Here is an 83,715-nt window from a genome sequence, read left to right on the forward strand (position 1 = left end):
CGCCGCCAGCAGCAAGGCCTGCGGCAGCGCCAGCAGCGCCGTATGCGTATGCCCGCGATGATGCAGCAGATAGCCCAGCGGATCGGGCAGCAGCTTGTTCAGGAACAGGTCGAGGTCGGGAAAATTGCTGGCCAACGCGCAGGACACCAGCAACAGCCGGTGCCGCACCCGCTGCGACGGCGCATCCGCCTCGTCGGGCAGGCTGCGGTGCACCAGTTCTCCAACGCCGAAACCGATAATGCTATGGGTGATATTGTCCATGCCCCCGTCTAGCGCTGCACGTCCACGCCGCGCCAGAACGCCACATGGTCCTTGATCTGCGCTGCCTTCTCGGACGGCTCCGGGTAGTACCAGGCGGCGTTCTCGTTGACCTTGCCGTTGACGTTCAGGCTGTAGTAGCTGGCCAGGCCCTTCCACGGGCAGCGCGTGGTGTGCGCGCTGGCCTGCAGATACTCCGTCTTGACGCTGGACGGCGGGAAGTAGACGTTGTTCTCGACGATTTCAACTTCGTCGTCCTTCGCTTCGGCGATGACGACGCCGTTCCAGCTGGCGGTGGGCATGGGGGACTTCCTTTCAGTGTCAGGTGGGGCTGCATTCCACGCGGTTGCGGCCGGCGTGCTTGGCGCGGTACAGCGCGGCGTCGGCCTGGCGCAGCAGGCTTTCTGCATCGCTGATTTCCATGTGGTCGAAGGAACCCACGCCCAGGCTGGCCGTCACCGGCAGCAGGCGCGGGCCGGCGTAGTGCAGCTGCGCTTCGATCTTGGCGCGCAGCGTTTCGGCGAATTTGCTGGCGCCTTCGAGCGGCGTGTTCGGCAGGATCACGCACAGCTCTTCACCGCCGTAGCGGCCCGGCACGTCGATCACGCGCACGCTCTCGCGCAGCAGCAGACCGACGCTGGCCAGCACCTGGTCGCCGACCGCGTGGCCGTATTCGTCGTTGATACGCTTGAAGTGGTCGAGGTCTATCATCACCGCCGACAGCGGCGAGCGGAAACGCTTGGCGCGCGCCGTCTCGAACTTCAGGCGGTGCAGCAGCGAGCGGCGGTTGTGCAGGCCGGTCAGCTCGTCGGTGGTGGCCAGCTGCTCCAGCTCGCGCACGGTGGACTCCAGCGCCTTCTCGTTGGCGCGCAGTTCGATCAGCGCCATCACCTGGCGCGCCAGCTTGACCAGCGTGGCGCGCTGTTCGGCACGCAGGCCGCCCGGCTTGGTGTCCATCACGCACAGGGTGCCGATGGCGAAGCCGTCGGACGAGGTCAGCGCCACGCTGCTGTACATGCGCATATAGGGTGCATCGACCGTCAGCGCCATGTGGGCGGTGCGGAAGTCCTGCGTCAGGTCGGGGATTTCGGTGGCGGCCTGGCCCAGCACCGCCAGCGAGCAGTAGCTCTCGCCGCGCGGCAGCTCGCCCAGCTGCATGCCGGCGCAGGACTTGATCCAGACGCGCTCGGCGTCGACCAGCGAGATGAAGGCATACGGCACCTCGCACACCTGGGCGGCCAGTTCGGTGAGGAAGCTGAAGTCTTCGCAGGCGGGGGTGTCGAGGATGTGGTAGCGGTGCAGTGCGGCCAGCCGGAACTGGTCGGCCTGCGGACGGGCGATGGACAGCGTGTGTACTTTTTCTGCGGCCAGCATAGGCCTCCCTGTAGCGACGTCGATCTTTTTTGGGCTCCCGGCACGAGGCGGGGCCGAACTATGGTGCTACCCGTTCAGTTTATCGCAAAACAGGGACGGCGGGCGTACTTGCCGCCGCCTCCCGCATTTTTTAAGCCGTCTGCGCCATGATCTCGCGCAGCGCTTTTTCAAACACCTCGGCCGGCTGGCCGCCGGAAATCAGGTGGCGCTCGTTGATGATCACGGCCGGCACCGAGTTGATGCCGTGGCGCTGGAAGAACTGCTCGCGCTCGCGCACCTCGTCGGCGTACTGCTGCGATTGCAGCACCTCGGCGGCGATGGCGGTGTCCAGCCCCACTTCGCCGGCCACGCGCAGCAGCACGTCGTGCGAGCTGGGATCGTCGCCCTTGGTGAAGTAGGCGCCGAACAGCGCCTCCTTCAGCGCCTTCTGCTTGCCCTCGCCCTCGGTCTCGGCCCAGTGCAGCAGGCGGTGGGCGTCGAAGGTGTTGTAGATGCGGCTGCGCTTGCCCATGGCGAAATCGAAGCCGACCTCGGCGCCGCGCGCGCGTATCATCTCGCGCGCCTGTTCCTGCTGCGACGGCGTCGAGCCGTATTTTTCGGCCAGGTGCTCGCCGATGTCCTGGCCCTCGGGGCCCATGTTGGGATTGAGCTCGAAAGGCTGGAAGTGCATGCTCACTGCCGCCTCGTCGCCGAGATTGGCCAGCGCCTGGTCCAGCGACTTGAGGCCGATGGCGCACCACGGGCAGGAAACGTCGGAGACGAAATCGATCTTCAGGGGAGTGCTCATGATGTGCCTTTGCTAAACGGAATTTTCAGCATATGGCGACACCCGGCGCAAAATCAAGCGCCGGGATGGGGATGGCCTTACTTTTTCTTGCCTTTGACGGCGTCCTGGCTCTTGCTGCCGATGCGGCTTTCCTTGCCTGCCAGCAAATTCGAAATATTTTTGCTGTGACGGAAAGCCAACAGTGCGCTCATGACGAACACCGCGAACAGCTGCGGCTCGACGCCGAACAGCAGGCCGTAGTAGAACGGTGCGAACAAGGCCGCCACCAGCGCCGCCAGCGACGAGTAGCGGAACGCGAACGCCACCGCCAGCCAGGTCACCAGGGTGGCCAGGCCCAGCCACGGATTCAGGCCCAGCAGCACGCCCAGCGCGGTCGCCACGCCCTTGCCGCCGACAAAGCGGAAGAACACCGGCCACAAATGGCCCAGGAACACCGCGATCGCCACCAGCGCGATGGTGGCGTCGCCAATATGCAACTGATCCTGGTAGCGGGTCGCCAGCCAGACCGCCAGCCAGCCCTTGGCGCCGTCGCCGATCAGGGTCATGATGGCGGCCGCCTTATTGCCACTGCGCAATACATTGGTGGCGCCCGGATTTTTCGAGCCGTAGGTGCGGGGATCGGCGATGCCGAACAACTTGCTCATCACGACGGCAAACGAGATCGAGCCGATCAGATAGGCGGCGACGGTCATCCAAACTGTATTCATTATTTCCTCAAAAGTAGTCATACGCCCGTTGGGGGCCGCTGAATATACACTGCCGACGCCCGATCGGCCAACTAATCGGCCAGCGCGCAGTGCACCGGCCTGGCCTGCAACAAATCCAGCAACACCTGCGGCGCGATGCCAACCAGATAACCTCTGCGGCCGCCATTGATATAAATCGTTTCCAGCGCAAGAATGCTATCCTCGACATACACCGGCAGCAGCTTGCGGGTGCCGAACGGCGAAGTGCCGCCGATCTGGTAGCCGCTGTGGCGGGTGGCCACCTCCGGCTTGCACGGTTCGACGGATTTGCAGCCGATGCCGCGCGCCAGGTTTTTGGTCGAGACCTTGCAATCGCCGTGCATCAGCACCATCAAGGGTTTAGCGGCCTCGTCTTGCATGACCAGGGTCTTGACCACCGCGTGCTCGTCCACGCCCAGTTCGCGCGCCGACACCGTGGTGCCGCCGTGTTCTTCGTAGTCGTAGGGGTGCTCGCTGAAGGCCACCTTATGTTTGCGCAGCATTTGCGTTGCCGGGGTCTCGGAGATGTGCTCTTTTTTAGCCATGCGTGATACGCTGCTTGTGAAGTAATGATCGGGAGTTTCTAATTATGCAGCAGGAAATTCGCTTTGCCACTTTCAATGTTTGCAATCTTTCCCAGCCTGGGGCGAAATTGTACGACAATCTGCCGCCCTTGGCGCCGGCCGAGTATGAAGCGAAAGTCCTGTGGACCGCGCAGCAGCTGGACCAGCTCGACGCCGACGTGATCGGCCTGCAGGAAATCTTTTCGCTGGCGGCGCTGCGCGACGTGCTGGCCCACAGCGCGCGCTACCGCGAGGCCACGCTGGCCGGCTTCGACGCCGCGCCCGATCCCGCCACCGGCGCCGCGCGCCTGGTGCCGCAGGTGGCGCTGATCTCGCGCCTGCCGCTGGCGGCGCCGGCCGCCGAATACCGCGCCTTCCCCGACGGCGTGGCGCTGCCGGCCGGCAGCCGCGACGCCGACCGCTTCGCCCGCGCGCCACTGCACGCGCAAGTGCTGCTGCCGGACCAGCGCATCGTCGACGTGATCGTCATCCACCTCAAATCCAAGCGCCCCGACTACAGCAGCGGCGACGACTACGCCGATCCGATGCAATATGCACAAGCCAACCTGCGCTCGCTGATACGGCGCGGCACCGAGGCGGTGGCCCTGCGCGCCCTGCTCAGCCAGCTCGAAAGCAGCGCGCGCCGGCCGCGCGTGGTGCTGGGCGATTTCAACGACACCGCCGACGCCGTCACCACCGCCATCGTCATGGGCTCCGGCGCGGCCGGCCTGCCGGGCGAGGAGCTGAGCGGGCGCATGTTCGATTGCAACCAGATCCAGCTGGGGCGCGACACGCTGCGCCAGGTCGGCTACACCAACATCCACGAGGGCCACTACATGACCATCGACCATGTGCTGGTGTCGGAGGAATTCAACCCGGCCTCGCGCTACGCGGTCGGCGAGGTGCTGGACGTGACGTATCTGAACGACCACCTGCTGCAGGACAAGCCGGAAGCGTCCGACCACGGCCAGGTGCTGGTGCGGCTGCGCCTGTACGGCGCGCGCGACCGCGCCCGGCCCATGTAATCAGGCGGCGCCGTCCAGCAGGCCGCCCAGGCCATCGAGCAGGCCGTTCTGCCGCACGTAGTGGCCCTGGTACTGATGGCAGCCATGCTGCGCCAGGAAGCGCAGCTGCGCCTCGGTCTCCACCCCTTCCGCCAACACCGTCAAGCCCAGGCTGCGCGCCATCGCGATCATGGCGACCACCACCACCGGCGGCGCCGCGCCGTCGACGGCGCCATCGATGTCGCCGATGAAGGTGCGGTCTATCTTCAGCTTGTCGAACGGGTACTCGCGCAGGTGGCCGACCCGGGTGTAGCCGGTGCCGAAGTCGTCGATCGCCAGCCGCACGCCCAGCGCCCGCAAGGCGCGCAGCGTGGCCGGCGCGGTGGCCACGTGTTTCATGATGATGGCCTCGGTCAGCTCCAGCTCCAGCAACTCCGGCGCCAGGCCCGATGCCGCCAGCGCCGCGCTGACGCTGTCGGCCAGGTTACGTTGCAGGAACTGTGTCTGCGACAGGTTGACCGCCACCACCAGCGGATAGCCGGCATCCTGCCAGCGCCGGGCTGCGCGGCAAGCCTGCTCCAGCACCCACTGGCCGATAGCCACCATCAGGCCGCTGTCCTCGGCCACGGTAATAAAGCGCTCCGGCCGCAGCAGGCCCAGCGCCGGATGGCGCCAGCGCAGCAGGGCCTCGGCCGCCAGCGGCCGGGCGCTGGCGATGTCGACCTGGGCCTCGTACTCCAGCACGAACTGCTGCTCGCGCAGCGCGCGCCGCAAGTCGTTCTCAAACGTCACTCGTTCGATGATCTGCGCGTTCATTTCGGGACTAAAGAACTGGAAGCCGTTGCGGCCTTTTTCCTTGGCGTGGTACATGGCCAGGTCGGCGTTGCGCACCAGGGTGTCGATGTCGGCGCCGTCGTCCGGGTAGATGCTGACGCCGATCGAGGTGCTCACGTGCAGCCGGTGCGGCTCCAGCACGAACTCCTGGCTGATGGCGTTCAGCACGGTATCGGCCACGTGCGCCACCTGGTCGATGCCGCCGATCTCGGACAACATGATGACGAACTCGTCGCCGCCCTGCCGGCTGACGGTGTCGACGCTGCGCACGCAGCGCACCAGCCGCGCCGCCACTTCCCGCAACAGCTGGTCGCCGACGTGGTGGCCCAGCGTGTCGTTGATGTTTTTGAAACGGTCGAGGTCGAGGAACAGGATCGCCAGCCGGCTGCGCTTGCGCCGCGCCGCCGCCATCGCCAGGCTCAGGCGGTCGAGCAGCAGCACGCGGTTCGGCAGGTCGGTCAGGAAATCGTGCTCGGCCAGGTGGCGGGTCTGCTCCTCGGAGCGGCGGCGGTCGGCGACGTCGGCCAGCAAGGCCAGGTACATCACCAACTGGTCCTGCTTGCGCGCCGAGATGTCGCGGATCGCCGCGACCACCCGCTGCGGCGCGATCGCGGTCAGCAGCACCTCGGCCCAGAACTGGCGCCCGCCGCAACCGACGCAGCACCATTCGAAGCGGCGGTTGCCGTCGCGCTGGGCATCGGCCAGCAGGTCGGCCAGCGCGCGCGCCGACAGCACGCCCTCGGCCTGCTGCAAGGGTGACAAATCAACCAGCCCCAGGCCCAGCAAGCGGTCCGGCAGGTCGCACTCGAACAGCGCCTGCGCCGCCGGATTGCTGGCGACCACACGGCCGTCCTGCAACAGCAGCAAGGCGTCGCTGGTATGCGCGACCATCGCGAGGAAATCCGCGCGCGCGCCGTCATCTCCGCCGTCATCTCGTTTGTGTGCTGGTGCCACCTGGGCCTCTCCGGCTTAGCGCCAATCGCGCCCTCTCAGGCCTTGCCCATTCTTGCCGCTGACAGGAATCGACCATTGACCTCCGTCAAACGCGCTTGATCCCGCGTTTTTACCGTTCATCCGTATTTTTGCGCGGCCTGTCGCATTTCTCTGGCAGCCGGTCTTGAAAATTCTTAAAGTGCCAACATGCGCCGTGGCGACCTTTTGATTGAAGAAGAACGATATGAAACTTGAAACCTTGCCCGTCTCCCCACAATCCACGGTGCGCAGCAAACGCTGGCGCAAGCCGCTGGCGGTGCTGATCGTCATCGGCCTGGCCGGCGGCGGCTGGACCGTCCTGCACAAGAAGGACGCCGCGCCGCCGAGCACGCAGGCGGCCAAGGACGATAAGAAGAAACAGGAAGTCTTCGAGCTGGCCAGCGGCGATATCGCGGCCATCGATGCACGATCATTGGCGGTCAGCTTGCCCTTATCCGGCTCGCTGGCGCCCCTGAGTTCGGCCACCATCAAGTCCAAGGTCTCGGGCGTGGTGGAGGCCACCACGGTGCAGGAAGGCATGGCGGTGGCCGCCGGCCAGGTGCTGGCCCGCATCGACCAGTCCGACCTGCGCGCGCGCCTGCAACAGCAGCAGGCCATGCTGGATGAAGCGCAGGCCAAGCTGTCGCTGGCAAGCAAGAACGAAACCAATAGCGGCGCCCTGCTCAAGCAGAAATACATTTCGCAGAACGCCTACGATTCGACCCAGAACAGCGTCGACCTGGCGCGCGCCAACGTCAAGTCGGCCGCGGCGATGGTGGAGATCGCGCGCATCGCGCTGAACGACGGCGTCATCAAGGCGCCCATCAGCGGCGTGGTCAGCAAGCGCCACGTGCAGGCCGGCGAGAAGCTGGCGCCGGACATGCCGGTCTACAGCATCGTCAACCTGTCCGAGCTGACCTTGGAGGCGCAGGTGCCGGCCTCGGAAATCCCGCGCGTCAAGGTGGGCCAGGAGGTCAAGTTCAAGGTCGACGGTTTCCAGGGCCGCGACTTCGCCGGCAAGGTGGCGCGCATCAATCCGGCCACCGAGGCCGGCTCGCGCGCGATGCTGGTCTACATCTCCGTCAAGAACGACGACAGCGCGCTGCGCGCCGGCATGTTCGCCAAGGGCAGCATCGTCACCGAACGCTCCGCCGTGATGCCGATCGTGCCGATGACGGCGCTGCGCACCGAGAAAGGCCAGCAGGTGGTGTACCAGATCGTGCAGGGCAAGGTGGTCGCGCAGCCGGTCAAGCTGGGCCTGCGCAACGAGGACGAGGGCTACGCCGAAGTGGTCGACGGCCTGGCGCCGGGCGCCAACGTCATCGTCTCCAAGCTCGACGGCGTCAAGCCGGGCAGCGAGGTCAAGCTGCCGGCCAATGTCGCCACGCCGGCCCAGCCGACCAATTCGGCCAAAGCCGCCATGCTGGCACAGAAGGGCTAAATCATGTGGATCACTAAAACCAGTATCCAGAACCCGGTCTTCGCCACCATGGTGATGGTGGCGCTGGTCGTGCTGGGCCTGTTCTCCTACCGGGAACTGGGCCTGGAGGCCATGCCCAACGTCGACATTCCGGGCGCGCTGATCGAGGTCAAGTATCCGGGCGCCTCGCCGGAGGCGGTGGAGAACGACATCACCCGTCCGATGGAGGACGTGGTCAACACCGTCAGCGGCATCAAGACGCTGCGCGCCAACTCGTGGGAAGGGCGCGCCGGCCTGTACATCGATTTCGAACTGAACACCAATATGGACAAGGCGATGCAGGACTTGCGCGACAAGATCGCCCAGGTGCGCCCGCGCTTCCCGAAAGAAGCCAAGGACCCGTTCATCGTCCGCTTCGAAGGCGAGAACAGCCGCCCGATCGCGCAGATCGGCATCACCGCCACCGACCACTCGCTGCGCGACCTGTCGACCATGGCCGACCAGCTGATCGGCAAGCGCTTCCAGGGCGTGGCCGGGGTCGGCCAGGTGCGCCTGAACGGCACCGCCTCGCGCCAGATCCTGGTCAGCCTGCGTCCCAACGACCTCAACGCGCAGGCGATCGGCGTCGATGAAGTGATCAACGCCATCCAGGCCACCAACACCAACCTGCCGGCCGGCTCGATCAGCTTTGCCGGCAACGAGCAGCTGGTGCGGGTCGAGGGCAAGATGAAGGACGCCCGCGACTTCAACAAGATCATCGTGGCGCGCCGCGCCAACGGCCCGGTCTACCTGGAGCAGGTCGCCACGGTGATCGACGGCGCGCAGGAAGAGCTGTCGGTGTCGCGCCTGAACGGCAAGCGCGCCATCACCATCGACATCACCAAGGTGCAGGACGCCAACGTGGTCGAAGTGGGCCGCCGCATCCAGAAGGTCGCCGCCGATTTGCAGAAGACGCTGCCGGCCGACATCACGCTGACCGTGCTGAACGATGAATCGCTGAAGGTGCAAAGCCAGCTCGACAACGTGAAGGAGACCATCATCGAAGGCGCGGTGCTGACCATGATCATCGTGTTCTTCTTCCTGCACTCGTGGCGCTCGACCATCATCACCGGCCTGACCCTGCCGATCTCGGTCATGGCCAGCTTCATCGCGATGAAGTTCTTCGGCTTCACGCTGAACTTCCTGACCCTGATGGCGCTGTCGCTGTGCATCGGCCTGCTGATCGACGACGCCATCGTGGTACGCGAGAACATCGTGCGCCACCTGGGCATGGGCAAGAACCACCGCCGCGCGGCCGAGGACGGCACCAACGAGATCGGCCTGGCCGTGATGGCCACCACCTTCGCCATCGTCGCCGTGTTCATCCCGGTGGCCTTCATGCAGGGCATCATCGGCCGCTTCTTCCTGCAGTTCGGCATCACCGTCGCGGTGGCCGTGCTGGTGTCGCTGTTCGTCAGCTTCACGCTCGATCCGATGCTGTCGTCGGTGTGGCCAGACCCGGTCAAGGACCGCTTCAAATACCTGCCGTGGCTGGGCCGCTTCATGCACTGGGTGGAAGGCGGCATCGAGCGCCTGCACGTGGTGTACGGCAAGGTGCTGGGCCTGGCGCTGCGCTGGCGCAAGCTGACCTTGGCCTTCGCCGCCAGCCTGTTCGTCGCCAGCCTGATGCTGGTGCCGATGATAGGCGGCGAGATGTTCCCCGACCAAGACAACGGCTGGATCAACCTGCATCTGAAGACCCCGGTCGGCTCCAGCCTGGAGTACACCGACAACAAGGTGCGCCAGGTCGAGGAGGCGCTCAAGGCCTTCCCCGAGATCGCCAGCGTGATCTCGGTGGTCGGCACCCAGGACGGCCGCAACAACGCCCAGATCGACATGAAGCTGCAGGACCGTAAAACTTACAAGCGGCGCTCGCAGAAGGAGCTGGAAGGCGTGGTGCGCGCGCGCCTGGGCAAGATCGCCGGCATCACCATGTCGGTGGGCTTCAAGCCGATCTTCATCGCCATCCTCGGCACCGACGAAGGCAAGCTGGACGCGGTGGCCCATCGCCTGATGGACAAGATGCGCAAGATCAAGGGCATCGCCGACCTGGAGTACAGCCAGGAAGGCGCCAACCCGTCAACCACGGTCAAGATCAACAACGAGCTGGCCAGCGACCTGGGCCTGTCGGTGCAGCAGATCGGCAGCGCGCTGCGGCCGTTCGTGGCGGGCGACACCACCAGCCACTTCCTGGCCGACGACGGCCAGAACTACGACGTCAACGTGCAGCTGCCGAAGTCCGGCCGCCAGAAAGTGGCCGACCTGGCCGACCTGTCGCTGGCCTCGAGCAAGCTGGGGCCGGACGGCCGTCCGCTGATGGTTCCGTTGCGCCAGGTGGTGGACTTCGTGCCGTCGTTCAGCCCGCAAGTGCTGAAGCGCCAGGCGCTGCAGCGCCGGGTGGCGGTGTACGCCGGTGTCGAAGGCCGTCCGGGCGGCGACGTCGACAGTGACGTCAAGAAGGCCATGAAGGAAATCGACTTGCCGGCCGGCGTGCGCTTCGACGTCGGCGGCAACGCGCAGGACATGGAAGAGAGCATGTCGTCGGCCATGATCGCGCTGGGCATCGCGGTGATCTTCATCTACCTGGTGCTGGCTTCGCAATTCGGCAGCTTCCTGCAGCCGGTGGCGATCATGATGTCCTTGCCGCTGTCGCTGATCGGCGTGCTGGTGGCGCTGCTCATCACCGGCAGCACCCTGAACATCTTCTCGGTGATCGGCTTCATCATGCTGATGGGCCTGGTGACCAAGAACGCGATCCTGCTGGTGGACTTCACCAACCATGCGCAGCAAGGCGGCATGGGCCAGCGCGAAGCGATCATGTCGGCCGGCCAGGTGCGGCTGCGTCCTATCGTGATGACCACGCTGGCGATGGTGTTCGGCATGCTGCCGATGGCGATAGGCATGGGCGACGGCGGCGAAACGCAGGCGCCGATGGGCCGCGCGGTGATCGGCGGCGTGATCACCTCGACGCTGTTGACCCTGGTGGTGGTGCCGGTGGCCTACACCTACCTCGACAGCCTGGGCAAGCGCTGCGCCCGCTTCTTCAAGGGCAAGGCCCACGACGAAGAGGCCGCGCTGCAGGACGCCATCGAGCCGCTGCACGACGTCAACAGCCGCAACGAAGTGGCTTAATCGGAAACAACAAGCTCAAGCGCAACGCAAAACCGGGCTGCATGCCCGGTTTTTTTCCGTCCCTACTCTGCCGCCGCGGCGTCGCCTTCGGCGGCGTCGTCGCCGTCCATCTCCTCCAGCTCGCCTTCCTGGGCCAGGCCGGGGTTCTGCTTCAGCTCGGCCTTGCGCCGGGCTTTTTCATCCGCTTTTTTCTTCTTTTCCAGCTCACGCTGGCGCTTTTCATACGCGAAATTTGTCTTTGCCATTTGCCACCTCTTCTTTATACGGTTCGATTACCTGCCCACATTATGACGCAGTTACGGCCGGCGCAAGTTTTTCAGCCGCGAGGATGATGTTGCGCATGCAAATGCTTCAGCCGTTCGCGCGCGACGTGGGTGTAGATTTGCGTCGTCGAAATGTCCGAATGGCCCAGCAGTAACTGTACCACCCGCAGGTCGGCGCCGTGGTTCAGCAGGTGGGTGGCGAAGGCGTGGCGCAGGGTGTGCGGCGACAGCGGCGCGGTGATGCCGGCCTTTAATGCATGTTTTTTAATCAAGACCCAAAACATCTGCCGCGTCATCGGCCCGCCGCGCGCGGTGACGAACAGCGCGTCGTCGACCTGGCCGTTGAGGATGACGCCGCGCGCTTCCTTGACGTAGCGCTCGATCCACACCCGCGCCTGCTGGCCGAACGGCACCAGCCGCGTCTTGGCGCCCTTGCCGGTGACGCGCAGCACGCCGTCGTTCAGGCTCAGCTCCAGCAGCTTGAGCGTGACCAGCTCGGAAACGCGCAGGCCGCTGGCGTACATCAGCTCGAGCATGGTGCGCTCGCGCAGGCCCAGCGGCGTAGCGACGTCGGGCGCCGCCAGCAGGGCCTCCACTTGAATTTCGCTCAAGGTGTGGACGAAGCGGGCCGGCTGCTTGGCCGATACCAGTTTCAAGGTCGGGTCGTCGGCGATGCGGCGCTGGCGCAGCAGCATCTGGTAAAAACGCCGCAGCACCGACAACCGACGGTTGGACGAAGTGGCCTTGCCGCTGTCCTGGTGGCGGGCGGCGATATAGCCTTCGATGTCGTGCGCGGCCACCGCCGCCAGCCCCGCCACCTGCGGCCGCTTCTTCTCCAGCCAGGTGGCGAACAGGCGCATGTCGCGCCGGTAGGCTTCCAGGGTGTTCTTCGACAGGCCGTCTTCCAGCCACAGGCTGTCGCAGAACTCGTCGATCAGAGCAGTGTTGTCTGTTGCCATGCGTATTCGCTCGATCCTTCATGGGCCAGCAGCCAGCGCTTGATGCCCAGCAGGTAGCTATTGGGGTCGTCGCTGTTGGCGAAGCCGCCCAGGCCGCTGGCCGAGGTGACGCGGTGGCAAGGAATCACCACCGGGAACCAGTTGGCGCCGCAAGCCTGGCCCACCGCGCGCGGCGCCGAGCCGATGTGCCGGGCCAGTTCGCCATAGGTGCGCACGCTGCCGCGCGGGATCGAGCAGATCGCGTCCCAGACCTTGTGCTGGAACTCGGTGCCGGCGCGCTTGAGCGGCAGGTCGAAGCTGAAATCGGCGTCCCGGCAATACTGCTCAAACTGCCCGGCCGCCAGCTCCGCGATCGCGTCCTGTGGCGCTTTTGCCTCAAAATGGGGCGGCAGGTAGCACAGTTCCGTTATCAGACCACTTGCCGTGCGCACGCCCAGTTTTCCAAGCGGCAAATCCAGGACGGCGGAAAACAATTCATGCTGCTGTTGTATTTTCATCACACTCCATGCACCAAAAAAGCCGGCCGATGTTGTCGAAATGCACCATTTTGTTGCATTCGAACTACATTAAAAAAACCACACGGTTGCATTGTAAATCCGCGCGCGAGGAGACAGGCAAGCGACAGGCGAAAAAAAACGCACCTTGCGGTGCGTTTCCAAATCCTGCTTCACGTTCCCGGTCGTTTGCCTGTCACCGTAGCGCGCTTGTGGCGGCCTTCAGCGACTATAACAACGACATTCTGTAAAACGTGGTCTCCTCGATCTATTGCCGGTATTCAGTACCGTTTCTCTACACACTCCCCACCTACAATTCTGGGCTCTTGCTACCGGATCGCATATTGATATGCAGTTATCCCTGAGAGCGACGCAATCATAACGTATCTATTTCGCTTTTTCTCCTTTTTTTTCGGCCCGCCCACACCCTTGCTTTAAACATGAAACAAATCTGACGCATATCAATAAAGTTGTGGTATTGAGCTTGAAATTGCCAAAAAGACCTAGTAGTACCCCTCATTGCTTTCCTCCCAACAAAATTATAATTTAGGCGAAAATGGCGGATTTCCCGACATCAACAAAACCTTGAGACAAATCATGCTCGCAAAACTACTGGATCATCTGGAGGAGTGGATCATCACCTTCCTGATGGCAGGCGCCACCCTGATCATTTTCCTGTCCGTGGTGCACCGCTATGGCACCGGCCTGCCCATTCCCGGGGTCCAGGATTACCTGCTGTCGCTGCACTTCGAGTGGGCGCAGGAGCTGGCCATTATCATGTTCGTGTGGATGGCCAAGTTCGGCGCGGCCTACGGCGTGCGCATGGGCGTCCACGTCGGCGTCGACGTGCTGGTCAGCCGCCTGCCGGACGCCTGGCGCCGCCGCGCCACCTACGTCGCGCTGGCCTGCGGCATGCTGTTCACCGGCATCATCGGCACCCTGGGCCTGTCCTTCGTGTGGGACAACGGCCTGCACTATGCCCTGTTCAACAAGCTGGGCCTGGATATCAGCGCGCTGACCGAGGGCCCGACCACGCCCGACCTGGAATGGCCGACCTGGTTCATCTATTCGGTGGTGCCGATGGGCTCCTACCTGATGTGCTTCCGCTTTATCCAGGTGTCGCTGGTCTACTGGCGCACCGGCGAGATGCCGCACCAGGACGAATCGCACGTCGACGGCCTGGACGATGCAGAGGACGACGACATGTTCGCCGTCGCCCACCCAACCCCAGCCCACGGAGGTGCCAAATGAGCGGCGCAGCACTCACTTCAGTCAATGTGATGTCCAAGAAGCGCGCGGCGGCCTGGCTGATCGGCATCGCCGCCATCCTGCTGTCGGTGTGCGTCATCGGTGGCAAGGTCGGCATCGTGTTCGCGCTGCTGCTGGCGCTGATGTTGACCGGCATCCCGGTCTCGATCGCGCTCGGCCTGACGGTGCTGATGTTCATGTACCTGCTGACCCACGTGCCGGTCGAGGCGGTGGCGCTCAAGCTGTTCAGCGGCATCGAGAAGTTCGAGATCATGGCGATCCCGCTGTTCATCCTGGCCGGTAACTTCCTGACCCACGGCGGCGTGGCCAAGCGCATGATCAAGTTCGCCACCAGCCTGATCGGCCACTGGCACGGCGGCCTGGCGCTGGCCGGCATCATCGCCTGCGCCATGTTCGCGCTGGTGTGCGGCTCGTCGGTGGCGACGGTGGTGGCGATCGGCTCGATCATCCTGCCGGCCATGGTCAAGCAGGGTTATCCGAAGCGCTTCGGCGCCGGCGTCATCATCACCGCCGGTTCGCTGGGCATATTGATGCTGCCATCGATCCCGAAAGTGATCTACGCCATTTCCACCAACACCTCGATCGGCGCGCTGTTCCTGGCCGGCCTGTTCCCCGGCATCCTGCTGACGGTGATGCTGTGCACCACCACCTGGGTGCTGGCCAAGAAGAACGGCTATCCGCGCATGCGCAAAGCCAGCTGGGGCGAGCGCGGCAAGGCGTTCAAGGACAGCGTGTGGGGCCTGATGCTGGTGGTGATCATCATCGGCGGCATCACCAAGGGCATCTTCACGCCGACCGAGGCGGCCGCGATGAGCGCGGTGTACTCCTTCATCATTTCGGTGTTCGTCTACAAGGACATGCCGCTGAAGAAGACGCCGGAAGTACTGAAGAAGTCGGCCAGCCTGAGCGCGATGCTGCTGTACATCATCACCAACGCCGTGCTGTTCTCCTTCCTGATGGCGCACGAGAACATCCCGCAGGCGATGGCGGACTGGATACTGGCCAAGGACCTGGGCCAGGCCGGCTTCCTGTTCTTCACCAACATACTGCTGCTGCTGGCCGGTAACGTGATGGAGCCGTCGTCGATCATCCTGGTGATGGCGCCCATCCTGCACCCTGCCGCGATCCGCCTGGGCATCGACGCCGTCCACTTCGGCATCATGATCGACGCGAATATGGAAGTGGGCCTGTGCCACCCGCCGGTCGGCCTGAACCTGTACGTGGCCAGCGGCATCTCGAAGATGAGCATCTCCGAGCTGACCGTGGCCGTGATGCCGTGGCTGCTGACGATGCTGGTGTTCCTGGTGATCGTCACCTACTGGCCGGGCTTGTCTCTGTGGCTGCCGAAGGCGATGGGCTTGATGTAATAAAAAAGGGAGGCCATGCAAAATGGGCCTCCCTCTTCTTTAGAAACGAGCTAAATTATTTAGCCGCTTCCTTGTTGATCGCCGAAATCAGATCCTTGCCGATCCGGCCTTCCATATCCTTCTGCACCGGCAGCAGCGCCTTGCGCCAGTCTGCCTGCTCTTTCACGCTAGGCGTGTAGATCTCGGTCTTGCCGGCCTTCTTGATCGCTTCCAGCGCCAGGTCGTTGTCGCGCTGGGCGATGGCTTTTTCAAACGTGGTGGCATCCTTCATCGCCTTGTCCAGCGCGGTGCGGATATCGGCCGGCAGACCGTCCCAGAACTTCTTGTTGACGATCACCGCATAGCCCAGGTAACCGTGGTTGGACACCGTCACATACTTCTGCACTTCGTGCATCTTCTGGGTGTACATATTCGATGGCGGGTTCTCGGTGCCGTCGACCACGCCCGTTTGCAGCGCCTGGTACACCTCGGAGAAGGCCAGCACCTGCGGGTTGGCGCCCAGCGCGCGCATCTGCGCGTCCAGCACCTTGGACGACTGGATACGCATCTTCAGGCCCTTGAAATCGGCCACGTTATGCAGCGGCTTGTTGGCCGACATGACCTTGAAGCCATTGTCCCAGAACGCCAGGCCGATGATGCCCTTCGGTTCCAGCTTCTTCATCAGGCTCTTGCCGATTTCGCCTTCGGTGACGTTGTACAGCGCGGTCTTCGACGGGAAGATATACGGCAGGTCGAACGCTTCGAACTCCTTCACGCCCAGCGGGCCGAATTTGGCCAGCGACGGCGCCAGCATCTGCACTGCGCCCAGTTGCAGCGCTTCCAGTTCTTCCTTGTCCTTATACAGCTGGCTGTTTGGGTAGACTTCGACCTTGACGCGGCCGTTGGTGGCCTTCTCGGCCAACTGCTTGAAACGCTCGGCGGCCTGGCCTTTCGGCGTATCGGTGGCGACCACGTGGCTGAATTTGATGACGATAGGGGCCTGCGCGTAAGCATTGAAGCTCAGAGCGACGCTCAGGGCCAGTAGAACGGATTTCAATTTCATGGAGTCTCCAGAAGGGATTTAAAATGCAGTATTGTTCTAGTTTGACCGATTCTTACCAATAGTGACAAGGGGCACAACTGTGGAAAACCACAATGGTGCCACCACTCCAAGGCTTTAACCTGAGTGTCCATGACCGCCACACCAGCCAACATCCCGCCGCGCCGCGCCCACTACAGCTCTTCGCTGCGCTGGCTGCTGCCCATCGTGCTGGTGCTGTTCTTCCTGGCGATCTTGATCTGGCTGCCGTGGCAGGCGCGCCAGATGGAGAGCAACGAGCGCCAGGAACAGCTGATCGCCGACACGCTGTGGGTCGAGCAAACCATCCGCTTCCAGCTGGCGCGCGACGAGGAAAGCCTGCGCGGCCTGGGCGCCGAGATCAGCGCCGGCCGCCTGCCGCCGGGCCAGACGCACGAACGCCTGGCGCGGCTGCTGAAGAACGGCCACGAGCTGCTGCGCGTGATCTGGCTGCGGCCGGACGGCACGCTGGCCGCCAGCAGCGATCCGCAGGCGGCGCCGGTGGAATTGTCGGAAGCTTCCAAAGCCACCATGGAGCTGGCCCGCAAGACCCGCCATGCGCTGTACACCCAGCCGGAAGCACAAACACCGAACCTGTCGGCCGCCCCCGCCGCGGTGCTGATGGACTATCACGTGCCGCTGTTCCTCGGCGACGACTACATCGGCGACCTGGTGGCCACCTACCAGGCCAGCGCGCTGCTGGAGGAAATGGTGCCGTGGTGGTTCGCGCAGGACAACCAGGTCTCGCTGATCGACCGCGACGACAAGGTGTTGGCGCGCCGCGCCGCCGCGGGTCCCGGCCACGGCGTCTACACCCACAAACGCGCGCTGGACCTGCCAGGCGCCACGGTCACGCTGGTGACCGACAGCGTCAAGAGCGAGCCGCAGCTGCTGCCCAACCTGCTGGTCGGCTCGGTGATCGTGCTGTCGCTGGGATTGTTATGGAGCTTGCTAGCCTTGTGGGGCCACATCTCGCGCCGGCTGGCGGCGGAAGGCGCGCTGCGCCAGCAGATGTCGTTCCGCACCGCGATGGAAAATTCGCTGGTCACCGGCCTGCGCGCGCGCGACCTCGAAGGCCGCATCACCTACGTCAACCCGGCCTTCTGCCAGATCGTCGGCTATCCGGCCGAGGAACTGGTCGGCATGCTGCCGCCCATGCCCTACTGGGCCGCCGAAGCCATGTCCGAATACCAGAGCCGCTTCGCCTCGGTCCTGGCGGGCAAGGTCACGCCGCAGTTCGAGACCATCTTCCAGCGTCCCGACGGCGAGCGCGTGCCGGTGCTGATCTTCGAGGCGCCGCTGGTCGACAAGGACGGCCAGCAGACCGGGTGGATGGGCTCCATCCTCGACATCTCGGACCGCAAGCGCATCGAGGAACTGAACCGCCAGCAGCACGAGAAGCTGCAGGCGAGCGCGCGCCTGGCGACCATGGGCGAGATCTCCTCGATGCTGGCGCATGAACTGAACCAGCCGCTGGCCGCCATCTCCAGCTACACCACCGGCGCGCTCAATGTGCTGGCGCGCGCCGACAGCAGCGGCGTGGCGGTCGATTGCAGCATGCTCAAGCCGGCGCTGGAACAGGCCAGCGCGCAGGCGCAGCGGGCCGGCCAGATCATCCGCAGCGTGCACGAATTCGTCAAGAAGAGCGAGCCGCAGCGGCAGGAGATCGGCATCGCCTCGCTGCTCGACGGCATCCGCGCGCTGATCGAGCTGCAGGCGCGCCAGGCCTACGTCGTCTTCAGCGCCAGCATCCCCGCCGACCTGCCGCCGGTGCGCGCCGACCGCGTGATGATCGAACAGGTGCTGCTCAACCTGACCCGCAACGCCATCGAGGCGATGGCCCACATTCCGCCGCAGCGGCGCATGCTCAACGTGGTGGCGGCGTATGATGCGGCCAGCGCGCAGGTCAGCGTGGCGGTGATCGACCAGGGGCACGGCATACCGGAGGACGTGGCGCAGCGCTTGTTCTCGCCGTTCTTCTCGACCAAGGCGGAAGGCATGGGCATGGGGCTCAACATCTGCCGCACCGCGATCGAATTCCACGGCGGCGCGCTGACCCACAGCGCCAATCCGCAAGGCGGAACCATATTCACCTTTACGCTGCCGGCGGTGCTGGCGGCGGCAGACCAGGAGACTTGAAGCATGCTGCATATCGTCGATGATGAAGCGGTCGTACGCGACTCCCTGACCTGGCTCGCCACCTCGCGCGGCATTCCGTCGCGCGCGTACGAATCGGCGCCGCAGCTGCTGGCGCACACCGAGGCCGGCCAGTTCGACGCCGACGGCGACTGCGTGCTGCTCGACGTGCGCATGCCGGACATGAACGGCGTGGCCGCGTTCGACCAGCTGTCCGCGCGCGGCCTGACGCAGCGCATGCCGGTGATTTTCCTGACCGGCCATGGCGACGTGCCGATGGCGGTCGATGCGCTCAAGCGCGGCGCCTTCGACTTTTTCGAGAAACCCTTCAACGACAACCAGCTGATGGACCGGGTGCAGGAAGCCATGGCCAACTCGCGCCAGGCCGGCGCGATGGCGGCGGTGCACGCGCGCCTGGCCACGTTGTCGGCGCGCGAGCGCGAGGTGCTGGACCTGATCCTGGCGGGGAAGATGAACAAGGTGGTGGCCGACCAGCTGGGCATCAGCATGCGCACCGTCGAAGTCCACCGCGCCCACATCTTCGACAAGATGCAGGTCAAGACCGCGGTCGAGCTGGCGGGCTTGTTAAAGTAAAGCCGGGGTCATGTCCGCAAGCTCCCCGCCTTGGCGAGGCCGAAAGGCGGCATGTTGACATAGATGCTCTCATGGCCGCCGGCGGAGATCTGGTAGGTTTCATGCCAGATGCCGACCGAACCGTCGGTGCCCACCGCCTGGTTGAATGCCTTCCACGCCGGCAGGTGCTGGGCGTCCCGGTTCTTCGCGTAGGCCAGCAATTGGTCCATCGAGCGCCAATACTGGACGTTGATGATGGTCCTGGAAAACCACATTTCGGCATGCAGAAATCCCAGTTCCGGTTGCATGGTCAACTCCTTGATCATGCGCGGCATGGCGGCGGCCACCGGCAGCCACTTGTGCAGCTTCCATGGTTGATTGATGCGCATGCCGATCAGGAACACGACAAAATCGCCGTCCATGCCGGCCGCGAGCCGTTCGCGCCGTATCATGGCGCGGCCTTGGCGCCGACCGCGCGGAATAGTTGCGCGAGTTGTGCCCGCCACAGCTCGCCCACCGCGGCCGGATTCGTCGCCCGCAGCACCAGCGGGGCGCCAAAAAACATACTGGCCAGGTTCACAAACAGGAAGTCACCGTCCGTATCCGCCGGCAATTGCCCCAGCGTTTTCGCCGCGCCTATCAGTTCGGGAAAAATCGCATCGAGGCCCCGTGCCGGCACGGACTCTATCCCTTCCAGCGCGGGATACGCCAGCAGGCGCTCGGCCAGCGTCAAATCGCTCGGCTCATGCGGCGTTTCCCTGCGCGCCTGGAACACGACGATTTCCGCCATCACCCGCGGGTGCTGCGAAATATCGGCCGCCGTTCGGGCGAACACGTCTTCGATCGCCGCCAGCGCGCCGTGCTCGGCCAGCACCTTGCGCGCGTGCCAGCCCACCGAGAGCGACCAGACCTGGATGAAGTAGTCGAGCAAGTCTTCCTTGCGCTGGAAGTAATTGAAAAAGCTCGCCTCGGAAATGTCGGCGGCGACACACAAATCCTTGATGCGCACGGCTTCGTAGGTTTGCGTCCCCAGGCGCGCGGTGAACGCTTCCAGCAGGGCCAGCTTGGTGCGCGCGTATTTGCGCTGCCGGAGTGGTTGGTCTTCGATATTTATCATGCTAATAATATAGTTGACTTTAATTTTGTAGTCAACTATATTATTTTACCGAATCAGTGAGAGCGAGAACAACCAATGAAAAAGCTATTGAAGGCCTTATGCTGGTCCCTGCTGGTGAGCGCAGTGCCGGCGGCGCTGGTGAGCAGTTGCGCCAGTACTCCGACGCTGCACGCGGTGCAGGAAGTACAAGTGTGCGGAGATGGGCAATGCGACAGCGCCGCGCGAAAATATTCGACCGGCCAGATGAAGGATAAATTCCAACAACTCTTGCAAGCGAACCTGAACGAAACGGCGACGATCTGCGAAGCGGACCCCAAGACCCACGCCTGCACCAACGACGCCATTTGCCATTTCGTCCTGGGCGGCGTCATCCCCGGCCCCGGTTGTTCCAAGAACCTGGTCCTGAGCGCAGTGACCCGGGACAGCGACGCCGACCAGATCAGCGTGAAAGCAAAAATGGCGCGCACCTTCATCGGCACGCCGCTGGTGTGCGGGACGGCGGACGGCACGCTGTCGATTCGTTCCAGCAACAAGATCGTCTTCGAACTGCAGCCGCACTATTGCAACTGGATGGTGGTCGGTAACATGCGGGCCACGTTCAGCTTCGCGGTGGAGTCGATGGACCTGGAAAAGGGACAACTGGCCGGCTACTGGACGCACGCAGTGTTTGGAACCGGCAACGGCAGCGGCTCAGGCTACGCTGTATTGACCTTCCCCAAGGGCGCCGCCCGCGATGTGCGTGCCGGCTTGCCGCCAGCGGCCGCGCATTGACGCCACCTCACCCCGCTTGATTCCCCTCAAGCGAGCGCCTAACATGAAGTGACAAGATCGTCCCATGCTTACCTGGGACGAAAATAAACGCAAAGCAAACTTGGCAAGCCACGGAATTGACTTTGCCGAATTGGAAAGTGTCTTTGATCATTTCATGGATACCGAACCGGATATCAGTTCGGAACACCGTCTGAAGAGCTTATGCTGGTTTCGAGACCGGGTGGTGCTGATGGTATGGATTGAACAAGGAGATAAAACCCGAATAATTTCATGTCGGAATGCGAGCAGGTATGAAACACGAATTTACTCCCAAAGGGCCACCTTTTAGCCCTGAAGAAATAGAGGCGATCATCGCAGCAGCGCCTGAATACGTCGACGACCCCGACTGCCCATACGATCCGAATAACGAGGCTGAAGTGGAAGCATACTGGTCAAAAGCAAAAATGATTTTGCCGGGCCAGCATGCCTTCCAGAAAAAGGGCAGGAAGGCCACCGATTAAGCTGCCTGCTGAAATTCCGGCTTTCAGACAGGCGCGATGCCGCCCTGTACGTGTCAAAAAGCCGGAACTGCCCCCGACCTCTCAGATCTCAAGCTGAGGCAACTGGTACGACTCGCCGAGTTGCTCCAATAGTGCGGTGACCGTGTCGCGCACGGTTTGCACGAATCGCCCGGCATCGTCGAGGATAATCGCCGTCTCCAGAGGCCAAGCGTACTCGCAACATAACCCTGGTCGCGGAAACGCCTTTCCTATCCTGGTTTGAACGAAGCGCCGCTCAAATTCTGGCCAATCGCCCGGGGCGACGATGCCCAGCGCCTCCAGCCGCGCCCACTCAGCGCCCCAGCCAACGGCACCTTGGAAGCCAGGAGAAAATTATTTCGTCTCGCCCTTCTGCGCGGCGATCCACTCGTCCACCACCTGCTCCAGCACCGGCAGGGGCACGTTGCCGGTTTCCAGCACCACGTTGTGGAAGGCCTTGATCGAGAACTTGTCGCCCAGCGCCTTCTGCGCCTTGGCGCGCAGGTCGAGGATGCGCATCATGCCGATCTTGTAGGCGCAGGCCTGGCCCGGCATGGCGACGTAGCGCTCCACTTCCGCCGCCGGGATGCCGTAGTCTATGCCCTGCTGGCGCGTCCACTTCATCGCGTGCAGGCCGGTGTCCACCACCAGCCGGCGCGCGCGGAACAGTTCCGCGTCCAGCTGGCCCAGATGGCCGACCACGTCGCCCTCGTACCAGTTGTTTTCCGCCGCCAGCTGCTCCGCATATAACGCCCAGCCCTCGCCATACGCCGAGCCGACCGCGAACACGCGATCGCGCCGGTAGCGCGGCAGCTTGTCGTTCTCCTGCTGTAGCGCGACCTGGAAGTGGTGGCCCGGCACGCCCTCGTGATACACCAGCGTGCGCATGCCGACGATGCGGAACTCAGGTCCTGGCATCGGCGCCCAGAAAATGCCTGGCCGCGTGCCGTCCTTGGCCGGACCCGTGTAGTGGGCCGCCGCCGTCTTCTCGGTGAACGGCGGCTCGCGCTTGACCACCACCGGCGCTTTCGGCGTGACGTCGAACAGCTCCTTCGCACGCGCCTCGGCGTCGCGCAGCACGCCGTCGTATCGCGCCAGCAGCGCCGGACGCGGATCGGCATCCTTCGGCTGCGAGTCCTTTTCCAGCTTGGCCATGCGCTCCTTGATGCCGCCGTCGGTATAACCCAGCGACGCCAGCAAGCCGTCCATCTCCTTCTCGATGCGCGCCACTTCCTGCAAGCCGATATTGTGGATCTGCTCCGGTGTGTAGTCGGTGGAGGTCATCTGCTTGAGCAGCAACGCATAGGCCTTGTCGCCATTGGGCAGGCGCCACAGGCCGGCGTCGTTGGTGGTGCGCGGCAGCTGGTCTTGCAGCATCGCGCGGGCCCGTTGGAACACCGGAATAATCGATTGCTTGACGATGGCTTCAGCCGCCGCCGCAAACTTCGCCTGCTGTTCCGGCGACACGTCCTTCAAGCCACTCATGCGCTGCTTCAGCGTGGCGACGAACACATTGTTCTCCGGCGCGCCGTCGAGGAAACGGTCCAGCTGCCCGATCGAGGACTGCGTCAAAAAGGTCGGCATCAGGATGCCGTGGCCGGCCGCGCCGCGCGCCTGCACGATGCCGGTGTCCATCTTGCCGGCCACCGCCTTCAGGCGCACCAGGTAGTTTTCCACGTCGCGCTGGTTGCGGATCGGGTGCGCCTGCGTCAGGAAGTTCACCAGCTGCACATGGAGGCCGCCGAACTGGTTGAACACGAAATTGTAGTCCGCGTAAGGCCAGGCATCGACGGCGCCCCGCAAATTCCAGGCGATGCTGGCGGCACTGGCGCGCTGCTGCGGCGTCAGCGTCTGCTGGTCGATCTTGGCCAGCTGCGCCAGCGCGGTCTTGGCGGCGGCCACTTCGCCGGCGCGGTAGACGATGGAGTTCGGCGTCAGCTTGCGGTCCAGGCGATCCTGCTCCTTGCCGCCGAAGTACTGCTTCTGCGTGGCCTGCTCAGGGTCGTTGCGCACCTTGGCGTTGGCGACCTTGTCGGCCCAGTCGTCGAAGCTGGCGCCATGCGCGGCCAGCGTGAAGGATGCGCCGGCAAGCAGCGAAATGAATCTGGTTGAAGTGTGCATGGACGTGGGCCTTGTAAGAGAACCGCACGAGTGTAGCGCAGTTCAAGCGTGGCAGGCCAGCGCCCATTCGACGTGCTCGCGCACCAGTTCCGACGGGTGCTCGCGGCGCGCCGTCAGCGCCGCCACGATGGCCGCATCGCCCTTGGCGCCGGCCGCCGCCGCGTTGCCCAGGCCGACCGCGATATTGCGCAGCCAGCGTTCGTGGCCGATGCGGCGTATCGGGCTGCCTTCCATCTTGCGGTTGAATTCTTCCTCGCTCCAGGCGAACAATTCGACCATCGAGGCGCTGCCCAAGCCGTGCCGCTCGTCGAAGTCGGGCAGCACCGCGCGCTGCGCGAATTTGTTCCACGGGCAGGCGGTCTGGCAGTCGTCGCAGCCGTAGACGCGGTTGCCGATCAACGGCCGCATCTCCAGCGGGATCGCGCTTTTCAGTTCGATCGTCAGGTAGGACACGCAGCGCCGCGCATCGAGCTTGCCCGGCCCGAGGATGGCCTGGGTCGGGCAGATGTCGATGCACGCCGAGCACTGGCCGCAATGGCTGCCGGTCGGCTCGTCCACCGGCAGCGGCAGGTCGACCAGGAACTCGCCCATGAAGAACATCGACCCGGCGCTGCGCGACAGCAGCAAGGTGTGCTTGCCGCGCCACCCCAGGCCGGCCTTCTCCGCCAGCGGCAGCTCCATCACCGGCGCCGAGTCGGTGAAGACGCGGTAGCCGAACTCGCCGATCTCCGCCTTGACCTTGTCGGCCAGCTGCTGCAGGCGCGCGCGCAGCACCTTGTGGTAATCCCTGCCGCGCGCGTAGACCGAGATCACGGCCGCGCCGGGATCGGCCAGCCGGGCTTCCTCGCGCGCGCGCCAATCGTTGTCGCCGCCCGTTTCCGTGTCCCTCGGCAGATAGTTCATGCGGGCGCTGATCACCCGCACCGTGCCCGGCACCAGCTCTGCCGGACGGGCGCGCATCATGCCGTGGCTGGCCATGTAATCCATTTCGCCGTGCATGCCGGCGTCCAGCCACGCCTGCAGGCCGGCCTCGGCGTGGCTGAGGTCGATGTCGGTGATGCGGATTTCGGCGAAGCCCAGCTCTACACCCCAGCGCTTGATGCTGAGGGCAAGTTCGGCTAAATTGGTGACAGGCAGGGACATCGGTAGCAGGTGGCGGTTACAATGGCTGGCGATCCAACCAACACGACATTCTAATTGATGCAGCACTTCCAAGCCCATCTCCATGACGAAGCCGGCACCGCCGCCCTGGGCACGGCCCTGGCGCGCGCCCTGGCGCCCGGCCTGGTGATCTACCTGCACGGCGACCTGGGGGCCGGCAAGACCGCCCTCACCCGCTCCCTGCTGCACGCCGCCGGCCATGTGGGCACGGTCAAGAGCCCGACCTATACCCTGTCCGAACCGTATGCGATCGAGCTCGGCGGCCGCAAGGTCAGCGTGATCCACTTCGACCTGTACCGCATGGGCAGCCCGGAGGAATTCCTCGACGCCGGCTTCCGGGAAGACTTCAACGGCGACAACATCTGCATCGTCGAATGGCCCGAAAAGGCCGACCGCGTGCTGCCTGCCGCCGATATCAACCTGTTTCTGACTGTGGCCGGCAACGGCCGTGATGTAGAATTGCAGGCGTCCACCGCCCTGGGTAACTCATGCCTTCAACGCCTCAAATTCGCCCCGAACATGTGAACAAGGGCTTAAAAAACCCACCTGTTTCACGCCGCACCGTCCTCAAGGCCGGCGCCACGCTGCTGCTTTCCGTGGTGGCGCCGATCCGCGCCTACGCCGCGCAGATCCTGGCGGTGCGGGTCTGGCCGGCGGAGGACTACACCCGCGTCACGCTGGAAAACGACGCCGCGCTCAAGGCCACCCACTTCATCGTCAAGGACCCGGAGCGCATGGTGGTCGACATCGAAGGCCTGGAGCTGAACCCCACGCTCAAAAGCCTGGTCGCCAAGATCCAGTCCAACGACCCGTACATCAAGCAGGTGCGCGTGGGCCAGAACCGGCCCAACGTGGTGCGCCTGGTGTTCGACCTGAAGGAAGAAGTCACGCCGCAGGTGTTCACGCTGGCCCCGGCCGGCAACTACAAGCACCGTCTGATCTTCGACCTGTATCCGGTCAAGCCGGTCGACCCGATCGCCGCGATGATCGAAAAAGGCGACTGGTCGAGCGACGGCAAGCTGCCGCCGTCCAGCGCGGCCGCCACCGGCAGCGCGCCCAAGGGCGACATGCCGCCGCTAAAAGCCTCCGAAGCCGAGGCCCTCGCCAACGCGCCGCAAGCGCAGCTGGAAGCGCTCAAGCCCAACACCAAGGCCGAGCCGCGCGCGGAACTGAAGAACGAACTGAAAACCGTCGAAAAGAACAGCAAGCTGGTACGCATGCTGACCGTGGTGCTGGACCCCGGCCACGGCGGCGAAGACCCCGGCGCGTCGGGCAAGAACGGCAGCCGCGAGAAGGACATCGTGCTGGCCATCGCCAAGCGCCTGAAGGACAAGATCGAGGAATTCCCCAATATGCGCGTGATGCTCACGCGCGACGGCGACTACTTCGTGCCGCTCGGCACCCGCGTCGACAAGGCGCGCAAGGTGCAGGCCGACCTGTTCGTCTCGATCCACGCGGACGCCTTCGTGCAGCCCACCGCGCGCGGCTCGTCGGTGTTCGTGCTGTCGGAAAAAGGCGCCAGTTCGTCGGCGGCGCGCTGGCTGGCGGACAAGGAAAACCTGGCCGACACCATCGGCGGCGTCAACGTCAAGACCCAGGACCGCCAGCTGGCCAGCGTGCTGCTGGACCTGTCGACCACGGCGCAGATCAACGATTCGCTCCGGCTGGGCAAGTCGGTGCTGGGCGAGATCGGCGGCATCAACCGCCTGCACAAAGGCTCGGTCGAACAGGCCGGCTTCGCGGTGCTGAAGGCGCCGGACATACCGTCGATCCTGATCGAGACCGCCTTCATCTCCAACCCGGAAGAAGAAGCCAAGCTGCTCGACGACGGCTACCAGAACCAATTGGCCGATGCCATCGTCAAGGGCATACGGCGTTATTTCGCGAAGAACCCACCGCTGGCAAAGAACCGGCTGACTTAATTAAAACGGACGAGACATGGCTGTCATAACCAACACGGAATACGGCAAACTGCCGGCAGTACAGATCACGGCGGCCGACGGCAGCCAGGCGACGGTGTCGCTGTTCGGCGCCCACCTGCTGTCATGGAAAACCGGCGACGGCAAGGAGCGGTTGTTCGTCAGCGCGCAGACGCCGCTCGACGGCAGCAAGGCCATACGCGGCGGCGTGCCGGTGATCTTCCCGCAGTTTAATGTGCGCGGCCCCGGCCTGCGCCACGGCTTCGCCCGCGTCAGCACCTGGCGCCTGACCGGCAGCGGCGGCGACGGCGGCCAGTCCTTCCTGGAATTGAGCCTGAATCAGAACGACCTGGCGCCGGAACACGCGCAAGCCTGGCCGCACGCCTTCGAACTGACGCTGCGCTTCACGCTGCACGGCGAGTCGCTCGACGCGCAGTTCACCGTGCATAACAGCGGCGCACAGGACTTCCCTTTCGGCGTCGCGCTGCACACCTATTTCGACGTCGGCCAACTGGCCGCGACCAGCATCAGCGGCTTGCAGCACATACGCTGCACCGACCATCACCAGGAGACGCTGACGCAGCAGCATCCAGCGCTGCACTTCACCGAGAAGCTGGACCGCCTGTACCAGTCGACGCCGACGCTGACGCTGAACACGGCCAACGCCACGCTGCGCCTGGAGCAGCAGGGCTACGACAACTGGGTGGTGTGGAATCCGGGCCAGGACGACGCCAAGGCGCTGGTGGACCTGGCCGACGACGAGTACCTGCGCTTCGTCTGCATCGAACCGGCGCGCATCGACCAGCAGCAGCTGGCCGCCGGCGCCACGTGGACCGGCAACCACCGCATCACCGCGGATTAGCTCAGGTCTTTAGTTCGACTCTTTGATGATGCGGCCGGAACCCGGCTGGATAGGCCGCGCATTGAGTGGATAGAGGCGGCTGAACAGCGCCATCTGCGCCGGCGAGGCTTGCACCGGCTCTTTCATCACCAGCCACAACACGCCCTCGGAACACGGCGGCGTGGTCAGCGATCCCATGAACGTGAAGTAGTCGCGGCGCGCCGGCAGCAGGTCCATCGGATCGAGCACGGTCGATGGCGCCAGCGTTTCCAGCTTCTCCAGCGGCAGGTTGTTCCACACCGTCTGGATCACCGGCTGCGGCTTGCCGCGCTCCAGCAGCAGCGCCAGCACGGCCAGCTTGCCTTCGCCGTCCTTGTGCACCAGGTGCATCACCATCTCGTAGCCCTTGCCGTTGATGCGCTCCTCCGACGGCCGGTGGAAGTGGAACTGGATCAGCTCATACATGCGGTTGTTCACGGTGATGAAATTGCCGCTGCCGAGCATGACCTGCACCGTGTGGCCGTTGTCGGTCACGTTGAACGAAGAGGGATGGTAGTCGAAGGTGATCTGTTCCAGCTCGACCTTCATGCCGTCGCGGATGTCGATCGGCGACTGGCGGTTGCCGGTGCCGCACTTGGCCCACTCGGGATTGATCCTGCCCCAGTTGGCCGGGCCGTTCTCGCCCTCGTACGACCAGTGGTTGCTGTACACCTTGGGCACCACCGGCGCGGCGGCGGCGACCTTCCTGGCCTTGGCCGCGGCGGCGGCGCGGGCCTGCTGGTTGGCGCGCATGATGGCCAGGCGCGCCGCGATCTTGGCCGACAGGTCGGATTCCGCCTCGGCCTCGCGCTCGCGCTCGGACATCTTGCGGGTCGGCGACGATGTGCTGGAAGAACCGCCGGAGGCGGAAGCGCTGGACGAAGCTGGACTGTTGGGACGGATGGACGCGATCGATCCGGTAGCGCCACCCACCGCCGATTTCGTCGAAGGCGAAATCAGCGGATCGTTTGCAGCGCTAGCGGTCGCGAGGACGCAGCAGCAGGCAATCAGGGTGAGGAGAGGTCGCATTTGTATCCAGGAAGAAAAGAATTACATACTGGTATACGGATGCATTTGGGCAAAACTTGAGCGGGCCGGGCCTTTCTGAAGGACTTTATTTACAGAACGGCACGCTCAGCGGCCCAGCATGCGGCGCGACAGCTTCCACATGCCGCCCAGCGCCATCGGCACCACGGCGATGCCGACGCCGAACAGCACGATCTCGGTCAGGTGTTCGCGCACGATGGCGATGTTGCCGAAGAAGTAGCCTGCCGTGGTCAACAGCGCCACCCACAGCACGGCGCCGGTGATGTTGTACATCTGGAAGCGGGCATGGGTCATGTCCGACACGCCGGCCACGAACGGGGCAAAGGTGCGCACCACCGGCACGAAACGCGCCAGCACGATGGTCTTGCCGCCGTGTTTTTCAAAGAATTCGTGGGTGCGGCGCAGCGCTTCCTTGTTGAGCCAGCGGTAGTCGTGGGTGAACACGCGCTGCCCGATGGCCTCGCCTATCCAGTAATTGAGCGTGTTGCCGGTGACGGCCGCGGTCATCAACAGCAGCATCAGCAGGAACAGATTCATTTCGCCCAGCGCGCACAGGGCGCCGGCAATGAACAGCAGCGTATCGCCTGGGAAGAAGAACAGCACGACCAGCCCGGTTTCGCAAAAGATAATCGCGAACAGCACGGCATAGACCAAGGTTCCGTATTGCTGAATCAGTACTTCCAGTGTTTTGTCGACATGAAGGATCATGTCAAAAAATTGCATAAAATCCATATTCTTCCCATAAAGTCTGCGCCGGAATCATACACCACCCTTGCCCCGGTCGCGGAAGTTTCCAGACCGGTGATATCCAGTTTACAATCCCCCCGAGCGTCCGCAACAAGCAGGCGCGACCAACCAAGGAGATAATGGATGTCCCTGACCCACCCGTTTCGCGCCCTTCCCCTCTCCGCCCTGGCGATCAGCCTGGCCACTTTGGCGCACGCCGCCGACCTGCCGGTCCGCCCCAGCGCCGGCGACGTCGTCAAGCTGTCCAAGCCCTCCGACTGGCGTCCGCTGGACCCCAACAACACCCTGTACATGGAGCTGCCCAGCGGCCGCGTGGTGATCGAGCTGGCGCCGGATTTCGCGCCGCTGGGCACCGCCAACATCAAGACGCTGGTCAAGGAAGGGTATTTCGACGGCCTGGCCATGCTGCGCTCGCAGGATAACTACGTGGCGCAATGGGGCGACCCGAACGCTGAAACCACGCCCAAGTCGCTGGGATCGGCCAAGGCCAAGGTGCCGGGCGAGTTCACGGTGCCGATGGCGAACGACAAGCACTTCGTGCGCCAGCAGGACGCGGACGGCTACGCGCCGCAGATCGGCCATTCGAACGGCTTCCCGGTCGGCCGCGATCCCAAGGCCAAGACCACCTGGCTGGCGCATTGCTACGGCATGGTCGGCGTGGGCCGCGACAACGACACCGACAGCGGCAGCGGCGCCGAGCTGTATGCCGTCACCGGCAACGCGCCGCGCCACCTGGACCGCAATATCACGCTGGTGGGCCGGGTGGTCTCGGGCATGCCGCTGCTGGCCGGACTGCCGCGCGGCAGCGAGGCGATGGGCTTCTACGGCGCCAGCGAGGCCCGCATGCCGATCAAATCGGTGCGGCTGGAGGCGGATGTGCCGGAGGCGGAGCGCAGCCACCTGGAGGTGATGCGCAGCGACGCGCCTATCTACAAGGACGTGGTCGACGCGGCGCGCAACCGTGGCGGCCCGTGGAACAAATTCACGCCGCATTACGTTGAGCTGTGCAATGCGCCGATTCCCGTGCGCGAGCATCCAAAAGACTAAGCCCGGCGGGGGGCGGGCGCGGCGAGCAGTTATAATCTCAGGATGAACGCGCCCGACACTTCCCCCCGCACTCCCCGTCCCATCCAGGCCTTGCCTGACCAGCTGATTTCGCAGATCGCCGCCGGCGAGGTGGTCGAACGGCCGTCCGCCGTGGTCAAGGAGCTGCTGGAAAACGCGCTCGACGCCGGCTCCACCCAGATCACCGTGCGGCTGGAGGAAGGCGGCGTCAAACGCATCGCCATCACCGACAACGGCCGCGGCATCCCGCCCGAGCAGATGCCGCTCGCGCTGGCGCGCCACGCCACCTCCAAGATCGCCTCGCTGGACGACCTGGAAAACGTCGGCACGCTGGGCTTCCGCGGCGAGGCGCTGGCCTCGATTGCCTCGGTGGCCGCCGTCACGCTGACCTCGCGCACCGCCGACGCCGCCCATGCGTGGGAAATCGTCGGCTCGCACAACGGCGCGGTGGCGCCGTCGTCCGGCGCCCAGGGCACCACGGTCGACGTGCAGGACCTGTACTTCAACACGCCGGCGCGCCGCAAGTTCCTCAAATCCGAGCAGACCGAATTCGGCCACTGCGCCGAAGTCGTGCGCCGCATCGCGCTGGCGCGGCCGGACGTGTCGTTCTCGCTCAGCCACAACGGCCGCACCATCGACCACTGGAACGTCAGCGAGATGGCCAAGCGCAGCGCCCACATCCTCGGCGACGGCTTTGCCGAGGCGCGCCTGCCGATCGACGAAAGCGCCGGCCCGCTGCGCCTGCACGGCTACGCCGGCCTGCCGACCGCCTCCAAGGCCCGCGCCGACGGCCAGTTCTTCTACGTGAACGGCCGCTTCGTGCGCGACAAGGTGCTGGTGCACGCCGTCAAGGCGGCCTACCAGGATGTGCTGCACGGCGACCGCTTCCCTTCCTACGTGCTGGCGCTCGACCTCGATCCCGCGCTGGTGGACGTCAACGTCCATCCATCGAAGATCGAAGTGCGCTTCCGCGACAGCCGCGCGGTGCACCAGTTTGTGTTCCACGCGGTGCAGCGCGCGCTGGCGCAGACCTCGGCCACTTCGCACGGCAGCGTGCCGTCGCCGCTGCCGGCGGCCGAAAGCCTGGGCAGCGGCGCCTGGCGCGGCGAACAGACTTCGTTCGGACCATTGCTGGCGCCTGACTATTCACCGACGTTCTCGCCGTCGCCATTCGGCTCGCGTGACGGCGGTGCAAGCGGTGCAGGCGCAGGCTTCGGCGCGCCGCGCTTTGGCGGCAGCGAAGGCGGCGTCTCCCAGAGCACGGAAAAATACGGCGCCCTGTTCGGCGGCTCCGGCCCCGTCACCGGCTACCGCGCCGAATCGGACATGGCGCTGCCGCAGGCCAGCCCGTTCAGCGTCTCCCCGGCGGCGATGGCGCAGGAAGAATTCCCGCTCGGCTTCGCGCTGGCGCAGCTGCACGGCATCTACATTCTGGCGCAGAACAACAAGGGCATGGTGCTGGTCGACATGCACGCCGCGCACGAGCGCATCCTGTACGAACAACTGAAAACCGCGCTCGATAGCCGCGTCGCCGGCGAAGAGATGCAGGTGCAGCCGCTGCTGATCCCCGTCACCTTCTACGCCGACACGGTGGAAGTGGCCACCGCCTCGGAACACCAGGAGACCTTGCAGGCATTGGGCTTCGACATCGCCACGCTGTCGCCGACCACGCTGGCGGTGCGCTCGGTGCCGGTGCTGCTGAAGAACGCCGACGCCCAGACGCTGGCGCGCGACGTGCTGCGCGACGTGCGCGAATTCGGCGGCTCGCGGGTGCTGATCGAGCGCCAGAACGAGCTGCTGGGCACACTGGCCTGCCACACGGCGGTGCGCGCCAACCGCATCCTGTCGACGCAGGAGATGAACGCCCTGCTGCGCCAGATGGAAATGACCGAACGCGCCGACCAGTGCAACCACGGCCGCCCGACCTGGGTGCAGGTGGAAATCGGCGCGCTCGACAAGCTGTTCCTGCGCGGTCAATAACATGAACACTCACGCTTCAAAACCGCTGGCGGTCGCCATCATGGGGCCTACGGCGTCCGGCAAGACGGCGTCCGCGCTGGCGATCGCGCAGCGCATTCCGTCGGAGATTATCTCGGTCGATTCCGCGCTGGTGTATCGCGGCATGGACATCGGCACCGCCAAGCCCACGCGCGAAGAACGCGCCGCCGCGCCGCATCACCTGATCGACATCCTCGATCCGCTCGATTCGTATTCGGTGGCGCAGTTCCGCAACGATACGCTGCGGCTGGTCGACGAGATCGTCGCGCGCGGCAAGCTGCCCTTGCTGGTGGGCGGCACCATGCTGTACTTCAAGGGACTGGCCGACGGCCTCGATGACCTGCCCGGCGCCGATCCCGCGCTGCGCGCCGAACTGGAAGAGGAAGCGGCCCGCATCGGCTGGCCGGCCATGCACGCCAAGCTGGCAGTGCTCGATCCCGAAACCGCCGCCCGCCTGGCGCCGGCCGACGCGCAACGCATCCAGCGCGCGCTGGAGATCTGCGCCCTGAGCGGCAAGCCGATGTCGGAACTGCTGGCGTTGAAGGAAAAGACAGAGCTGCCGTTCGAGCTGCTGTCGTTCGCGCTCGAGCCGTCGGACCGCGCCGTGCTGCACGAGCGTATCGCGCGCCGCTTCGACATCATGCTGGAAGAAAGCCCGGACGGTAACCTGATCACCGAAGTGGAAGTGCTGCGCCGGCGCGGCGACCTGCATCCCGGCCTGCCGTCGATGCGCTGCGTGGGCTATCGCCAGGCGTGGGAATACCTGGACGGCACCATCGACTACAAGACGATGCGCGAGACCGGCATCATCGCCACGCGCCAGTTGGCCAAACGCCAGCTGACGTGGCTGCGCTCCATGCCGGAGCGCGTGGTGCTCGACTGCCTGGGCGCCGATCCGGCCAGCGCGATGCTGGCGCGGATCGGCGAGAAGCTGGGCTAGGTTTTCCGCGGCGCGGAATCCATATAAATGATTTCCCACAAATGGCCGTCGAGGTCCTGGTAGCCGTGGCCGTACATGAAGCCGTGGTCCTGCGGTTCCTTGTAGGCGCTGCCGCCGGCTTCGATGGCCTTGTTGACCATGGACGTGACCTGCTCGCGGGACTCCACCTGCAGGCAGACCAGCACCTCGGTTGAAGTATGAGCGTCGCAGATCGGTTTTGGCGTGAAGCTCTTGAAGCGCTCCTCGACCAGTAGCATGACGAAGATATTTTCCGCCACGATCATGCAGGTGGCGCCCTCGTCGGTGTAGTGCTGGTTGAAGGAATAGCCCAGATGAGTGAAGAACTTGACCGAGGCGGCCAAGTCGCGCACGGGGAGGTTCACAAAGATATTGGTCGCCATAACGTCTCCGTTAATAAAATGCTCAAAACAGCATACCAATTTGACTATCTTTTGGCGACGCGATTCACATTTTTAAAAAATTTTCGGGACGGTCGTTGACAGCGAAGGCGCCAACCCCCATAATGCTGGGCGTTGCAGGTGATATAGCTCAGTTGGTTAGAGCACAGCATTCATAATGCTGGGGTCGGTGGTTCAAGTCCACCTATCACCACCAAGAATTTCGAAGGGCGATAACTCGATGAGTTATCGCCCTTTTTGCATATGCGCGGCCTTATTTCGTCATGGCAGCAGGCCGTGCCGGAGCCGCGCGTTCGGCGCCGTAAGTCTTGACCAGGTAGTCCACCATGTCGGGAATGTCGGCGTCCGAAAACTGGGCGCCGAACGGCTTCTTCATCTTCTTCACCGTGGCTTCCCAATAAGCGCGGGGCGATGCCGGCGGTTGCGACTGGATGTAATGCACCGAGTGGCAGATCATGCAGTTGTTCTGGACCAGCGCATATCCTGGCAGCGTGCTGGGTTTGAACAGCGCGGTTTCAGACGGCAGGTCGATGTCGAGCGCGAACGCGGGGGCAGCCATCATCAGGCCGGCGGCAAGCAGGGAACGGATCATCATGGGGCTCTCCTTAAACGGCGACGATGCGCGTCGATTCGATCACATTGCGCATGTAGCCGGGCGGGTTCCACAAGGCGCTGGCGGGCTGGCCCTGGCCGATGCGATTCACCGCCCGCACCATCAGTTCGTGGCCGCCCTTCTGCCTGGGCGTGAACGCCGCGCTCCATACACGGAACGAGTACTTGCCCAGGTCCTTGCCCAGCTGCGCGGCCTGCCAGTTCTTGCCGCCGTCCGCGGAGAAGGCCACTTCGTTCACCCCATAGCCGCCGTCGAAGGCGATGCCGCGCACCACCGTCTGTTGTCCAGTCTTGACGTGCATGCCTTCGGTCAGGCTGGTGACGAAGGAGCGCACATTCATGCGGTTGATCGGCACGGTCTTGGCCGGCGCCTTGCCCGGCTCGGTGCAGGCACACTGGTTGTCCGGGATGCGATAGGCGGTGCTCATCCAGAAGCCATCGAATACCTTGTCGGTCACGGTGATGTCGGACAGGTGCTTGACCCAGTAGGTGCCGTAGTAGCCGGGTACGATCAGGCGCAGCGGATAACCGTTCAACATCGGCAGGTCGGCGCCGTTCATCTGCCAGGCCAGCATCACTTCGCCGTCCAGCGCATGATCGAGATTGAGCGCCTTGACGAAATCGGGGCCGTCGCCGAGCGGCGGCGTATCGAGGCCGTTGAACGCGACCTGCACCGAGCCGGCCTTCACGCCCGCCTTCTCCAGCACCTTGCGCAGCGGGACGCCGGTCCAGCGGGCGTTGCCCATGGCGCCGTTCGACAGCTGGCCGCCATTGGCGCGCGGCTCGAAATGGCCACGGCTGTTGCCGGAACACTGGACCACGGCGACCAACTCGGTCGCGTCGGCCATCTGGCGCAGGTCGGACAGCGACAGCTCCAGCGGCGTATTGACGTTGCCGCCGACGCGCAGGCGATAAGTCTGCGGGTCGATGGAGGTCGGGATGCCGCTCCAGTGGTAGCGCACGAAGAAGGCGTCGTTGGGCGTGATCACCGATTCGTTGAACACGCTGAACGGCGTTTCCAGTTGCGGCGGACGGGCGGTGAGCAGGATCAGCGGCCGCTTCTGCGGATAGGCGACCAGTTCGCGCTCGCCGTTTTCGAACGGCAGCGTGACGCGGCCCGGCTGCGCCGCGAGCGCGCCGAGCACCGGGTTGCCGAATGCAGCGGCAGCGCCTATCGTGCCGGCCTGCCGCAGAAAGGAACGGCGCCGCAGCGCCTCCGTCGTCAATACGATCGCTTTATTCGCCATGCTGGTCTCCGTTGATGTTGTGAAGTCAGACATGCCAATAATGCCACAAATCGTCAGCGTCGCGCCGACGGCGGCACCGATTCCCAGCGCTTGAAGGCACGCCGGAAATTGGCGACGTCGGTGTAGCCCAACGCGTAGCTGATCTCCTGCACGCTCAGCTGCCCGGCGCGCAGGTATTCCAGCGCCAGCATGCGGCGCACCTGTTCCAGTATCTGCTTGTACGAACTGCCCTCCTCCAGCAGGCGTCGGTGCAGGGTGCGCGGCGTCATGCACAGCAGCCGCGCCGTCAGTTGCAGCGACGGGAAGCTGGTGCGCTGCTCCAGCATCAGTCGCTGCACGCGCGCGCTCAGCGAAACCTGCGCCGCCAGCTTGTCCAGCTCCCGCTGGCAGATCTGCACCGCATGCCCGAACGTGGCCGGATCGCCCACCCGCAACGGCACGTCGATGGCCGCCGACGGCAGCACCATGCCGGTCCAATCCTGTCCGTACTGAACCTCGCAGCGAAACAGCTCGCGCGCCAGCGGCGCATCGGCCGGCGCGACGAACTGGAAGGCCACGCCGCGGCATTGATACGCGCCGCGTGCGATGAAGTCCAATACGTTTTTAAACGCCAGCAGCGCCGCCTCCAGCACCGGCCGCGCGATATCGCCCAGCGGAATGCGTTCATGCAGGCGCACTCGGAACTCGTCGCCCAGTTGTTCGAAGTCGATCGAGATCATCGTCGTGCGCAACGTGAAGAAGCGCTCCAGCAGTTCCAGCGCCTGGCGCAGCGTGGCGCTGTTCATGGCGGCGTAGCCGAGGATGCCATGGGTGTGCTCGCGCATGCGGTCGCCCACTAGCAGGCCCATGGCCGGCTCGCCGGTGAGCGCCACCGAATCCAGCACCAACTGGCGGAACACCGGGAACGACACGGCCAGCTCACCGTCGTCCAGCTGTTCCGCGCGCAGGCCACTGCGCGCCAGCCAGTCGCCGACGTCGCCGCCCATGCTGCCGATTTGCTCGGCGATCTGGCGCAGGTAGCTGCTTGCCAGCGTGTGGTCGTTTGCCTGCATGGGGAGCGCCTGAATAGAGATCGAACGATTGTCAATAAATAACCCCTGCATGTCAATCCGGCACCTCCCCTGGACGCCGCCACGCTGCCTACAATGGACGTAATAACAACAAGGAGACCGCGCCGATGAACGTCCTGCACTACCTGAAGTTTTGCCTGTTCCATGTGGTCGGCCTGCTGGCCGCCGCCGCGCTGTACACGGGCGGCGACACGGTCGCGGCGTCGCTGCTGGGCGTGGTGCTGTTCTACGTGCTGGGCGACCTGCTGGGCGGCGACGATCTGAGCACGCCCTCGCTGCGCCATCACGCCATCCTGACCGGCCAACTGTGGCTGGCGTTGCCGCTGTTGTTGCTGATCGTCGGCGCGGCACTGGACAGCTTCATCGCCGGCCGCTACGCCACGCCGCTGCAACTGGGCGCCGCCGTGGTGCTAACCGGCCTGATGATAGGCACGATAGGCACCATCACCGCGCATGAACTGGTCCACCGCACCAGGGAGCCGGCATCGCTGCTGATCGGCCGCTGGCTGCTGGCCTTCAGCTTCGACACCGGCTTCGCCATCGAGCATGTGTACGGCCACCACCGCTACGTCTCCACCCGCGAGGACCCGGCCACCGCGCCGCGCGGACGCAACGTCTACTGGCACATCGTCTGCTCCACCATCAAGGGCAACATCAGCGCGTGGAAGCTGGAGCGCAAGCGCCTGGAACGGCGCGGCCATCGCCAGTACAGCCGGCACAACATGGTGATACGCGGCCACCTGATGAGCGTACTGCTGCTGGCCGCGGCATGGTTCTGGGGCGACACCGCGGCGACGCTGTTCTTCGCCGCCTGCGCGCTGTGGGGCAAGGCCATGCTGGAAGTGGTCAACTACATGGAGCACTATGGGCTGGTGCGCAATCCGGCCAGGCCGGTGCAGCCGCGCCACTCGTGGAACACCAACAAGCGCCTGAGCTCCTGGACCATGTTCAACCTGACGCGCCACTCCCACCACCACGCGCGCGCCGGCCTGCCTTACCAGGACCTGCATCCCTACCCGGAAGCGCCGATGATGATCGGCGGTTACCTGTCGACCATGCTGGTGGCGATGGTGCCGCCGCTGTGGCGCCACCTGATGGCGCCGCGCCTGCAGGCCTGGGACCGGCACCACGCCAACGATGAAGAGCGCGCGCTGGCCGCCCAAGCCGGCGGGGATTGACAGCGCTGCCGTTGCGGGGCAATCTAGCGTGAACCGACCGCCGCGCCGGTTGCCTCCCTCCGCAAAGGCAGCTGATGATCAAACGTGCCACGTTCTGGGAACGGCCTGGCTGGCTGTTCTGCGTACTTCTGTTCCTGCTCCATTTCGCCAGCGTCAAACTGACGCTGTTCTGCGCCGTCACGCCGGAAAAAGTGGTGGTGGTCTGGCTGCCGAACGCGGTGCTGCTGGCGGCGCTGGTACGCTTCAACGGCCAGCGCGCGCCGCTGATGGCGGCGCTGACCTTCGGCTCCGACATCCTGGGCAATCTCGGCACCTTTCCCCTGCATGAAGCGGTCCTGCTCAGCGTCATCAACCTGTTCGAAGTGATGCTCTCGTTCCTGCTGATGCGCCGCAGCGGCGCCACCTTCCGCCTGCAACGCACGCAGGACCTGCTGCGCTTTGTGGTGGCCGGGCCGATCGCCGGCACGCTGGCGGCCGCGCTGATGGCGGCGGTCGTGATGCAGCAGATCGGCGGCGATACCACGCCCTACCTGACGCTGGCCCGCCTGTGGTGGTTCGGCGACGCCCTCGGGCTGTTGATCTACACGCCGCTGCTGCTGGCCTTCACCTACCCTCGCCGCCAGCGACGGCGGCGCACATGGCTGGACGACGCCGGCCTGGCGCTGACGCTGATGCTGGCGACGGCCGTGCTGTTCGCTCAGGGCGGCACCATCGACGGCTTCCCCGTCACCCCTACCCTGCTGCTGCCGGCGGTGGCGGTCATCGCCTTCCGCTTCGGCATCCGCATGACGACGCTGTTCGTGGCCCTGATTTCGCTCGGCATGGCGATGACGATGACGGCCCACTTCAAGCCCTTCGGCGACATGCCGGTGTACCTGGAGACGCTGCACGCCCAGGAGTTCATCCTGACCTTGTGCATCGTCGGCATCGGCTTCGCCGTCATGCTCAACGAACTGCGCATGCGCGAGAGCGAACTGGAAAGCCGGGTCCAGGAACGCACGCGGGAACTCGAACAATCGAACCAGCTGCTGGCCGCGATGAGCGCCACCGACGGCCTGACCGGCATCGCCAACCGGCGCCGCTTCGACGAAATGCTGAGCGCCGAATGGAGCCGCGCCTGGCGCGGCAGCCAGCCGCTGGCGGTGGCGATGCTGGACGTGGACCTGTTCAAGCAATACAACGACCACTACGGCCACCAGGCCGGCGACGAGGTGCTGCGCATGGTGGCGCAGGCGCTGGCCGCGCAGGTGCGGCGCAGCGGCGATTTTGTCGCGCGCTACGGCGGCGAAGAATTCGCGGTGATCTCGCAGTCGACCGATGCCGAACACGCGCACAAGATGGCTTTCATGGTGTGCGAAGTAGTCGAGGCGCTGCGCATGCCCCATGCCTTGTCGCCCTACGGCGTCGTCACGGTCAGCGTCGGTGTCGCCGTGACGGTGCCGGATGCCGATAGCGCCGCCGCCGACCTGCTCAAGCAGGCCGACGCCGCCCTTTACCGCGCCAAGCAGATGGGACGCAACCGCGCCGAACTGGCCGACGTCCGCCCGCCGGTGTGACCACGCTAGCCGTTCTTGCCCGCCACCGCCAGCTGCCGGTACTGGGTCGGCGTGACGCCGGTGGTGGCCTTGAACTGGCGCGTGAAGGCGGAATGGTCGCCGTAGCCGCAGGCCTGGGCGATCTCCGCCACGCTGGCGGCGCCCTTCAGCAGGCGCGAGGCGGCATCGACGCGGGTCTGGATGATCATCTGGCGCGGCGTCAGGTGGAAGATGCGCAGGAAGTAGCGCTCGATCTGCGCCACCGACATATTGGCCGTGCGCGCCAGTTCGGCCAGCGGCAAGGCCTGGCCGTATTCCTGGTGGATCAGGTTCACCGCCGCCGCCACCTTGCGGTAGGCGGGGTTCTTCTTGTCCGCCATCGCCAGGTCGCGCGACACGCCGGTCAGGCCGACGATGCGGCCGTCGGCGTCGCGCAGCGCGGTCTTGCGGGTCAGGCACCAGCCGGGATCGCGGTTGGGATACAGGTGCAGTTCCAGCTGGTCTTCGATATCGCTGCCGCCGGCCAGCACCGCCATGTCCTGCGCCAGGTAGGTCTGGCCGAACGGCCGCGCGAACACCTCGGCCGGGGTGCGGCCGATCAGCGCCGCCTTGTGCCGCTGGCCGCAGCGCTGCACCAACGTCTGATTGACCACTATATAGCGGCACTCGACGTCCTTGACGAAGAAGACCACGTCCGGCAGCGCGTCGAACAACGCTTCGGCAAAAAAGGGATCGGCGATGTCCATGCCCAGGGCGCGCCGGGCGTCGTCGTGAGGGAGTTCTTTATGCATGAAGGCGATTGTGCCAGCGGCGCCGGGCGGCGTCTCCTGTTTTATCGCTGTTATGCAGATTTCGTCATCGATCATGCGCAGGAGATGCAAGACAGCGGGCCTCAGGAAGCTTAAGATTTGAGCATGAAAACCATCTCCATCATCGACTCCCACACCGGCGGCGAACCGACCCGCCTGGTGACCGACGGCGGCCCGGAATTGGGCCAAGGACCGCTCAGCGAGCGGCTCGCCCTGCTGAAACGCCAGCACGACCGCTTCCGTTCCGCCGTGGTGTGCGAACCACGCGGCTCGGATGTGCTGGTCGGCGCACTGCTGTGCCAGCCCTACGAGGCCGATTGTGCCGCAGGCGTCATCTTCTTTAACAATGTCGGCTACCTCGGCATGTGCGGCCACGGCACCATCGGCCTGGTCGCGTCGCTGGCCTTCATGGGCCGCATCGGCGCCGGCCGCCACCGCATCGATACACCGGTCGGCGTGGTCGAGGCGGAGCTGCATGCCGACGGCAGCGTCACGGTGGACAACGTGGCCTCCTATCGCAGCCAGACCCAGGTCACGGTCGAAGTGCCGGGCCACGGCCCGGTCACCGGCGACGTGGCGTGGGGCGGCAATTGGTTCTTCCTGGTTTCCGGTCACGGATTGGAACTGGGGGTTGGTAACGTCGAGGCGCTGACCGCCTACACGGTGGCCGTCGGCGCGGCGCTGGAAAAAGCCGGCATCACCGGCGAGGGCGGCGCGCTGATCGACCATATCGAACTGTTCGCGCCATCGCGCACCGGCGCCGACAGCCAGAGCTTCGTGCTCTGTCCCGGCAAGGCCTACGACCGCTCGCCTTGCGGCACCGGCACCAGCGCCAAGCTGGCCTGCCTGGCGGCCGACGGCAAGCTGGCCGAGGGCGCGCTGTGGAAGCAGGAAAGCGTGATCGGCAGCGTATTCGAGGCCTCCTACCGCTATCGCGGCGAGCAGCTGATCCCCAGCATCCGCGGCCGGGCATGGGTGAACTCGCAGGCGCAGCTGATCCTCGATCCAACCGATCCTTTCGTATGGGGCATACGGTGAGCCAGAACGACGTGATCGTCATCGGCGCCGGCATCGTCGGTGCTGCCTGTGCGGATGCGCTCAGCCAGCGCGGCCTGCGGGTGATGGTGATCGAACAGGACATGCCCGGCAGCGGCGCGACCGCTGCCGGCATGGGACACCTGGTGGTCATGGACGACAACCCGGCGGAGCTGGCGTTGTCGGCGTATTCGGTCTCCTTGTGGAATTCGCTGGTGGGCGACCTGCCGCAACGCCATGAGTACAGCCGCTGCGGCACCATCTGGGTCGCCGCGGACGAAGAAGAAATGCAAGCGGCGCGCGCCAAGGCCGACACACTGAGCGCCTACGGCATCGCCTGCGAACTGCTGGCGCCTGCCGCGCTGTATGCACGCGAACCGCAATTGCGCACCGGCCTGGCCGGCGGCCTGCTGGTCTCCGGCGATGGCCTGGTCTATCCGCCCAAGAGCGCGCGCATCCTGCTGGACCGGGCGATCCGCCGCGGCGCCACCACGCTGCGCGGCAGCGTGGCCGCGATCGAAGACAACGGCGTGCTGCTGGCCGACGGCGCGCGCCACCAGGCGCAGCACGTGGTGCTGGCCGCCGGTTCGCGTTCGGCCACGCTGGTGCCGGAACTGCCGGTGCAGCCGAAAAAAGGACACATCGCCATCACCGACCGCTATCCCGGCTTTGTCCACCACCAGCTGGTGGAACTGGGATACATCAAAAGCGCCCACGCCGCCAGCGGCGATTCGGTCGCGTTCAATTTGCAGCCCCGTCCTACCGGACAAGTACTGATCGGCTCCTCCCGCCAGTTCGACACAATCGACCTGGCGGTGGAGCCGGCCATGCTGCAACGCATGCTGCGCCATGCCGCCGCGTTCACGCCAGCCCTGGCGCAATTGAACGTGCTGCGCTGCTGGACCGGCCTGCGTGCCGCCACCCCGGACGGCCTGCCGCTGATCGGCCCCCACGCCGCGCGGCGCGGACTGTGGCTGGCGACCGGACACGAAGGATTGGGCATCACCACCTCGCTGGCGACGGCGCAGCTGTTGGCCGCGCAAATGACCGGCGACAGCACGCGCATCCCCACCGCCCCATACTTACCGGGACGTTTCAATGACTGACGTCGTCCTCAACATCAACGGCCGCGATCTGCAAGTGGCGCAAGGCGTCAGCGTGGCTGCGGCGATCGCCATGGCCGGCAGCACCGTCACCCGGCGCTCGGTTCGCGGCACGGCGCGCGCGCCCTTGTGCGGCATGGGCGTGTGCCAGGAATGCCGTGTCACCATCGACGGCCGCATGCACCAATTGTCATGCCAGACGCTGTGCGCCGACGGCATGCGCGTCACCACCGGCGAGGAGCGGCCATGACCCGCTACGACGTACTGGTGATCGGTGCCGGACCGGCCGGACTGGCGGCCGCGCATGCCGCCGTGGCGCACGGCGCGCAGGTCTGCCTGGTCGACGACAACCCGCTGGCCGGCGGCCAGATCTGGCGCGGCGGCCCGGAACAACAGCGGGACCAGCGCGCGCAAAGAATGTGGAGCGACCTGCGCGCCGCGCCCAACCTGACCTACCTGCCGCAGACGCGCGTGCTGTACGCGCCGGCGCCGCAGCAGCTGCAAGTGCAGACGCCATCGTCGTCGGCCACGCTGCACTACGAAAAACTGATACTGGCCACCGGCGCGCGCGAGCGGCTGCTGCCCTTCCCCGGCTGGACCCTGCCCGGCGTGACCGGCGCCGGCGGCTTGCAGGCCTTGGCCAAGGGCGGCTATCCGGTGCAGGGCAAGCGCGTGGTGGTGGCGGGCAGCGGCCCGTTGCTGCTGGCGGTGGCCGCGACGCTGCGCGCCAAGGGTGCGGAAATTGTCGCCATCATCGAGCAGGCGCCCTTGCCGGCGTTGGCCCGCTTCGGCTTCGGCCTGCTGGCGACGCCGTCCAAGATTACCCAGGCGCTGCAACTGGCCGCGCAGCTGAGCGGCGTCCCGTATCTGCGCGGCAGCCATGTGCACTCGGCGCTGGGCGACGGCGCGCTGCAATCAATCCTGATCCAGCGCGGCGGCGCGCGCGAGCTGGAAGCGCTGCAATGCGACTACCTGGCCTGCGGCTACGGCCTGCTGCCCAATGTCGAACTGGCGCAGGCGCTGGGTTGCGTCACCGCGTCGAACCAGCGGCAAACGACGGTGCTGGTCGACGACGACCAGTTGACCTCCGTGTTCGGCGTGTACTGCGCCGGCGAAGGGACGGGCGTCGGCGGCGTGGACCTGGCGCTGGCCGAAGGCTGCATCGCCGGCCTGGCGGCCACCCGCCAGTTCACCGCCGCGCGGCAGCTGTACGCTGAACGCGCGCGCTGGAAGAAATTCGCGGCAAGGCTGGAGCGCGCCTTTGCGCTGCGGCCGGAACTACTGAAGCTGGCCGGCGACGACACCATCGTCTGCCGCTGCGAAGACGTCTGCCACAGCGAGCTGCGCACGCACACCAGCTGGCGCAGCGCCAAGCTGCAAACGCGCTGCGGCATGGGGCCGTGCCAGGGACGCATCTGCGGCGGCGCCACCGAACTGCTGTACGGCTGGCGACCGGACGCGGTGCGGATGCCGATTTCACCGGCCCGCATCGCCAGCATCATCGACGATTAATTCACGCATTAACCACAACCGATTCATCACAAGGAGAACAGCATGGCAGCAGCAAAATGGGAAGGGGTCTTCCCCGCAGTAACGACCAAGTTCAAAGAGAACGAGGATCTCGACCACGCCGAAATGGAGAAGCACTTTTCCTTCCAGATCGACAGCGGTGTACACGGGCTGTTGACCTGCGGTTCGCTGGGTGAAGCCAGCACGCTGTCGTTCGACGAGAAGCTGGCCGTCACCCAGACCGCGCTGAACGTCGCCGCCGGCCGCGTGCCGGTGCTGGTCAACGTCAGCGAAACGCGCACCGCCACCGCCTGCCGCTTCGTCGAGAAGGCGCATGAAATGGGCGTGCAGGGCCTGATGGTGATGCCGTCGGTGCTGTACGCGGCCGACTCGCGCGAAGCGATGGACAACCTGCGCGTGATCGCCAAGGCGGCGCAGCTGCCCATCATGGTCTACAACAACCCGGTCTCCTACAAGGTGGACCTGACGCCGGAAGACTTCAAGGAACTGGATGATTGCGAATGGATCGTCGCGATCAAGGAATCGACCGACAACGTGCGCCGCATCACCGACCTGCGCAACGCCGTCGGCCACCGCTACCAGCTGTTCATGGGCGTGGACGATCTGTCGTTCGAAGGCCTGGCGGTGGGCGCGGACGGCTTGCTGGCCGGCCTGGTGGTGGCCTTCCCGAAAGAGACGGTGGCGCTGTACAAGCTGATGAAAGCCAAGCGTTGGGATGAAGCGCTCAAGCTGTACCAGTGGTTCATGCCGCTGATGCACCTGGACGTGTCGACCAAGCTGGTACAGAACCTGAAGCTGGTGGAAACGCTGGCCGGCGTCGGCAACGAGTTCGTGCGCCGTCCACGCCAGCCGCTGCAAGGCGCCGACCGCGCCCGCGTCACGGCCGTGGTGCAGGCGGCCCTGGCCACCCGTCCGGACGTCAGCCAACTGTTCTAAAAACAACCCCGGTTTTTAGCGCTTGATGGTCGAGCCGCGCAGGATCAACTGCGGTTCGATCATCGTGGTGGCGGGGGCGGGTTTGCCGTCGATCGCGGCGATCAGCTTTTCCATCGCGGCCACGCCCATGCGCTCGCTCTGCAGGTCCACCGTGGTCAGCGCCGGCGAGGTGTATTGGCCGTATTCGATGTTGTCGAAGGCCGCCACCGACAGCTGCTCCGGCAACCTGAAACCCAGCGTCTGCGCCGCTTTCATGAAGCCCAGCGCCATCAAGTCGTTGTAGCAGATCAGCGCATCCGGGTGCTCGGCGCCCAGCATGATGGACGAGCATACGCGCTCGCCTTCGGCCGCCGTCGGCGCGCCGCCTTCGTACACGGTCAGCTCCAGGTCATGCGCGGCCAGGCAGGCGCGGATGCCGGCCAGGCGCTCTTCGTCGCGCCGCGAGCGCGGAAAGCGCAGGTAGCCGATGCGCTTGTGCCCCAGCGAGACCAGGTGCCGCGTCAGCATGTAGGCGCCGCGGTGGTCGTCGCTGATCACCCATGGAATCTCCAGCCGCGACAGGCGGCCGAAATACACCAGCGGCTTGCCCAGCTCCATCACCCAGTCCATCTCCGCTTCCAGCATGCGCGAGAACATGATGATGCCGTCCACCCGGCGACTCAACGCCTCCAGCAAGGGCCGTTCGCGGTCCGGGTTTTCCTCGGTGTCGACCAGCAGCAGCGTATAGCCGTGCGCCAGCGCGACGCGGTTGGCGCCCTTGACGATGCTGGTGAAGTGGGGATTGGCCACGTCCAGCACCGACAGGCCGATGCTCTTGGTGCGCCCGGTGATCATCGACGCCGCCAACGGGTTGGAGCGGTAGCCCAGCCGGGCGATGACTTCCTTGATGGTCGCCTCCACCGCCGGCGAGAAGCGCTGCGCGCCGTTGACGAACTTCGATACGGTGGCGGTCGAGACGCCGGCCGCTGCGGCGACGTCCCGGATGGTTGCTACATTTTTTTTCATGTTCTGATTGTCGGGATGCGTGGCAGCCGGTGCTTCGGCAGCGCCAAAGGACAATCTTAGCATGACGGCATCTTCCGCCGTCCGATCACAGGTCGGTGATTTCCTTGTGGCGCGGGACCAGCACCTTCATCACGCACCACGCCACCAGATAGGCCAGCGCGCAGATGGCGAACATGATCATGTAGCCGGTGCGGATGTCGTTCACCGCTTTGTAGTAGTCGAACACCCAGCCGCCCAATTTGGTCAGCAGCACGCCGCCGATACCGCCGGCCATGCCGCCGATGCCGATCACCGAGGCCACCGATTTTTGCGGGAACATGTCGGACACGGTGGTGAAGATGTTCGCCGACCAGGCCTGGTGCGCCGAGGCGCCAACGCCGATCAGCAGCACCGGCACCCAGAAGCTGATCGCGCCCAGCGGCTGCGCCAGCAGCACCACCAGCGGGAAGAAGGCGATCACCAGCATGGCTTTCATGCGGCCGTCATACGGCGCGTGGCCACGCGCCATGAAGTAGCTGGGGAACCAGCCGCCGCCGATCGAGCCTATCATCGTCATGCTGTACAGCACAGCCAGCGGCACCACGATGGCGTCGCCCTTCATGCCGTACTGCGCCGACAGATAGGTGGGCAACCAGAACAGGAAGAACCACCACACGCCGTCGGTCATGAATTTGCCGAAGGCGAAGGCCCAGGTCTGGCGGTACTTCAGCAGCTGGAACCAGGAGACTTTCCTGGCGTCGGCGGCCGGCGCCGCAGCCGGCGCCACCTGGTCGCTGCGGATGTAGGCCAGCTCCTGCGCCGACAGGCGCTTCTGCCGGTCCGGCTTTTCGTACAGCGTGATCCAGACGCTCATCCAGATGAAGCCCAGCATGCCGATCATGATGAAGGCGGCCTGCCAGCCCCAGATGCCGGCGATCAGCGGCACGCAGATCGGCGCCAGGATGGCGCCGACGTTGGCGCCGGAGTTGAAGATGCCGGTGGCGAAGGAGCGTTCCTTCTTCGGGAAGTATTCGGCGGTGGCCTTGATCGCGGCCGGGAAGTTGCCGGCCTCGCCCACCGCCAGCACCGCGCGCGACATCATGAAGCCGAGGATGGACGGCGCGGCGACCACGCCGAAGGCGCCCAGCAGCACGCCCACGCCCTGCCCCATCGGCACCGAGAAGGCGTGCAGCAGCGCCCCCAGCGACCAGATCGTAATCGCCAGCACGTAGGCGGCCTTGGTGCCGATCTTGTCGACCACGCGGCCGGCGAACAGCATCGAGATCGCGTACACGAACTGGAAGGCGGCGGCGATGTTGGCGTAGTCGGTATTGCTCCAGCCGAATTCCTTGGACAGGTCGGGCGCCAGCAAGCTCAAGACCTGGCGGTCCAGGTAGTTGACGGTGGTGGCAAAAAACAACAATGCACAGATGGTCCAGCGGTATTTACCGACGGTTTTTCCCACCGCTTGCGCGTTCACAGGCTCGCTCAGGTTCATGGCATCACTTCTATTCTGGTTTTTGGTGATGATCTCTCGGTCTCCACGAGATCACTCTAGTCGTAAGTCATCGTACAACTATAAAACGCGATAGGCAAGCGGAAAGATGCGGATATTCAAGGGATTGCGCCATCGCGGCAGTCCGGCTCAGCGGCTGCCGCGATGGCGTTGTATGATGACATTTTATGCAATTATGGCGTTTTGGCGGTGCCGCCCTTGGCCAGCAGCAGCGCCACCAGGCTGATCACGGCCGCCGTGGACAGGTAGTAGCCGACGTATTGCAGGCCGTAGTTGGTGGCCAGCCAGGTGGCCGCGTACGGCGCCAGCGAGGCGCCCAGGATGCCGGCCAGGTTGAACGTCAGCGAGGCGCCGGTGTAGCGCACCTCGGCCGGGAACAGCTCGGACAGCATGGTGCCCAGCGGGCCGTAGGTCATGCCCATCAGGCCCAGGCCCAGCGACAGGAACACGGTCACCAGCGTGCTGTTGCCGGAGCCGAACATCGGCGCCATCGCCAGCCCGAACACGGCGATCGCGGCCGACACCCACACCAGCGTGATGCGGCGGCCGTAACGGTCGGCCCACAGCGCGGCGACCGGGATGGTCAGGCCGAAGAAGATCACGGCGAACAGCTGCTGGATCAGGAAGTCCTTGCGGCTGAACTTGAGCGCGCTGGTGCCCCAGCTCAGCGCGAACACCGTCATCAGGTAGAACAGCACGAAGGTGGCCAGCGCGATCAGGGTGCCCAGCACCAGCACGCGGCGATGGTCGCGCCAGACGGTCACGACCGGCACCTTGACCCGCTCGTTCTTCTCCAGCACCTTCTGGAAGTCCGGGGTTTCATGGATCTTCAGCCGGATGTACAGGCCGACGATCACCAGCAGCGAGCTGGCCAGGAAGGGAATGCGCCAGCCGTAGCTGAAGAACTCGGCGTCGCTCAGGGTCTGGCTCAGCAGCAGGAAGATGCCGCCCGACAGGAAGAAGCCGATCGGCGCGCCCAGCTGCGGGAACATGCCGTACCAGGCGCGTTTGCCCGGCGGCGCGTTCTCGGTGGCCAGCAGCACCGCGCCGCCCCACTCGCCGCCCAGGCCCAGGCCTTGGCCGAAGCGGCACAGCGCCAGCAGCGCCGGCGCCAGGGTGCCGATCGTGGCGTAGGTCGGCAAGGCGCCGATCACCACGGTCGAGATGCCCATGGTCAGCAGCGCCGCCACCAGGGTGGCCTTGCGGCCGATGCGGTCGCCGAAGTGGCCGAACACGGCCGAGCCGACCGGGCGCGCGAAGAAGGCGATGGCGAAGGTGGCCAGCGATTGCAGCGTGGCGGCGGCGGGGTCGCTGGCGGGGAAGAACAGTTTGGGGAACACCAGCACGGCCGCGGTGGCGTAAATGTAGAAATCGAAGAATTCAATCGTGGTGCCGATCAGGCTGGCAAACAGCACGGTGGCCGGGGAATTGGCCTTGGGCGATCCGGGGTGGGACTGACTCATGCTTGACGCTCCTGCGGGTGGATGGTGCGGCCCATCATACACACCCGCCTCGCCAGCTGCCAAGCAGATAAGTTTGCTAGCTAGGTATCGATTTGCGCAAAGGCAACGCTGATCTGGTCGGCCTGCAGCGGCCGCACCAGGCGCGCCACTTCCTGGCCGTCGCGCAGGAAGATCAGCGTCGGCCACAGCTTGACGCGGTAGGAACGGCCCAGCGCGCGGCCGGGGCCGTCCTCGACCTTGTAGTGGCGCACGCCGTCGTGGCCGGCGAAGGCTTGCGCCAGCGGCGCCTGAGCGGCCATGCAGTGGCCGCACCAGTTGGCGCCGAATTCCAGCAGGGTGGCGCCGGCCAGGGCGTCGACGGTGGCGCGGTCGGGCGCGCCGGGCAGGTAGATTTTTTCCATGGCGTCAGGATTTGGCTTTGGCTTTGAGTTCGGCGCACGGGTCCGGACGGGACTGCGGCGCCACGCTGTAGACCGCGTCGTAGCGGCCGGCGCCGTCCGCGCCTTCGACATAGCCTTCGCTGCGCACCGTCAGCGCCGGCGCCAGTTCGTTGAGCCAGCGCGCCACGCCGATGTCCTTGCGCACGTGGCCGTTGCCGGCGATCAGCACGACGTCGCGCGGCTGCTGGTCGCGCACGATCTTGGCCATCCAGATGTCGCGCGACACCTGGGCGTTGATCATGCCGTCGACCATCATCTCCGGCAGCATATTGCAGTGGCCGGCGATGATTTCCTTGTACTGGCCGCCGCGCACGTCAGCCGGCAGCGGCTGGTCGAGGTGGTAGTCGCGCACGCTTTGCGGGTCGAAGGTGGCGGCGATGCCGTCGCGCACCACGCGCGAGGCGTCGGCGCGCGACAGGTTGCCGGCGATCAGCGGCAGCTGGTAGGTCAGCGCCAGCTGGATCACCGGGTAATACAGCTGCCAGTTCCAGCGGCCGGCGCCGACCACGCGGATCACGCACTGGGCGTCCAGGCAGCCTTTCTGGGCCTTGCTCAGCACGTCCTGGTTTTCGCGGTCGAACTGTTCCATGACGATGGCCGGGCGCCAGCCGGCCTCGACCCGCTGGCGCAGCAGCTCGTAGCGCAGCTTGTGGCCGGCGGCGTTGTCGTGCACCTCGCCCAGCAGCAGCACCTGCGGATTGCCCCCCAGCGGCGCCGGCACGGCCGCCGTGGCTGCGCCAACGGCGCCCTTGCCGCCGCTGGCGCAGCCGGCCAGCAAGGCCAGCGCCGCCGCGGCGCATGTCCATCCGAATTTGCCGCCATATGTCGAAATCATCTGTGTCCGGCCCCTATGCAATCGGGTGATTGCTTGTGAAGTTGAAATTGTGAACGCCACTGGCTAGCCAGCAACAACCGTTGTTGCGGCGCACGAATTGATTGCCCAAAGAAAAATACAGATGGCAATATGTTATTAAATATGGTTTAATGCAGAATACTAGAGCACGGTTGGATCCACGACCAATCTTAGCTTGATGCATATATTTTAATGCAGCCTTAACGTCCTGCTCGTGCGGCGTAGTCAGGAGAGTATTTTGAAGAAGTTGAATTTTATAACGACATTATTGCTGACCCTGGGGTTGGCCGGAGCCGTTCAGGCTCAGGCCGCGAGCCCGGACAACAGCAAAGTTGCACCGGCAACAATCGTACTGGCCCCATGCGATGTCCACAGCACCACGCGCTGCGGCATCGACGGTGCCGTGCCCGCGGAGAAGACCGCCTCGGATAGCGATCCTGAAGCGTTGGTCAGCAACGCCCCGAATAACCAGCAAGGCAACGACCCGGTGGCCGAAGTGCCGGAACCGCAGACCTTCGTCATTCTGATGCTGGGGCTGGTCATTCTGGGCTTTTCCACGCGCAAAAGCGACGCCTCGGATAAATTTACCGACTAAGCCTGGCCGCCACTACAGGCCGCACACCCCATGGATGTTGGTGATCGCCACCCCATGCAGGATGGCGCGGCCGACGCAGGAAAGCTTCTGCAGCCCGTTCTCGGTCCCCAGTACCGCAAAGATCGCCAGCGCCAGCGCCACGCCGATTAAAATCACCAAGCCTTTGAGTGTGTCCTTGTCCATGGCGGCATTCTAGCGTGGCGCCAGGCGCCTAAGCAACGGCGTCACCCAGCGTGTAGTCGAAATCGTAGTAATGCTTGCCGCCCTCTATGCGGATCTGCAAGGTCCCGCAGAGGCCGACCAGCTCGCCGCTGCCGGAATCGGCCACCACCGCCACCTTCAGGCCGGCCGCGCCGCGCTCCATGGTGCCGGTATGCTGCAGCAAAAAGCCGCCGCGCCGCCCCTCCAGCGTCCCCTGCACTTTTTCCATCGCCACGTAGGCGCCGGAACCCAGTTCGCGATCCATATAGGCCAGCATCTCGCCGGCGCCGGAGGCGTCCAGCGCGCCGTGGTAGTGCTTGTCGAGCGACATGCGGCCGATGCCGCTCTCGGCCGCCATGGGCGACATGGTTTCGGGCGCCATCTTGACGTTGAATTCACCGCTGATTTTGGGCATTGCTGACCTTTCAATTGTGGAGACGGGCATCGGCTTGCAGCGCGGCCGGGTCGTCGACCGGCGTGACGCATGGCATGCGCAGCACGAAGCTGGCGCCCTGCCCCAGGATGCTGGAGACGGTAATGGTGCCGCCAAACTGCTTGGCGATCAAGTTGAACACGATATTGAGGCCGAGGCCGGTGCCGCCCTGGCCGCGCCGGGTGGTGACGAAGGGGTCGAACACCTTGTCCAGCATGTCCGGCGGGATGCCCTTGCCGTCGTCCACCACCTGCATCTCGATCCAGTCGGCCTGCTGCGCCACGCCGATGGTGATGCGGCCCTCGTCGCCCGCGTCGAAGGCGTGCTCGACGCAATTGAGCGTCAGGTTGGTGATCACCTGGGCCAGCGCGCCGGGATAGCTGTCGAGCATGATGTCCGGCGGGCAGGCGATGGTCACCGTGATGCGGGTCTTCTTCAGCTTGGGCTGCAGGCTCGACACCACCTCGTTGATATAGTCGCGCAGCTCGAAGCGGCGGCGCGCCTCGCTGACCTGGTCGACCGCGATCTGCTTGAAGCTGTGGATCAGGTGGGCCGCGCGGTAGGCGTTGTTCATGATCAGGCGGGTGCTCTCGGCCGCCGTTTCCAGGTAGCGCATGATGTCGGATTTCTTGATATTGCCGCTGGCGACAGACTGGTGCACCTTCTCGGTCGCCTCCATCAGCACCGAGGCGCTGGTCAGCGCGATGCCGACCGGGGTGTTGATCTCGTGGGCGACGCCGGCCACCAGGCCGCCCAGCGAGGCCAGCCGCTCGGCCTGCAGCAGCGATTCCTGCGTGCGGCGCAGGTCGTCGAGCGCCTTGGCGGTGGTCTGGGCCGACTTGCGCGCCTCGTCCTCGGCCTCGCGGATGCGCTGGATGTTCGACTTGACCTTGCGCTGGATGGCGTTGAAGCCGCGGATGACCTCGCCGAGCTCGTCGTGCCGGCTGTCGGGCAACTCCTCCACCTCGTCGCTGCCGCGCGTGGCCAGGTCGAACAGGCCGTCGCGCAGGCGCTTGAGCGGATCGAACACGATGCGCAGCGACAGCGCCAGCGCCGCCACCAGGATCAGGTCCAGCAGCAGCACCTCGGTGACCTTGCGGCGCACCTCGGCCGCCAGCGTGGCGTCGATCTGCGCGCGGCTGAAGTTGACCACCACGCGGCCGACGATGACCGGCTTGAGCGAGGCGCCGGCGGCGCCGGAATCGCGGTAGGCCAGGTCGGCCACCACCGGCGAGCCGCCGACGGCGGCGTCGTTCTCGATCGAGCTGACGCTGCCGTTTTCATTGCGCAGTTTGCCGGAGAACAGGCCGACCGAGGTGTCGTAGACGCGGATCGACACCAGTTCCGGCGGCAGCATCTCGGCGGCGACGATGTTGTCGACCTTGGCCTTGTCCAGGTCCCACAGCGCCGACGGCAAGCTGGTTTGCAAACGGGTCAGCACGCCTTGGCGCAGCCGCTGGCTGCTCACTTCCAGCTCGTGGCCGAGGCTGTACTGGGCGTAGGTGCCGGAAATGCCCAACACCAGGGTCACGATGACCACGAAAAGCAGCGTCAAGCGGCCTTGGATACCAAACATCGACCAACCTCCGTGCATTGATGGAATTGACGGCAACGTCCCAATGTACGGTATGACATGCGACTTGGCAAGTTGTGGCCCCCATCGTCATGCCGCCGCGGCAGACTTTGCTTGCCCGCAATGGTAAGATCGGGCAATGTAGACGAGGTGGCAAACCGGGAGGGCATCATGACAGGCAATTATCATCAACTGACGCTGGCGGAGGTAAGGCCGGGCATGGTCCTGTCGGACGTGCTGCTGGACATGCAAGGCCATGTGCTGCTGCCCCAAGGCACGCTGCTGACCGAAGCCATGCTGGCGCTGATGCCGCGCCACGGCATCGCCATCCTGCCCATCCTGAAAGACGAAGTATCGCCGGAAGTGGCGCAGGCGACGCTGGAGCACCACGCGGCGCGCATCGCCCACCTGTTCCGTAAAAACGACGCCGACAGCGACAGCGACTGGGCCACCGCGCTGCTGCGCCGCTTCGTATCGGACTTCCGCCTGGGCTTACCGGAGACCCCCGAGCATGAGTAATACCCTCAGTTACGACGACGTCGTCCGCACGCTGGACGACCTGCCTTCGCTGCCGGCGGTGGTGATGGAGCTGCTCAACAGCATCGACCAGGACGATGTCGACATCTCGGTGCTGGCCAAGAAGGTGTCCTACGACCAGGCGCTGACGGCCAAGACGCTGCGCCTGGCCAACTCCTCGCTGTACGGCCTGCAGGTCAAGGTGACCACCATCCAGCAGGCGATCACCTACCTGGGCTTCCAGACCACGCGCAACCTGATCACGGCGGCGGCCGTCACCGGCTGCTTCGCCGAGAGCCATTGCCCCGGCTTCGACCACAAGGCCTTCTGGCGCCACTCGATCGCCACCGCCGCCTGCGCCAAGGTGCTGGCGCGGCAGATGCGCTTCAACCAGGACTACGCCTTCACGGCCGGCCTGCTGCACGATATCGGCCGGCTGGTGCTGGTGTCCTGCTTCCCGAACCAGTATTCGGAAACCCTGGCCTACCGCGACGCCCACGATTGTTATCTGCTGGACGCGGAGCGTACCGTGCTGGGCGTCGATCATGTCGACGCCGGGCTGGCCCTGGCGGAGCACTGGAATTTTTCCGATACGATGCGGCTGGCCATCGGCGGCCATCACGACCCGGAAGCGCCGGGCGCAGGGTTCCTGGCCGCCATTATTCATGTGGCCGACGCCATCGTGCATGCGCTCGATCTGGCGCAGGTGCAGGACGATCTGGTCCCGCCTGTGTCCACCGTGGCCTGGACTGCGCTGGGCCTCGATGAGGAAATCTATCTGCAATTGTTCCGCGAGACGGAACTGCAATATGAAGAAATTTCAATGGTGCTGCTGAGCTGAACGCGCTCCCTGCCGGCCGGCTTCAACTCAAGCCCGGCAACGGCAGGTGCGAGCGTGCGGGCGCATTAGTGACGCGCGTAGTTTCCGGCCTCGGCCTTTTCGGTGCGCTCTTCTGGCTTTGGACGGCCCTGGGCGTCGGACAGGCGGTACTTGGTGCGGCGGTCGCCCATCAGGTCGCGCAGGTCGCGGATGCTCATGCCGGTCACTTCGTGCATGCGGATCAGCAGCGAGGCGCCGACCGGCAAGCGGTGGTGGCGGATCTTGCTGATGACCGGCGGCGCGACTTCCAGCAGGCGCGACAGCGCGGCGTCGTTTTTCAGTTGCATCTTGCCGAGCAAGATGTCCAGGAGATGGTTGGGATTGTAGCTTTCCTGGGAAGCAAGTGCGTGATGTGCCATGGTGATCCTCGTTGGTTGGGTGAATGAAGTGTGCAGGCCTGAACTTAAGGACAACTTAGATTCCTCAGCCTAAGTTTTCCGGCCCAGCTGATTGCCTTTCGTGCAAGATTATTCTATGCTCAAAAGGGCCTGTTCCTGCCGTTTTCCGTCGAGCGAAGATTGTTCGACATCAATCGCCGGCTAGAAACCTTAGCAACAATGCTATTTCATCACATGGGGCTGGAGGGTGTCGCACGCAAGAACTTGTAGGAAACTGTTACACAAAGCAAGTTCGTCTTTACAGGCGGGGGACGGGGCTCAGGTGGGACGCAATCAGGCGGTGGTGTCGATGTGGCGGCCCAGGGTTTTCTCGCCCTGGCGGCGCTCCTGTTCGGCGTGTTTGTCGGCGGCCTGGGCGGCGCGGCGCTGCAGCGCGGTGGCGTCGTCATTGGCCTGGGCGCGGCTGCGCTGGGTGTCGGTATTTTTTTCCACGCGGGTCTGCACCGCGCGTTCGGCGCCGTTGCTGCGCTGTTCGCGCCCGACGCTCTCGGCCGAGCTCGCCTGCTGGGCGCGCTGCTGCTCGCGGTGGGCGCGGGTTTCGCGCTGGTTGGCCGCCTGCACGCTGTCGAGCGGGGTGCTGATGCGCGAGGATGAAATCACATTCGCCGCCATGAAACCCTCCACTAGAAATTGCCGGCAGGCTACTCTTTCACTGTAGAAGCTCAGGTGCTTGAAATCAAGCCCTATCGCATCTGGCGGCGGCAAATTACGTTAAACTATCGCCTGTGCCGGCACTGCCGGCCTCTCTCATAAAGCATCCCATTGAAAACCAAAACACCAGTCCAGCCGCACTACTTTGTCCCGGAACCGCTCGATAACGCGCGTCTGGCCCATCTGTGCGGCCCCCTCGACGAAAACCTGCGCCAGATTTCCGCCGCGCTGGACGTCACCATCTTCCGTCGCGGCGAGAAGTTCATCGTCAGCGGCCACAACGCCGAACGGGCGGTGCAGATCCTCGAACAGTTCTACGCGGTCGCCAACAAGATCGTGCCGATCGAGGAAGTGCAGCTGGCCCTGGTCGAGCAGCGCGCCGGCCTGGCCGCGGCCGCCATGCCGGCGGCGCCGGACCAGCCGCGCGCGGTCGAGACGCCGTTCGTCGAGCCCGACATCAACAGTCCGATCCTCAAGACCCGCCGCGCCGACCTGCGCGGCCGCACGCCGCACCAGATCCGCTACCTGCGCAACATCCTGGAGCACGACATCAGCTTCGGCGTCGGCCCGGCCGGCACCGGCAAGACCTACCTGGCGGTGGCCTGCGCGGTCGACGCGCTGGAACGCGACGCCGTCAAGCGCATCATCCTGACCCGTCCCGCGGTCGAGGCGGGCGAGCGCCTGGGCTTCCTGCCGGGCGACCTGGCGCAAAAGGTCGATCCCTACCTGCGCCCGCTGTACGACGCGCTGTACGACCTGCTGGGCTTTGACCGCACGCAGAAAATGTTCGAGAAGCAGGTGATCGAGATCGCGCCGCTGGCCTATATGCGCGGCCGCACCTTGAACCACGCCTTCGTCATCCTGGACGAGGCGCAGAACACCACCGTCGAGCAGATGAAGATGTTCCTGACCCGCATCGGCTTCGGCAGCAAGGCCGTGATCACCGGCGACGTCACCCAGGTCGACCTGCACAAGAGCCAGAAGAGCGGCCTGGTCGACGCGGTCCAGGTGCTGAAGGATGTGCGCGGCATCGCCTTCAGCCACTTCAACAGCGAGGACGTGGTGCGTCACCCGCTGGTGGCGCGCATCGTCGACGCCTACGAAACGGCGCACAACCACGAAGCGGAAATCGCTCCCCTCCTCAAAGCCACAGCCCTCAAAAATGTCCGTAAAAAATAAACTGACGCTGTCGGTGCAATATCCCGACGCCCGCCTGCAGGAAAGCATCACCCGTCCGAAGATACGCCGCTGGGTGCAGGCCGCGCTGTTCGCGCCGGCCGAACTGACGATACGCTTCGTCGACGCCGAGGAAGGCCGCGCCCTGAACCGCGACTACCGCGAGAAGGACTACGCCACCAATGTGCTGACCTTCGCCTACAACGAAGGTGAAGAGATGGCGGACGACGCGCCGACCCAGGCCGACATCATCCTCTGCACCGACGTGCTGGAACGTGAAGCGGCCGAGCAAAAGAAAACCGTGGAAGAACACGCCGCCCACCTGATCGTCCACGGCGTGCTGCACGCCCAGGGCTACGACCACATGGACGACGAGGAAGCGGCCGAGATGGAAGGCATCGAAACCGACATCCTGGCCGGCCTCGGCTACGCCGATCCCTACGCCGACTGAGCGGACGGAGCTGTCTTTTTGACAAAAACGGCTCCGCCTCCCCATTTGGTGTATCCTATACCCCTTCGAAACAACGGCTCACGCCTCCTATGCAAGAGCACTCTAGTGGCGTCAAGACTGACGCCAAACCCCATCGGTCACTGTTTGAACGCCTGACCGCACTGATATCCCCAGAGCCAGAGAACCGCGCGGAACTGCTCGAAGTTCTGCATGACGCCCACGAACGCAACCTGATCGACGCCGACGCCCTGTCGATGATCGAAGGCGTGTTCCAGGTGTCGGATCTGTCCGCCCGCGACATCATGATTCCCCGCTCGCAGATGGATGTCATCGACATCTCCAAGCCGATCGAGGAGTGGATGCCGCAAGTGCTGGCCACCGCCCACTCGCGCTTCCCCGCCATCGAAGGCGAGCGCGACAAGGTGATCGGCATCCTGCTGGCGAAAGACCTGCTGCGCTACTACGCCGAGGAATCGTTCGACGTGCGCGACATGCTGCGCCCCGCCATCTTCATCCCCGAATCGAAACGCCTGAATGTGCTGCTGCGCGACTTCCGCGCCAACCACAATCACATGGCCATCGTGGTCGATGAATACAGCGGCGTGGCCGGCCTGATCACCATCGAAGACGTGCTGGAACAGATCGTCGGCGACATCGAGGACGAATACGACTTCGACGAGGAAGAGGACAACATCCTGTCGATCAAGGAAGGCGTGTACGGCCCGCGCTGGCGCATCAAGGCGCTGACCGAGATCGAACAATTCAACGAAGAACTCGACACCGCGCTGCCGGACGACGACGTCGACACCATCGGCGGCCTGGTCGCCAAGCACCTGGCGCGCATGCCGCACAAGGGCGACGTGTTCGACATGGAAGGCCTGCGCTTCGAAGTGCTGCGCGCCGACGCCCGCCAGATCCACGTGCTGCTGGTGGAAAAACTGCCGGCCGCCGCTGACGCCGGCGACGACGCATAATGCGTTTTCGCCGCGCCAACCCGAACGATCCTCCCAAGCCGCAACGCTCCACCCGTGGCCGCATGGCCATCACCGCCGTGGCCGGCGCGCTGTGCGTGTTCGCCTTCGCGCCGTTCGGCTGGTGGCCGCTGGAAATCCTCGGCCTGGCGACCTTGTTCTACCAGGTGCTGCGCAGCAGCGACGTCAAGGCCGCCGGCCTAATCGGCTGGGCCTTCGGCTTCGGCTGGACCGCCGCCGGCACCCACTGGCTCTACGTTTCCCTGCACACCTACGGCGCCATGGCGGCGCCGCTGGCCGCCGCCGCCGTGCTGCTGCTGGCCTGGGCCATGGGCTTCTACGTGGCGCTGGCGATGGGCACGGCGGCCTGGCTGCGCAAGCGCTGGGCGCTGCCGCTGCCGGCCGCCAACCTGCTGGTGCTGCCGGCCATGTGGTCGCTGTTCGAATGGCTGCGGGGATGGCTGTTCACCGGCTTCCCGTGGCTGTCGGCCGGCTATGCCCACAACCACAGCCCGCTGGCCGGCTACGCGCCGGTGATCGGCATGTACGGCCTGGGCTGGCTGGCGGCGGTGATCGCCGGCGCCCTGCTGTTGCTGCTGCACCGCACGCGCCTGCGCGCGGCCGGGCTGATCGTCACCATCTCGGTGGCCGGCGTCGCCCTGGGCTTGCTGCACTGGACCTACCCGGAAGGCAAGCCGATCTCGGTGCGCCTGCTGCAAGGGAATATCCCGCAGGACGAAAAATTCAACGGCTCGCGCGTGATGTCGGCGCTCAAGCTGTACCAGGACGCCATCACGGCGGCCCCGGCCGACCTGATCGCCACGCCGGAGACGGCCATCGTCATGCTGCCGCAGCAGCTGCCGCCCGACTACCTGCCCGGCATCGCCCAGTTCCTGAACAAGACCAACAGCAACCTGATCCTGGGCATCCCGCTGGCCGACAGCCAGACCGCCTACTTCAACAGCGTGATCGGCATCCCCTCGCGCCTGGGATCGAACTACTACCGCTACGACAAGCACCACCTGGTGCCGTATGGCGAGTTCATTCCGCTCGGCTTCCGCTGGTTCGTCAACCTGATGTCGATCCCGCTGGGCGACCAGACCAGCGGCCGCGACATCCAGCCCTCGTTCACTATCAAGGACCAGCGCGTGCTGCCGAACATCTGCTACGAAGACTTGTTCGGCGAAGAGATCGCCGACCAGCTGAACAAGCCGGCGCAGGGCCAGAAAGCGGCCACCATGCTGCTCAATGTCTCGAACCTGGCCTGGTTTGGCGACACCATCGCCATCCCCCAGCATTTGCAGATCTCGCAGATGCGCACGCTGGAGACCGGCCGCCCGATGCTGCGGGCGACCAACACCGGCGCCACCGCCATCATCAATGGCGAAGGCAGGGTGGTCCAGCAGCTGCCCGTGAACACCTACGGAGCGCTGGCGGCCTCGGTGCAGGGCATGGGCGGCAGCACCCCGTACATCCTGTGGGGGAACAAGCTGTTCCTGGCGCTGGCCGCGCTGTCGCTGGCCGGCGCCTGGTTTTGGGCCAGGCGCGCAAAAAACCAGCCCAAAGCCGCTTAATCTCTACAGGCTCCCTGTAAAACCCGCTAAAATTGCCCCTTTAGCGAAACTGCAACCGCGCGCCCATGGGCTGCGCCACCGACCACACAAGATGCTGACATTTCAACAAATTATCCTGACCTTGCAAACCTACTGGGACAAGCAAGGCTGCGCCCTGCTCCAGCCCTACGACATGGAAGTCGGCGCCGGCACCTTCCACACCGGCACCTTCCTGCGCGCGATCGGCCCGGAGCCTTGGCGCGCGGCCTACGTGCAGCCGTCGCGCCGCCCGAAGGACGGCCGCTACGGCGAGAATCCCAACCGCGGCCAGCACTACTACCAGTACCAGGTGGTGATGAAGCCGGCCCCGGAAAACATCCTGGACCTGTACCTGGGTTCGCTGGAAGCGCTGGGCCTGGACCTGAAGCAGAACGACGTCCGCTTCGTCGAGGACGACTGGGAGTCGCCAACCTTGGGCGCCTGGGGCCTGGGTTGGGAAGTCTGGCTGAACGGCATGGAAGTGACGCAGTTCACCTACTTCCAGCAAGTGGGCGGCCTCGATTGCAAGCCGGTGCTGGGCGAAATCACCTACGGCATCGAACGCCTGGCCATGTACCTGCAGGGCGTCGAGAATATGTACGACCTGGTGTGGACCACCTGGGAAGAGAATGGCGAGACCAAGACGCTGAAGTACGGCGACGTCTTCCACCAGAACGAAGTGGAACAGTCGGCCTACAACTTCGAGCACTCGAACACCGAGCTGCTGTTCGCCCAGTTCAACAACCACGAATCGGAAGCCAAGCGCCTGATCGAGCTGCAACTGACCCTGCCTGCGTACGAGCAGATCATGAAGGCCTCGCACAGCTTCAACCTGCTCGACGCGCGCGGCGCCATCTCCGTGACCGAACGCGCCGCCTACATCGGCCGCGTGCGCGCCCTGTCGCGCCTGGTCGCGCAAGCCTACTACGATTCGCGTGAACGCCTGGGCTTCCCTATGGCCCCCGCCGCCGCCATCGCCGCCGCCGAATAAAACGATATAAATAATATGACTCAAACTCTGCTCATCGAACTACTGACCGAAGAACTGCCGCCGAAGGCGCTCGCCAAACTGGGCAAGGCTTTCGCGGACGGCATCGTCAACGGCCTGAAATCGCGCGACTTCCTGGAAGCCGACAGCGTCGCCACCCCGTACGCCTCGCCGCGCCGCCTGGCCGTCTCCATCACCAAGGTGCGCGCCACCTCGCCGGACAAGGCTATCCGCGAAAAAGTGCTGCCGGTGTCGGTGGCGCTGGACGCCGCCGGCAACGGCACGCCGCCGCTGGCCAAGAAACTGGCCGCGCTGGGCTTCCCCGACCTGACCGTGGCCGACCTGGAACGCGCGCAGGACGGCAAGGCCGAAAGCTTCTTCTACACCTACACCGCCGCCGGCAGCGCGCTGCAAGCGGGCCTGCAAACGGCGCTGGAAGAATCGATCGCCAAGCTGCCGATTCCTAAGGCGATGAGCTACCAGCGTCCGGACGGCGCCACCGTGCAGTTCGTGCGTCCGGCGCACAGCCTGATCGCGCTGCACGGCGCCAGCGTGCTGCCACTGACCCTGCTGGGCCTGACCGCGTCGAACGTCAGCGAAGGCCACCGCTTCCTGACCGCACCGGGCCAGCGCATGATCACCATCGCCAACGCCGACAGCTACGCCGCCACGCTGGCGAGCGAAGGCAAGGTACTGGCCGGCGTTGAAGAGCGCAAAGAGAAAATCCGCGCCGAGCTGCTGGCCAAGGCCGGCGCCGACCAGGTGCTGATGCCTGAAGCGCTGCTGGACGAAGTGGCCGCGCTGGTCGAATGGCCGGTGGTCTACGAGTGCAAGTTCGAGGAAGAGTTCCTGGCCGTGCCGCAGGAATGCCTGATCCTGACCATGCAGACCAACCAGAAATACTTCGCGCTGACCGACGCCAACGGCAAGCTGCGTTCGCGCTTCCTGATCGTCTCCAACATCGCCACCGACACGCCGACCGCCATCATCGACGGCAACGAGCGCGTGGTGCGTCCGCGCCTGTCCGACGCCAAGTTCTTCTTCGAGCAGGACAAGAAGAAGACGCTGGAATCGCGCCTGCCGCTGCTGGACAAGATCGTCTATCACAACAAGCTGGGCTCCCAGGGCGCGCGCGGCGAACGCGTCGCGGCGCTGGCCGGCCACATCGCCACCTTGATCGGCGGCGAAGCCTCGCTGGCGATCCGCGCCGCCAAGCTGTCGAAGGCCGACCTGGTCACCGAGATGGTCGGCGAGTTCCCTGAGCTGCAAGGCATCATGGGCACCTACTACGCCCGCAACGACGGCGAGCCGGAAGATGTGGCGCTGGCCGCGTCCGAGCACTACCAGCCGCGCTTTGCCGGCGACGCCTTGCCAACCACGGTCACCGGCACTGCCGTTGCCCTGGCCGACAAGCTGGAAACCCTGATCGGCATCTGGGCCATCGGCCTGGCGCCGACCGGCGACAAGGACCCGTTCGCGCTGCGCCGCCACGCGCTGGGCGTGCTGCGCATGCTGGTCGAGAAACGCCTGCCGATTTCGGTCAACCAACTGCTGTCGAACGCGGCGCAGATGTTCAAGTTTATCGTCGACTTCAAGGACCCGTCGGCCGACGTCTACACCTTCATGATCGACCGCCTGCGCGGCATCCTGCGCGAGCGCGGCTTCTCGCCGAACGAGATCGAAGCTGTCGTGGCCCAGAACCCGGACCGCCTGGACGACATCGTGCAGCGCCTGGAGGCCGTGCAAGCCTTCGCCGCGCTGCCGGAATCGGCCTCGCTGGCCGCCGCCAACAAGCGCATCACCAACATCCTGAAAAAGAACGAGGAAGCGCTGGCCGCAGCCGGCAACAGCGGCGTCAACGTCGCGCTGCTGCAGGACGCCGCCGAGAAGAACCTCAACGCCGCCGTGGTGCGCGTGCTGCCGGAAATCGACGCCGCCTTCAACCAGGGCGACTTCGCCGGCACGCTGAAAACGCTGGCCCAGCTGCGCGAGGAAGTCGACGCCTTCTTCAACGACGTGATGGTGATGGCCGAGGATGTCGCCCTGCGCAACAACCGCCTGGCCTTGCTGTCGTCGCTGCACGGGATGATGAACCGCGTGGCCGACATTTCGAAGCTGGCGGCCTAAATGGGTGGGCCGTCCATGAAACTGATCATCCTCGATCGCGACGGCGTCATCAACCACGATTCGCCGGACTTCATCAAGTCGCCGGCCGAGTGGATCCCGGTCCCCGGCTCGCTCGAAGCGATCGCCCGCCTGAACCAGGCGGGTTATCGGGTGGTCGTGGCGTCGAACCAGTCGGGCATCGCCCGCGAGTTCTTCGACATGACGATCCTGAACGCGATCCACCAGAAGATGCACAACCTGGCGCAGCAAGTGGGCGCCAGCATCGACGCCATCTTCTTCTGCCCGCACGCCGCGGTCGACAGCTGCGATTGCCGCAAGCCCAAGCCGGGCATGTTCACGGAAATCTCGCAACGTTATAAAATCAGCCTGAAAGGCGTGCCGACCGTCGGCGATTCGCTGCGCGACCTGCAAGCCGGCTATGTCAGCGGCTGCGTGCCTTACCTGGTCCTGACCGGCAAGGGCGAGAAAACCCAGGCCACGGGTGGCCTGCCACCGGGCACCATGGTCTTCCCCGACCTGGCCGCGATGGTCAATCACCTGCTGAAAACCAGCGCCCCGCCGGCGCTGCACGTCGTTAGCTAAACAGTTTTGGAGTCTGCATTGGGTCATCCCGTCTTGTTTCTGCGTTCCCTGATCTTCACCATCGTCATGGTGGTATCGACCATCGTCTGGGCCTGCGTGTGCTTCCTGGTCGCGCCGCTGCCGTACAACAAACGCTTCTTCGTCACCGCGCGCTGGAACGTCTTCATGATCTGGTGCCTCAAGGTCATCTGCGGCATCCGCTACAAAATCAAGGGCGCCGAGAACTTCCCGGACGCGCCGGCCATCGTGCTGTCGAAGCACCAGTCGGCATGGGAGACCATCTTCCTGCTGCCTAACATGCCGCGCCCGCTGGTGTTCGTGTTCAAGAAGGAGATCCTCTACATTCCCTTCTTCGGCTGGGCGATGGCGCTGCTGCGCATGATCCCGATCGACCGCAAGCAGGGCAAGAACGCCTTCATGGACGTGGTCCGCCACGGCAAGCGTCGCCTGGCCGACGGCCAGTGGATCATCATGTTCCCGGAAGGCACCCGCATCCCGGTCGGCAAGGCGGGCAAGTACAAGAGCGGCGGCACGCGCCTGGCGATCGAGACCGGCGCCGTGGTTGTGCCGATTGCGCACAACTCCGGCGAGTGCTGGCCAAAAAATTCTTTCATCAAGCGGCCCGGCCTTGTTACAGTATCGATAGGCAAACCGATTTCGCCGGAAGGCCAGACCCCGGACAGCATGATGCAACAGGTGGAAAATTGGATAGAATCAGAAATGCGCGTCATTTCGCCCCACGCCTACAACGCTGGCTAGATGATCTAGCCACGCTGGTGAAGCCGGCGTCGCCGAAAGACGACGCCAGCCAACTGGACCTGTTTGGACGGGAGGCGCAGTCGTCTCTCAAGCCGGTGTACACCGCACCGGTATGGTCGATTCCGACCTCGCCCACCTCGAATACCCCTCCTCCCGTTTCGCCCTACGTGGCGCCGCCGCAGACCGCCGTGCCGGTCAAGCCGCGCGCGCAGACGCCTCCGCCATCCGACCAGCTGCCCAAGCGCCAGCTGATGGTGGGTGACTTCGTGCTGGAATATTCGCTGCGCCGTTCGACCCGGCGCTCGATCGGCTTCATGATCGACGACGAGGGTCTGCGCGTGACCGCGCCCAAGCGCATCAGCATCGCCGAAATCGACAACGCCATCCGCACCAAGCAGCACTGGATACTGAGCAAGCTGAAAGAACGCCGCGAACGCCGCGCGGCGCGGCTGGAGAAGCCGCCGGTGGAGTGGGTGGACGGCGCGCAGCTGCCCTACCTGGGCGCCGACATCACGCTGCGGCTGCTGGTGGGCGGACGCAATCGCAGCAGCTACAACCCGGCCACGCGCGAGCTGTCGATGGTGCTGGTGCCCGGCGCCACCGAGACACTGCTCAAGGAGCGGGTCAAGTCCTGGTATCAGCAGGAAGCCAAGGTGCTGTTCGAGCAGCGGCTGGACGTGTTTGCGGAGCGGCTGGGGGTGCGTTATCACTCGTTCGGCCTGTCGTCGGCCGGCACGCGCTGGGGTTCCTGCACGGTGGACCGCAAGATCCGCCTGAACTGGAAGCTGATCCACTTCTCGCAGCCGCTGATCGACTACGTGATCGCGCACGAACTGTCGCACATCCTGGAGATGAACCACAGCGCGCAGTTCTGGAACACGGTCGGCCTGATCTACCCCGAATACGAGGAAGCCAAGAACCTGTTGCGCAAGCGCGCGCAGGAGTTGCCGGTGCTGTTTGCATAACGTTCAAGCTTGATCGCTATGAATCTTGACGTGTGTGAATGAGCCGCACGATTTCCATCACTTGCAACTTCGGCCGAACTTGATAGACCAGGACGATTTGATCTGCCACGCGAAATTCAAACGTTCCCTTTATTCGGCCTTTGTGACCCAGCGACGGAAAGTCAGCAAGCAGCTCTGCTGCTCGCCCGATTTTCCTATCCATCGAGATCGCGCCTTGAATGCTACGCGACTCAATGAAATCGAACAGGCGCTCCCTGTCCCGCACTGCACGAGTCGTCCAGTGCGCGATCATCGCTCAGACCTTGGAAAGCTTCTTTAAAAGCTCGGCGCGTCGCGCGGCGAATTTTTCCTCTACAACTGAATGGGGAATGCTCGGACCAGGGTCGTCCAGTGCCTCCTGCACTTGCTGACGGAACCACGCATTATGTTCTTCGTTTTTTTGAGTCTCACGCAGTCTCTCTGCAACCGCAGGATCATTGGTAGTGCGGTCAAGTTTGCTAACATCGACCAAAAAGTACGGTATTCCATGATCGCGAAGATAATCGTCCAGGGTCTCCAGCGTCGTGAATATCCGCAAACTACCATCTTCCAGGGCCAGCGCCTTCGCTGTTCTGCCGCGATGAACGACCAGATGCCATCCTTCTTTCAAACCGAATGCGCGCGCCACTCGAGATTTTTGTGCCTCAAGTAATTCCATCAATTCAGCTTGATTTATGGGCTTGAATGTAGTCTTCATGCTCCCTCCGCAGGACGCTCTTCGTCAGCCTTTGAGTATACCAAGATGCCGCAACGTACCTTGTCGCGATGGACACCACACAAAAATTCAGCCGCACCACCATCGTTCTGCATTGGCTGGTGGCGGTCAGCATTATCGGCTTGATCGCGCTCGGCATTTACATGGTCGAGACGGAATCCTGGCATCTGTACGACATCCACAAATCGATAGGCCTGCTGGTCTTCGTGGCGATCTTGGCGCGGCTGGCCTGGCGCTGGCGCAATGGCCTGCCGCAGCCGGTGCGGCCCATGTGGTGCTGCTGATCCTGACCGTGGTGCTGCCGTTGACCGGCATGCTCTACTCCGGCGCCAGCGGCCATGGCTTTGGCATCTTCGGCTGGGAGATTTTCCCCAGCCACCACCGTGGCGACCAGGCCATTCCGCTCAGCGTCCAGTGGTCCGACCTCGGCCAGACGATGCACGGCTTCCTCGGCTACCTGCTGCTCACGCTGATCGTGCTGCATGCCGCCGCCGCGCTCAAACACCACCTCATCGACAAAGACGCCACGCTGAAGCGCATGCTGGGCCGTCCGCCGGAATCAACATAAAGAAAAGACAGTTATCCGTTCCGCAAATATCCTTCATTTCATAATAAAAGTTGCTGCATGGAATTTATCGTGATAACTTCCGTTGCACTGCAGCATAAAGGATAAATCAAATGCAACAAACCATGAAAAAGAAGACCGGCCTGGTCTTGGGTGGAGGCGCGCCGAACTCGCCCCTGATCGCCGGCGCGCTGGCTGCCTTCCTCGACCAGGAGGTCGAATTCGATGTGATTTCCGCTTCCGGAGCGGGTGTTCTGATGGGCTTGCTGTACGCGGCGCCATTGGAAGGCTCGCCGCGCGAAGCGCTGAAACGCTGGGCCGATACCGGCGTCTCCGACAGCATCTACAAGATGATGCCGGTCAATTACAAGATCTTCCACAAGCCAGGCCAGGAGGCGGACGCCTTTCGCAACGCCTTCGCGCCATCGAACAGCCATCCGGTGTTTGGTGCGATGCAAAACGTGTTCGCCCAGGGCTCGGTGCCGTGGACCGACTGGACCCAGTTGCTGATGTCGACCATGTCGCCGTCCAATCTGTCGGCCAAGAGCCTGGGCCTGTGCGCACATGCGCCGTTCCTGGAAGGCGCGGTCGATTTCTCCGCCATCGCCAGCATGAAGCCGGAGTTCTACATCAACGCCTACAACCTGAACCAGCATCGCATGACGATCTGGGACAAGCACGAAATCAAGGCCGAACATGTGCGCGCCGCGCTGTCCTTCCCCTTCCTGTACGCGCCGACCGAAATCGACGGCGAGGACTACATCGAAGGCGCCGCGCTGGAAACGCTGAACTTCGATCCCTTCATCGAAGGCAAAGGCGAGCACCACGACACCGACACGCTGATCGTGCTCGACATCCTCGGCGACGAACGCCTGCTGCGCAAGCCGCGCAATCTGTACGACGCGTGGGTCGGTTCGATGATCACGCCGCTGGTGAAGATTTCGCAGAACCAGATCCGCCTGTTCGAGCTGGAACACAACACCGACCGCAAGACCGGCCTGCCGAAACGCCGACTGCTCAAGCTGGAGTTGATGGCCGCCGTGCCGGACGACCATATGCCGAACACGATGGACTGGTCGACGTCGAACATGCAGTTCCTGTTCGATATCGGCTACAAGGCGGCGACGCGCTTCTGCCGCCAGCACTCGACGGTGCTGCGCTACGCCGAAGAGACGGAGCTGGCGAGTTAAAGTTTAACCAGCGCCGGCAACAGCGCCAGCGTGCGGCGGGTGGCGCCGCGATGCTGGTTGGCGAAGGCCAGCGCGTTGCGGCCCATCGCCGCGCGCGCCGCTTCGTCGTTCAGCAGGCGCCCTGCGGCGGACATCAGCTGCGCCGCGTCGGCGACGCGTTGCGCGCCGCCCGCAGCCAGCGCGTCTTCCGTCACCAGCGCGAAGTTGAAGGTGTGCGTTCCGATCAGCACCGGCTTGCCCAGCGCCGCCGGCTCGATCAGGTTCTGGCCGCCCAACGGCAGCAGGCTGCCGCCGACGAAGGCCACGTCGCAGGCCGCGTAGTAAGCGAACATCTCGCCCATCGAATCGCCCAGCAGCACGTCGACAAAGCCGGGCAGCGCGGCATCGCCGCCGTCCAGCGCCAGCTTGCTGCGGCGCTGCACGTTCAGGCCATGCGCGCCGACCATTTTTTCCACTTCATCGAATCGCTGCGGATGGCGTGGCACGATCAACAGCAATACATTGGACGGCAAACCCGCGCGCTGCTGGCGGAAGGCGTCGAGTATCAGCTCTTCCTCGCCCTCGCGCGTGCTGGCGCACAGCAGCACCGGACGGCCGCCGATCACGCCGCGCAGCGCGGCGCCGATCGCCAGCGCCGCATCCGGCACGACCACGTCGAACTTGATGCTGCCGGTGATCTCCACGCGCTGCACGCCCAGCGAGCGCACGCGTTCCGCATCGGCCGCCGTCTGCGCCGCGACCAGCGAGATGCCGCGCGCGGCATCCACCAGCAGGGAACCGAAGCGGCGCGACCTGCGCAGCGAACGCTCCGACAGGCGGGCGTTGGCCAGCACCACCGGCACGCCGCGCTTGCCGCATACCGCGATCAGGTTCGGCCACACCTCGGTCTCCATCAGGATGCAGACCGCAGGCTTGAAATGTTTGATGAAGCTGCCCACCATCGTCGCCGTGTCATACGGCAGATACGACTGCACCAGCCGCGCGCCATGTTTGGCGAACAGCGTCTTGCCGGTGGCGCGCCCGGTCGGCGTCATGTGGGTGAGGACGATGCGGCTGCGCGGATACTCGGCCAGCAAAGCGTCGATCAGTGGTTCGGCGGCGCGGGTTTCGCCCACCGACACGGCGTGTACCCACAGCGTCTGTGCCTCAGAGGCGGCGCCGCTGTAGAAACCCAGCCGCTCGCCCCAGTGCTGGCGATAGCCGGGTTCCTTGCGGCCGCGCAGCCACAGGCGGGTCAGCACCAGCGGCAAGGCCAGGCACCACATCACGGAATAGAAAATACGCATGGCGATTATGACTGCGCGAGCAGGCTGCGCGCCGCCGCCAATACTTCGGCCACCGACGGCGGCGTGCCGCGGTCGCCCAGGTTGATGATGCGCGGCGACCAGTTACCCTCGGTCTTCCAGCGCGGCGAATCGGCGTAGATCTCCACCGTCGGCCGCACGAAGGCAGCGGCGATATGGGTCAATCCCGTATCGACGCCGATCACCAGGCCGGCGTGACGCGCCAACAGCATCGCATCGGCCATCGACAATTTAGGCAGCACGCGGGCGTTCGGCAGGCCGGCGGCCAGCACGTCGGCTTCGGCCTTTTCCTTGGGCGAGCCCCAGGGCAGCAGGATGGTCATGGGCGCCAGTTCGCGGCCCAGCGCTATCCAGTTCTCCGGCGCCCACTTCTTCGGGTCGCGCGCGGTGCCGTGGAAGTAGACGGCATAAGCTTCGGCCGGCATCCAGTCCGGACGCGGCTCGCTGGCCGACACTTCCGGCAGGCCGAAATCGGCCGGCGTGTCGACCGCGTAGCCCAGCGCCGCGCCGGCCACCAGGCGGCCGCGCGCCACCGCGTGCGTGCGCGGATCGGTCGGTATGCTTTGATTGTGGAAGATGCGCGAGACGCCCTCGTAGCCGGAGCCTTCGCTGCCGTTGGCCAGGCCGACCTTGCGGCCGCCCTTCACCACCCGGGCCGCGCCCATGATGATGCCGGTCTTGAGCAAGCCCTGCGTGTCGAACACATAGTCGTACTGCTGTTCGCGCAGGGTACGGAAAAAGCTTTTGATTTCGGCGCGGGTCTCGGGCTTGCCGAGACTCTTGCGCCAGCGCCGCAGCGCAAACGGAATGATGGTGCGCACGCGGGCGTTGAGCCGCACCAGGCTGACGTAGCCCTCCTCCACCACCCAGTCGATGTTCGCGTCCGGGAAATGGCGGGCGATATCGGCCACCATCGGCAGGTTGTGCAGCACGTCGCCCAGCGAGGAGACGCGCACCAGCAAAATGTTCAGCGGCTTGCGGCCGCCCGCTTGCGCCGTCATGCGCTTAGAACGGCAGTTCCGCGTCCGGCTTGGCAGCCTGGATCACGCTCTTGAACTGGCCCTGGATGCGCGCCAGCGCGGCCGGCGTTTCGGCCTCGAAGCGCATCACGATCACCGGCGTGGTGTTGGACGAACGCGCCAGGCCGAAACCGTCCTCGTATTCCACGCGCAGGCCGTCGATGGTGATGATCTGCACATTGCCGGGGAACTTGGCGTCGGCGCGCAGCTTGTCCATGACGATGACGTTTTCGCCTTCGTTCAGGTGCAGGTGCAGCTCGGGCGTGCTGTCCGATTGCGGCAGCGAGTTCAGCAGCTTGGACGGATCGGTTTCGCGGGTCAGGATCTCCAGCAGGCGGGCGCCGGAATACAGGCCGTCGTCGAAACCGTACCAGCGGTCCTTGAAGAAGATGTGGCCGCTCATCTCGCCGCCCAGCGGGGCGCCGGTTTCGCGCAGCTTGGCCTTGACCAGCGAGTGGCCGGTCTTGTACATCAGCGGCACGCCGCCGTGCTTGCTGATCCACGGCGCCAGGTGGCGGGTGCACTTGACGTCGTACAGGATCTGCTCCCCCGGATGGCGGCTCAACACGTCGGCCGCGAACAACATCATCTGGCGGTCCGGGTAGATGATCTGGCCATCCTTGGTGACCACGCCCAGGCGGTCGCCGTCGCCGTCGAAGGCGATGCCCAGCTCGGCGTCGGTCTGCTGCAGGCAGCGGATCAGGTCTTGCAGGTTTTCCGGGTGCGCGGGATCGGGATGGTGGTTGGGGAAGTTGCCGTCCACTTCGCAGAACAGCTCGACCACTTCGCAGCCCATGCCGCGGAACAGGTCGCCCGCGAAGGCGCCGGCCACGCCGTTGCCGCAGTCCACCGCGATCTTGATCGGACGCGCCAGCTTGACGTCGCCGATGATGCGCTCCAGGTACTGGGCGCGGATGTCGTGGGTGCTGTAGGCGCCCTTGTTGGCCGCCGACGAACCGTCGTGGTCGACGATGCGCTGGTACAGCGCGGTGATGGCGTCGCCGTGGATCGCTTCGCCGGCCAGCACCATCTTGAAGCCGTTGTAGTCCGGCGGATTGTGGCTGCCGGTGACCATGATGCCGGACGCGGCGCCCAGCACGTTGGTGCCGAAGTACACCATCGGCGTGGCCACCACGCCCAGGTCGATCACATCCACACCGGCCGCTTGCAGGCCTTCGGCCAGCGCCGCCGTCAGCACCGGGCCGGACAGGCGACCGTCGCGGCCGATCACGACCTTCGTTTCGCCTTTGGCCAGCGCGGCCTGGCCGAAGGCCTGGCCGATCTGGCGGGCGACGCCCGCATCCAGGGTTTTATCGATAATGCCGCGGATGTCGTAAGCCTTGAAGATCGTTTTAGATAAAGAAACCATAGTGTGGGAATGTGTATGCGAGGAGGGTTGAAGCCGGCGGCCGGCCTATCCGGCCGCCGAGTGTACAAAGTGCGAGCAGTTTAAACCTTTAAGCCGGCGATGTCTTTGCCGGCTTCCAGCCAGTCCTTGACCCACTTCGGCTGGCGGCCGCGGCCGGTCCAGAGTTGCGTGGCATCGGCCGGATTGCGGTAGCGTGGCGCCACGCTGCCGGTCTTGGCGCGGACGGCGCCGCTGCCGACCAGGTCTTTCAAGGGCACGCCCACGCTTTGGGCGATGGCCAGTATCTGTTCGCGCGCCTTGGCCAGGTCCTGGCTTTCGCGCTGTTTTAATTCGCGTTTAACTTGCTCTTGCAGATTACGCAAATCGGCGGAGGACATATTCGACAGATCCATTTGGTATTCCTTTTAAGTGAGGTGATATACAGCCCGGCGGGAATATATTACATCAACATAAAAAAGTCAGGTTTTCTTATGACGTATCATCCAGCGCGGGGCTTTAAAGCGGACGATGCGGACATATATCCAGATGTAACTGCTGATAAACAAAATACAGAAAACCATTAATGCCCAGGTATAGCGCCACAATACCGTGGCCGGTATCACCGCCATCAGCGAAAACAGCCATAAATACGGCGACGTCATCGAATTGCGGCGTATCAGCGCGCGCGCTTCTTTACGGCCGACCGCCCATTGCACGATGCGGCGGAAGATCAGGCTATGCAGATGGATGCCGTCCGGCATGGCCGGGGACTTTCCACGGACGAACATGCGGCGATAAACGGAGAATAAGGTTTCAAAGGTCGGATAAATCAACAGCAGCGCCGCGTACCAGGTAGAAACCTGCGGATTGCGCATCACCAGCAGCAGGGCCAGCTCGCCCAGCATGAAGCCGATGAAATACGCGCCGCCGTCGCCCAGGAAGATCATGCCGACCGGATAGTTCCAGATCAGGAAGCCGGCCGTGGCGCCCGCCACCATCAGCGCCGCGATCAGGACGAACATATCGTTGACCTGCAAGGCCACATAGCCCAGCGACAACAGCATGCAGATGCACACCACGCTGGCCAGGCCGTTGAAACCGTCGATGATATTGACCGCGTTGGCGATGCCGGCCACGGCCAGCACCGTCAGCGGCAAGGTCAGCCACATATATTGCAGCGGCCAGGCGGAAAACGCCCAGTCGATGCGGTCGACGCGGGCGTCCAGCAGGAAATAGCCGAGCGCGGCGGCGGCCATGGTCAAGACCAGGCGGCGGGCGGCGCTGACGCGGCCGGTGTAATCCTCGACGATGCCGCCGACAAAGGCCACGGCGGAACAGGCCAATAGTGACATCAGCCAATGCGTCATGGCCGGCACCCGCCAAATGGAGATGAAAGAACTCAGCGCCACCGATAAGAATATCGATAAGCCGCCAATCCGGGCGACATGATGGGCATGTACTTTTTGCACGCCCATGAAATCGGAGTCGAGCGCAGGACCGTGCAATCTCGCTTCTTTAATCACCAGCAGGGTTAGCAGCGCGGAAGCGACAAAGCTCAGTAAAAAGGAAAACATATTTTTCTATACAAAATTACCGGATGCGCTCACCGATAAGGATGGACTACACGCTAACTCGCGATTGTAGCGGCGATTGTACCGGAATAAGCGGGCAGGTCCTGAATTGACGGCCGGTAATAGCCGCACGGCGTCAAACATTAGACAGTTTTGCAACGTCAGCCGCGCCCAAGCATGCCGGCGCGCTGATGGAGCGCGTCGGCATGATAGCAGCAGCGTATGGCGGCGGCGAAAAAGCTTACCAAACGATACAACTGGCCAGGGCTCAGCGCATGCACAGGTGCAAGGCTTCTTTCCAGTCCGGCAAGTGGCAGAAACGCGCCATCAGGCGCTCGGACGACAGCACCGAGTACTGCGGGCGTTTGGCCGGCACCGGATACTCGGCGCTGGTGATCGGCAGCACGCGGCATTCCAGCCCCGCCGCCTCGACGATGGCGCGGGTGAAGTCGAACCAGGTGGTCTGGCCCTGGGCGCTCAGGTGATACACGCCGCTGTTCTGCACCCACCACTCGCGCCCGCCCGCATGGGCTTGCGACAGCACCAGCGCGGTGGTGTCGGCGATGGTGCGGCTCCAGGTGGGCGCGCCGTGCTGGTCGGCCACCACGCGCAGCTCGTCGCGCTCCGCGGCCAGGCGCAGCATGGTCAGCAGGAAGTTCTTGCCGCGCATGCCGTACACCCAGCTGGTGCGGAAGATCAGGTGCCGGATGCCGGCCGCGGCGATGGCCTGCTCGCCGGCCAGCTTGCTGGCGCCGTAGACGTTGAGCGGGCCGGTGGCGTCGTCCTCCGCCCGCGCCGTCGGCGCGCTGCCGTCGAACACGTAGTCGGTCGAGTAGTGCACCATGGCCGCGCCCAGCAGCCTGGCTTCCTGCGCCATCAGGCCCGGCGCTTCGGCGTTGATGCGGTGCGCCAGTTCCGGCTCGCTCTCGGCCTTGTCGACCGCCGTGTAGGCGGCCGGATTGACGATCAGACCCGGCTTTTCGCGGCGGATCACGTCGCGCACCTGGTCCAGGTCGGACAGGTCCATCACCTTGCGGTCGACCGCCACCACCTCGCCTATGCCTTGCAGGCTGCGCGCCAGTTCATACCCCACCTGGCCGCTGCTGCCGGTCAGCAGGATTTTCATGCGAACACCTCGGCGTCGGCCAGCAGCAAGGCCGCCTGGTCTTTACCGGACAGCAGCGGCGCCGCCTCCAGCGCCGGCCAGGCTATGCCGATGGCCGGGTCGTTCCACAGCACCGAGCGCTCGTGCTCGGGCGCCCAGTAGTCGGTGGTCTTGTAGAGGAATTCGGCGGCGTCGCTGGTGACCACGAAGCCGTGCGCGAAGCCGGGCGGTATCCACATCTGCTTCTTGTTCTCGGCCGACAGTTCGATGCCGTACCACTGGCCGAAGGTGGCCGAGCTCTTGCGCAGATCGACGGCGACGTCGAACACGCTGCCGGCGGTGGCGCGCACCAGCTTGCCCTGCGCCTGCTCGATCTGGTAGTGCAGGCCGCGCAGCACGCCCTTGGCCGAGCGCGAGTGATTGTCCTGCACGAAGGGCAAGCTGACGCCGGTCAGCTCGGCGAAACGGCGGGCGTTGAAACTCTCGAAGAAAAAGCCGCGGTCGTCGCCGAACACGCGCGGCTCCAGCACCAGCAAGCCTTCCAACGGCGTAGTGATCACCTTCATCGCGGCACGACCTTATCCTCGAGAATCTGCAGCAGGTACTGGCCGTAGTTGTTTTTCTTCAGCGGCTCGGCCAGCTTGCGCAGCTGGGCGGCATCGATGTAACCCTTGCGGTAGGCGATCTCTTCCGGGCAAGCCACTTTCAGGCCCTGGCGCTTTTCGATGGTGGCGATGAACTGCGAGGCGTCGAGCAGCGACTCGTGGGTGCCGGTGTCCAGCCAGGCCATGCCGCGCCCCATCACCTCGACGTTGAGCTGCTGCTTTTCCAGGTAGACGCGGTTGACGTCGGTAATTTCCAGCTCGCCGCGCGCCGACGGCTTGATGCTGGCGGCGATGTCGCACACCTGCTTGTCGTAGAAATACAGGCCGGTGACGGCGTAGTTCGATTTCGGCTCGAGCGGCTTTTCCTCGATCGACACGGCCGTGCGGTCGGCGTCGAACTCGACCACGCCGTAGCGCTCCGGGTCCTGCACGTGGTAGGCGAACACGGTGGCGCCGTCGGTCTGCTCGGTGGCGTGGCGCAGCAGCGCGTCGAGGTCGTTGCCGTAGTAGATGTTATCGCCCAGGATCAGCGCCGACGGCGAGTCGCCGACGAAGTCCTTGCCGATGATGAAGGCTTGCGCCAGGCCGTCCGGCGACGGCTGGACCGCATAGCTGATGTGGATGCCCCACTGGCTGCCGTCGCCCAGCAGGTCCTGGAAGCGCGGCGTGTCCTGCGGCGTCGAGATCAGCAGGATCTCGGTCATGCCGGCCAACATCAGCACCGTCAGCGGATGGTAGATCATCGGCTTGTCGTAGATCGGCAGCAGCTGCTTGGAGACGCTCATCGTCACCGGATACAGGCGGGTGCCGGAACCACCGGCCAGGATGATGCCTTTGCGGCTATTGGTAGGGGTGCTCATTGCTGGCCTTCGCGATTAAAGTAATTGGTTTCCACCCACTTGGCGTAGCTGCCCGACTGCACGTCGGCCACCCAGGCCTGGTGGTCCAGGTACCACTGCACGGTCTTGGCGATGCCGGTCTCGAAGGTCTCGGCCGGTTTCCAGCCCAGTTCGCGCTCCAGCTTGCGGGCGTCGATGGCGTAGCGGCGGTCGTGGCCGGGCCTGTCCTTGACGTAGGTGATCTGCGCGCGGTAGCTGGCGCCGTCCGCTCTCGGCTTGAGCCGGTCCAGCATGTCGCACAGCGTGTGCACCACGTCCAGGTTGGCCATCTCGTTCCAGCCGCCGACGTTGTAGGTCTCGCCCAGCCGGCCCGCCGCCAGCACGCGGCGGATCGCCGTGCAGTGGTCGCTGACGTACAGCCAGTCGCGCACCTGCTGGCCGTCGCCGTAGATCGGCAGCGGCTTGCCCGCCTGCGCGTTGGCGATGATCAGCGGGATCAGCTTCTCGGGGAAGTGATACGGGCCGTAGTTATTGGAGCAGTTGGTGGTCACCGTCGGCAGGCCGTAGGTGTGGTGGTAGGAACGCACCAGGTGGTCGGAGGCGGCCTTGGACGCCGAGTACGGGCTGTTCGGCGCGAACGCGGTGGTCTCGCTGAACGGCGCATCGTCCGGGCCCAGCGTGCCGTAGACTTCGTCGGTGGACACGTGCAGGAAGCGGAACGCTGCCCGCTCGTCGTCCGGCAGCGCCGACCAGTAGGCGCGCGCCGCTTCAAGCAGGCTGAAGGTGCCGTTGATGTTGGTGTTGATGAACTCGCCCGGTCCGAGGATGGAGCGGTCCACATGGCTTTCCGCGGCGAAGTGCACCACCGCGCGCGGCTTGTGCTGCTGGAACAGGGCCAGCACCTGCGCCTGGTCGCAGATGTCGCCGCGCACAAAGGTGTGGCGCGCGTCCTGCTTCAGCGACGCCAGATTGTTCAGATTACCCGCATAGGTCAGCTTATCGTAGTTGATAACAGACTCGTCCGACTGCGCCAACCAGTCGAGTACAAAATTCGAGCCGATGAAACCCGCACCACCCGTCACAAAAATCATTTAGTATCCCGCTGCAAGAGTCAAAGTAGTCGCAAGCATGATTTTATGTGAAACTGCCCTGCTACCGGGCAAAAATCGACACCCCGCGCTCTGAATTCAGGGTATTTCAGATTCCAAAGCAACGAACCACAGAGCATCCACATGAAAACCTACGTAATCGGGGATTTGCAGGGCTGCCACGAGCAGACCTTGTTGCTGCTGGAGCGCGTCCGCGAGCATGCCGGTGAGGACGAGCCCGTCATCCTGTTTGCTGGCGACCTGATCAATCGTGGCCCGGATTCATTGGCCACGCTGCGCCATGTGCGGGCGCTGGCGATGGGCAGCGGCGGCCGCATCGACAGCGTGCTCGGCAATCACGACCTGCACTTGCTGGCGGTGGCCTACGGCATCCGGCCCGAGCACAAGTCCGACACCCTGGCCGAGATCCTGCACGCGCCCGACCGCGACGAGCTGATCGATTGGCTGCGGCGCCGTCCGCTGGCCATCCACACCCAGGGCCATGTGCTGGTGCACGCCGGCCTGCTGCCGCAATGGACGGCGGCGCAGGCGATGGGGCTGGCCGGCGAGGTGCAGCAGATGCTGCGCGGCGCCGGCATGGAAGAGTTCCTGGCCGAGATGTACGGCAACCTGCCCGACCGCTGGAGCGACGAGCTGCAAGGCGCGGACCGGCTGCGCTGCGTCATCAACGCGATGACGCGGCTGCGCTTCTGCGACGCCGACGGCGTGATGGATTTCAAGATGAAGGAAAGCGGCACGGCGGAACAAGGTTCGGGCCTGATGCCGTGGTTCGAGGTGCCGGGCCGGCGCAGCCGCAAGGAGACGGTGGTGTTCGGCCACTGGTCGGCGCTGGGGCTGGTGTTGAAGCCGCATTTGATCGGGCTCGACAGCGGCTGCGTGTGGGGCGGCCAGCTGACCGCCGTGTGCCTGGAAGACCGCAGCCTGCTGCAAGTGCAGTGCCCGGAGTTCCAGCAACACGGCGGCAAAAAAGCCTAGTGCGCTGAGTGCGAACCTGCCGTCACGCCCAGCGCGGCGGCGACGGCCTGGTGCGTGGCCTCGGCCAGCTGGCGGCGGTGCGCGCCGATGCTGCTTATGGCCGGCAAGATGGTCAGCCTGGCCTTCACCGGCGGCCCGTCCAGGATCAGCATGATGCTCTCGGCGAAGCTGGTCTCGCCGATGAAATCCACCGACGGATGCGAAGCGCCTGACGGCTCGCGGTACGACAAGGCGATCGCCTGCACCGGCACCTTGGCGTCGATCGCCGCCTCGAACAGATTGGCGTGGAACGGCAGCAGGCTGCCCTGCGCCGCCGTGGTCCCCTCGGGGAAGAAGGCCACGCGCTCGCCGCGCTCCAGGCTGTGCACCAGTCCCTTGAAGATGTGCCGCAGGTCGCGCCGGTTGCCGCGCGCGATGAAGACCGTGCCGGCCTTCTCCGCCAGCCAGCCGGCCAGCGGCCACGCGCGGATCTCGGCCTTGGCCACAAAATGACTGGGGTGCAGGCTGTGGATGACAAAGATGTCCAGCCACGACACGTGATTGGCCACCACCATCGCCCGGTCCAGCAAGGGCACGCCGGCGCTCTGCTCCACCGTCACATTGCACATCGCCAGCAGCCGGGTCGACCAGCGGCGGATGTGGCCGTTACGCTTTTCCTGCCCGATCCAGGGGAACACCGTCGCACAAATCGCCATGCCCACCAGCACATGCAGAAACACCCGCGCCAGGCGGAAGATCATCGTAAGCTTCATGCCAACCGATCAGCTGCGTTGGTAGGCGACGTGACCTGCCACGATGGTGGTGCGGACCTGCCCGGCCAGGTTGTAGCCGATGAAGGGCGTGTGCTTGCCCTGGCTGGCCAGCGCCGACGCTTCCACGGTCCAGCGCGCTTCAGGATCGAACAGGCAGACGTCGGCCGCGGCGCCGACCGACAGCGTGCCGGCGTCCAGCCCGGCCACGCGGGCCGCGTCGGACGTGATGCGCGCCAGCGCGCGCGCCAGCGGCCGCACGGCGCCGGTGTCCTGGGTGGCGGCGTAGTCGTCGGCCCATTTCAGCGCCAGCGACAGTAGCAGCTCCAGGCCGGTGGCGCCGGGCGAGGCTTCGCCGAACGGCAGCAGCTTCTCGTCGTCGTCGACCGGCGTGTGGTCCGAGCACAGCGCGTCGACCGTGCCGTCCAGCAGGCCGAAGCGGATCGCGTCGCGGTCGCGCTGGCTGCGGAACGGCGGCGTCACGCGCGCGTTGGAATCGAAGAAGCCGATGTCGGCGTCGGTCATGTGGATGTGGTGGGCGCCGACGTCGCAGGTGACGGGCAAGCCTTCCTTCTTGGCGTTGCGCACCAGCTCCAGGCCGGCCGCCGACGACATGCGGCACAGGTGCACGCGGGCGCCGGTGGAACGCATCAGCTCGAAAATCGTGTGCAGCGCGATGGTCTCCGACATCACCGGCACGCCGGACAGGCCCAGGCGCGAAGCCAGCGGGCCGCTGGCCGCGATGCCGCCGCGGCCGATGTGCGCATCCTGCGGACGCAGCCACACGGTGTAGTTGAAGGTCTTGGCGTACTGCATGGCGCGCAGCAGCACGTTGGTGTCTTCGATCGGCTCTTCCGCCTGCGCGAAGCCGATGCAGCCGGCTTCGGTCAGCTCGGCCATCTCGGTCAGCGCCTTGCCCTTGAGGCCGACGGTCAGCGCGCCCAGCGGGTGCACATTGGCCTGGTTCAGCGTCTTGGCGCGGTGCTTGAGCATCTCCACCAGGCCCGGCTCGTCGAGCACCGGATCGGTGTCGGGCGGGCAGATCAGGCTGGTCACGCCGCCTTGCATGGCGGCCTGCATTTCCGATTCCAGCGTGGCCTTGTATTCGTAGCCCGGCTCGCGCAGGCGCGCCGACAGGTCGACGAAGCCGGGCGAGACGATCAGGCCGGTGGCGTCGATGGTCTGGTCGGCCGTGAAGCCGGAAGGTGCGCTGCCGACCGCCAGCACCTTGCCGTCGGCGATGTAGAGGTCGTTCTTGCCGTCGATGCCGTTGGCCGGATCGATCAGGTGACCGTTTTTAATGTGTAGTTTCATGCCTGCGTTCATCCCTGCGTCCCCGCCACTATGCTCATTACCGCCATCCGTACTGCGATCCCGAAAGTCACCTGCGGCAGTATCACCGCCTGCGGACCGTCCGCCACCGCCGAGTCGATCTCGACGCCGCGGTTCATCGGGCCCGGGTGCATGACGATCGCGTCCGGCTTGGCCAGCGCCAGGCGTTCCGGCGTCAGGCCGTAGCTCTTGAAGTATTCCTGCGCCGACGGCAGCAGCGCGCCGCTCATGCGCTCGTTCTGCAGGCGCAGCATGATGATCACGTCGACGCCCTTCAAGCCCTCTTCCATGTTGGTGAAGGTGCGCACGCCCATCTGCTCCAGGCCGCCCGGCAGCAGGGTGTGCGGGCCGATCGCGCGCACTTCCGGCACGCCCAGGGTGGTCAGCGCGTGGATGTCGGAACGGGCCACGCGGCTGTGCAGGATGTCGCCGACGATGGCCACCGTCAGGTTGGTGAAGTCCTTCTTGTAGTGGCGGATGGTGTACATGTCCAGCAGGCCCTGGGTCGGGTGCGCGTGGCGGCCGTCGCCGGCGTTGACCACGTGCACGTGCGACTGCTTGGTGTCGTGCAGGTGCTTGGCGATCAGGTAGGGCGCGCCCGACTGCGCGTGGCGCACCACGAACATGTCGGCGTGCATGGCCGACAGGTTGTCGATGGTGTCGAGCAGCGATTCGCCCTTGCTGGCGGACGAGGCCTGGATGTTCAGGTTGATCACGTCGGCCGACAGCCGCTTCGAGGCGATCTCGAAGGTGGTGCGGGTGCGCGTGGAGTTCTCGAAGAACAGGTTGAACACCGACTTGCCGCGCATCAGCGGGACCTTCTTGACGTCGCGGTCGGAGATGCCGACGAACGACGAGGCGGTGTCCAGGATGTGGTTGACGATGGACTTCGGCAGTCCCTCGATCGACAGCAAGTGCTGGAGCTCGCCGTGTTTATTCAGTTGCGGATTAAGCATATGGTTTTGTCTAAGCGTTATTCTATGGTTAGCGTGAATTTTCCATCGTCGGCGCGCTTGAGCACCAGCGCCTGCCCTTGCGCCACCTGCACGTGGGCGGCGACGAAATCGGCCGCCACCGGCAGCTGGCGTTCGCCGCGGTCGACCAGCGCGGCGAGCATGATGCGCGCCGGGCGGCCGTAGTCGAACAGCTCGTTGATCGCGGCGCGGGTGGTGCGGCCGGTGTACAGCACGTCGTCCACCAGCAGGATGTTGGCGGCCGCCACCTCGAAGCCGATGTGGGTCGGCTTGACGTCGGCCGGCAGGCCCTTCTTGGCATAGTCGTCGCGGTAGAAGGACACGTCCAGCACGCCGCAGCGGGCGGACAAGCCGAGGTCGGCCGCCAGGCGTTCGGCGATCCAGGCGCCGCCGGAGTGGATGCCGACGATGGCGACATCGGCCACGCCGGCCAGGCCGGCTTGGACGTCGGCCAGGAGGGTCGCGTACAGCGCTTCGGCGTCGAGTTGGTTGGGGTTCAGTGTGGACATGGGAGTTAGTGGGTGTCGAAATATTGTTGCAGAATGATAGCGGCGGCGCGGTCGTCGATGACTTCGCCGCGCTTGGCGGAAATCACGGCCGACGAATAGCGCTCGTCGACCAGCTCCACCGGCAGGCTGAAGCGGCCGTGCAACTGGTTGGCGAACTTGCGCGCGCGCGCCGTCATCTCGTGCTCGGCGCCGTCGGGATGCATGGGCAGGCCGACCACCAGCCGCGCCGGCTTCCATTCGTCCAGCAGCGCCTGGATGTCGGCAAAACGGGTGGCGTTGTCGATGGCGCTGATCACCTTGACCGGTTCGGCCTGGCGGATCATCGTATTGCCCATGGCCACACCGATGCGTTTGACGCCGAAGTCGAAGGCGAAGATGGTCTCGATATTCACGGCATGCACATCTTATGCATGGCCGGCCTCCGAGGTCAGCATCAGCGGATCGATGCCCAGCAGGCGCATCGCGGCTGTGTAACGCTCTTCAATTGGCAGGTTGAACAGGATCTCCGGATCGGCGCCCACGGTCAGCCAGCCGTTGCGGCTGATTTCGTCTTCCAGCTGCCCCGGACTCCAGCCCGAATAGCCGATCGACACCAGCATGCGCGGCGGACCGTCGCCGGCGGCCACGGCCTCCAGCACGTCGATCGAGGTGGTGAAGGCCACGTCCTCGGTCACCGTCAGCGACGACGAATAGCGGGTGCCCGGCGTGTGCAGCACGAAGCCGCGGTCGTCCTGCACCGGGCCGCCGAACATGATGGGGGCGTCGACGTCGACGCTCGACTCCAGCTTGAGGTCGATGCGCTCGAACAGCACCTCCATCGTCATGTCGGTGGGTTTGTTGATGACCACGCCCAGCACGCCGTTTTCATTGTGCTCGCACACGTACACGACGGTGCCGCCAAAGACCGGATCCTGCATGGAAGGCATTGCAATCAGGAAATGATTTGCCAGGTTCAGCGTCGCCGCCATACCGTTACCAGGGGATTCCAAGGGATCGCCGGCTTCCTGCAGCAGGCCGGGTACAGGGAGAGTTTTGCCGATTTTGCTTTTCTTCATATGCGTGTTCTTTCTGTGCTGCTGACAATTACTGTAGTATTCGCGCGGCTAGCAACTCTGTCTAACCGATAGTTTACACTGAATTGCGGATGCGGCCATGTTTGAGTTCCCCCACCCGATTGACACAGACTGAATGAAACTGAATTCTTCCCTGGTCTGGCTGCGCCGCGATCTGCGGGTTTTCGACCATGTCGCCCTAAACCAGGCCCTGCAGGACAGTGCCCGCGTGTATTGCGTTTTTGTCTACGACAGCACCATCCTGGCCGGCCTGCCGCGCCGCGACCGCCGGGTCGACTTCATCCATGCCAGCATCGCCGACGTGGCGGCCGAACTGCAACAGCTGGGCGGCCACCTGATCGTGCGCCATGCCGATCCGGCCGCCGCGATCCCGGCCCTGGCCGCCGAGCTGGGCGTGGACGCCGTGTACTGCAACCACGACTACGAGCCGCAAGCCATCGCCCGCGACGCCGCCGTGGCGCAGGCGCTGCATGCCGACGGCCGCCAGTTCCTCAGCTACAAGGACCAGGTGGTGTTTGAAAAAAGCGAAGTGCTGTCGCAGACCGGCGGCGTGTTCTCGGTGTTTACGCCCTACAAGAACGCCTGGCTGAACAAGCTGGAAGCGGACCCGTCTGTGCTGGCGCCCTGCCACATCGAAGCGCACGCGGCGCGGCTGGCGCCGCCGCCCGCCCAGACTGCGGCGCTGCCAACCTTGGCCGAGCTCGGCTTCGAGCCCAGCAACCTGGCCGAGATGAAGATCCCGACCGGCATGTCGGGCGCGGCGCGGCTGTGGGAAGACTTCCTGCCCCGCATCGCCAGCTACAAGGACGCGCGCGACTACCCGGCCGTCAAGGGACCGTCCTACCTGTCCATCCATTTCCGCTTCGGCACGCTGTCGGTGCGGCACCTGGTGCGCACCGTGCTCGACCTGATGGCGCGCGGCGTCGGCGGCGAAGGCGCGCCGGTGTGGCTGGCGGAATTGATCTGGCGCGAGTTCTACGCCATGATCCTGTTCCACCACCCGCACGTGGTGGGCGGCGCCTACAAGCCGGCCTACGACGCCATCGAGTGGGAAACCGGCCCGCAGGCCGACCAACTGTTCGCCGCCTGGTGTGAAGGCCGCACCGGCTACCCGCTGGTGGACGCGGCGATGGCCCAGCTGAACCAGACCGGCTACATGCACAACCGCCTGCGCATGGTGACGGCCTGCTTCCTGATCAAGGACCTGGGCATAGACTGGCGCCGCGGCGAGGCCTATTTCGCGCAGCATCTGAACGACTACGACCTGGCCTCCAACAACGGCGGCTGGCAATGGGCATCCTCGTCGGGCTGCGACGCCCAGCCCTACTTCCGCATCTTCAACCCGGTCACGCAATCGGAGAAGTTCGACAGCACGGGCAAGTTCATCCGCCGCTACCTGCCGCAGCTCAAGCATCTGAGCGACAAGGAAATCCACGCGCCGTGGCTGGCGCCGCGCATGCTGCCGCTCGACTACCCTGCTCCCGTCGTCATGCACGACGAAGCGCGCAAGCGCACGCTGGAGCGCTACGCGGTGGTGAAAAAACCGGGCTAGCGCTGGGGGTCAGTTCCGGCATCGTGCCACGCGTGGCACGATGC

At 64.7% G+C, this 83,715-nt stretch carries 89 protein-coding genes and 1 tRNA gene (1 of these 90 cut by a window edge); 41 read left to right on the top strand and 49 right to left on the bottom strand.

Annotation, left to right across the window (positions count from 1 at the left end; all coding sequences use genetic code 11):
* The 6 genes from AC07OK_RS09130 to ybaK all read right to left on the bottom strand — a co-directional run.
* Nucleotides 1-261 carry the 5' end (the start) of a metal-dependent hydrolase gene (locus tag AC07OK_RS09130; protein WP_494690011.1) on the bottom strand. It extends 990 nt beyond the left edge of the window, so only the first 261 of its 1,251 coding nucleotides appear in the window; it begins with the start codon at nt 259-261; its stop codon lies beyond the left edge, outside the window.
* An 8-nt stretch (nt 262-269) separates the two neighbouring features.
* On the bottom strand, nt 270-560 hold the full coding sequence (locus AC07OK_RS09135) for a DUF427 domain-containing protein (RefSeq protein WP_494690012.1): 291 nt from the start codon (nt 558-560) through the stop codon (nt 270-272).
* A gap of 19 nt (nt 561-579) precedes the next feature.
* Entirely contained in the window at nt 580-1,632 is a 1,053-nt protein-coding gene (locus AC07OK_RS09140) for a GGDEF domain-containing protein (RefSeq protein ID WP_494690013.1), read from the bottom strand.
* A gap of 130 nt (nt 1,633-1,762) precedes the next feature.
* Complete coding sequence (locus AC07OK_RS09145; RefSeq protein WP_494690014.1) at nt 1,763-2,419, bottom strand: DsbA family oxidoreductase; 657 nt, start codon at nt 2,417-2,419, stop codon at nt 1,763-1,765.
* Nucleotides 2,420-2,496: 77 nt separating this feature from the next.
* Nucleotides 2,497-3,126: a glycerol-3-phosphate 1-O-acyltransferase PlsY gene (plsY, locus tag AC07OK_RS09150; protein WP_494690015.1), complete on the bottom strand. Its 630-nt coding sequence runs from the start codon at nt 3,124-3,126 to the stop codon at nt 2,497-2,499.
* Between the two features lie 71 nt (nt 3,127-3,197).
* Nucleotides 3,198-3,689 (bottom strand): Cys-tRNA(Pro) deacylase, encoded by a 492-nt coding sequence (gene ybaK / locus AC07OK_RS09155; RefSeq protein ID WP_494690016.1) that lies wholly within the window; start codon nt 3,687-3,689, stop codon nt 3,198-3,200.
* A gap of 44 nt (nt 3,690-3,733) precedes the next feature.
* Here ybaK and AC07OK_RS09160 point away from each other — a divergent pair, with 44 nt between their 5' ends.
* The gene (locus tag AC07OK_RS09160; protein WP_494690017.1) at nt 3,734-4,732 is read left to right on the top strand and encodes an endonuclease/exonuclease/phosphatase family protein; all 999 of its coding nucleotides are present in this window, start codon (nt 3,734-3,736) and stop codon (nt 4,730-4,732) included.
* On the opposite strand, the gene AC07OK_RS09165 is transcribed toward AC07OK_RS09160, so the two are convergent.
* Nucleotides 4,733-6,499, bottom strand: a complete 1,767-nt coding sequence (locus AC07OK_RS09165; RefSeq protein ID WP_494690018.1) for a putative bifunctional diguanylate cyclase/phosphodiesterase — start codon at nt 6,497-6,499, stop codon at nt 4,733-4,735.
* A 223-nt stretch (nt 6,500-6,722) separates the two neighbouring features.
* On the opposite strand from AC07OK_RS09165, the gene AC07OK_RS09170 reads away from it, so the two are divergent.
* Both AC07OK_RS09170 and AC07OK_RS09175 read left to right on the top strand, forming a co-directional pair.
* Nucleotides 6,723-7,958 (top strand): efflux RND transporter periplasmic adaptor subunit, encoded by a 1,236-nt coding sequence (locus AC07OK_RS09170; RefSeq protein ID WP_494690019.1) that lies wholly within the window; start codon nt 6,723-6,725, stop codon nt 7,956-7,958.
* A 3-nt stretch (nt 7,959-7,961) separates the two neighbouring features.
* On the top strand, nt 7,962-11,108 hold the full coding sequence (locus tag AC07OK_RS09175) for an efflux RND transporter permease subunit (RefSeq protein WP_494690020.1): 3,147 nt from the start codon (nt 7,962-7,964) through the stop codon (nt 11,106-11,108).
* A 62-nt stretch (nt 11,109-11,170) separates the two neighbouring features.
* Here AC07OK_RS09175 and AC07OK_RS09180 read toward each other — a convergent pair whose 3' ends face one another.
* From AC07OK_RS09180 to AC07OK_RS09190, 3 genes are all read right to left on the bottom strand, one after another.
* Nucleotides 11,171-11,353 (bottom strand): hypothetical protein, encoded by a 183-nt coding sequence (locus tag AC07OK_RS09180; protein WP_217941052.1) that lies wholly within the window; start codon nt 11,351-11,353, stop codon nt 11,171-11,173.
* Nucleotides 11,354-11,424: 71 nt separating this feature from the next.
* Nucleotides 11,425-12,330 (bottom strand): site-specific tyrosine recombinase XerD, encoded by a 906-nt coding sequence (gene xerD, locus AC07OK_RS09185; RefSeq protein WP_494690021.1) that lies wholly within the window; start codon nt 12,328-12,330, stop codon nt 11,425-11,427.
* Nucleotides 12,306-12,827, bottom strand: a complete 522-nt coding sequence (locus tag AC07OK_RS09190; RefSeq protein WP_494690022.1) for a methylated-DNA--[protein]-cysteine S-methyltransferase — start codon at nt 12,825-12,827, stop codon at nt 12,306-12,308. Before AC07OK_RS09190 ends, xerD begins: the two co-directional genes overlap by 25 nt.
* 594 nt (nt 12,828-13,421) lie before the next feature.
* Here AC07OK_RS09190 and AC07OK_RS09195 point away from each other — a divergent pair.
* Both AC07OK_RS09195 and AC07OK_RS09200 read left to right on the top strand, forming a co-directional pair.
* Nucleotides 13,422-14,075 carry a TRAP transporter small permease gene (locus AC07OK_RS09195; protein WP_494690023.1) on the top strand — a complete coding sequence of 218 codons (654 nt, stop codon included), beginning with the start codon at nt 13,422-13,424 and terminating at the stop codon, nt 14,073-14,075.
* On the top strand, nt 14,072-15,460 hold the full coding sequence (locus AC07OK_RS09200) for a TRAP transporter large permease (protein ID WP_494690024.1): 1,389 nt from the start codon (nt 14,072-14,074) through the stop codon (nt 15,458-15,460). Before AC07OK_RS09195 ends, AC07OK_RS09200 begins: the two co-directional genes overlap by 4 nt.
* A gap of 55 nt (nt 15,461-15,515) precedes the next feature.
* Here AC07OK_RS09200 and AC07OK_RS09205 read toward each other — a convergent pair whose 3' ends face one another.
* Nucleotides 15,516-16,502, bottom strand: a complete 987-nt coding sequence (locus tag AC07OK_RS09205) for a TRAP transporter substrate-binding protein (protein ID WP_494690025.1) — start codon at nt 16,500-16,502, stop codon at nt 15,516-15,518.
* Between the two features lie 129 nt (nt 16,503-16,631).
* On the opposite strand from AC07OK_RS09205, the gene AC07OK_RS09210 reads away from it, so the two are divergent.
* Together AC07OK_RS09210 and AC07OK_RS09215 are read left to right on the top strand one after the other, a co-directional pair.
* On the top strand, nt 16,632-18,656 hold the full coding sequence (locus AC07OK_RS09210; RefSeq protein WP_494690026.1) for a two-component system sensor histidine kinase NtrB: 2,025 nt from the start codon (nt 16,632-16,634) through the stop codon (nt 18,654-18,656).
* Nucleotides 18,657-18,659: 3 nt separating this feature from the next.
* Nucleotides 18,660-19,247: a response regulator transcription factor gene (locus AC07OK_RS09215; protein WP_020701253.1), complete on the top strand. Its 588-nt coding sequence runs from the start codon at nt 18,660-18,662 to the stop codon at nt 19,245-19,247.
* An 8-nt stretch (nt 19,248-19,255) separates the two neighbouring features.
* Here the strand turns inward: AC07OK_RS09215 and AC07OK_RS09220 are convergent, their stop codons facing one another.
* Nucleotides 19,256-19,678, bottom strand: a complete 423-nt coding sequence (locus tag AC07OK_RS09220; protein ID WP_494690027.1) for a DUF4188 domain-containing protein — start codon at nt 19,676-19,678, stop codon at nt 19,256-19,258.
* Nucleotides 19,675-20,343 carry a TetR/AcrR family transcriptional regulator gene (locus AC07OK_RS09225; protein WP_494690028.1) on the bottom strand — a complete coding sequence of 223 codons (669 nt, stop codon included), beginning with the start codon at nt 20,341-20,343 and terminating at the stop codon, nt 19,675-19,677. The genes AC07OK_RS09220 and AC07OK_RS09225 overlap by 4 nt, the downstream gene beginning before the upstream one ends.
* A 75-nt stretch (nt 20,344-20,418) precedes the next feature.
* On the opposite strand from AC07OK_RS09225, the gene AC07OK_RS09230 reads away from it, so the two are divergent.
* The 3 genes from AC07OK_RS09230 (at nt 20,419) to AC07OK_RS09240 (ending at nt 21,614) form a co-directional block, all read left to right on the top strand.
* Complete coding sequence (locus tag AC07OK_RS09230) at nt 20,419-21,114, top strand: hypothetical protein (RefSeq protein ID WP_494690029.1); 696 nt, start codon at nt 20,419-20,421, stop codon at nt 21,112-21,114.
* A gap of 64 nt (nt 21,115-21,178) precedes the next feature.
* Nucleotides 21,179-21,442 carry a BrnT family toxin gene (locus tag AC07OK_RS09235; RefSeq protein WP_494690030.1) on the top strand — a complete coding sequence of 88 codons (264 nt, stop codon included), beginning with the start codon at nt 21,179-21,181 and terminating at the stop codon, nt 21,440-21,442.
* Nucleotides 21,405-21,614: a hypothetical protein gene (locus AC07OK_RS09240; protein WP_494690031.1), complete on the top strand. Its 210-nt coding sequence runs from the start codon at nt 21,405-21,407 to the stop codon at nt 21,612-21,614. Before AC07OK_RS09235 ends, AC07OK_RS09240 begins: the two co-directional genes overlap by 38 nt.
* A gap of 372 nt (nt 21,615-21,986) precedes the next feature.
* On the opposite strand, the gene AC07OK_RS09245 is transcribed toward AC07OK_RS09240, so the two are convergent.
* The gene (locus tag AC07OK_RS09245; RefSeq protein ID WP_494690032.1) at nt 21,987-23,753 is read right to left on the bottom strand and encodes a DUF885 domain-containing protein; all 1,767 of its coding nucleotides are present in this window, start codon (nt 23,751-23,753) and stop codon (nt 21,987-21,989) included.
* A gap of 42 nt (nt 23,754-23,795) precedes the next feature.
* Nucleotides 23,796-24,896 carry a tRNA epoxyqueuosine(34) reductase QueG gene (queG, locus tag AC07OK_RS09250; RefSeq protein ID WP_494690033.1) on the bottom strand — a complete coding sequence of 367 codons (1,101 nt, stop codon included), beginning with the start codon at nt 24,894-24,896 and terminating at the stop codon, nt 23,796-23,798.
* Nucleotides 24,897-24,953: 57 nt separating this feature from the next.
* Between queG and tsaE the strand changes: the two genes are divergently transcribed.
* Genes tsaE through AC07OK_RS09265 form a run of 3 tightly spaced genes read left to right on the top strand, consistent with a single transcriptional unit; the run spans nt 24,954 to nt 27,695 of the window.
* A complete protein-coding gene (tsaE, locus tag AC07OK_RS09255) occupies nt 24,954-25,439 on the top strand; it encodes a tRNA (adenosine(37)-N6)-threonylcarbamoyltransferase complex ATPase subunit type 1 TsaE (protein WP_020701250.1) in 486 nt (161 codons plus the stop codon).
* A complete protein-coding gene (locus AC07OK_RS09260; RefSeq protein WP_494690034.1) occupies nt 25,403-26,836 on the top strand; it encodes an N-acetylmuramoyl-L-alanine amidase in 1,434 nt (477 codons plus the stop codon). The genes tsaE and AC07OK_RS09260 overlap by 37 nt, the downstream gene beginning before the upstream one ends.
* Before the next feature lie 16 nt (nt 26,837-26,852).
* Complete coding sequence (locus tag AC07OK_RS09265) at nt 26,853-27,695, top strand: D-hexose-6-phosphate mutarotase (protein ID WP_494690035.1); 843 nt, start codon at nt 26,853-26,855, stop codon at nt 27,693-27,695.
* Nucleotides 27,696-27,704: 9 nt separating this feature from the next.
* On the opposite strand, the gene AC07OK_RS09270 is transcribed toward AC07OK_RS09265, so the two are convergent.
* Nucleotides 27,705-28,742, bottom strand: a complete 1,038-nt coding sequence (locus AC07OK_RS09270; RefSeq protein WP_494690036.1) for a carbonic anhydrase — start codon at nt 28,740-28,742, stop codon at nt 27,705-27,707.
* A gap of 105 nt (nt 28,743-28,847) precedes the next feature.
* Nucleotides 28,848-29,492: a VTT domain-containing protein gene (locus AC07OK_RS09275; RefSeq protein WP_494690037.1), complete on the bottom strand. Its 645-nt coding sequence runs from the start codon at nt 29,490-29,492 to the stop codon at nt 28,848-28,850.
* Between the two features lie 138 nt (nt 29,493-29,630).
* On the opposite strand from AC07OK_RS09275, the gene AC07OK_RS09280 reads away from it, so the two are divergent.
* The 3 genes from AC07OK_RS09280 to miaA are packed head-to-tail and all read left to right on the top strand — an operon-like array spanning nt 29,631 to nt 33,510.
* Nucleotides 29,631-30,554: a peptidylprolyl isomerase gene (locus tag AC07OK_RS09280; RefSeq protein ID WP_494690038.1), complete on the top strand. Its 924-nt coding sequence runs from the start codon at nt 29,631-29,633 to the stop codon at nt 30,552-30,554.
* A 42-nt stretch (nt 30,555-30,596) separates the two neighbouring features.
* A complete protein-coding gene (gene mutL / locus AC07OK_RS09285; RefSeq protein WP_494690039.1) occupies nt 30,597-32,552 on the top strand; it encodes a DNA mismatch repair endonuclease MutL in 1,956 nt (651 codons plus the stop codon).
* Nucleotide 32,553: 1 nt separating this feature from the next.
* Nucleotides 32,554-33,510, top strand: coding sequence for a tRNA (adenosine(37)-N6)-dimethylallyltransferase MiaA (miaA, locus tag AC07OK_RS09290; protein WP_494690040.1), 957 nt, complete (start codon nt 32,554-32,556; stop codon nt 33,508-33,510).
* Here miaA and AC07OK_RS09295 read toward each other — a convergent pair.
* Entirely contained in the window at nt 33,507-33,911 is a 405-nt protein-coding gene (locus tag AC07OK_RS09295) for a VOC family protein (RefSeq protein WP_494690041.1), read from the bottom strand. The two genes, miaA and AC07OK_RS09295, sit on opposite strands and share 4 nt — an antisense overlap.
* 137 nt (nt 33,912-34,048) lie before the next feature.
* On the opposite strand from AC07OK_RS09295, the gene AC07OK_RS09300 reads away from it, so the two are divergent.
* Nucleotides 34,049-34,125 (top strand) — tRNA-Met (locus tag AC07OK_RS09300).
* Between the two features lie 57 nt (nt 34,126-34,182).
* Here the strand turns inward: AC07OK_RS09300 and sorB are convergent.
* Genes sorB through AC07OK_RS09315 form a run of 3 tightly spaced genes read right to left on the bottom strand, consistent with a single transcriptional unit; the run spans nt 34,183 to nt 36,840 of the window.
* On the bottom strand, nt 34,183-34,524 hold the full coding sequence (gene sorB, locus AC07OK_RS09305; RefSeq protein WP_494690042.1) for a SorB family sulfite dehydrogenase c-type cytochrome subunit: 342 nt from the start codon (nt 34,522-34,524) through the stop codon (nt 34,183-34,185).
* A 10-nt stretch (nt 34,525-34,534) separates the two neighbouring features.
* Nucleotides 34,535-35,788 carry a SorA family sulfite dehydrogenase catalytic subunit gene (sorA, locus tag AC07OK_RS09310; RefSeq protein WP_494690043.1) on the bottom strand — a complete coding sequence of 418 codons (1,254 nt, stop codon included), beginning with the start codon at nt 35,786-35,788 and terminating at the stop codon, nt 34,535-34,537.
* 53 nt (nt 35,789-35,841) lie between these two features.
* Nucleotides 35,842-36,840, bottom strand: a complete 999-nt coding sequence (locus tag AC07OK_RS09315) for an AraC family transcriptional regulator (protein WP_494690044.1) — start codon at nt 36,838-36,840, stop codon at nt 35,842-35,844.
* Between the two features lie 125 nt (nt 36,841-36,965).
* On the opposite strand from AC07OK_RS09315, the gene AC07OK_RS09320 reads away from it, so the two are divergent.
* Nucleotides 36,966-38,036 (top strand): alkane 1-monooxygenase, encoded by a 1,071-nt coding sequence (locus tag AC07OK_RS09320; protein WP_494690045.1) that lies wholly within the window; start codon nt 36,966-36,968, stop codon nt 38,034-38,036.
* 74 nt (nt 38,037-38,110) lie between these two features.
* The gene (locus tag AC07OK_RS09325) at nt 38,111-39,592 is read left to right on the top strand and encodes a sensor domain-containing diguanylate cyclase (RefSeq protein ID WP_494690046.1); all 1,482 of its coding nucleotides are present in this window, start codon (nt 38,111-38,113) and stop codon (nt 39,590-39,592) included.
* A gap of 5 nt (nt 39,593-39,597) precedes the next feature.
* Here AC07OK_RS09325 and AC07OK_RS09330 read toward each other — a convergent pair whose 3' ends face one another.
* Entirely contained in the window at nt 39,598-40,362 is a 765-nt protein-coding gene (locus AC07OK_RS09330; RefSeq protein WP_494690047.1) for a helix-turn-helix domain-containing protein, read from the bottom strand.
* A gap of 123 nt (nt 40,363-40,485) precedes the next feature.
* Between AC07OK_RS09330 and AC07OK_RS09335 the strand changes: the two genes are divergently transcribed.
* From AC07OK_RS09335 to AC07OK_RS09355, 5 genes are read left to right on the top strand one after another with little or no spacing between them, the layout of a single operon-like run.
* A complete protein-coding gene (locus AC07OK_RS09335; protein ID WP_494690048.1) occupies nt 40,486-41,418 on the top strand; it encodes a 4-hydroxyproline epimerase in 933 nt (310 codons plus the stop codon).
* Nucleotides 41,403-42,521, top strand: coding sequence for an NAD(P)/FAD-dependent oxidoreductase (locus tag AC07OK_RS09340; protein ID WP_494690049.1), 1,119 nt, complete (start codon nt 41,403-41,405; stop codon nt 42,519-42,521). The genes AC07OK_RS09335 and AC07OK_RS09340 overlap by 16 nt, the downstream gene beginning before the upstream one ends.
* On the top strand, nt 42,514-42,768 hold the full coding sequence (locus AC07OK_RS09345; protein ID WP_494690050.1) for a (2Fe-2S)-binding protein: 255 nt from the start codon (nt 42,514-42,516) through the stop codon (nt 42,766-42,768). Before AC07OK_RS09340 ends, AC07OK_RS09345 begins: the two co-directional genes overlap by 8 nt.
* Nucleotides 42,765-44,030: an FAD-dependent oxidoreductase gene (locus AC07OK_RS09350; RefSeq protein WP_494690051.1), complete on the top strand. Its 1,266-nt coding sequence runs from the start codon at nt 42,765-42,767 to the stop codon at nt 44,028-44,030. Before AC07OK_RS09345 ends, AC07OK_RS09350 begins: the two co-directional genes overlap by 4 nt.
* A gap of 42 nt (nt 44,031-44,072) precedes the next feature.
* The gene (locus AC07OK_RS09355) at nt 44,073-44,984 is read left to right on the top strand and encodes a dihydrodipicolinate synthase family protein (RefSeq protein WP_494690052.1); all 912 of its coding nucleotides are present in this window, start codon (nt 44,073-44,075) and stop codon (nt 44,982-44,984) included.
* A gap of 15 nt (nt 44,985-44,999) precedes the next feature.
* Here AC07OK_RS09355 and AC07OK_RS09360 read toward each other — a convergent pair whose 3' ends face one another.
* From AC07OK_RS09360 to AC07OK_RS09380, 5 genes are all read right to left on the bottom strand, one after another.
* Nucleotides 45,000-45,989, bottom strand: coding sequence for a LacI family DNA-binding transcriptional regulator (locus AC07OK_RS09360; RefSeq protein ID WP_494690053.1), 990 nt, complete (start codon nt 45,987-45,989; stop codon nt 45,000-45,002).
* 85 nt (nt 45,990-46,074) lie between these two features.
* On the bottom strand, nt 46,075-47,466 hold the full coding sequence (locus AC07OK_RS09365) for an MFS transporter (RefSeq protein WP_494690054.1): 1,392 nt from the start codon (nt 47,464-47,466) through the stop codon (nt 46,075-46,077).
* A 191-nt stretch (nt 47,467-47,657) separates the two neighbouring features.
* Nucleotides 47,658-48,947 carry an MFS transporter gene (locus tag AC07OK_RS09370; protein WP_494690055.1) on the bottom strand — a complete coding sequence of 430 codons (1,290 nt, stop codon included), beginning with the start codon at nt 48,945-48,947 and terminating at the stop codon, nt 47,658-47,660.
* 80 nt (nt 48,948-49,027) lie between these two features.
* Nucleotides 49,028-49,348, bottom strand: a complete 321-nt coding sequence (locus AC07OK_RS09375) for a thioredoxin family protein (protein WP_494690056.1) — start codon at nt 49,346-49,348, stop codon at nt 49,028-49,030.
* Between the two features lie 4 nt (nt 49,349-49,352).
* Nucleotides 49,353-50,222 (bottom strand): ChaN family lipoprotein, encoded by an 870-nt coding sequence (locus AC07OK_RS09380; RefSeq protein WP_494690057.1) that lies wholly within the window; start codon nt 50,220-50,222, stop codon nt 49,353-49,355.
* Nucleotides 50,223-50,478: 256 nt separating this feature from the next.
* On the opposite strand from AC07OK_RS09380, the gene AC07OK_RS09385 reads away from it, so the two are divergent.
* On the top strand, nt 50,479-50,835 hold the full coding sequence (locus AC07OK_RS09385) for a PEP-CTERM sorting domain-containing protein (RefSeq protein ID WP_494690058.1): 357 nt from the start codon (nt 50,479-50,481) through the stop codon (nt 50,833-50,835).
* A gap of 12 nt (nt 50,836-50,847) precedes the next feature.
* Here AC07OK_RS09385 and AC07OK_RS09390 read toward each other — a convergent pair whose 3' ends face one another.
* From AC07OK_RS09390 to AC07OK_RS09400, 3 genes are read right to left on the bottom strand one after another with little or no spacing between them, the layout of a single operon-like run.
* Nucleotides 50,848-51,018 (bottom strand): hypothetical protein, encoded by a 171-nt coding sequence (locus AC07OK_RS09390; RefSeq protein WP_494690059.1) that lies wholly within the window; start codon nt 51,016-51,018, stop codon nt 50,848-50,850.
* A gap of 28 nt (nt 51,019-51,046) precedes the next feature.
* Nucleotides 51,047-51,451, bottom strand: a complete 405-nt coding sequence (locus tag AC07OK_RS09395) for a DUF3224 domain-containing protein (protein ID WP_494690060.1) — start codon at nt 51,449-51,451, stop codon at nt 51,047-51,049.
* Between the two features lie 10 nt (nt 51,452-51,461).
* Entirely contained in the window at nt 51,462-53,045 is a 1,584-nt protein-coding gene (locus AC07OK_RS09400) for a sensor histidine kinase (protein WP_494690061.1), read from the bottom strand.
* A gap of 168 nt (nt 53,046-53,213) precedes the next feature.
* On the opposite strand from AC07OK_RS09400, the gene AC07OK_RS09405 reads away from it, so the two are divergent.
* On the top strand, nt 53,214-53,561 hold the full coding sequence (locus tag AC07OK_RS09405) for a hypothetical protein (RefSeq protein ID WP_494690062.1): 348 nt from the start codon (nt 53,214-53,216) through the stop codon (nt 53,559-53,561).
* Entirely contained in the window at nt 53,554-54,399 is an 846-nt protein-coding gene (locus AC07OK_RS09410; protein WP_494690063.1) for an HDOD domain-containing protein, read from the top strand. Before AC07OK_RS09405 ends, AC07OK_RS09410 begins: the two co-directional genes overlap by 8 nt.
* Before the next feature lie 65 nt (nt 54,400-54,464).
* Here the strand turns inward: AC07OK_RS09410 and AC07OK_RS09415 are convergent, their stop codons facing one another.
* Together AC07OK_RS09415 and AC07OK_RS09420 are read right to left on the bottom strand one after the other, a co-directional pair.
* Nucleotides 54,465-54,797: a hypothetical protein gene (locus AC07OK_RS09415; RefSeq protein WP_008451968.1), complete on the bottom strand. Its 333-nt coding sequence runs from the start codon at nt 54,795-54,797 to the stop codon at nt 54,465-54,467.
* A gap of 312 nt (nt 54,798-55,109) precedes the next feature.
* The gene (locus AC07OK_RS09420) at nt 55,110-55,448 is read right to left on the bottom strand and encodes a hypothetical protein (protein ID WP_494690064.1); all 339 of its coding nucleotides are present in this window, start codon (nt 55,446-55,448) and stop codon (nt 55,110-55,112) included.
* A 150-nt stretch (nt 55,449-55,598) separates the two neighbouring features.
* Here AC07OK_RS09420 and AC07OK_RS09425 point away from each other — a divergent pair, with 150 nt between their 5' ends.
* The 9 genes from AC07OK_RS09425 (at nt 55,599) to AC07OK_RS09465 (ending at nt 65,098) form a co-directional block, all read left to right on the top strand.
* Entirely contained in the window at nt 55,599-56,666 is a 1,068-nt protein-coding gene (locus AC07OK_RS09425; protein ID WP_494690065.1) for a PhoH family protein, read from the top strand.
* Nucleotides 56,650-57,114, top strand: a complete 465-nt coding sequence (gene ybeY / locus AC07OK_RS09430) for an rRNA maturation RNase YbeY (RefSeq protein ID WP_494690066.1) — start codon at nt 56,650-56,652, stop codon at nt 57,112-57,114. Before AC07OK_RS09425 ends, ybeY begins: the two co-directional genes overlap by 17 nt.
* Before the next feature lie 89 nt (nt 57,115-57,203).
* Nucleotides 57,204-58,088, top strand: coding sequence for a CorC family transporter (locus AC07OK_RS09435; protein WP_494690067.1), 885 nt, complete (start codon nt 57,204-57,206; stop codon nt 58,086-58,088).
* A complete protein-coding gene (gene lnt / locus AC07OK_RS09440; protein WP_494690068.1) occupies nt 58,088-59,659 on the top strand; it encodes an apolipoprotein N-acyltransferase in 1,572 nt (523 codons plus the stop codon). The genes AC07OK_RS09435 and lnt overlap by 1 nt, the downstream gene beginning before the upstream one ends.
* A 91-nt stretch (nt 59,660-59,750) precedes the next feature.
* Complete coding sequence (glyQ, locus tag AC07OK_RS09445) at nt 59,751-60,668, top strand: glycine--tRNA ligase subunit alpha (protein ID WP_494690069.1); 918 nt, start codon at nt 59,751-59,753, stop codon at nt 60,666-60,668.
* Nucleotides 60,669-60,683: 15 nt separating this feature from the next.
* Nucleotides 60,684-62,792, top strand: coding sequence for a glycine--tRNA ligase subunit beta (glyS, locus tag AC07OK_RS09450; RefSeq protein ID WP_494690070.1), 2,109 nt, complete (start codon nt 60,684-60,686; stop codon nt 62,790-62,792).
* Between the two features lie 15 nt (nt 62,793-62,807).
* Nucleotides 62,808-63,374 carry a D-glycero-beta-D-manno-heptose 1,7-bisphosphate 7-phosphatase gene (gene gmhB / locus AC07OK_RS09455; protein WP_494690071.1) on the top strand — a complete coding sequence of 189 codons (567 nt, stop codon included), beginning with the start codon at nt 62,808-62,810 and terminating at the stop codon, nt 63,372-63,374.
* Nucleotides 63,375-63,440: 66 nt separating this feature from the next.
* Entirely contained in the window at nt 63,441-64,133 is a 693-nt protein-coding gene (locus AC07OK_RS09460; RefSeq protein ID WP_494690165.1) for a lysophospholipid acyltransferase family protein, read from the top strand.
* 17 nt (nt 64,134-64,150) lie between these two features.
* Nucleotides 64,151-65,098, top strand: a complete 948-nt coding sequence (locus AC07OK_RS09465) for a M48 family metallopeptidase (protein WP_494690072.1) — start codon at nt 64,151-64,153, stop codon at nt 65,096-65,098.
* A gap of 16 nt (nt 65,099-65,114) precedes the next feature.
* Here AC07OK_RS09465 and AC07OK_RS09470 read toward each other — a convergent pair whose 3' ends face one another.
* Together AC07OK_RS09470 and AC07OK_RS09475 are read right to left on the bottom strand one after the other, a co-directional pair.
* Nucleotides 65,115-65,390 carry a type II toxin-antitoxin system RelE/ParE family toxin gene (locus AC07OK_RS09470; RefSeq protein WP_494690073.1) on the bottom strand — a complete coding sequence of 92 codons (276 nt, stop codon included), beginning with the start codon at nt 65,388-65,390 and terminating at the stop codon, nt 65,115-65,117.
* Between the two features lie 3 nt (nt 65,391-65,393).
* The gene (locus AC07OK_RS09475; RefSeq protein WP_494690074.1) at nt 65,394-65,834 is read right to left on the bottom strand and encodes an antitoxin PaaA2 family protein; all 441 of its coding nucleotides are present in this window, start codon (nt 65,832-65,834) and stop codon (nt 65,394-65,396) included.
* A gap of 68 nt (nt 65,835-65,902) precedes the next feature.
* Between AC07OK_RS09475 and AC07OK_RS09480 the strand changes: the two genes are divergently transcribed.
* From AC07OK_RS09480 to AC07OK_RS09490, 3 genes are all read left to right on the top strand, one after another.
* The gene (locus tag AC07OK_RS09480) at nt 65,903-66,136 is read left to right on the top strand and encodes a cytochrome b (protein WP_494690075.1); all 234 of its coding nucleotides are present in this window, start codon (nt 65,903-65,905) and stop codon (nt 66,134-66,136) included.
* Nucleotides 66,124-66,420, top strand: coding sequence for a cytochrome b (locus AC07OK_RS09485; RefSeq protein WP_494690076.1), 297 nt, complete (start codon nt 66,124-66,126; stop codon nt 66,418-66,420). The genes AC07OK_RS09480 and AC07OK_RS09485 overlap by 13 nt, the downstream gene beginning before the upstream one ends.
* Nucleotides 66,421-66,530: 110 nt before the next feature.
* Nucleotides 66,531-67,607 carry a patatin-like phospholipase family protein gene (locus tag AC07OK_RS09490; protein WP_494690077.1) on the top strand — a complete coding sequence of 359 codons (1,077 nt, stop codon included), beginning with the start codon at nt 66,531-66,533 and terminating at the stop codon, nt 67,605-67,607.
* On the opposite strand, the gene waaA is transcribed toward AC07OK_RS09490, so the two are convergent.
* The 9 genes from waaA to rfbB form a co-directional block, all read right to left on the bottom strand.
* Nucleotides 67,604-68,893: a lipid IV(A) 3-deoxy-D-manno-octulosonic acid transferase gene (gene waaA / locus AC07OK_RS09495; RefSeq protein WP_494690078.1), complete on the bottom strand. Its 1,290-nt coding sequence runs from the start codon at nt 68,891-68,893 to the stop codon at nt 67,604-67,606. The genes AC07OK_RS09490 and waaA overlap by 4 nt on opposite strands.
* 5 nt (nt 68,894-68,898) lie before the next feature.
* A complete protein-coding gene (waaC, locus tag AC07OK_RS09500) occupies nt 68,899-69,912 on the bottom strand; it encodes a lipopolysaccharide heptosyltransferase I (RefSeq protein WP_494690079.1) in 1,014 nt (337 codons plus the stop codon).
* 4 nt (nt 69,913-69,916) lie between these two features.
* Nucleotides 69,917-71,299 (bottom strand): phosphomannomutase/phosphoglucomutase, encoded by a 1,383-nt coding sequence (locus AC07OK_RS09505; protein WP_494690080.1) that lies wholly within the window; start codon nt 71,297-71,299, stop codon nt 69,917-69,919.
* 80 nt (nt 71,300-71,379) lie between these two features.
* Nucleotides 71,380-71,691 (bottom strand): H-NS histone family protein, encoded by a 312-nt coding sequence (locus AC07OK_RS09510; RefSeq protein WP_217940992.1) that lies wholly within the window; start codon nt 71,689-71,691, stop codon nt 71,380-71,382.
* A 66-nt stretch (nt 71,692-71,757) separates the two neighbouring features.
* A complete protein-coding gene (locus tag AC07OK_RS09515; protein ID WP_494690081.1) occupies nt 71,758-72,852 on the bottom strand; it encodes an MraY family glycosyltransferase in 1,095 nt (364 codons plus the stop codon).
* Nucleotides 72,853-73,117: 265 nt separating this feature from the next.
* Nucleotides 73,118-73,975, bottom strand: a complete 858-nt coding sequence (gene rfbD / locus AC07OK_RS09520) for a dTDP-4-dehydrorhamnose reductase (RefSeq protein WP_494690082.1) — start codon at nt 73,973-73,975, stop codon at nt 73,118-73,120.
* Nucleotides 73,972-74,520 carry a dTDP-4-dehydrorhamnose 3,5-epimerase gene (gene rfbC, locus AC07OK_RS09525; RefSeq protein ID WP_494690083.1) on the bottom strand — a complete coding sequence of 183 codons (549 nt, stop codon included), beginning with the start codon at nt 74,518-74,520 and terminating at the stop codon, nt 73,972-73,974. Before rfbC ends, rfbD begins: the two co-directional genes overlap by 4 nt.
* Nucleotides 74,517-75,419: a glucose-1-phosphate thymidylyltransferase RfbA gene (rfbA, locus tag AC07OK_RS09530; RefSeq protein WP_494690084.1), complete on the bottom strand. Its 903-nt coding sequence runs from the start codon at nt 75,417-75,419 to the stop codon at nt 74,517-74,519. Before rfbA ends, rfbC begins: the two co-directional genes overlap by 4 nt.
* Nucleotides 75,416-76,489: a dTDP-glucose 4,6-dehydratase gene (rfbB, locus tag AC07OK_RS09535; protein WP_494690085.1), complete on the bottom strand. Its 1,074-nt coding sequence runs from the start codon at nt 76,487-76,489 to the stop codon at nt 75,416-75,418. The genes rfbA and rfbB overlap by 4 nt, the downstream gene beginning before the upstream one ends.
* Before the next feature lie 141 nt (nt 76,490-76,630).
* On the opposite strand from rfbB, the gene AC07OK_RS09540 reads away from it, so the two are divergent.
* A complete protein-coding gene (locus AC07OK_RS09540; protein WP_494690086.1) occupies nt 76,631-77,482 on the top strand; it encodes a symmetrical bis(5'-nucleosyl)-tetraphosphatase in 852 nt (283 codons plus the stop codon).
* Here AC07OK_RS09540 and AC07OK_RS09545 read toward each other — a convergent pair.
* Genes AC07OK_RS09545 through AC07OK_RS09570 form a run of 6 tightly spaced genes read right to left on the bottom strand, consistent with a single transcriptional unit; the run spans nt 77,479 to nt 82,101 of the window.
* On the bottom strand, nt 77,479-78,234 hold the full coding sequence (locus tag AC07OK_RS09545; RefSeq protein ID WP_494690087.1) for a lysophospholipid acyltransferase family protein: 756 nt from the start codon (nt 78,232-78,234) through the stop codon (nt 77,479-77,481). The two genes, AC07OK_RS09540 and AC07OK_RS09545, sit on opposite strands and share 4 nt — an antisense overlap.
* Before the next feature lie 9 nt (nt 78,235-78,243).
* Nucleotides 78,244-79,545, bottom strand: a complete 1,302-nt coding sequence (locus AC07OK_RS09550) for a dihydroorotase (protein WP_494690088.1) — start codon at nt 79,543-79,545, stop codon at nt 78,244-78,246.
* A gap of 8 nt (nt 79,546-79,553) precedes the next feature.
* On the bottom strand, nt 79,554-80,519 hold the full coding sequence (locus tag AC07OK_RS09555; RefSeq protein ID WP_008452016.1) for an aspartate carbamoyltransferase catalytic subunit: 966 nt from the start codon (nt 80,517-80,519) through the stop codon (nt 79,554-79,556).
* A gap of 17 nt (nt 80,520-80,536) precedes the next feature.
* A complete protein-coding gene (gene pyrR, locus AC07OK_RS09560) occupies nt 80,537-81,046 on the bottom strand; it encodes a bifunctional pyr operon transcriptional regulator/uracil phosphoribosyltransferase PyrR (RefSeq protein ID WP_494690089.1) in 510 nt (169 codons plus the stop codon).
* Nucleotides 81,047-81,051: 5 nt separating this feature from the next.
* Complete coding sequence (ruvX, locus tag AC07OK_RS09565) at nt 81,052-81,438, bottom strand: Holliday junction resolvase RuvX (RefSeq protein ID WP_494690090.1); 387 nt, start codon at nt 81,436-81,438, stop codon at nt 81,052-81,054.
* Between the two features lie 12 nt (nt 81,439-81,450).
* The gene (locus AC07OK_RS09570; protein WP_494690091.1) at nt 81,451-82,101 is read right to left on the bottom strand and encodes a YqgE/AlgH family protein; all 651 of its coding nucleotides are present in this window, start codon (nt 82,099-82,101) and stop codon (nt 81,451-81,453) included.
* A gap of 133 nt (nt 82,102-82,234) precedes the next feature.
* Here AC07OK_RS09570 and AC07OK_RS09575 point away from each other — a divergent pair, with 133 nt between their 5' ends.
* Entirely contained in the window at nt 82,235-83,671 is a 1,437-nt protein-coding gene (locus AC07OK_RS09575) for a cryptochrome/photolyase family protein (protein ID WP_494690092.1), read from the top strand.
* The last annotated feature ends 44 nt before the right edge of the window (nt 83,672-83,715 follow it).

The sequence above is a fragment of the Duganella sp. GW821-FHT07G03 genome, from assembly GCF_059418605.1.

Bases quoted from the DNA above. Each gene is read 5' to 3' on its own strand.
- AC07OK_RS09460 (WP_494690165.1), top strand. From the start codon at position 63,441: ATGGTGGTATCGACCATCGTCTGGGCCTGCGTGTGCTTCCTGGTCGCG.
- AC07OK_RS09175 (WP_494690020.1), top strand. From the start codon at position 7,962: ATGTGGATCACTAAAACCAGTATCCAGAACCCGGTCTTCGCCACCATG.
- AC07OK_RS09540 (WP_494690086.1), top strand. From the start codon at position 76,631: ATGAAAACCTACGTAATCGGGGATTTGCAGGGCTGCCACGAGCAGACC.
- AC07OK_RS09390 (WP_494690059.1), bottom strand. From the start codon at position 51,018: ATGGACAAGGACACACTCAAAGGCTTGGTGATTTTAATCGGCGTGGCG.
- tsaE (WP_020701250.1), top strand. From the start codon at position 24,954: ATGCAGCACTTCCAAGCCCATCTCCATGACGAAGCCGGCACCGCCGCC.
- AC07OK_RS09195 (WP_494690023.1), top strand. From the start codon at position 13,422: ATGCTCGCAAAACTACTGGATCATCTGGAGGAGTGGATCATCACCTTC.
- AC07OK_RS09140 (WP_494690013.1), bottom strand. From the start codon at position 1,632: ATGCTGGCCGCAGAAAAAGTACACACGCTGTCCATCGCCCGTCCGCAG.
- AC07OK_RS09360 (WP_494690053.1), bottom strand. From the start codon at position 45,989: ATGAAAAAAAATGTAGCAACCATCCGGGACGTCGCCGCAGCGGCCGGC.
- AC07OK_RS09160 (WP_494690017.1), top strand. From the start codon at position 3,734: ATGCAGCAGGAAATTCGCTTTGCCACTTTCAATGTTTGCAATCTTTCC.
- waaC (WP_494690079.1), bottom strand. From the start codon at position 69,912: ATGACGGCGCAAGCGGGCGGCCGCAAGCCGCTGAACATTTTGCTGGTG.
- AC07OK_RS09555 (WP_008452016.1), bottom strand. From the start codon at position 80,519: ATGCTTAATCCGCAACTGAATAAACACGGCGAGCTCCAGCACTTGCTG.
- AC07OK_RS09490 (WP_494690077.1), top strand. From the start codon at position 66,531: ATGCAACAAACCATGAAAAAGAAGACCGGCCTGGTCTTGGGTGGAGGC.
- AC07OK_RS09370 (WP_494690055.1), bottom strand. From the start codon at position 48,947: ATGAGTCAGTCCCACCCCGGATCGCCCAAGGCCAATTCCCCGGCCACC.
- rfbA (WP_494690084.1), bottom strand. From the start codon at position 75,419: ATGAGCACCCCTACCAATAGCCGCAAAGGCATCATCCTGGCCGGTGGT.
- AC07OK_RS09355 (WP_494690052.1), top strand. From the start codon at position 44,073: ATGGCAGCAGCAAAATGGGAAGGGGTCTTCCCCGCAGTAACGACCAAG.
- AC07OK_RS09315 (WP_494690044.1), bottom strand. From the start codon at position 36,840: ATGCAGGCAAACGACCACACGCTGGCAAGCAGCTACCTGCGCCAGATC.
- AC07OK_RS09350 (WP_494690051.1), top strand. From the start codon at position 42,765: ATGACCCGCTACGACGTACTGGTGATCGGTGCCGGACCGGCCGGACTG.
- AC07OK_RS09170 (WP_494690019.1), top strand. From the start codon at position 6,723: ATGAAACTTGAAACCTTGCCCGTCTCCCCACAATCCACGGTGCGCAGC.
- AC07OK_RS09270 (WP_494690036.1), bottom strand. From the start codon at position 28,742: ATGCGACCTCTCCTCACCCTGATTGCCTGCTGCTGCGTCCTCGCGACC.
- ybeY (WP_494690066.1), top strand. From the start codon at position 56,650: ATGTCCGTAAAAAATAAACTGACGCTGTCGGTGCAATATCCCGACGCC.
- AC07OK_RS09275 (WP_494690037.1), bottom strand. From the start codon at position 29,492: ATGGATTTTATGCAATTTTTTGACATGATCCTTCATGTCGACAAAACA.
- queG (WP_494690033.1), bottom strand. From the start codon at position 24,896: ATGTCCCTGCCTGTCACCAATTTAGCCGAACTTGCCCTCAGCATCAAG.
- AC07OK_RS09395 (WP_494690060.1), bottom strand. From the start codon at position 51,451: ATGCCCAAAATCAGCGGTGAATTCAACGTCAAGATGGCGCCCGAAACC.
- AC07OK_RS09215 (WP_020701253.1), top strand. From the start codon at position 18,660: ATGCTGCATATCGTCGATGATGAAGCGGTCGTACGCGACTCCCTGACC.
- AC07OK_RS09260 (WP_494690034.1), top strand. From the start codon at position 25,403: ATGCCTTCAACGCCTCAAATTCGCCCCGAACATGTGAACAAGGGCTTA.
- AC07OK_RS09375 (WP_494690056.1), bottom strand. From the start codon at position 49,348: ATGGAAAAAATCTACCTGCCCGGCGCGCCCGACCGCGCCACCGTCGAC.
- AC07OK_RS09245 (WP_494690032.1), bottom strand. From the start codon at position 23,753: ATGCACACTTCAACCAGATTCATTTCGCTGCTTGCCGGCGCATCCTTC.
- AC07OK_RS09550 (WP_494690088.1), bottom strand. From the start codon at position 79,545: ATGAAACTACACATTAAAAACGGTCACCTGATCGATCCGGCCAACGGC.
- AC07OK_RS09330 (WP_494690047.1), bottom strand. From the start codon at position 40,362: ATGCATAAAGAACTCCCTCACGACGACGCCCGGCGCGCCCTGGGCATG.
- rfbC (WP_494690083.1), bottom strand. From the start codon at position 74,520: ATGAAGGTGATCACTACGCCGTTGGAAGGCTTGCTGGTGCTGGAGCCG.
- AC07OK_RS09145 (WP_494690014.1), bottom strand. From the start codon at position 2,419: ATGAGCACTCCCCTGAAGATCGATTTCGTCTCCGACGTTTCCTGCCCG.
- AC07OK_RS09205 (WP_494690025.1), bottom strand. From the start codon at position 16,502: ATGAAATTGAAATCCGTTCTACTGGCCCTGAGCGTCGCTCTGAGCTTC.
- AC07OK_RS09515 (WP_494690081.1), bottom strand. From the start codon at position 72,852: ATGTTTTCCTTTTTACTGAGCTTTGTCGCTTCCGCGCTGCTAACCCTG.
- ybaK (WP_494690016.1), bottom strand. From the start codon at position 3,689: ATGGCTAAAAAAGAGCACATCTCCGAGACCCCGGCAACGCAAATGCTG.
- gmhB (WP_494690071.1), top strand. From the start codon at position 62,808: ATGAAACTGATCATCCTCGATCGCGACGGCGTCATCAACCACGATTCG.
- plsY (WP_494690015.1), bottom strand. From the start codon at position 3,126: ATGAATACAGTTTGGATGACCGTCGCCGCCTATCTGATCGGCTCGATC.
- AC07OK_RS09220 (WP_494690027.1), bottom strand. From the start codon at position 19,678: ATGATACGGCGCGAACGGCTCGCGGCCGGCATGGACGGCGATTTTGTC.
- AC07OK_RS09480 (WP_494690075.1), top strand. From the start codon at position 65,903: ATGGACACCACACAAAAATTCAGCCGCACCACCATCGTTCTGCATTGG.
- AC07OK_RS09510 (WP_217940992.1), bottom strand. From the start codon at position 71,691: ATGGATCTGTCGAATATGTCCTCCGCCGATTTGCGTAATCTGCAAGAG.
- AC07OK_RS09545 (WP_494690087.1), bottom strand. From the start codon at position 78,234: ATGAAGCTTACGATGATCTTCCGCCTGGCGCGGGTGTTTCTGCATGTG.
- sorA (WP_494690043.1), bottom strand. From the start codon at position 35,788: ATGGCGAATAAAGCGATCGTATTGACGACGGAGGCGCTGCGGCGCCGT.
- AC07OK_RS09265 (WP_494690035.1), top strand. From the start codon at position 26,853: ATGGCTGTCATAACCAACACGGAATACGGCAAACTGCCGGCAGTACAG.
- AC07OK_RS09575 (WP_494690092.1), top strand. From the start codon at position 82,235: ATGAAACTGAATTCTTCCCTGGTCTGGCTGCGCCGCGATCTGCGGGTT.
- pyrR (WP_494690089.1), bottom strand. From the start codon at position 81,046: ATGTCCACACTGAACCCCAACCAACTCGACGCCGAAGCGCTGTACGCG.
- AC07OK_RS09340 (WP_494690049.1), top strand. From the start codon at position 41,403: ATGGGGCATACGGTGAGCCAGAACGACGTGATCGTCATCGGCGCCGGC.
- AC07OK_RS09435 (WP_494690067.1), top strand. From the start codon at position 57,204: ATGCAAGAGCACTCTAGTGGCGTCAAGACTGACGCCAAACCCCATCGG.
- AC07OK_RS09420 (WP_494690064.1), bottom strand. From the start codon at position 55,448: ATGGCGGCGAATGTGATTTCATCCTCGCGCATCAGCACCCCGCTCGAC.
- AC07OK_RS09475 (WP_494690074.1), bottom strand. From the start codon at position 65,834: ATGAAGACTACATTCAAGCCCATAAATCAAGCTGAATTGATGGAATTA.
- glyQ (WP_494690069.1), top strand. From the start codon at position 59,751: ATGCTGACATTTCAACAAATTATCCTGACCTTGCAAACCTACTGGGAC.
- AC07OK_RS09470 (WP_494690073.1), bottom strand. From the start codon at position 65,390: ATGATCGCGCACTGGACGACTCGTGCAGTGCGGGACAGGGAGCGCCTG.
- sorB (WP_494690042.1), bottom strand. From the start codon at position 34,524: ATGATGATCCGTTCCCTGCTTGCCGCCGGCCTGATGATGGCTGCCCCC.
- rfbB (WP_494690085.1), bottom strand. From the start codon at position 76,489: ATGATTTTTGTGACGGGTGGTGCGGGTTTCATCGGCTCGAATTTTGTA.
- AC07OK_RS09200 (WP_494690024.1), top strand. From the start codon at position 14,072: ATGAGCGGCGCAGCACTCACTTCAGTCAATGTGATGTCCAAGAAGCGC.
- AC07OK_RS09210 (WP_494690026.1), top strand. From the start codon at position 16,632: ATGACCGCCACACCAGCCAACATCCCGCCGCGCCGCGCCCACTACAGC.
- glyS (WP_494690070.1), top strand. From the start codon at position 60,684: ATGACTCAAACTCTGCTCATCGAACTACTGACCGAAGAACTGCCGCCG.
- AC07OK_RS09405 (WP_494690062.1), top strand. From the start codon at position 53,214: ATGACAGGCAATTATCATCAACTGACGCTGGCGGAGGTAAGGCCGGGC.
- AC07OK_RS09335 (WP_494690048.1), top strand. From the start codon at position 40,486: ATGAAAACCATCTCCATCATCGACTCCCACACCGGCGGCGAACCGACC.
- AC07OK_RS09295 (WP_494690041.1), bottom strand. From the start codon at position 33,911: ATGGCGACCAATATCTTTGTGAACCTCCCCGTGCGCGACTTGGCCGCC.
- waaA (WP_494690078.1), bottom strand. From the start codon at position 68,893: ATGCGTATTTTCTATTCCGTGATGTGGTGCCTGGCCTTGCCGCTGGTG.
- AC07OK_RS09570 (WP_494690091.1), bottom strand. From the start codon at position 82,101: ATGAAGAAAAGCAAAATCGGCAAAACTCTCCCTGTACCCGGCCTGCTG.
- AC07OK_RS09135 (WP_494690012.1), bottom strand. From the start codon at position 560: ATGCCCACCGCCAGCTGGAACGGCGTCGTCATCGCCGAAGCGAAGGAC.
- AC07OK_RS09235 (WP_494690030.1), top strand. From the start codon at position 21,179: ATGCTTACCTGGGACGAAAATAAACGCAAAGCAAACTTGGCAAGCCAC.
- mutL (WP_494690039.1), top strand. From the start codon at position 30,597: ATGAACGCGCCCGACACTTCCCCCCGCACTCCCCGTCCCATCCAGGCC.
- AC07OK_RS09380 (WP_494690057.1), bottom strand. From the start codon at position 50,222: ATGATTTCGACATATGGCGGCAAATTCGGATGGACATGCGCCGCGGCG.
- AC07OK_RS09365 (WP_494690054.1), bottom strand. From the start codon at position 47,466: ATGAACCTGAGCGAGCCTGTGAACGCGCAAGCGGTGGGAAAAACCGTC.
- AC07OK_RS09225 (WP_494690028.1), bottom strand. From the start codon at position 20,343: ATGATAAATATCGAAGACCAACCACTCCGGCAGCGCAAATACGCGCGC.
- AC07OK_RS09415 (WP_008451968.1), bottom strand. From the start codon at position 54,797: ATGGCACATCACGCACTTGCTTCCCAGGAAAGCTACAATCCCAACCAT.
- AC07OK_RS09320 (WP_494690045.1), top strand. From the start codon at position 36,966: ATGAACGTCCTGCACTACCTGAAGTTTTGCCTGTTCCATGTGGTCGGC.
- rfbD (WP_494690082.1), bottom strand. From the start codon at position 73,975: ATGAAAATCCTGCTGACCGGCAGCAGCGGCCAGGTGGGGTATGAACTG.
- AC07OK_RS09240 (WP_494690031.1), top strand. From the start codon at position 21,405: ATGAAACACGAATTTACTCCCAAAGGGCCACCTTTTAGCCCTGAAGAA.
- AC07OK_RS09505 (WP_494690080.1), bottom strand. From the start codon at position 71,299: ATGGTTTCTTTATCTAAAACGATCTTCAAGGCTTACGACATCCGCGGC.
- miaA (WP_494690040.1), top strand. From the start codon at position 32,554: ATGAACACTCACGCTTCAAAACCGCTGGCGGTCGCCATCATGGGGCCT.
- AC07OK_RS09190 (WP_494690022.1), bottom strand. From the start codon at position 12,827: ATGAAAATACAACAGCAGCATGAATTGTTTTCCGCCGTCCTGGATTTG.
- AC07OK_RS09230 (WP_494690029.1), top strand. From the start codon at position 20,419: ATGAAAAAGCTATTGAAGGCCTTATGCTGGTCCCTGCTGGTGAGCGCA.
- AC07OK_RS09410 (WP_494690063.1), top strand. From the start codon at position 53,554: ATGAGTAATACCCTCAGTTACGACGACGTCGTCCGCACGCTGGACGAC.
- AC07OK_RS09280 (WP_494690038.1), top strand. From the start codon at position 29,631: ATGTCCCTGACCCACCCGTTTCGCGCCCTTCCCCTCTCCGCCCTGGCG.
- AC07OK_RS09345 (WP_494690050.1), top strand. From the start codon at position 42,514: ATGACTGACGTCGTCCTCAACATCAACGGCCGCGATCTGCAAGTGGCG.
- AC07OK_RS09325 (WP_494690046.1), top strand. From the start codon at position 38,111: ATGATCAAACGTGCCACGTTCTGGGAACGGCCTGGCTGGCTGTTCTGC.
- AC07OK_RS09180 (WP_217941052.1), bottom strand. From the start codon at position 11,353: ATGGCAAAGACAAATTTCGCGTATGAAAAGCGCCAGCGTGAGCTGGAA.
- lnt (WP_494690068.1), top strand. From the start codon at position 58,088: ATGCGTTTTCGCCGCGCCAACCCGAACGATCCTCCCAAGCCGCAACGC.
- AC07OK_RS09400 (WP_494690061.1), bottom strand. From the start codon at position 53,045: ATGTTTGGTATCCAAGGCCGCTTGACGCTGCTTTTCGTGGTCATCGTG.
- xerD (WP_494690021.1), bottom strand. From the start codon at position 12,330: ATGGCAACAGACAACACTGCTCTGATCGACGAGTTCTGCGACAGCCTG.